Consider the following 114864-nt stretch of genomic DNA (forward strand, 5'->3'; position numbering starts at 1 on the left):
GTGGTCTTCGCATCTTCGAGCGAGAGCGTGGCGCTGAAGCCGCCGCCGAAGGTGGCGGTGTAGGCCAACAGGTTCGGCGAACGGTCCGAGGTGCGGACGACGCTGAAGCCGTAGTCGTTGGCGTAGAAGTCGTAGAACGACTGCGCCTTACCAGCGGTGATCGGGCCGAACTGGACGAACGCCTTGTCGAGGTTGACCGCGCTGTCCTGCGTGACGCCGTTGACGCCCGAGAAGCGGTTGGCGCCGGCGTTCAAGCCGCCGTAACGGTACGAACCGGTGCTGGTCGTCACGTCGTAACGGATGAACGTGCGGAGCGTGCCGTAGGCAGTCTGGTTGCGGGCGTCGACGTAGATACGGCCGCGAGCGCGGGTGCCGTACGAGTCCTGACCGCGGTTCCAACGCTCACCGAAGGTGTACTCGGCGCGGACACGACCACCGATGCGGATGCAGGTGTCGGTGCCCGGGATGTAGAAGAAGCCAGCGCCCCAGGTGTTGCAGACGCGAACGTATTCGACCGGAGCGGCCTTCCGCGAGGGAAGGTCGGCGGCCTGAGCCCCGGCGACCGCGGCGATGCCGGCGGCGGAACCGAGGAGGAGGCTCTTAACGAGCTTCATTTGGTAACCTCCAAAAGAGTTTCGAGACCCTCGGGCTTCGGCCTGCCCCCCGCAACCGGTTTGGAGACCAGATGCAGAACCTGCCTATTCCCGGTCTTTCGCCTGCGTCACCGACCTAATTCGGAGGCGAAGACGAAAAACAGCGACCGGGAACGTCCCGACGCATTCCCACCATACGAATGCGCCTCCGCCGATCAACCACGATCAGCCGGTTGAGCCGGCCAGGGGGGTGCTTTGGATACCGGTGTTGCAGGCAGGCCACGCTTTGATCCCTGAAATTCACGAGTTGTTAACCGCGCCGGCCATTTTCGGCCCGACCGGCCTGCCCCAAAGGCAGGAATCAGGGGCCACACCGACCGCCTGCGGCGCGAATCTCCTGGACGGCGATTCCCGCCCGCGGCCGGCTCAATATTCCCACTCGGCGCCGATTCCGACCGCGGCGCTGCCGTCGGCTCCGGTCTCGGCCTGGAGCTTCAAGCGCTTGGTCACGTCGACGCCGACCGAGACGCCGCTATCCTCCGGCTTCGTGCCGACCTTCACCCCGATCGAGACGTTGTCGCTGATGTAGCGCGAGGCGCCGACGGTCGGCCCGCCCGCTCCCATCTGGATGTCGAGGTTGTCGACGCCGAGCGATTTGCGCAGCCGCTCGAAGGTGTCGTCGCCGCCACCGCCGGCGAACTGGGCCGCGGCCTGCGCCAGCTGCAGCGCCTGGAACGGCGACAGCGAGCCGGAAGCGCGAGCGAAGAGCAGGCGCGACAGCACCTCGTCCGGAGGAAGCTCGGGCTGCGAGGTGAAGGTGAAGGCCGGCTGGTCGGCCGGGCCGCTGACGACGATCCGCGCCGTGACGTCGCCGGCGCTGGTCTCCGCGACGAAATCGAGCTCGGGAATCAGGCCACCGGCGAAGGTCAGCCGGCCGCGGCTGAAATCGAGGCGCTGGGTCAGCACGCTGAGGCGGCCGCGTCGCAACTCGAAGCCGCCGTCCAGCACCGGCGCCGAAGAGGTGCCGCCGACACGAATCTCGCCGCCGAGCTCGGCATCGATGCCGCGGCCACGGATGAAGACCTTGTTGGGCGCGGAAACGGTCAGCGCGAGCATCGCATCGAAAGCCGGCGTGGCACGGCCGCGGGCGCGCGCCTCCCTGGCCTTGCGCGCAGCGGCGAGGCGGGCGGCGGCGGTGCCGCGGGCGTTGACATGCTTGATGCCGTCGACCGGCCGGAGCGAGGCAGGCAGGCGGTCCGGGACCGAGACCTCGAGGGAGGCGATGTCGATCCGCCCCCCGACGCGCGGACGCTGGGCCAGCGGCCCGTTGATCTGGAGGTCGAGGCCCGCAACCGCGGTGACGAGCCCGCTGGAGACGAGCTGGGCACGCTCGCCGCGAATGCGGATATCGCCGGGGAAACCAGCGGCCGGATCGACCTGCACCCGGCCGCTGGCGGAGATGGTGCCGCCATTGGGCGTGCGGGCCGAGGCGCGCTCGATCGTCAGATTGTCGCCATTGGCGGCGATGCGCGCCTCCATGGCGTTGAGCCGGATGCCTTGCAACGCATCGGTGAAGCTGCCGTTCGAGAGGGTGGCGCTGCCGCTGAGATGCGGGGCCGAAGCCGTGCCGCCGGCGCGCATGTCGATGGCGACATTGCCGGTGAGCCGCTGGCCATTCACGGCGAGGATGGTGTTCGCCAGCGCGGCATCGACACGCCCCTGGGCGGAAAGATCGAGCGCCCCCGCGGCATTGAGCGGAGCCGTGCCGCGTAACGTCAGGCTCGCCCCGCGGCCGGCATTGACCGTGGCGGAAACGCTGGTGGCGTCGCCCTTCAAGGCGCCCTCGCCCGCGATCTCGACCGGCGGCAGGCCAGCCTGCCGGGTCTCCGGCGTCACCAGCCGGGCGATCCGCAGTTTCCAGGGCCCGGAGAGATCGCCGGGCCGGCCCTTGACCTGGGCCTCGGCATTCAGGGTGCCGGAAAGATCGAGGCTGGGCACGGCGATGCGGGCGGCCGAGAGGGGCACGTCGCGGGCGGCGAGGCGCAGGTCGAGCGTCTCGCCCGCACGGCCGTCGAGCGTCACACGCCCCTTGTCGATCATCAGGGCGAGGCCGGCGATCTCGACCCTGGACGCCGGGAAGCTGAACGAGGCCGGATTGGCGAGGGTGATCGCACGGCCGTCGCGACGAGCATCGAAGGAAGCGATCTCCAGCTTCAGCGGCTCGCCGGGCACGAGCCGGCCGGCGCCCTTCAGCGCGAAGCCGCGCGCATTGGCGCTGAGCGTGAAGGCGCTCGCCTCGGGCGCGCCCTTCGAATCGAAGCGGATGGCGCTGATCGTCTCGCCGGCTGCGACGGCACGGTCGATCGCCACGGCCGCGTCGAGCATCGGGCGCCCATAGATGTCCTTCGCGCCGATCGTCGCATCGAGCTTGTCGATGGAGACCGAGGGGCCGACGAGGCGCGCGCCACGCGCCTTCAGATCGACATCCTGCCGCCCGTCGGGAGCCGCGAGAATGATGTCGGCGTCGAGTTGCCCGCCGAGCTTGGTCAGCGCCAGCGCCGAGAGATCGTCGAGATTGCGCGCGGCGAGCGTCAGCCGGCCGGCCGCACGGCTGGCGGGATCGAGCGTAAGGCCACCATTGAGGCGGACCGACCCGATGGCGAAGTCGAGCGTCGAGAGGTTCCAGCCGTCATCGGGCTGGCGTGCGAGCTGGAGCGTGCCGGTCGCCGGCTTCGCATCCACTTCGCCAGAGAGGTTCACGCTGGCGTTCAGCGCGCCCTGAAGATCCTTCGCCACCGCCTCGATCGCCAGGCGCGGAACGGGCCGCCCCAGCGCGGTCGCGTTGGCGACGCGAATGCGCGCCGTCGCGTCGAGCCGATTCTGCGGGCCGGTGATCTCGGCATCGACGTCGCCGCGGCCGGAGAGGCGCGGATCGGCACGCTTGAGGTCTGGCAGCGCGAGCGCGAGCTTCAGGTTCGACTGCTGCCGCCCGATTGCGCCATTCGCGGTGAAGGTGGCGTGCTGGCCGGCCACGCGCAGATCCCTCACCGTGTAGTCGCCCGCGAGCGCATTGACCCGCCCGGCGAGCGTGAGGCTACCGGCGAGCAGGCGATCCACGGCAGCCGTCCCGGTGGCGAGCCGCTCGGCTTTGCCCTCCAGCGTCGCCGTATAATCATTGAGGCGCGGGGTGGCGTCGAGATCGGCGCTGACCTCCGCCCTGCCCCCGAGCGGCCGGCCGGCGAGACCGCTCAGCCGCGCGAGATCGGGCAGCACCGCCCTGAGCTGGCCGAGCACGCGCGCCTGGCCGAGCTTGCCCTTGTAGTCGAGCTCGACGCCGGACAGAGCGAGCTTCAGCGTCTCGAAATCGGCCGTGCCGTCGTCCTGTCCCGTGCCGCGCAGGGTGAAGGTGACCTTGTCTCCCACCGCCCGGGCGAGCGCCTTGTCGGCCAGAGCGATACCGCTCGCCTGTCCGTCCGAGGTCAGGGCGATGCGGGTCCCGGACTCGCCGATGGTGCCGCTCGGCGTGGCGTTGAAGGTGAGATCGACCTTGCCGAACCGCCCCACGGGCATGCTCGCGTCCTGAGCATCGAGCTTGGCGACGATGGTCGGACCGGCGACGGGGCCGCGGATCGTCGCGTCGAAGGCGAGCTTGCCGATCTCGGTACCCGCGGCGACCGTGCGGCCGCCGTCGTTCGGTCGCGAGGCGGCGCTGACGCGCATGTCGAGCGTCTTGTCGGCATTATAGCGGCCGAGCACGTCAAGCCGTGCCAGCGCCGAAACCAGCGCCAGATTGCGGATATCGACGCCGCCGCCATCGGGGAAGCCGACCGCGCCGTCGAGGCGGGTCGAGCCGGCGAAGACCGGCGCGACCGGCGGCGGCATCAGCCCTTCGATGCGGGCATCGAGCGCGAGCGCGAGCTGCCGTTCGGCACCCGCGCGATTGAGCGTGGCCGAGCCTTCCGCGCCGATCGTCGGGCCGGCGACGAAGGTCAGGTTGGAGCGGAAGGAATCGAGCGGACCGTCGCCGTTGAGATCGAGCTTCACCGGCGGCTCGCCCGGCAGCCCCGCCGCCTTCGAGATCAGGCCGCCGGCCGGCTCGTCGAGCTTAGCGGCAAGTTGCAGGCGTGTGCTTTCCGGCACGAAGGACAGGGTAATGTTGAAAGTCCCGCCCATATCGAGCCGCCTGGCATCGAGCTTGAGGTCGAGCCCCTCATTGGGCGGGCCGAGCCGGGCCGCGCCGGTGGCAGCGAGCCGGGCCGCGGCGCCGATAACCGGCTCGCCAAGCACCAGCTCGTTGAGCTGCAGCGCGCGCAGGATCAGCTTGAGCGGCAGTTCCGGCAGGATCGGCTCGTTGCTCGGCGGCGCCGTGCCTGCAGGCTGCGGCGCCGGCCTGCGCAGGATTTCGAGCTTGCCGATCTCGAGCCGGTCGACGTCGAGACGGCGAAGGAGGAGCGCGCTGCGCGTCCAGACCAGCCGGACGCGGTCGAGCCGCAGCCAGGCACCGTCGCGATCCGAGAGGACGATGTCGCGGATCTCGACATCGGAGGAGAGCGCGCCGTTGACCTCGCCGATCGAGACCTGGCTGGTATCGCTCGACAGCGCCTTGGAAATCAGGTCGGCGACGATGCCGCGATCGGTCTGGGCGTTTTGGGCGAAACCGCCGAAATGGGCCGAGGCGAGGAAGCCCGCCGTGAGCAGCAGGGCGAAGAGCGCAAGGCGGGGAATGGTCAGGAGCCGGCGCATCAGAAGGCCTGCCCGATGCTGACATAGAGCGCCACGGGCTTGTCGCCCTTGCGCGGGTTGATCGGCGCGGCCACGTCGACGCGGATCGGACCGATGCCGGTATAGTAGCGCAGGCCCAGCCCTGCGGCCATCTGCAGCTGCTGCTTGCCGTCCGGGAAACTCGATTCGAAGGCGGTGCCGGCATCGAAGAAGGGCACGATGCCGATCGTGTCGGTGATCTTGATGCGCGCCTCGGCCGAGAGTTCCAGCAGGCTGCGCCCGCCGACGAGCTGGTTCATCGGCCCCAGCGGCGAGAGGCTGCGATAGGCGTAGCCGCGGACCGAGCCGCCGCCGCCGGCGTAGAAGCGCCGCGTCGAGGGTATCTCGTCGAGGCTCGCACCAGCGACCGAACCGAAGCCGATCCGGCCGGCGAGCACGTAACGCGCATCCTCGTCGAGCGCGTAATAGGCGGAGAACGCCGCCTTGGTCTGGTAGATCCCGACCGTCGAGCCCAGGAAGGTCGGATAAGGCGTGAAGGAGGCGATCGCCCGGAAGCCGCGCGTCGGATCGAGCAGGCTGTCGGTCGAATCGTATTTCACCGAGAGCGGCACGCCGACCAGGGTGTAGTCGACCTGGCCGAGTACGTCGCTGGTCTGGCCGCGCTCGACCTCGAGGCCTGCCTGGACCGAGAAGGTGTCGCTGAAGCGGTGGCGGATCGCCGTGGTGACGTTGGCATAGCGCGCCGTATAGCCGCCATAACGGTTGAGGCCGACGCGCTCCCGCGTCGCGACGCCGTCGATCAGCCAGTCGTAGCGGCTGCCATTGAGCGCCGGCTTCATGAAGCTGAAGGCGAAGCGCGCGCCGAGATCCGATTCCTTGAAATCGCCGAAGCTCTGGATCTTGGTGCCGTCGATGCGCGGCGCGAGGAAGAGGCTGGCCTCCAGCCGCAGCCTTTCCGCCCCGCCGAACAGGTTGCGGTGCTCCCAGTATGTCTTCACCTGCGGCCCGTCGATCGTCGAATAGCGGGCCGAGAAGCCGAGCAGACGCTTGGGCCGCTCGGTGACCTCGACGAAGATCGGCAGGTTGCCGGCGCCGTCGAGCTTGTCGTTCTCGCGAATCCGGACGGAGCCCACCGCCGGGATGGTCGCGATCGAGCGGCGCGTATCCGCGAGCGCCTTCGGCGAATAGGGGTCGCCGGGTTCCAGATAGATGAAGGAGCGCACAACCTCGGGCGGTATCTCGTCGGTCTGGCCGATCGTGATGTCGCCGAAGCCGGCGAGCGGCCCGGGCGCCAGGACATAGGTGACGTCCATGATGCCCGCGGCATGGTCGACGACCGGCCTGAGCTCGACCACCTTGGCGAGCGGGCGCGACTGGGCGCGCATATAGTCGACCAGCGCGGCCTGCGCGCCGCGAAGCGCGGCCGCCGTCGCAGGGTCGCCGGCCTTGAGCTTCGAAACCTTGAGCGGGTCCGCGATCGCCGGCGGGCCGGCCTCGTCGCGCTCGACCACGTCGATCTTGCGCAGGCCGAAGACCTTGCCCGGGCTGACCTTGACCGTGATCGGCACGGCATCCCGGTTGCGATGCGCCTCGAGCGTGCGGATGAGCGTGGCGTTCGGCTCGACGCCGAGCGTCAGCGATGTGCCGTTGACGACGAGCGCCACCTCCGCGTTGAAATAGCCCTGCGACCACAGCGCATCGACGAGCGGCTTGAAATCGGCAGTCATGCGCCGGGCCAGCGTCTCGCCGTCCGGCGGCGCATCCTGGCGCAGCCGATAGAGCAGCGAAGCGTCCTGCAGCGTGCGGGTCAGCGCCTTGGCATTCTCCGCGTCGCCGAGATCGAAATCGAGCTTGTAGGGCAAGGCAGACGCGCTCGGCGCCGGCGGCTCGTCCTTCTTGGTGAAGAGGCCGAACACGTCGAGCGACGACAGATCGAAAGCCCGGGCAGGTTCAGCCTGCAGGCTCAGCAGTGTGGCAAACGCATAGCCGCCGCTTAGCGCGACCGCATGCCCTGCCCTACGCCAAAACCGCATCCACCCTCCAAAGCAACCCCCCGCCACGCAATCAAACGGTGTCCCTGCCCGCAGCCATCATACGGCCCGAGCGGGCAGGCGCAATGCTCAAGCCGCTGGCCCGCCCTCCAGCAACCGACCGGGAAGCCTTGTCGGGAAAAGCCTAAGCTTTGGTTGCCGGCCTCGGGGGCTCCGGTCGCAGCAGCGCCCTGCCCGCGCTTCGCCGGCGCCACCGCCGATGCAGCGTTGACCCATCGTTAGAAAGGCGTGCGATAAGATCGCCGGATGTCCGGCACCTTCCTGCTGCTCGCCCAGGCCCTGATCTATTTCGGCGTGATGGCCACGCTGTTCCGGCTGCGCCACATGATGGGGCTCGGCGCGTTTCTATGCGCGCTCGGCGTCATGCACTTCCTCGAAACCTATCTGGCGGCGGTGTTCTTCATCGAGCTGCCCTTCGGCCTGCTCTCGCCCGGTTCGACGGTGCTGTTCTCAGGCAAGCTCGCGATCATCCTGCTGTTCTACATCCGCGAGGATGCCGAGACGGTGCGCCAGCCGATCTACGGGCTGCTGATCGGCAATTTCCTGATGGTCGCGCTGGTGGCGACGCTGCGGCTCTACGGCCCGCCCGTCAGCCTTCCCGGCTACAATCCGGACCTCGTGCTGATCGACCAGATGGGCGCGCTGATGGTCTGGGGCACGACGCTGCTCTTCGTCGATTCGATCGCCCTGATCCTGATCTACGAGAAGCTGCGCCGGCTCGTGCCCCGCTCGGTGGTCCTGCGCGCCGGCCTGAGCCTGGCGATCATCCTGACCTTCGATCAGCTCGGCTTCTTCGTCGGGCTTCACATGGTGACCGGCACCCCGCTCGGCGCATTGTTCGGCGGCTGGGTGGCGAAGATGGGCGCAGCCGCGGTCTATGCCGCGCTGATCGGGCTCTATCTCGGCCTGTTCGAGCGCGATGCGACCGAGTTGGCGCCGCAGCCGCTGCGGGATGTCTTCCACAAGCTGACCTATCGCCACAAATACGAGGAACTGCTTGGCAAGAGCGGCTTCGACGCGCTCACCGGAGCGCTGACCCGCGAGCGCTTCGAGGCGCTGGGTCAGGCGACGCTGGCACGCTGCGCGCCGGCGAGGCGCCCGGTCAGCCTGGCGATCCTCGATGTCGATCACTTCAAGAGCATCAACGACCGTTACGGCCATGTCACCGGCGACGAGGTGCTGCGGCGCGTGGTCGAATGCCTGCGCACGGAAAGCCGCAGCGACGACCTCATCTTCCGCTATGGCGGGGAGGAGTTCGTCGTGCTCTGCGAGAACATGCCGCATGACGCGGCATTGGCCTCGGCCGAGCGCATGCGCCTCGCCGTCGGCCGCACGCTGGCGGCGGAATTCGCCGCCGCCCCGACGATCAGCATCGGCGTCGCGACCTTCCCCGAGGACGGCGCCGATATCCGCGGGCTCGTCGCCCATGCGGACGCACATCTCTACGAGGCCAAGCGGCAGGGGCGCGACCGGGTCGTGGGAAACCGGCCCGCGCCGCAGACGCAAGAGGCGTAGCGCCACGGAGCCGGGGCGGGCTGCCGGCCCGGCTCGCCGCTGCGGAAACCTAGCGCAGTGTCAGCGCGACCGTCGCCAGCGGCGAGAGCTTGGTCACGACCTCGCCCTTTCCGGGGGAGAGCACGCCGCCGCAGAGGCTGCCGGTGGTGATGATCTGGCCCGCACGCAGGCCGCCGAGATCATCGCGCTTGCGGTTCGCCCAGGCCAGGAAGGGCACCATCGGATCGCCATTGCCGTGAACCGCGGGCTGGTCGTAGATCGTCACGCCATTGAGCGAGATGTAGCAGCCGAGGCCGCCGAGGTCATCGAGCGTCTTGATGTCGATCTCGGGACCGAGGATGTAGCCGCCATGGCCCATCGCATCGGCGAGCCAGAGCGGGAAGGCGACCTTGCCGAACCAGTTGGCCAGGCGGCTCTCGACGATCTCGATGCCGAGATAGGCCTTGTCGCAGCAGGCGAGCAGCTCGGCGCGCGAATAGGGTTGCCCTGGCCGGAACGGCACGTCGCGCGACAGCCTCAGCGCGAGCTCGATCTCGACGCGCAGCTCGGCGCCGATCGCACCCTCATAGACGTCGCCGGGCGCGAGATAGGGGCCGGGCATCAGCCCGGCGATCGGCGTGCCGTCCTCGGCGATGCCGACCTTCCAGCCGGCCTCGGCCAGGCCGAGCGCGCGGCCGACGGCCGCCTGCGCCGCAAGCCCCTCCGCCAGGGTCTCCGGCACCGGCAGTTTCGCCGTCTCGATCAGCGAGCGGTCGCGGCGGGCCTGCACGAGCGCATCGCGCACGGTCTCGACGGTGGTCGGCATGGAGTTACCTCTGCATCGCGGGCGGTCCACAGCGCCCTGGCCCGTGCTAGCGCAGCGCACCGGGTGCGACAAGACGCGCAGCAGCGTCCCGCCCATGCGCATGGAACCTCAGCCCCGCCGGCTGGTTGCCCCGTCATGATCGGCAATCCCCTTCGCTTGCGGAGAACCCTGACTTGCGCCGCCACGGCCGTGCTCCTCGTCGTCGCCGCCCGGGCGCAGGCGCCGATGCCGGCGCAGGATTTCGTCAACCAGACCGCCGTCGCCAACATGTTCGGCGTCGAAGCGGCGACGCTCGCGCTCAGCAAGAGCGGCTCGACCGCGATCAAGGCTTTCGCCCACCGCATCGCCGACGACCAGGCGTCTGCGACAAGCGGCCTGCGCCGCATCGTGGCCAAGCGCTCGGACGTCGCCCTGCCGGATCGCCCCGACGGCCGGCATCTCGAGCTGCTGCGCGACCTCGCCGGCAGGCAAGGCCCGGATTTCGACAGGGCCTATGTCGACAGCCAGCGCCGGACGCATCAGGAGACCGCCACCCTGATGGAGCGCTATGCGAAGGAGGGAGGCGACCAGGAGCTGAAGAGCTTCGCCGAGCAGTCGCTGCCGCTCTTCCGCGACCTCGACCGCAGAGCGCGTGATCTGCCTGCCGGACCGTAACTCCCGCCTCCCACCGGCAGGCCATCGGCGCGCCGCCTCGGACCCCGCCTCAATCCCCGGCAAAGTCGGAGCACTCGCGCCGCGAAGCCGCGCCGCCTCTGGACATCAAGCCTCAAAGCCGCTCAAGAAGCAGGCGGTCACGCTGCGGCAATGACCGCACGGTTCCGCGACGTCCGGCTCCCGCCGCAGGCGCTGACGGACGGACAAGAAACGGCTTGGGAGGAGTTAGGGAATGAAATCGCTCTGGGTCATGGCCGCCGCGCTCGGCGCCGCGCTCAGCCTGCCCGCGCAGGCACAGGACAAGGTCAAGCTGGTCGACGTGATCGAGCTTTCGGGCGCGGGCGCCGCTGCCGGCACCAACTGGAAGAACGGCGCGGACATGGCCGCCGCCGACATCAACGCCAAGGGCGGCATCCTCGGCAAGCCGGTCGAGATCGTCCATTACGACACGCAGACCAACCCCGGCAACACCCGCGCCGCCGTGCAGCGCGGTATCGACGAAGGCGCCTACGCCATCCTCGGCCCGATCTTCTCCGGCCCGATCGGCGCCTCGATGCAGATCTCGCAGCGCGCCGAGGTCGCCCAGATCGTCGGCGGCGAGGGGGCCGGCTTCACCAAGCAGGGCAACCCCTACATCTTCCGGACCTCGCTCAGCCAGACGGCGGCGATGCCGAAAATCGCCAAATATCTGAAGGACACCGTCAAGGCCGGCTCGATCGCCGTGGTCTGGGTCAACAACGACTTCGGCAAGGGCGGCCGCGACGCCATCCTGCCGGAGCTCGAGAAGGCCGGCATCAAGGTCGCCGTCGACGTCTCGACCGAGCAGGGCCAGGCCGATTTCACCGCCGACGCGATCAAGGTGAAGAACGCCAATGCGGACGCCGTCTTCGTCTATCTGAACGAGGAGGAGAGCGCCCGCTTCCTGCGCGCCGCCAAGCAGCAGGGCATCGCCAAGCCGATGATCGGCGAGACGACGCTGCTCGGCGCCAAGGTTCTGGAGCTCGCCGGCGACGCCGCCAACGGCGCCAAGGGCCATGTCGGCCTCTCGACCGACGCGCCGATCCCGGCCCTGCAGGAATTCGGCAAGCGCTACCGCGAAAAGTACGGCTTCGCCTCCGACCATAACGGCATCAAGGGCTACATGGCCGTGTTCATGGTCAAGTGGGCGACGGAGAGGCAAAAGAAGCTCGACAAGAAGGGCCTCGCCGACACGCTGCGCGGCGCCACCATCAAGGCGAGCGAGGAGCCCGGCGTTCTGATGGACACGGTGATCGAGCAGAACGGCGACCTCGACCGCGAGAGCTTCCTCGCCGAGGTCGTCAACGGCAAGCAGGTGATCAACACCACCTTGCCGCGGATCAAGCCGTAAACGGTTTCGAACCGCGCTCGTCATTGCGAGCGCAGCGAAGCAACCCAGGAGCGGCAGAGCTCCACGTCCCCCTGGATTGCTTCGTCGCTCACGCTCCTCGCAATGACGGCGGGCGGAATGTCCCGCCCGAGCAAGAGATGGCCGGGTCAAGCCCGGCCATGACGCCAGTCGCCCGAGACAAGGTCAGCCATGGCCGAATTCATCGCCTATCTCATCGCCGGCATCGCCACGGGTGCGATCTATGCGCTCGCCGCGATCGGCTTCACGCTGGTCTGGCAGACCTCGCAGACGATCAACTTCGCGCAGGGCGAGTTCGTCATGCTGCCGGCCGTGCTGATCCTGCTCGCGGTCAAGCTCTTCGGCCTGCCGCTCTGGGCCGGCGGGCTTATCGGTATCGCGGTGTTCCTCTTGATCTTCGGCGCCGGCTTCAAGCTCGTCGTCGTCGACCCGATGATCAAGCACGGCGTGCTGCCGCTCGCCATCGCCACCATGGCGCTGTCGATCATCATGAAGGAAGGCGCCAAGGACGGCTTCTCGGCGGAGGCGCAGAGCTTCCCCTCGCTGGTGCCGACCGACATGGTCAACCTGCTGGGCATATCGATCTCGCTCCAGCATCTCGCGATCATCGTCGTCGCCTTCGCGGCGATCGGCCTGCTGCAATGGTTCGTCGGCGGCACGAAGCTTGGCCGGCAGATGCAGGCAACGGCGCAGAACCCGACGGTCGCGCGCATCCTCGGCATCCCCGTCGAGCGGATGGTGCTGCTCACCTTCCTGCTCAACGCGGCGCTTGCCGTCGTCGCTTCGCTGCTGATCTCGCCGATCTATCTGGCCAAATTCTCGAATGGCGAGACCATCGGCCTCTTCGCCTTCATCGCGGCCATCGTCGGCGGCTTCAACCAGGTGCGCGGCGCGCTCGTCGGCGGCATCCTGATCGGCGTCGCGGATTCGCTCGCTGCCGCCTACATCTCGACGCAGTACCGGCTGGCCGTGCCGCTGGTGCTGCTTGTCGCCATCATCCTGGTCAAGCCGGAAGGGCTGATGGGCCGCAAGGAGGAGCGCCGCGTATGAGCGCCCCTGCCCTGCAAGACGCCGCCGCCTCCCCGCCCCGCGCCGCGCGCCGGATCGACGCCGCGCTGGTCGCGCTCATCCTCGGCGCCGTCATCCTCTGGTTCGCGCCGGTCGGCATGGGCCGCTACGGCACCTATGTGCTCTCGCTCTGGCTGGTGATGAGCATCGGCGTGATGGGGCTCAACCTCACGCTCGGCTATGCCGGCCAGACCTCGCTGGCGCAGGCCGCCTTCATGGGCCTCGGCGCCTACGCTACCGCGATCCTGACCACGAAATTCGGCGTGAGCTGGTATGCAGCCTTCGGCATCTCCGGCCTCCTGACCTTCGCGGTCGGCCTCCTGCTCGGCTTCCCGGCGCTGCGTGTCCGCACGCATTACCTCGCCTTCGTGACCCTCGCCTTCTCGACGCTGGTCTGGCTCGTGCTGCGCAACGAGCAATGGCTGACCGGCGGCACCTTCGGCATCTCCAACATCAACCGGCCGGAATTCTTCGGCATCAAGCTGTTCGGCGCGCTCGAATTCCATCGTTTCGTCGTCGTCGTCACGCTGATCCTGTCGCTGGCCTTGTGGTGGCTGATCCGCTCGCCCTGGGGCCGTGCCTTCACCGCGCTGCGCGAGAACCCGGTCCGGGCCGCGAGCCTCGGCATCGACACCCGCGCCTATACACTGCTCGCCTTCGCCATCGGCTCCGCCTATGGCGGCTTCGCGGGCGCGCTCTACGCACCGCTGGTCGAGTTCATCGATCCCTCTCCCTTCGCGCTGTCGCAGAGCTTTTCGCTGCTGCTGATGGTGGTGGCGGGCGGCGCCGGTTACCTCTTCGGCCCCTTCATCGGCGCGCTGCTCGGCGTCGTGCTGCCGGAGTGGCTGCGCTTTGCCGGTTCGCTCTACCTCATCCTCTTCGCGGCGATCGTGCTTGCGCTGCTGGTCGTCTGCCCGCAAGGCGTCAGCGGCCTCGCCGAGCGCGGCTGGAACGTCCTCCGGCGCAAGAGCGGAGGCGCGCGATGAGCTCGGTCCTCGAAGTCCACGACCTGCACAAGGCCTTCGGCGGCATCAAGGCCGTGAACGGCGTTTCTTTCTCGGTGAACGAGGGCGAGATCCTCGGCATCATCGGGCCGAATGGCTGCGGCAAGTCGACCCTGTTCAACTGCATCCTCGGCCAGCTCGAACCGACGCAAGGCGCGGTGAAGCTCGACGGGCGGGACGTCACCAATATGCGCCCGTCCGCGCTCAACCGGCTCGGCGTCAGCCGCACCTTCCAGCTGCTGCAGGTCTTCCCGGAACTCTCGGTGCGCGAGAACCTGATCCTCGCCGGCCAGGAGCATCAGGGCTCGATGCTCGGCCGACTGTTCGGCGCGCGCGATGCGGGGCTTTCGGAAAAGGCCGAGCAGATGATCGGCTTCTTCAAGCTCGGCCATCTCACTGACGCCAAGGCCGGGGGCTTGTCCTATGGCCAGCAGAAGCTGCTCGATGCGGCCATGGCTTTCATGGCCGGCCCGCGCCTCGTGCTGCTCGACGAGCCGGCCGGCGGCGTCAACCTCACCATGCTGGGCGATCTCAAGGAGCGCCTGCGCGCCATCAATGCCGAGCAGGGGGCGACCTTCGTGGTGATCGAGCACAACATGGATTTCGTGATGTCGCTCTGCACACGCGTGATCGTGCTGGCGGAAGGCAGGATGCTGGCCGAGGGCACGCCGGCCGAGGTCCGCGCCAACCCGGCCGTGATCGAAGCCTATCTGGGGCATTGAAACATGCGTCATTCTCGGGCGGAGCGTAGCGCAGACCCGAGAATCTCTGGCAGGAGATGCTCGGGTCAAGCCCGAGCATGACGGGCAGGACGGAGTCAGGAATGACCACACCCATCCTCGAACTCGACGGCGTGGTCGGCGGCTATGGCGCCATGACCATCCTGAACGGCACCTCCTTCGCGGTGAAGCGCGGCGCAATCACCACCGTCATCGGACCGAACGGCGCCGGCAAGTCGACCGTGTTCAAGGCGATCTTCGGCCTGCTCAAGCTGCGCGAAGGCCGCATCCGCTTCGACGGGCAGGACATCACCGGCTGGAATCAGCGCAAGCTGCTCGAAGCCGGCATCTGCTACGTCCCGCAGGGGCGCAACATCTTCCCGGAGCTCTCGGTGCGTCACAATATCGAGCTGGGCGCGGTTGCCGCCGACTCCGGCATCACCGACATGCCCCAGCGGCTGGAGGCGGCGCTCGACCGCTTCCCGGCGCTCAGGCGCAAGGCCGACCAGCAGGCATCGACGCTGTCCGGCGGCGAGCAGAAGCAGCTCGAAATCGTGCGCGGCCTGCTGCTCGATCCGAAGCTCGTGCTGATCGACGAGCCCTCGATCGGCCTCTCGCCCCTGATGGTGCAGGAGACCTTCGGCATCCTCAGGGAGTTGCGCGCCAAGGGCGTCTCGATCCTGATGGTCGAGCAGAATGCCCGCTCGGCGCTGGAGATCTCCGATGAAGGGCTGGTGCTGGAGCTCGGCCGCACCCGCATGCAGGGGCCGGCGGCGGAGATCCTCGCCGATCCGCGCATCGGCCAGCTCTTCCTCGGCGGGACGCTGAGCGAGGTGGCTTGAGCGACAGGCGCTCCCCTTCCCCGTCATTGCGAGCGCAGCGAAGCAATCCAAGGTGACCGGGTTGAGCGCTCAAGCCCAGTCCCCCCTGGATTGCTTCGTCGCTTCGCTCCTCGCAATGACGGTAGACGCGTCCGGCCTTTGACAGCGGCGCCCTCTCCTGTCGGGATAGCGTCGAACTACGAGACCGGAGCTTGCGCCATGAAGATTCGCGCCGCCGTCCTGAACGAAAGCCCGGTCGCCGCGCCCTATGCGCAAAGCCGCCCGCTGCGGATCGAGGAGCTCGACCTCGCCCCGCCCGGCCGCGACGAGGTCCTCGTGAAGATCCGCGCCGCCGGGCTGTGCCATTCCGATCTCTCGGTGATCGACGGCAACCGCCCGCGTCCGGTGCCGATGGTGCTCGGCCATGAGGCCGCGGGCGAGGTCGTCGAGACCGGCGAAGGCGTCGACGACCTGCAGCCCGGCGACCGCGTCGTGATGGTGTTCGTGCCGTCCTGCGGGCATTGCGCCCCTTGCGCGGAGGGCCGCCCTGCCCTCTGCGAGCCCGGCAACGCCGCGAATGGGCGCGGCGAGATGCTGGGCGGCGGGCGCCGGCTCTCGGTCGATGGCCAGCCGGTGCATCATCATATCGGCGTCTCCGCCTTCGCCGAGCATGCGGTGATCTCGCGCCGCTCGCTGGTCAAGATCGAGGCGGATATCCCGCATGAGATCGCAGCTTTGTTCGGCTGCGCCGTGCTGACGGGTGTCGGCGCCGCCGTGAACACGGCGCGGATCAAGGCTGGCGAGACGGTCGCGGTGGTCGGGCTCGGCGGCGTCGGGCTCTCGGCCCTGCTGGGCGCCATCGCTTGCGGCGCCTCGCGGGTGATCGCCGTCGACCTCGCGCAGGATAAGCTCGACCTCGCGCTGGCGCTGGGCGCGACCGATGCCTTCAAGGCCGACGAGCCGGATGTCGTCGAGGCGGTCAGGCAGGCGACCAAGGGCGGCGTCGATCACGGGCTGGAGATGGCCGGCTCGGTCAAGGCGCTCGACCTCGCCTACCAAATCACGCGGCGCGGCGGCACGACCACGACCGCCGGCCTCGCCAACCCCGCCCATACGCTGTCGCTCTCGCCGGTCAGGCTGGTCGCGGAGGAGCGGACGCTGAAAGGGTCCTACGTTGGCTCCTGCGTGCCCTCCCGCGACATCCCGCGCTTCATCGAGCTCTACCAGCGCGGGCGGCTGGCCGTGGACAAGCTCTGGACCAGCTCGGGCAGCCTCGACGAGATCAACGAGGGCTTCGACGCGCTGAACGAAGGCCGCACGATCCGGCACATCGTCAGGATGTAGTCCAGCCGCCGTCATGCTCGGGCTTGCCCCGAGCATCTCTTGAAGGATGAGGCTCCCGCCCCGTCTCGGCCTGAGATTCTCGGGTCGAAGCTGTGCTTCGCCCGAGAATGACGCGATGCGTTCTCAACCGTGCTTGTGCACGATGGTCTTGGTCACCGCGAACTCCTCGAGCGCGATAAAACCCTTCTCGCGGCCATGGCCGCTCTTGCCTGTGCCGCCGAAGGGCAGTTCGATGCCGCCGCCGGCGCCATAGCCGTTGATGAAGACCTGGCCGGCGCGCACGCGCTTCGAGACGCGCTGCTGGCGCCCGCCATCCTTGGTCCAGACCGCGGCGACGAGGCCGTAATCCGTGCCGTTGGCAGCCTTGATCGCATCCTCCTCGTCATCGAAGGGGAAGGCGGCGAGCACCGGGCCGAAGACCTCGTCCTGCTCCAGCCGGTTGCCGCGCGGCACCGGGCCGAACAGCGTCGGCTGGACGTAGAAGCCGCCATTCGGCACGCCCTGGGCGATCTGGCCCTGAGCGATCACCGGGATGCCGGCCTCACGGCTCTGGTCGATGAAGCTCTGGACGCGGCCACGCTGCTTGGCGTTGATGACCGGGCCGCAATCGAGGTCCATCTCCGGCGTGCCGGCCCGGAGCTTGGAGAATTCCCTGGCGACGGCCGAGACGACGTCGTCATAGATCGACTTCTGCACGAGCAGGCGGCTGCCGGCGGAGCAGGTCTGCCCGGTGTTCTGGACGATGGCCTTGCAGGCGATCGGCACCAGCGCGTCGAGATCGGCATCCTCGAAGACGATCTGGGGCGACTTGCCGCCGAGCTCCAGCGTGCAAGGGATGAGATGCTCGGCGCAGGCATGCTGCACCATCTTGCCGACCTCGGGCGAGCCGGTGAAGGACATGAAGCCGATGCCCTGATGCGAGGAGAGCGCCGCGCCCGCCTCATGGCCGCGCCCCGCGACGATGTTGATCGCGCCATCGGGGAAGCCGACCTCGCTGGCGAGCTCCGCGAGGCGGAAGGCGGTGGCACAGGCATCCTCGGCCGGCTTGAGAACGACCGCGTTGCCCATGGCGAGAGAGGCGGTGAGCGAGCGCCCGATCATCTGCGCCGGATAGTTCCAGGGCAGGATATGGCCGGTGACACCATGCGGCTCATGGATGACGCTGACGCTGTAGCCGTTCAGGAAGGGAATGACGTGGCCGTGCACCTTGTCGGCCGCGCCGCCATAAAACTCGAAATAGCGGATCGTGGCGTCGATATCGGCACGGGCCTGGCTCATCGGCTTGCCGGTGTCGCGGGCTTCCAGCTTCGCCAGCTCGTCGAAATGATCCTGCACCTTGAAGGCGAGCTTGGAGATCAGGCGCCCGCGCTCTGCCGCCGTCAGCCGGCCCCAGGCACCGTCGAAGGCGACGCGGGCAGCGGTGACCGCGGCGTCGATGTCGGCGGCGTTGCCGCAAGCGATGCGGGCGAATTCCTCGCCGGTGGCGGGGTTGAGCTTGGCGAGGGTTTCGCCTGTCTGGCCAGCGACATAGCGGCCATTGATGAAATGTTGATTCATGTTCGTTTCCGATCGCTCTGGCCGGTGGCGCCGCCCCGGCGGAATCGCGTGCACGCTGCCGGTTCATGCCTGTCTGCGCAAGGCGGCAGGCGGACGCGCTCCCCCGCAACCGGCGCAGGGCCGGCAGACCAGCATGCATTTGACAGGCCCGACCCGGCGCCGCTTACCTGCCCTTGGCTTCAGAGGAGATCCGAACGGCAATGGCGCAGGCGCTGGAAGGCATCGTGGTCGTCGCGCTGGAGCAGGCCGTGGCCGCTCCGACGGCGAGCTGCAAGCTGGCCGATGCCGGCGCCCGCGTGATCAAGCTGGAACGGCCGGAAGGCGATTTCGCCCGCGGCTATGACGGCTTCGCCAAGGGCCAGTCCTCCTATTTCGTCTGGCTGAATCGCGGCAAGGAATCCTGCCGCGTCGACCTGCGCCGGCCGGAGGATCTGGCGCTCGTCGCGGCGATGATCGCGAAGGCGGATGTGTTCATCCAGAACCTCGCGCCGGGCGCGGCCGAGCGCCTCGGCCTCGGCAGCGCCGCGCTGAGGGAGCGCCACCCACGCCTGATCACCTGCGACATCTCCGGCTATGCGCCCGGCACGCCGCACTATCGGCGCAAGGCCTACGACCTGCTGATCCAGGCGGAGGCCGGCCTCTCCGCCATCACCGGAACGCCCGAATCCGGTCCGTCACGGATCGGCATCTCGATCGCCGACATCGCCACCGGCCAGGCGGCCTATGCCGCCATCCTCGAGGCACTGCTGAAGCGGGCGCGCACCGGTGAAGGCTCGGCGATCGCGCTCTCGCTGTTCGATACGCTGGCCGAGCTGATGAACGTGCCCTACATCACGCGCCGCCATGGCGGCATCGAGCCGGCGCGGATCGGCCTCGCCCATCCATCGATCGCGCCCTATGGCGTTTTCTCGCTGCTCGACGGCGAAGTGCTGATCTCGATCCAGAGTGAGCGGGAGTGGCAAATCTTCGCGCGGGACGTGCTCGAAAGCCCGGAACTGGCCGGCGATGCGCGCTATGCCTCGAACGTCCTGCGCGTCAGCGCACGTGCCGCGCTCGATGGCGAAGTGCAGACGCGGCTGGGCCGCCGCCGCTTCGCCGAGGTCGCCGCGGCGCTCGACCGCCATGCCATCGCCTATGGCACCGTCTCGACGGTCGGCGGGCTGATCGACCATCCGGCGGCGACCGCCCTGCCCGTCCCCACGCCGAAAGGGCCGATCGAGATGCTGGCGCCGCCGGTCCTCGTCGACGGCGCGCGAGCGCCGATGCGCCCGGTGCCGGCGCTGGGCGAACATGACGACGCGCTGCGGGCCGAATTCGGTCGCCAGCCGGCCTTGTCCTGAGAGCGTTCCGAGCCCCTTCCATGCAGCATGCCCGCCATCACTCCGATATCCGCGATGCGATCGGCAGGCTCTGCGCCGGTTCCCCGGCGAATGCCGGTGCAGGTTCGACCGCAAGACGCCGCCGTACCGGGCCGCGCCGGTTTCGCCGGCCATGTGCTCAGCATGCCGAGATCCTACCGACGACCAGCGGGAGCGCCTGATTTGACCATCGACATCGACCACCTGCGGAGCTGGACCAACAGGACGGAGGACGCGCAGGACATCGTGACCCCGCGCCTCGTGCAGAGCTTCGACGCCACCTTCGGCCGGCATCTCGCCCCCCGGGGGCCAGGTGAGGCGCCGCTGGCGCTGCACTGGTGTCTGGCCCCGCCGATCTCGCCGATCGAAGCCTGCGGGCCGGACGGCCACGCGGCCAAGGGCGAATTCCTGCCGCCAGTGCCGCTGCCACGGCGGATGTGGGCCGGCGGGCGGATCGAAACCCTGGCTCCGCTGCGCGAAGGCGACGTGGTGACGCGCCGCTCCTCGATCGGCGAGATCAGCTACAAGGAAGGGCGCAGCGGGCCGCTCTGCTTCGTCGCGGTCCACCACGAATTCATGACCGAGCGCGGCGTGGCGCTGCGCGAGCGGCACGACATCGTCTATCGCGAGGCCGCGAAGCCGGGCACGGCAGCCGTAGCGAACGCACCGCCCGCCGGCACGGGCGAGCCCGCTGATCTGGTCTGGGAGATCGAAGCCAGCCCGCTGCTGCTGTTCCGCTATTCGGCGCTGACCTTCAACGGGCACCGCATCCATTACGATTTCCCCTATGCCACCGGCGTCGAGGGCTATGGCGGGCTCGTCGTCCACGGCCCGATCCAGGCGACGCTGATCGCCAACATCATCGTGACGCTCACCGGGGGAGAGCCGCTCGGGCTCGACTATCGCGGCCTCAGCCCGCTCATTGCCGGCGAAACCTTCCAGGTGAAGGCGAAGCGGCTGGCCGATGGCAGCGTCCGGGGCTGGACCGAGGGCGCCGACGGACGCCTGCGCATGGAAGGTTTCAGCCGGGCGGCCTGAAAGCCGCTCAGGCCGGCGGCGCGAAGGGCTGGGCGATCTCGTGGAAGAGCGGCAGCGCCTCGAGCCGCGCCGCATGGGCCGCCAGCGCGGGGATATCCTCGGCGGCGAGCAGGCCGGGATGGGCCTCCATGATGAAGCGTAGCGTCACCGCCACCGCGATATCGCCATGGTCGATCGCAGCGCCGAACCAGTAGGGCGTGCTCCTGGCGGCGCGGTCCCGCTCGAGCGCGGCGATCGCGGACAGGATCTGGCCGCGGCAACGATCGGCCCAGACCGCCGAGACCACCTCGTGCAGGCGCAGTTCGTAGAACAGGCTCACCGCCTTCTCGGCCGCGCCCATGGCCAGCGCCGTGACGGCCAGGATGCGCCGCCGCTGCGGGCCACTCCGTGGACAGAGCGCCTTCTCCGGCCCGACGAGATCGTCGAGGCAGTCGATGATGCTGTGGCTGTCGTAGAGCGCTTCGCCGTCGTCGAGCACCAGCGTCGGCACCCGCATCAACGGGTTGAGCGCGCGAATCCGCTCGCCCTCGCCGAAGACCGACCAGGGGCGGTGCTCGAAGGAAAGGCCGTAGAGCGCCAGGGTGATGCCGACCCGGCGGACGAAGGGGGAATCGTACTGGCCGATCAGGATCATCACGAACCTCCTTCGTCATGCGGCAGATACCGCGGCGGCGGCATCTTTCCCTTGTCCGAGCCGCGCCGCAATGCTGGGGCGCGATGCCTGCCCGCTTCAGAAAACTCGATCTATCTCTTTGTCAAAACACCAGATTCGCTCCGAGAAGCCGTTTCCCCTTTTCAACCCGATGCGCTACCCTTCCGTTCCTGCGCGGAGAGCGGGAACCGGAGATGGTGCTGGATCACAACCCCAACCGGCGCGAGACCTTGAAGGCCGGAGCCGCGATGGCCGTCAGCGCCGCCCTTCCCAGCGCAGCTGCGGCCCAGGCCCCTGCGCGCCTCAAGCTCAGGGTGCTGGAGACGACCGACCTGCACGTCAATGTCGTGCCCTACGACTATTTCCGGGACGGCCCCGACGACACGGTCGGCCTCGCCAAGACCGCGAGCCTGATCAAGGCGGCGCAGAGCGAGGCGAAGAACAGCCTGCTGTTCGACAATGGCGACTTCCTGCAGGGCTCCTCGCTGGGCGACTACATCGCCTACAAGAAGGGGCTGAAGGCCGGCGAGACCCATCCCATGCTCGCGGCGATGAACGCCCTGCCCTATCTCTGCGGCACGCTCGGCAACCACGAGTTCAACTACGGGCTCGAGTTCCTCGAACACGGCCTCGCCACGGCGGAATTCCCGCTGGTCTGCGCCAATGTCGAGCGCATCAGCGGCTACCCACTGGTCGATCCCTGGCGCCTGTTCGAGCAGAGCTTCGAGGACGAGGCCGGCGCCAAGCATCTGCTCAAGATCGGCGTGATCGGCTTCGTGCCGCCGCAGATCATGCAATGGGACAAGGCGAATCTCGACGGCAAGCTCAGCGCGACCGACATCGTCGACGCGGCCGGGAAGCACCTGCCCGACCTGCTCGACGCCCAGCCCGATCTCGTCATCGCGCTCTGCCATTCCGGCATCGCCGGCGGGGCACGGCGCGGGATGGAGGAGAATGCGGCGCTCCATCTTTCGAAGCTCGAGGGCATCGACGTCATCCTCACGGGGCACCAGCACCTCGTCTTTCCCGGCGGCAAGGCCTTCGACGACATTCCCGGCGTCGACAACGTCAAGGGCGCGCTCAATGGCAAGCCGGCCTGCCAACCCGGCTTCTGGGGCTCGCATCTCGGCATCGTCGACCTCGAACTGGAAAAGCGCGGCGGGCGCTGGGTGGTCGCCGATTTCAAGGTCGAGCCAAAGCCGATCTACGAGCGCACGCCCGACCGCAAGATCGTGCCGAAGGCCGCCGCCGAGCCAGCGATCCTGGCCAGCGTCAAGGCCGACCACGAGGCGACGCTCACCTATATGCGCGAGCCGGTGGGCAGCACCGCCTCGCCGATCCACTCCTACTTCGCGCTGGTGACGGACGACCCTTCGGTCCAGATCGTCGCCGAGGCCCAGATCGCCTATGCTAGGCCGCTGATGGCGCAGACGCGCTGGACGGACCTGCCGATCCTCTCGGCCGCCGCACCGTTCAAATCGGGCGGACGGGCCGGCCCTTCCTTCTACACCGACATCCCGGCAGGACCGCTGGCGCTGAAGAACGTCGCCGACATCTATCTCTACCCGAACACGGTGCAGATCGTCAGGATTCCCGGCGCGGAGGTCCGCGAGTGGCTGGAGCGCTCCGCCGGCATCTTCAATCGCATCGACCCCGCCGGCACCGGGGAGCAGCCGCTGATCAACCCCGGCTTTCCGGCCTTCAACTTCGACGTCATCGACGGCGTGACCTACCGGATCGACGTCACGCAGCCCTCGCGCTACGACAATGACGGCAAGCTCGTCGCCCCGGACTCCCGCCGCATCCGCGATCTCGCCTTCGCCGGGCAGCCGATCGACGAGGCCGCCGACTTCCTCGTCGTCACCAACAACTACCGCGCATCCGGAGGCGGCAATTTCCCGGGCACCAAGACGACCGTGGTCCTCGCGGCCCCTGACCTGAACCGCGACGTGATCGTGCGCCATATCGTCGGCAGGAAGGCGATCGAGCCGAAAGCGGATGGCAACTGGTCCCTGGCGCCGCTGCCGGCCGGCCTCGAGGTCACGTTCCTGACCTCGCCGGCCGCCGTCGGCAAGCTGCCCGCGGGGCTCAGGGCGGAGCCGGCGGGCGACGGGCCCGACGGCTTCGCCAGATACCGCCTCCTGGCCTGACCTGGAAGGGTATGGCTTCGTCCACGATTCGTCGGCGAAACCGCGGGACGAACACACGTTTCCTTAAGGGATTTTTATCGAGACTGGCCCGCGCTGGCGTAATTCATGCGCCATAGGGCGGGCCCGATGATCGTCGATGTTCACGAGCGCAACATCTCGATGAAGTCCGAGTTGGTTGCGGCGCTCTACGCCACGCCGGGGACGATCCAGATCGGCACGGTGACCGTAGCCATGGTGATGATCGCCGCGGGGTTCCTGACCGGCGGCGACCCAGCCTTCTACGCGATGGCCGCGACGATGGTCGCGATCGGCGGCTTCCGCCATCTCGCCCACCGGCACTACCAATCGATCCGCCTCGCCTCCGCCGGCACCCGCGACATCGAGCGGCTCGAAAACCTCGCCATGGCCGGAGCCTGGTCGACCGCCGCCCTGGTCGCCGCGTTCGGCTCCTATGCGGTGCTGCGCTATACCTACGAACCTGTGGCCGTGCTGGCGATCGCCCAGACGATCGGCTACCTCGCCGGCATATCCGGGCGCAACAGCTCGCGCCCGGTGATCACGCGCGTCCAGGTCCTGCTGGCGGCGACGCCCTTCATGCTGGCCCTGCTCTGGACGCGGGATCCGGCCTATCTGCTGATCGGGCTCTCGGTCGCGCTCACCGCGGTCCTGACCTTCTCCAGCGCCCGCGTGATCCACCAGATCTTCCTGGCGCGGCTGCGGACCATGCGCGAGCTGGAGCATCTCGCGGTCAACGACACCATCACCAGCCTCTACAACCGCCGCGGCTTCATGCGCGAGATCAGGGCCGTGGCCGCGGCCGGACGGCCGGTGACGCTAATCTCGATCGACATCGACCGCTTCAAGGGCATCAATGACAGCTTCGGCCATGATGTCGGCGATGCGCTGCTGCGGGCGGTGAGCGAGACGCTGCTGGCCGAGATCGGCCCCGGCGACATCGCCGCACGCACCGGCGGCGACGAATTCATGGTGGCCACACCCCGCCCGATCGACGAGGCGAGCGCGCTCGCCGCGCGCCTGGTCATGCTGCTCGCCAGCCAGCGCATCATCGGTGGACGCCACGTCACGGCCACCGCCAGCATGGGCATCGCGCCGGCCGGCTGCGCCCCCTCGATCGAGGAAGCGCTGAAATGCGTCGACATCGCACTCTACCGCGCCAAGCTCGACGGCAGGAACCGCTTCGTCATGTACAGCGCCGCCATCCGCGACGATCACGAGGACGGCCTGGCGCTCGAGACCGAGCTGCGCGAGGCGATCCGCCACGGCGAATTCGAGCTGCAGTTCCAGCCGATCTACAATCCCCGCTCCGGCACGGCGACGCTGGCCGAGGCGCTGCTGCGCTGGCGCCATCCACGCCGCGGCACGGTGAGCCCCGAAATCTTCATCCCGCTGGCCGAGCGAACCGGCCTGATCACCGTGCTCGGCTCCTGGGCCCTCGGCGAGGCGATCCGGACCGCGCTGTCCTGGCCGCGCAGCGTTGGCGTCAGCGTCAACGTCTCGGCCCGCCAGTTCGACCACGGCCACGACATCGTCGGCCTCGTCGAGGCGCTGCTGCGGATGAGCGGGCTCGAACCGCATCGGCTGACCATCGAGATCACCGAAAGCTCGCTGATCGACGACCCCGACCGTGTCGTCGCCCGCCTTGTCGCGCTGCGGGCGCTCGGCGTGCGGATCGCGCTCGACGATTTCGGGACGGGCTACTCCTCGCTCAGCTATCTCGCGCATCTGCCGATCGACACGATCAAGATCGACCAGGCCTTCACCCAGGAGATCGGCACCTCGCGCAAGGCGGATTCGCTGATGAACGCGATCACCCAGCTCGCGCATGACCTGAAGCTGCGCCTGATCGTCGAGGGCGTCGAGACGCAGGAACAGCTTCAGGTCATTGAAAAGCACGCCGTCCACGGCATTCAGGGCTTCGTTTTCGCCCAGCCGATGACAGCGGACGAATTGCTGCCCATGATCGGCAATCGCGTGGCGACGGGACGGACGAGAGCGGCACGCTCCCGCTCCGGCTCGCGCAAATCGGACCGCTTCAGTCAGGTCGCCTGAAACGCTCCGGTCGCAGAAGCCCGTGCGAGCCGGAGGCCTTGGATGCAGCGCCCGAACTATCCAAGCGGGAAGGATCTGCTGAGCGCCGACGCCGTGTCGCGCTTCGACCTCGACGACATCATGGAACGCGCCGAACGACATCTGCGCGAGGAAGAGATGGAGAAGGCGGGCCACGCCCTTCCCGAACCGCCGGCGCCGCGCCGGCGGCCGAAAGTGATCGCGACACTGTTCGACCAGCGCAGCACGCGCACGCGGCTCGGCTTTCAGGCTGCCGCGGCGCGCCTCGGCCACCAGTCGATCGACGCCTATGACACCGATCGCAACCGGATCGGCCAGACGACCGGCGAATCGATCGAGGACCATATCCACACCGTCGAGCTCTACAGCGACCTCCTCGTGGTGCGCTCGCATATGGAGGACCTGCCCTATCGCGTCGGGCGGCTGAGCTATCTGCCGGTCATCAATGCCGGCAACGGCGCCGACGAGCACCCGAGCCAGGCGCTGGTCGACATCTTCGCCATCCGCCAGATGCGCGGGCCGATCGAGACGCTCGGCATCGCGCTCTCCAGCGACACGCGGGCGCGCTTCGCGATCTCCTTCGTCAAGATGCTGAAGCTCTCGCCGCCGAAGCGCTTCACCCTGTGCTGCCTGCCGGACGCGCCGCTCAACCCGGCGATGCGCGAGGCGATGACCGTCCTCGCCAATCTCGGCACCGCGATCGGCATCGTCCACGACATCCGCCAGACGCTCGACCACGACGTGCTCAGCATCCAGATGCAGGATATGAGCAAATTCGCCCATGCCGCGCTCGGCAACGAGGCCGTCGACAAGGAAAAGGAAAGCGAACCCTTCACCCTCACAGCCCGCAAAATCCTGGATGCCCGCTCGGACACGCTGATCCTCAATCCCCTTCCGCGCTTCTCGGAGCTCGATACCTCATGCGACAGCCTCCCGAACGCAGGCTATTTCCGTCAGGTCCAGCTCTCGGTGCCGATGCGGATGGCCATTCTCGAGCGCATGCTGCTCGGCATACCCTGGACCGGGCAGGCCGACAGTTTCCCGCCTTCCTCGGGTGGATGAGCCTCTACCTCGCCTCCTATCTCGCCATCGCCCTCTCGATCCGCCTGCTCTCGGGATATCTGACCGTCATCGAGATCGGCCTGCTGCGTTCGGTCGGCAGCCTCGCCATCGCCGGCTCGGTCGCCTGGACGAGCGGGGCCACGGAACGACGCAGCTTCATTCCACGCAGTCTGCGCGACGACGTCATCCGGAGCGTCCTGCATCTCATCGGCTCGCTCGCCCTGATCTGGAGCCTGGCGCATCTGCCGCTCGCGGTCGTCACCACGATCGAGTTCACCGGCCCGCTCTTCGCCGCCGCGCTCATCTTCCTGGCGCTCCGGCGCAAGCCGGCGGCGGGGTCGGCCCTCGGCCTCACCATACTGACGGCGGGGATCGGCCTGCTGTTGCTCCGGCTCGACGCCGTACCCAACCGCGACATCGTCGTGGCACTGGGCGCCGTCGCGATGCTGACGACGACCAATCTGATGCTGGCAAAGCTGGCGGCGCAGCGCGGCACGCTCTCGATCGTGCTGCTCATGCACGCGATCCAGCTGCCGCTCTACCTGTTGCTGTGGCTGCTGGTGCCGGACCATTGGTCCGCGCCGCCACAGCCCTATCGGCTCGCCTTCCCCGCGCCGGAATTCGCGATCATCGGCGGGGCGGTGTTCGCCCTGATCGTCGGGGGCTTCGTCTCGCAGGCGGTGCTCGCCAATGCGTCGCGCCACGGCACGCCGCTGCAGCTCTGCAGCGCCGACACGCTGCGCGTGCCGCTGATCACGCTGGCGGCCTATCTCGCCCTAGCGGAATGGCCGCCGCAGGACCTGCTTCTGCCCGGGCTGGTGGTCTTGTGCGGCGTCATCCTCACGAGCCTGCCGCAGCCGGCAGGCTCGCGGATCCGTTCCGATCAGCTCGCGCCGCAAGCCGATCGGTAGGGGTGTCCGGGCTCCCGGAGGACGCGCCGGACCAAGCGCGCCGGAGCGGTGCCTTCCCGATCAGGGAGCGATCTCGAAGACCACGTTGACCTGCGTGCGGTAGGTGTTCTCGCCGCTCGCCAGCGGAACCGCTGCATCGCTCGCCGCCATCCGCATCGGCCCGCCATAGGGCATCGGCCGCGGCATGATCGACTGCTCCTCGATCGACAGGATCTTGCCGAGCTTGATATCGGCCGCCTCCGCCAGGGTCTTTGCCCGGGCGACCGCATCGGCGACGGCGAGCTTGCGCGCCTCGGTCAGGGTCGGCTTGAGATCATCCTTCAGGAAGACGATCCCGCCACCCTGGTTGACGCCCAGGCTGACCGCCTTGTCGAGGATGGCGCCGGCATCGCCGAGCTTGCGGACGCGCACGGTCACGGCGTTGCTGACGGTGTAGCCGATGATCTTCGGCTCGACATTGCGCTCCTTGCCCGGCTGGGCGAAGCGCGGCTGGATGCTGAGACCCGAGGTTTGCAGGTCGCGCTCGGCGACCCCTGCTTCCTTGAGCGCCGCCAGAACCTGCTTCATCGCCTCGCTGTTGGCGGAGAGCGCCGCACGCGCCGTCTCGCCCTCGCGCAGCACGGTGAGGTTGAGGATCGCCATGTCCGGAGCGACTCCGACCTCGCCCTCGCCGATCACGCTGATGCGCGGCGACGGCTGGCCGACCGGGTTCTGCTGAGCCGATGCGGGAGCGGAAAGCAGCGCAGCCGCGCCGACCAGAACGGTTCCGGCCAGGGTGAGGACAAGGCGGTTCGACATGGTGACTCCTGTTGGCACCTGGCCTCCAGCGGCCGGGAATGCCGCATCGGAACCGGGACATCTTGTCGAAATTATCACGGCGGCGCTGCCAGAGGGCCGCACACGGCTTGCCGCTGCCCGACCGACAGACCATCATCCTGCGAAAAGGGCCGCCATGTCCAAGACCTTATTCACCGCTGCGGCGCTTCTCATCGGACTTGCCGGGCAAGGAGCGCTGGCGGCAGGATCCGAACTGCTCGGCTGCCGCGGCCCCTTCGCGAAAGGCGCCAGCGCAGCGACGCTCGTCGCCGCCTTCGGCGCCGCCAATGTCGCGCATGAGGATCTCGATGTCGGTGAAGGCTTCACCGAGCCGGGCACGGTGATCTTCAAGAATGACGGGAAGCGGCGGATCGAGGTGTTCTGGCACGACAGCGAGACGCGCCGCCGCCCCAGCCGCATCATCGTACGAGAGCCTTCGACCTGGCGTGTCGCGGTGTCGGGCGACGGCAGCGCGACTCTGGGAATCGGCTCCGAGCTGGCGACGGTAGAGGCCGCCAATCGCAAGCCCTTCACGCTCAACGGCTTCGGCTGGGACGGGGCCGGCTATGTCGGCGAGTGGAGTGGCGGCCGGCTGGCGAAGCTCGATGGAGGATGCAGCCTTTCGCTGCGTTTCGGCCCCTCCCCGCAGGCAAAGCCCGTCGCCCTGTCGAAGGTCTCGGGCGACAAGCCCTTCGCTTCGAACGCCCCCGGAATGCGGGCGGTGAGGCCGCGCATCGAGCAGATTTCGCTGGGCTGGCCGCAGTAGCGACCCGGCTATTCCTCGACCAAACGGCGCGCGATGACCTGCGCCTGGATCTCGGCCGCGCCCTCGAAGATGTTGAGGATGCGCGCGTCGCAGAGCACGCGGCTGACCGGATATTCCAGCGCGAAGCCGTTGCCGCCATGGATCTGCAAGGCGTTGTCGGCCGCCGCCCAGGCGACGCGGGCGCCGAGCAGCTTGGCCATGCCGGCCTCGAGATCGCAGCGCCGCTCGGCATCCTTCTCGCGGGCGGCGAAATAGGTGAGCTGGCGGGCGATCAGGATCTCGGCAGCCATCATCGCGAGCTTGTCGGCGACGCGCGGGAAGGCGATCAGCTTCTTGCCGAACTGGATGCGCTCCTGTGCGTAGCGCAAGCCGAGGTCGAAGGCCGATTGCGCCACGCCGATGGCGCGCGCCGCGGTCTGGATGCGCGCTGCCTCGAAGGTCTGCATCAGCTGCTTGAAGCCCTGCCCCGGCACGCCGCCGAGCAGGTTTTCGCCCTTCACCTCGAAGCCATCGAAGGCGAGCTCGTATTCCTTCATGCCGCGATAGCCGAGCACCTCGATCTCGCCACCGGTCAGGCCATCGACCGGGAACGGCTCCTCCTCGGTGCCGCGCGGCTTCTCGGCGATCAACATCGAGAGCCCCTTGTAGCCGGGCTCCGACGGATCGGTGCGGACGAGCAGCGTCATGATGTCGGCCCGGACGGGATGGGTGATCCAGGTCTTGTTGCCATAGACCTTCCAGACCGCGTCGCCCCCCTCGCCTTCCTTCACCGCCTTGGTGCGCAGCGAGGCGAGGTCCGAGCCGGTATTCGGCTCGGTGAAGACGGCGGTCGGCAGCACCTCGCCGGAGGCGATCTTCGGCAGCCATTTCTCCTTCTGCTCCGGCGTGCCACCGCAGAGGATCAGTTCGGCCGCGATCTCGGAGCGGGTGCCGAGCGAGCCGACGCCGATATAGCCGCGCGACAATTCCTCCGAGACGACGCACATCGAGACCTTCGACAGCCCCATGCCGCCGAAATCCTCGGGAATGGTAAGGCCGAAGACGCCGAGCTCGGCCATCTTCTCGACGACGGGCAGCGGAATATAGTCGTTGGCGAGGTGCCATTCATGGGCGTGCGGCGTCACTTCCGCGGCGCAGAAGCGGCGCATCTCGGAGCGGATCGCCTCCAGCGTCTCGTCGAGGCCGGGATCGCCGACGCTGTGGGAACCATCGCTCTGGCTGAAGAGGGCGACGAAGCGGGCGCGGTTCTCCGGCGTGTTGCCCTCGGCGATCAGCGCCTCGGCGGCATCGGTGCGGGCGGCGGCGATCGCCTTCTGCGACAGGCCGAGCGCCGGCAGCCTGACGATCTCGCCCTGGCTCATCGGGATGCCGCCGAAGATCTGGGCGGCATATTCGCCCGCGCCGATGCGCAGCGCAAAGTCCTCGACGGCACCGTAGCGCCCCTCGGCGTGAAGGCGCTCGCCATAGGCCGCAAGCTCGCGCAACGCCGTGACATAGGTCGCGAGCCAGGACAGGCCATGGGCGGCATGCTGCTCGGCCTCGAGCCGAGCCGACGAAATCCGGCCGTCGACGAGCACCTTCTGCCGCACTGCGGCAACCGCGGCCTCGAACAGCGCCTCGAAGCCCGGCAGAGCTGCCGCGATCAGTTCGGCCGCATTGGCCTGATGCTTCGATTTGGCTGCATTATCGGCGTTCATTGTCTCGGCCTCCCTTTGTTGCGACGCAGCATAAGAGGAGTTCCGCGGAAACCGAAACCCTCCTTTCTGCGGAGGCGACGGAACGGATCGTCGGCCTATTTCCTGCTGGCCAGGACGACGCCGAGGATCGTCACCGCCATGCCGCCGATCTGCAGCGGCGTCAGCATCTCGCCGAAGAGAAGCCAGGCCTCGAGCGCAACGAGCGCCGGCACGAGGTAGAGGAAAGTGGCGATGCGCGAGACCTCGCCGCGGCGGATCATGAACAGATAGAGCCAGATGCTGCCGATCGAGAGCACGATGACCGACCAGGCCAGCACGAGCAGCATGGTCAGGTTCCATTCGATCCGCATCGGCTCGAAGGCGACGGCGAAAGGCAGCACGACGAGGGCCGCGGCGACGTACTGGATCGCCGTCATCGTCCGCAGATCGCCGGAGATCACGCGCGCCTTCTGGTAGAAGGTGCCGAAGGTGACCGCGAACATGCCGCCGATATTGATCAGCATCGGGACGAGCACGCCCCAGAGCGCGGCCGGCTCGACGCCGCTGAGCTGCGGCTGGAGCACCAGCGCGATGCCGAGGAAGCCGCAGGCGATGCCCAGCCAGCGGATGCCGGAAATGCGCTCGCCCACGATGACCGGCGCGAACAGCGCCGTAAGGATCGGCTGGAGCCCCGCGATCAGGCCGGAGATGCCGGCCGGCAAGCCGTGGCGCACCGCCCACCAGACGCCGGCGAGGTAGATACCGTGCAGCAGGATGCCGGTGATGGCGACGTCCAGCACGGCGCGGCGCCCGCTCGGCCAGGGCGCGCCGGTCGCCAAGGCAATCAGCACGAGCAGCGTGGCCGCGCAGGCGAAGCGCACGACCAGGAAGGTCAGCGCATCGGCATGTCGCGCCGAGTAGCCCGCCACCACCCAGCCCGTGGACCAGAGGAAGACGAAGACGAGCGGCATCGCGCGCAGGAGCAGAGACGGCATGAAGACCCGCGGAGGCAATCGGCAACGGCCGTCTCTAGCCCGGTTCATGCCATCGCGACAGCGCATCGGCGCGGTCGGGCCATGCCCTGTGCGCCCTGTCGCGGGCGGAGCTCAATCGCGATCCGGCGCGCCCGGCGGGAAATAGTGGCGATAGGGCCGCGCTTCCTCGACCGCCCGCGCGAAGGAGGGCCGCGCCAGCAAACGCGCGCGATAGGCCAGGGCATGAGGAAAGGCGGCGCCGATCTCGTGCACCCAGTCGGCGTAGAACAGGGCCGGCGCGGCGGCGCAGTCGGCCAAGCTGAACGCGCCGCCAGCGGCCCATTCGCGCCCTGCCATCGCGCCGTCGAGCCAGCGATAGGAATCGTCGAGCTGCGCCTTCGCCCGGGCGACGCCGTAGGGGTCGCGCGCATCGGCCGGCCGCAGATGATCGAACACGATCGTCTGCATCGGTGTCATGATGTAATTGTCGAAGAAACGATCCATCATGCGCGTGCCGAGCGCTGCCTTCGGATCAGCCGGCAGCAGCCTGGCCGTGCCGGGGTGGAACAGATCGAGATGCTCGATGATGACGCTCGATTCGAGCACCGGATGCTCGCCGTCGACGAGAACCGGCATGCGCTTCAGCGGCCAGAGCCTGGCCCATTCGGCGCCGGCCTCCGGGTCTTCCTGCTCGAGAACGCGATAGGTGAAGGCCGTGCCGTTCTCGTAGAGCGCGGTCAGCACCTTCTGGCAGTAGGACGAGAACGGGTGAGCATACAGCGTCAGCGACACGGCTTCCTCCTGACTGATCCTATTTTGCAATCAGTCAGTAGAGAATCCGCTTTCAAATTGCAAGCAGATCGAAGGATGCTCCGCCTGACGTGACCCCGGGCCGAGGCAGAGCCCTATCGCTCGCTTCGGACAGGCCACGTCAGCAGCGGCCCGACCCGAGATGACAGGCCAGGAACCTCACCGCCCCAGCGCCTCGGCGACATCCTCATAAGTCCTGAGGCCCGTGCGCGGCGCGTAGACCAGCACGGACATGTTGCCCGGCGCATGCTCGTTCTTCCACATCTTGTGGTGGGCAAGCGGGATCTTGTCCCAGGGGAAGACCTCGGACATGCAAGGGTCGATGCGCCGGTCGAGCACGAACTGGTTGGCGGCGCTCGCCTGCTTGAGATGGGCGAAGTGCGAACCCTGGATGCGCTTCTGCCGCATCCAGACATAGCGGGCGTCGAAGGTGATGTTGAAGCCCGAGGTGCCGGCGCAGAACACCACCATGCCGCCGCGCTTGGCGACGAGGCAGGAGACCGGGAAGGTCGCCTCGCCGGGATGCTCGAAGACGATGTCGACATCCTTCTTGCCGGTGATGTCCCAGATCGCCTTGCCGAACTTGCGGGCCTCCTTGGTCCATTCGGCATATTCCGGCGAATTCACCTTGGGCATCTGGCCCCAGCAGTTGAAATCCTTGCGGTTGATGACGCCCTTGGCGCCGAGGCCAAGCACGTAGTCGCGCTTGGTCTCGTCGGAGATCACGCCGATGGCGTTGGCGCCGGAGGCAGCGCAGAGCTGGACGCCGAAAACGCCGAGGCCGCCCGAGGCGCCCCAGACGAGGACGTTGTCGCCGGGCTTGATGCTGTGCGGGGCATGGCCGAAGAGCATGCGATAGGCCGTCGCCAGCGTCAGCGTGTAGCAGGCGGCCTCCTCCCAGGCGAGGTGCCGGGGCTTCAGCATCAGCTGGCGCGACTGCACCCGGCAGAACTGGGCAAAGGAGCCGTCCGGCGTCTCATAGCCCCAGATGCGCTGGCTGGCCGAGAACATCGGATCGCCGCCATTGCACTCCTCGTCGTCGCCATCGTCCTGATTGCAATGGACGATGACCTCGTCGCCGACCTTCCAGCGCTTCACCTTGGAGCCGACGGCCCAGACGATGCCGGCACAGTCGGAGCCGGCGACGTGGAACGGCGCCTTATGGACGTCGAAGGGCGAGATCGGCTGGCCGAGCCCGGCCCAGATGCCGTTGTAGTTGACCCCGCCTGCCATCACGAGGAGCAGCACCTCCTCCTCGCCGATCGTCCAGGTCGGCACGACCTCGACCTGGAAGCTCTCCTGCGGTGGCCCGTGGCGCTCACGCCGGATCGCCCAGGCATACATCTTCTCCGGGACATGGCCGAGCGGCGGCAATTCGTCGAGCTCGTAGAGATCCTTGAGGGGCTTCACGGCGGCCTGCGACGTCGACATGGTCGTCCTCCCTGCTCATCCGTCCGTCACGATGCCGAAAGCATCGCGGGCGGGTTTGGATGCCGATCATGCACCATATGCTGCGCTGCGCCATTAACCTAAGGAATCACGCCGCACTGCAAAACAACGCCGCCGGGCGCTTGCGGTTTCTTCATCGTTCGGCGCCATGCTGACCGCCGGCGCGACGAGGAGGACGAGATGCGCAGCCTGCTGATGATGGTCGGCGTGCCGGACCTGCCGTTCTTCTCGCTCATCCTCGTGGTGGCGATGATCGTGCTCGCCGTGCTGATGTTCGGCTGGATCGCGGACCTGCTTCTCGGCGATGGCGGCTTCGGCACCCTGCTCAATGCCGGCCTCCTCCTGGTCGGCGGCTTTCTCGGCGCCTTTCTCTGGCACCGCTACGGCATTCCCACGAAGCTCGACCCGAGCGTGCTGCGCGCGGCGATCGCAGCCGGCTCGGGGTTGGTGCTGCTCGTGGTCGCGGCCGTGTTCCGTCCTTGAGAGGCGCCGACGGCCGCTCTCATGCAGCAACGGACAAGGGCGAGCGAGAAGCCCGCGCCGAAAAGCCCTGACCGATGACGGGCTTGGCAGCCGCGATCGGTCTCGATCAGCGCGAAGCCGTGAACTGTCTGCTGCGCTTTACAGCCCGGCTTGCGGTGCCGGCCGCGCGCTGGCGGCGAGCATGTAGTTCACGTCCATGTCGCGGGCGGCGACCCAGCGGCCGGTCAGCGGATTGAAGACGACGCCGGTCTGCGTCCCGATCGTGAAGCCATTGCCCGCGATCGCGCCGCAGAGCTCGTCCGGCGTCACGAACTTCTCCCAGTCATGCGTGCCTTTCGGCAGCCAGCGCAGCACGTATTCGGCGCCGACGATGGCGAGCGCATAGGATTTCAGCGTGCGGTTGATCGTCGCCATGACGAGCAGGCCGTCGGGCTTCACCGCCGCGCAGCAGGCGGCGACGAAGGCCTCGACATCGGCGACATGCTCGACGACCTCCATCGCCAGCACGATGTCGAAGCGCCTGCCGGAAGCGACCACCGCCTCGATCGTCTCCTCGCGATAATCGATGGCGAGGCCGCCCTTCTCGGCATGGGCCCGTGCGACGGCGATGTTGGTCGGCGCCGGGTCGAGCCCGGTCACCTCTGCGCCGAGCCGGGCCAGGGGCTCGGACAGCACGCCGCCGCCGCAGCCGATATCGACGAGACTCAGGCCCTGGAGCGAGCGCATCTGCCTCGGGTCACGTCCGAAATGCGCGCAGGCCTCGTCGCGGACGAAGGCGAGCCGGACGGGATTGAACTTGTGCAGGACGGCCATCGGCCCTTTCGGATCCCACCAGTCGCGCGCGATCGCATCGAAACGCGCGACCTCGGCCGGATCGATCGTCGAGCCCGTGCGTTCAGCCGCAGCCGCCATGAAGCCGTCCCTCGTTTATGCGATGCCGCATTGACACCGCGTCTGCCGCCCGTCATCTACACCCGCCCCGCCGACAGCGCGAGGGCGACGTTTCGACCCGGCCTCGCCGCCGGGGACAGCTATCGAGAGCCCAATTACCGTCATGGCCCGTCTGGTGATGAAATTCGGCGGCACCTCAGTCGCCAATATCGAGCGCATCAAGAACGCGGCGCGCCACGTCAAACGCGAATTCGAGGCCGGCAACGAGGTCGCGGTCGTGGTCTCGGCGATGTCCGGAAAGACCAACGAACTCGTCGCCTGGTGCAAGGAAGCGTCCCCGATCTACGACCAGGCGGAGTACGACACCGTCGTCGCCTCGGGCGAGCAGGTCACCTCCGGGCTGATGGCGATCGCGCTTCAGGAGATGGGGCTTCCGGCGCGCTCCTGGCAGGGCTGGCAGATCCCTCTCTACGGCTCGGACGCCCATAGCGCCGCCCGCATCGAGGGCGTCGACGGCGCAGGCATTCTCGCCGGCTTCGACCGCAACCGCGAGATCGCGGTCTGCTCCGGCTTCCAGGGCGTCAACCCGCGCACGCACCGCATCGTCACGTTCGGCCGCGGCGGCTCGGACACCAGCGCAGTCGCACTGGCAGCGGGCCTGAAGGCCGATCGCTGCGACATCTACACCGATGTCGACGGCGTCTACACTACCGATCCGCGCGTGGTGCCGAAGGCCAAGCGCATGGATAAGGTCTCCTTCGAGGAAATGCTCGAAATGGCCTCGCTCGGCTCCAAGGTGCTGCAGGTCCGCTCGGTCGAGATCGCGATGGTGCATCGCGTGCCGACCTATGTGCGTTCCTCCTTCGACGACCCCGACAACCCCAATCCTGGCACCCTCATCTGCGACGAGGACGACATCGTGGAACAGCAGATCGTCACCGGCATCGCCTTCTCCCGGGACGAAGCCCAGATCACCCTCCGGCGCGTGGCCGACAAGCCCGGCGTCGCGGCGGCAATCTTCGGCCCGCTCGCCGATGCCAACATCAATGTCGACATGATCATCCAGGTCGTCTCCGACGACCAGGCGACGACCGACATCACCTTCACCGTGCCGACCGCCGATTACGAGCGCGCCAAGACGCTGCTCGAAAGCAAGCACGACGTGATCGCCTATCAGGAGATCCAGGGCGCGACCGACGTCGTGAAGATCTCGGCGATCGGCATCGGCATGCGCTCGCATGCCGGCGTCGCCGCCCGCGCCTTCCGGGCATTGGCCGAGAAGGGCATCAACATCCGCGCCATCACCACATCCGAGATCAAGTTCTCGGTGCTGATCGACGCGGCCTATACCGAGCTCGCCGTGCGCACGCTGCATTCGCTCTACGGCCTCGACGCGGCCTGACGCGCTACGGCGTCATTCCGGAAGCGTCATGCTCGCCCTTGTGGCGAGCATCCACGCCTTGAACACCGCATTCGGTCACCGAAGCCAGGACGTGGATGGTCGGGACAAGCCCGACCATGACGGAAGCGCGCTTCTCTCGCGATGTCACTCTGCCGGATGCGCGACGTGCTCCGGCTCCTGCTTGCCAAAAATGAGCCGGGTCAGCCCGTCAGAGAGCCTGTCCATGTAGAGGAACGGACGGGCGTGATGAACAGCGTCAGCACCTGCGAGATCATCAGGCCGCCGACTACCGCGATGCCGAGCGGCTGGCGCAGCTCGGCACTCGCACCGGCGCCGAGCGCGATCGGCAGCGTGCCCATCAGCGCCGCCAGCGTCGTCATCAGGATTGGCCGGAAACGCATGAGGCAGGCCCGGTGGATCGCCTCCTGCGCCGCCGCCCCTTCGCGCCGCAGCACGAGGGCGACGTCGATCATCATGATCGCGTTCTTCTTCACGATGCCGATCAGCATCAGCAGGCCGATGATGGCGATGACCGACAGGTCCATGTCGAAGAGCCTGAGCGCCCCCAGCGCGCCGACCGCCGCCGACGGCAGCCCGGTCAGGATCGTCAGCGGGTGGATGAAGCTCTCATAGAGGATGCCGAGCACGATGTAGATCGTCAGGATCGCACCGGCGATCAGCAGACCCTGGTTCGCCAGCGAATCCTGGAAGGTCTTCGCCGTGCCGGCGAGCGTGGTCGAAATCGACTTCGGCAGGCCCAGCTGTTCCTTGATCACCTGGATGCGGTTGACGCTGTCGCCGAGCGCGACGCCGGCCGGCAAATTGTAGGAGATCGTCACCGCCGGAAGCTGGCCGAGCTGGTTGACCGTGAGCTGGCCGGCCGTTCGCTCGATCCGGGCGATGGCGCCGAGAGGTATCAAGGTGCCGTTCCTGGCGCGCACGCGGATGGCGTTCAGGTGCTCAGGCGTCCAGTGCTCGTTGGGATTGAACTCGACCACGACATTGTAGTTGTCGCCGGTGGTGTAGATCGTCGAGACCTGCCGGACACCGAAGCCCGAATAGAGCGTCGAGCGCAGAATATCGGCGCCGATGCCCAAGGCATTGGCCTTGTCGCGGTCGATCGTGAGCGTCGCCTGCAAGGCGTTGTTCTGCAGATCGGTGGTGACATCGGCGAAGGCCGCGCGATCGCGGCCCATAGCATCGGCCAGCCGCAGAGCCCAGTCATTCATCAGCGCCTGGTCGAGCCCCTGAACCACGAGCTGGTACTGGCTCTTGGAAGAGCGCGCGCCGATGTTCAGGTTCTGGACCGGGACCATGTAGGTGTTGATGCCCGCCACCTGGCCGAGGTCGCGCCGCAGCGAGGCCAGGACCGCTTGCAGCTCGGGACGCTCGTTCAACGGCTTCAGCTCGACGAACAGGCGCCCGGCGTTGAGCGCGCCACTGCCGCCATTGCTGCCAACCGACGAGGCGACATGCGCGACATAAGGCGACCTGCGGAAGATGCCGGCGACCTCGGCCTGGAGCTTCATCATCGCATCGAAGGAGATGTCCTGACGGGCCTCGGTCGAGACCTGGAGCTGGCCGATATCCTCCTGCGGGAAGAAGCCCTTCGGCGTCGTCTGCAGCAGCCAGACGGTGCCGGCCATGGTGAGGAAGAAGGCCAGCAGCATCAGCGGCTGGAAGCGCAGGCAGAATTTCAGCCCGTGGTCGTAGCCGGCGAGCAGCTTGTCGAAACCCTTCTCCAGCCAGCGGCCGAGCACGTTCGCCTTGTGATGCTCGGAATAGCCCGAGAGCAGGCGCGAGCACAACATCGGCGTCAGCGTCAGCGAGACGAAGGCGGAGGGCCAGGATCGCGACCGTCACCACCACGGCGAACTCGTTGAAGATGCGGCCGATGACGCCGCCCATCAGCAGCACCGGGATGAAGACGGCGACCAGCGAGAGCGAGATCGAGATGATGGTGAAACCAATCTCGCCGGCGCCCTTCAGCGAGGCCTCGTAGGCCGAGAGCCCATCCTGCTCCATGTGCCGGACGATATTCTCGAGCATCACGATGGCGTCGTCGACGACCAGACCGACAGAGAGCGTCAGGCCGAGCAGCGAGATGTTGTCGATCGAGAAATTGAGCACGTACATCGCCGCCAGCGTGGCGATGATCGAGATCGGCACCGCCACCGCCGGAATGAAGGTCGCCGCGATCCGGCGCAGGAAGACGAAGATCACCATGATCACCAGCGCGATGGTGAGCAGCAGGGTGAACTGCACGTCCTCCACCGCCTGGCGGATCGAGGTCGAGCGGTCGTTGAGCAGGGAGAGCGAGGCGGCCGCCGGCAACTGCTCGTCGAAGGCCGGGATCATCGCCCTGACGCGGTCGACGACTTCGACGGTGTTGGCGTCGGGCTGGCGCTGCACGGCGAGCACGATCGCCGGCGTGCCGTCATAGGTGCTGCGCGTCTGGGTGTTCTCGACGGAATCGATGACCTTGGCGACGTCGCCGAGCCTGACCGGCTTGCCGCCGCGCGTGGTGATGATGACGTTGGCGAACTGGGCGGCATCGGCGAGCTGCGTCTTCGCCTGGATGGTGAGCTGCTGGGCGTTGTTCTGGATCGTGCCGACCGGTGTGTTGGCGTTGGTCGCGGTGATGGCGAGCTGCAATTCGTCGAGTCCGATGCCGCGCGCGGCGAGCGCCGTCGGATCGATCTGGATGCGCACCGCGTATTTCTGGCTGCCCCAGATCAGCACCTGGGCGACCCCGTCGACTGTGGAGAGCGCAGGCGAAATCACCTGCTGGGCAAAGGCGTCGAGCTGCGAGAGCGGCACGACATCGCTCTTCAGCGCCATCAGGACGATCGGCGCATCGGCCGGGTTCACCTTGCGGTAGCTCGGCGGCGTCGTCATCTCGATCGGCAACTGCCTGAGGGTGCGGGTGATCGCCGCCTGGACGTCGGCGGCGGCCGCGTCGATATCGCGGTTCAGCACGAACTGGATTGCGATCGAGGTCGAGCCCTGCGCGTTCGTGGTCGAGATCGTGTCGATGCCGGCGATGGTGCCGAACTGCTTGACCAAGGGGGTCGCGATCGACGTCGCCATGGTGTCCGGCGAGGCTCCGGGCAGCTGCGCCGAGACGTTGATGACCGGGAACTCGGCGCGCGGCAGGGCCGCGACCGGCAGGAAACGCCAGGCGAACAGCCCCGCCAGCACCAGCGAAACCGACATCAGGATGGTGGCGACGGGATGCTTGATGCAGAAGGACGAGATGTTCATGAGCGCTCCCCTGCTGCGACCGGAGTGCTCTGCGGCGGCTTCTCGCCCGTGGCGGCGCGCTCGCGTACCCGCGTGCCCTGCTTCAGGCGCATCTGGCCGTCGGTGACGACGCGTTCGCCCGGCGCGATGCCCTCGGCCACGGCTGTGCGCTCGCCATCGCTGAGCGCTACCTTGATCTGCCGGAGATCCACGGTTGAATCCGGCTTCACGACGAAAGCGTAAGGCCCTTTCTGCCCCGTCTGCACAGCGACCGTCGGGATCACGGTGACGCCGGCCAGGGTCTCCGGAATGATCTCGACATCGACATATTGCCCCGGCCACAGGCTGAGGTCCTCATTGGGGAAAGCGGCCTTGGCAGTGATCGTGCCGGAGGTGGTGTCGACGGTCGAATCGACGAAATTGAGCTTGCCTTCCGCCGTCATGCGGCCGGCATTCGGGACATGGGCGATCACCGGCACGGGCCTGGCCGCTGCGAGCGCCCCCTGAAGCGTCGGCAGCTCGCTCTCCGGCATGGCGAAGGACACGCGCAGCGGCTTCATCTGGGTGATGGTGAGGAGGCCGGTGCCGCTGCTGTTGCCGGCGGCATTGACGAGGTTGCCCGGCGTGACCTGCACCGCGCCGATGCGCCCGTCGATCGGCGCGGTGATGCGCGTATAGCCCAGCCTCAGCCGGTCGGCATCGAGCGTCGCATGATCGGCCTGGATGCTGGCGGCGGAGCTGCGCTCGTCGGCCGTCGCCTGGTCGACCTGCGCCTGTGTGCCGGCATTGCGGGCAAAGAGCTGCTTGAAGCGCTCGAGATCGGCGAGGTTGCGCGTATGCGTCGCCTCATCCTTCGCCAGCATCGCCTGGTCCTTGGCGATCTGGGCCTTGATGTCGCGATCGTCGAGGGTGAAGAGCAGGTCGCCGGCCTTGACGAACTGCCCGTCGGTAACGTGCTGCTGCATGATCTGGCTGTCGATGCGCGACCTCACGACCACGCTCGCCGGCGTCTCGACGAAGCCGATGGCATGCTTGCGCACGGGGAAATCGGCCTGCACGCCGACAGCTGTCACGACCGCAACCGCGGCGCCGTCGCCGCGCGCGGAAGGGGCTGGCGCATGCGGGCGCATGGACCAGAAGACGGCGGCCGCAGCCAAGGCGAACAGCAGGCCGATGACGAAACCCGAACGCTTCATGGGCGCTCCTGTGCTCAGGCGATCCCGCCGGCGGCGGCCGGCACGTGCGGGGCAGCGCCCTCGCGGGCGAGGGTGCGCTGGCGGATCGCCGCGAGGGTGTCGAGCCCGGCAAGGATCGCCGTCTCCGGCACCTCGCCCAGCACCTCATGTGCAATCTCGGTACGGACGGCGTCGAGCTCGCCGACGAGCGCCCGGCCCGGTGGCGTCAGATGCAGACGATAGGCCCGGCGATCGGCCGGATCCGCACGGCGCTCGACCAGTCCCTGGCCTTGCAGGCGATCGAGAAGGCGGGCGAGCGAAATCGGCTGGAGCCCCATCTGTTCGGCGAGCGCCGCCTGGTTCAGGCCCTCCTGCCGGTAGAGGCGGGTCATCACGCCCCATTGGGCACGGGTCGTGCCGTGCTGGCGCGCGCGCTGGTCGACATAGGTGCGCAGCAGCCGCGAGGTCTCGACGAGCTGGAACAGGAATTCCCGCCGCAGGGGTCTCTGCATTCTCGTATCCTCACATTGTAAGCCTGCTTATAATGTGTTGGATTATGGCATTTTCGCGCTGCAGCCGGCCATTCGCGCGATTTCGTGAAGACGAGCGGTTCATTCCTGACGAATCATGCCGGCGGCGCCGATCCGGACTCCACCGGAGGGCTCAAGCGTTCGACGAGGGAGCCCCCGGCCGACGGCGCCCTTTCGGCTCGGGACAGCGCATTCTAGACTGCGCCCGAAACTCATCCCTCCGAGAGCCCCTTCCCGACATGAGCCAGCTCTTCAGCCCCTATCAGCTCGGCGGCCTTTCGCTCGCCAACCGCATCGTCATCGCCCCGATGTGCCAGTATTCGGCGCAGGACGGCTGCGCCACCGACTGGCACACCATCCATCTCGGCCATCTCGCCCTGTCCGGCGCCGGGCTGCTGATCATCGAGGCCACCGCCGTCGAGCCGGACGGGCGGATCAGCCCGTTCGATGTCGGCCTGTGGTCGGACGAGACGGAGGCCGCGCTGGGCAAGGCCCTGCATTCCGCCCGCGCCTGGTCGGACATGCCGATCGCGATCCAGCTCGCCCATGCCGGCCGCAAGGCCTCGGTCGCACAGCCCTGGCGAGGCGGCGGCCAGCTCGGCCTCGACGAGGGCGGCTGGAATGTGCACGCGCCCTCGTCGGTCGGTTTCGAAACCTATCCCCGCCCGCCTCGGGCGCTCACCACGGACGACATCGCGAGGCTCTGCGAAGCCTTCGCGGATTCGGCCCGGCGCAGCGTGCGGCTCGGGCTGGCGGCGATCGAGCTGCACGGCGCCCATGGCTATCTGATGCACCAGTTCCTCTCCCCGCTCTCGAACCGGCGCGAGGACGCGTATGGCGGCTCGCTCGAGAACCGGATGCGCTTCCCGCTGGAGGTCTATGACGCGGTGCGCTCGGTGGTGCCGGCGGGTTATCCGGTCGGTTTTCGCATCTCGGGCACCGACTGGGTCGAGGGCGGCTGGGACATGGAGCAGAGTCTGGCCTTCGCCAAGGTCATCAAGGCGCGGGGCGCCGACTTCATCCATGTTTCGAGCGGCGGCCTCTCGGCCGCGCAGGCGATCCCGCTGGGTCCGAGCTACCAGGTGCCGATGGCGCGCGCGATCAAGCAGGAGACCGGGATCGCGACCATCGCCGTCGGCCTGATCACCGAGCCGGAGCAGGCGGAGGCGATCGTCGGAACCGGTGAGGCCGACCTCATCGGGCTCGCCCGCGGCATCCTCTACAATCCGCGCTGGCCCTGGCACGCTGCGGCGCAGCTCGGCGCTTCCATCAAGGCACCGAACCAGTATCTGCGCTCGCAGCCACGGCAGTATTCGAAGCTGTTCGCCTGATCCTCGAAGCGATTGTCCCGCGTCATCCCGGGCAACAACGTCCCGTGGTGACCCGCGTGTTTTGAACGATCACCGCCCAAGGAATGCCCATGACCGCCTATTCCGACCTGACCGCCCATTTCGGCCGCATCGCCGCGCTCTCCAACGCCGTCGGCATCCTGCAATGGGACAGCGACACGATGATGCCGAAGGGCGCCGCCGAGACGCGGGCCGAGAGCATGGCGCTGCTCCATGTCATGCGCCATGGCCTCGCGACCGACGCCCGCATCGGCGACTGGCTGGCGCAGGCGGAGAGCGACGGCGCGCTCGGCCCCTGGGAGAAGGCCAACCTGCGCGAGATCCGGCGCCTCTGGACGGTCGACACCGCCCTGCCCGCAGATCTCGTCGAGGCATCGAGCAAGGCGATCTCGGCCTGCGAGATGCGCTGGCGCCAGGCGCGGGCGGATGCCGATTTCACCGGCCTCCTGCCCTATCTCGCCGAGGTGCTGAACCTGCAGCGCCAGATCGGCACGGCCAAGGGCGAGAAGCTCGGGCTAGGCGCCTATGACGCGCTGCTCAACGACTACGAGCCCGGCGGCAGCTCGGAGAAGATCGACGCGCTGTTCGACGATCTCGCGGCCTTCCTGCCCGGCTTCACCCAGGAAGTGGTGGCGGTGCAGGCGCGCCGGCCGGGGACGCCGGCCCTGGGCGGCCCCTTCGCGACCGAGACCCAGCGCGCGCTGGGTCTCAGGCTGATGGCGGCGCTGGGCTACGACTTCGAGCGCGGCCGGCTCGACATCTCGACCCATCCCTTCTGCGGCGGCGCCGACAACGACGTCCGCATCACCACGCGCTATGACGAGGCCGATTTCACCAAGGCGCTGATGGGCGTGCTGCACGAGACCGGCCACGCGCTCTACGAGCAGGGCCGGCCGCAGGGCTACATGAACCAGCCGGTCGGCGCAGCACGCGGCATGAGCCTGCATGAGAGCCAGTCGCTGCTGATGGAGATGCAGGCCTGCCGCTCGCGCCAGTTCCTCGCCTTCGCCGCCCCGCTGATGCGGGAGAGCTTCGGCGGCTCCGGCCCGGCCTGGGAGGCCGAGGCGATGTGGCGCCGCTACACCCGCGTCGAGCCGGGCTTCATCCGCGTCGATGCGGACGAGGTCACCTATCCCGCGCATGTGATCCTGCGCTACCGGCTGGAGAAGGCGCTGATCGCCGACGCGATGCCGCTCGCCGAGCTGCCTGCCGCCTGGAACGAAGGGATGAAATCCCTGCTCGGCGTCACGGTGCCGGACGACCGGCTGGGCTGCCTGCAGGACATCCACTGGCCGTCGGGCGGCTGGGGCTATTTCCCGACCTATACGCTGGGCGCGATGACGGCCGCCCAGATCTTCGACGCCGCAGCCCAAGCCGAGCCCGGCATCCTGCCCGGCATCGGCAAGGGCGATTTCGGCCCGCTCGTGGGCTGGCTGCGCGCCAATATCCACGGCAAGGGCTCGCTGCTTTCGACCGACGACCTCCTCACCGAGGCGACCGGGCGGCCGCTCGACGCCGCTGTGTTCAAGGCGCATCTGCGCCGGCGCTATGTCGAGGAGGTGTGAGGCCTGCTTTCCGATTCGTCTCAGTGACTTGAATCGATCCGCTGAAGCGGCGCGCGAATCCCACGAACGAAAACGGCCGGCCCTCGCGGGCCGGCCGTCGCCGTATGGGAAGAGCCGGCGGCTCAGCGCTCGATCATCTTGTTCCAGCGGCTGTTCCACTCGGGGCGCTTGGCGTTGATCGCGTCCCAATCCAGCGTCACCGCGGTCTTCATATAGGTGTTGAAGGCGTCGATCTTCTCCTGCGCCTCGGGCGTCGGAGCCTTCGTCTTCGGGTTTGACGGGATCGCGTTGCCGATGGTCATGGCGTTGGCCTGCGCCTCCGGCGAGAGCAGATAGGCGGCGAGCTTCTGCGCCAGCTCCGGCTCCGAATTGTTGGCGATGACGCATTGCGCCACCATCAGCACCACCGAGCCTTCCTTCGGCTGGGCATATTCGACCGGAATGCCCTTGCCCTTCAGCGTCGCGACCGAGGTGGGCGTCAGCGGGAAGAGCGCGGCCTCGCCGGTCTGGACCATCTCCGAGATCTTGGCCGAGTTCGGGATGAATTCGAGCACGTTCTTGCCGATGGTTTCGCGGAACTTGGTGAAGCCCGGCTCGACGTTGTTTTCGTTGCCGCCCTGGATGCGGTTGAACATCAGGAAGGCGTGCAGGCCGAAGGACGAGGCCGAGGCAGACTGGAAGACGACCTTGTCCTTGAACTTCGGATCGGCGAGATCCATCCAGGAGGTCGGCGCGGCCCAGCCCTTCTCGTCGAACATCTTCTTGTTGTAGGCGAGACCGGTCATGCCCATGTCGATGCCGGCCGCCATGTCGCCGCTCATGCGCGCCCCTGCCGGCAGATCGGCGAGACCTTCGCTCGGCTTCAGCTTCTCGCAGAGCCCGGCCCCGATGGCGCGGACCATGACGCCGTCGTCGAGGAACATGACGTGCATCTGCGGCTTGTCCTTCGCCGCCGTCGCCTTGGCGAGGATGTCCGAGGAAGTGCCGGGGACGACGACGATCTTGACGTCGTTGGCCTTCTCGAAGGCCGGGAAGACGGCCTGGGTGAAGACGCGCTCGAAATTGCCGCCGTTCATGCCGACATAGAGCGTCTTGCTCTGGGCGAAGGCGCTGCCGGCAGCGGCCAGCGCGAGCGCGGCGACGGTTCCGGCCAAGGCCGTGCGACGAGTGATCATGAGTGGGCTCCCCTGTTGTGCGGCTCTGGCGGCTGATCCGCACCCGAGCCGTGGCTGGTGCGGTGCTGATCGGGCCGGCTGGTCGCCGGCCGGCTGAAGCGGGAGATCGAGAAGGCCTCGATCGGCGTCGATGTGCGGCCGTCGCGGACGAGCTCGGCCAGGACCTCGCCGACGCCCGGCGCGATCTGGAAGCCGGCGCCGGTGAAGCCGAAGGCGTGGATCAGGCCCGGCGTGGTGCCGCTGAAGCCGATCACCGGGTTCCGGTCCGGCATGGCTGCCTCGGTCCCCGACCAGAAGCGGATCGCCTGGGCATGGCGCAGCGCCGGGAAGACCTCGGCGGTGCGGTTCATGATCGCCAGGGCGCCATCCCCACGCGGACGCGAGAAATCCGGGTCAGCCAGAGGCAAGGCACGCTCGCCGCCGACGACGCAATTGCCGCGCTCGACCTGCCGGGCATAGATGCCGCCGCCCTCGATGCCGATATTGACCGTCATCACCGGCGGCAGCGGCTCGGTGACGATCATCGACGGGTAAATGCGGGTGAGAGGAACGGGCTCGCCGAAATCGGCGGCGAAACGGTCGGCCCAGGCGCCTGCGCTGTTGATGACGATGGCGGCCGTCAGGGTCGTGCCCGTGCCGGCTTCCAGCGCAAAGCCCTCGCCGTTGCGCGTGATGCCGGCAACGGGCGTGTTCTCCAGCACATGGACCCCGGCCCGCCGGGCGGCGCTGGCGAAGCCGGCCGAGACGAGGCGGGGATTGGCGTGGCCGTCGCCGGCGCAGAGCGAGGCGCCGAGGATGCTGCCGTCGATCCAGGGGAAGCGCTCGCGCAGGCCGTTATGGCCGATGAGCTCGAGATCGAGCCCCTGATCGGCGACCTCGGCCGCATAGGCCTCGAGCGACGCCATGTCGGCCTCGCTGCGGGCTAGCTTGAGATGGCCCGAGCGCAGGAACTCGCCGTCGATGCCGATCAATTCCTTGAGACGCGGCCAGACGGCATGGGCGCGCTGCGACAGCGGCAGCTGCTCGCGCGGGCGGCCCTGCCGGCGCACGCCGCCATAGTTCACGCCGCTCGCCTGCGCGCCGCAGAAGCCCTTGTCGAGCAGCGCGACGTCGAAGCCCATATTGCGCAAAGCCAGAGCGGCCGACGAGCCGACGAGCCCGCCGCCGACGATGGCGACGTCGATATCGAGATGCCGGCTCACGCGGCGTCCTCCGATCGATCGGCGGCCAGCTGCAACGCCAGCGGGATCGGCTTCACCGGCGCCTGCGCCCTCAGCCTGCCGACCCCATCGATCGGCTTGCCGGTCGCGGCGGCCAGCACCTCGGCCGAGGCCGCAGCGCAGATCCGCCCCTGGCAACGGCCCATGCCGACGCGGCTGACCGCCTTCAGGCGGTTGATCTCGCCGATGTCGAAATGCTTCGCGGCCTCGCGCACGGCACCGGCCGTGATCCCCTCGCAGCGGCAGAGCGTGATGGAATCGTCGATCGCCCCCGCCCAATGAGCCGGGAACGGAAAGGCGGCCTCGAGCACGTCGCGCAGCCGGCCGATGCGCGCGAGCTCGGTTTCGAGCGCAACAACGCGCGCCCTATCGACGGCCAGCCCGCGATCCTCCAACAGCGCCAGGGCTGCACGCTCGCCAGCCCGCTCGGCGGCGTCCGCCCCGGCGATGCCGGCCCCGTCGCCGGCGAGATAGACACCCGCAACCGAGGACCGGCCGGCGACGTCCCGCGTCGGCAGCCAGGCGCGGTCACGGTCGTCGAAGCGGAAGGTACAGCCGGCGAGATCGGCGAGCTGGGTCTCCGAACGAAGGGCAAGGCCATAGCCGACGCCGTCGCAGGCGAGGCGCCGCTCGCGGCCGCCTTCCCGCCAGGCGACGCCGGACACCCTGCCCTCGCCTTCGAAGCGCAAGCCTTCGACGCCTGTGCGGATGGCGACGCCACGCAGTCGCAATTCGGCAACGAAACGCGCCCCGCGCAGCACAATGCCGGCATCGAGCGGCACGGCCCGGATCAGGTTGAGCTTGGCGGTGGCCGGCGCGGCGTCGAGCACCGCCGCGACCTCCACGCCCGCCTTCATGTATTGCCAGGCGACGAGGTAGAGCAGCGGGCCGGAGCCGGCGAAGACGACGCGGCTGCCGATGGCGCAGCCCTGCGCCTTGAGCGAGACCTGCGAGCCGCCAAGGGTGAAAACGCCGGGCAGCGTCCAGCCGGGAACCGGCAGCACGCGGTCGGTCGCGCCCGTCGCGAGGATCAGCCCGTCATAGGCGACGCGGCGGCTCGTCCCGGCAACCGCGATATCGGCCGTGCCATCCCGGAGGTTCCAGAGCAACGCCTGCGGCCAATAGTCGATGTGGCCATCGAGCGCGGCGAAGGCGGCGTGGAGCCTCTCGGCCTTGCCCGCCTCCGAGCCATAGAGATCCTTGGTCGAGCGGCCGTCCTGCACAAGGCGCTGGCGATAGATCTGGCCACCGCAGGCTGGCGCCTCGTCCACCACCAGAGGACGCAGGCCGGCGGCGACGAGCGCCGCGGCGGCGCGGATGCCGGCCGGGCCGGCGCCGACGACGAGCGGCTGCGGACGCGCGCTCATGCCGACCTCCCGCGCGTGGTCACGATACGCATGCCGGCCAGGAGGGGCGTGGTGCAGGCCCGCAGCCTTTCGCCCGCCTCGTTCATCACCCAGCAATCCTGGCAGGCCCCCATCTGGCAGAAGCCGGCGCGCGGCTCGCCGGAGAATTCGGCGCGGCGCAGGCTCTCGGTGCGGCTGAGGATCGCGCTGAGAAGCGTATCGCCGGCGCGGCCCTCGCAGGGGGCGCCGTCGAGAGTGAAGGCGATGGCGGCGTGGTCCTTGCGGGCGATCCGGCGAAGCAGCGGCATGGCGGACCCCGTCACTTCTGGCCGACGAGGATCTTGTCGAGCCCGAAGGCCCGGTCGAGGACCAGCATCGCCGCCGCGGTCAGCGCGATCATCAGGGCCGAGACGGCCGCCATCATCGGGTCGATCGACTCGGTGGCGTACATGTACATGCGCACCGGCAGCGTCACCGTCTGGGGCGAGGTGACGAAGATCGACATGGTGAGTTCGTCGAAGCTGTTGATGAAGGCAAGCAGCCAGCCACCGGTGATGCCCGGCAGGATCATCGGCGCGGTGATGCGGCGGAACACCGTCCAGTGCGAGGCGCCGAGCGTCGTCGCCGCCTGCTCGGCGCTGCGGTCCATGCCCGAGAGCGCCGCCATGACGAGGCGCATCACATAGGGCGTCACCACGATGACATGGGTGAAGACCAGCCAGAAGAAGGAGCCGGTCGCACCGATCAGGGCGAAGAGCCGCAGGAAGGCGACGCCCAGCACCAGATGCGGGATGATCAGGGGCGAGAGGAAGAGCCCGTTCAGCGCATCGCGACCCGGGAAATCGTAGCGGTCGATGGCGAGCGCCGCCGGGATGGCGAGCAGGATCGAGATCGTCGCCGCGAGCGTCGCCAGCCACAGGCTGTTGTAGAAGGACTGGACGAAATCGGGATGCTCGAAGATGGCCGCGAACCAGCGCAGCGAGAAGCTGGTCGTGGGGATCGAAAGCGTGTTCTCGGGCGTGAAGGCGACGAGGCAGATCACGACGAGCGGCGCCAGCACGAAGGCGACGACGAGGCCGTGGAAGAAAAGGGCGATGGGGCCGTTGCGATGCATGGCGCGTCCCCTCAGCCCAGAGCCCGGCGGGCGCGCGTCTCGACGAGACGGTTGTAGCCCAGCATGATGATCAGGTTGGCGACGAGGACGATGATCGCGATCGCGGCGCCGAGCGGCCAGTTCAGCTCGGCCATGTACTCGTCATAGACGAGCGTCGCCGCCATCTTGAGGCGCCGGCCGCCGAGCAGGCCGGGAATGGCGAAGGCGCTGGCCGAAAGGCCGAAGACGATCAGGCTTCCCGAGAGCATGCCGAGCGAGACCTGCGGCAGCACGATGCGGCGCAGCGCCGTGAAGTGCGACGCACCGAGACTCCAGGCCGCGGCCTCGACCATCGGGTCGAGCTTCTGCAGGGCCGTCCAGACCGGGATGACCATGAAGGGCAGCATGACGTGGACGAGCGCGATCACGATCGCGGTCTCGGTATAGAGCAGCCGGACCGGGCTCAGACCGAGCGCTTGCAGCGCCTGGTTCAGCAGTCCGGCCGAGCCGAGCAGCATGCTCCAGCCGAAGGCCCGCACCACGACCGAGACGAGCAGCGGGCCGATGATGACGAGCAGGAAGACCGAACGCCATGGATCGCTCATCCGGGACAGCACATAGGCCTCGGGCGCACCCACCACGGCGCAGATCAGCGTGGTCAGCGCGGCAAGCCGCAGCGTGCGCCAGAAGACCGAGAGATAATAGTCGTCGGAGAAGACCGTCAGGTAGTGCTTGAGGGTGAAGCTGTTCTGGATGCCGGAGGTGTGGTCGTAGGCGTGGAAGGACAGGATCACCGTCAGGATGAGCGGCAGGACGACGAGCCCGAGGAAGAGCAGCGCCGCCGGCGAGACGAGCATCCACGGCGTCAGCGCGCGCCGCCCGCTCATGCCGCGGCTCCCTGAGCCGGCGCCGTGACAGTGGCGCTATCGGGCGGCCAGTCGAGGGCGACGCTCTCGCCTTCGCCAGCCGGCTCGCCACCCTGGTTCGGCGCCGAGACCAGGATCGTCCCGATCGGCGTCTCGACATTGAAGAGCCAGTAGCTGCCGAGGAAGAAGCGGCTCGCGACCCGCCCATCCAGCAAACCCTGGCCGGCCGGCTTCAGCAGGATCTTCTCGGGCCGCAGCGTCAGGATCGCCGGCGCCCCCTCGGGCAGGCTCTCCGCGATGCCCGGCAGGGCGACGGCGCCGGCCTCGGCCCGGCCGCCGCGCCAGACCGCCTCGATGCGGTTCATCTTGCCGACGAAAGAGGAGATGAAGGCCGTCGCCGGCCGCTCGTAGAGCCGATACGGCGCATCGATCTGGGTCATGCGCCCCTGCTCCATCACGACCACGCGGTCGCTGATGGAGAGCGCCTCGGCCTGGTCATGCGTGACCATGATCGTGGTGGTGCCGACGCTGCGCTGGATGCGGCGCAGCTCGAACTGCATCTCCTCGCGCAGCTTGGCATCGAGGTTCGACAGCGGCTCGTCGAGCAGGAGCACCGGCGGTTCGATGACGAGGGCGCGGGCGATGGCGACGCGCTGGCGCTGCCCGCCGGAGAGCTGGCGCGGATAGCGCTCGGCAAAAGGCGCGAGATGGACGAGGCCGAGGATCTCCTTCACGCGCCGGTCGCGCTCGGCCTTGGCGACCTTGCGCATCTCGAGACCGAAGGCGACGTTCTGCGCCACCGTCATATGCGGAAAGAGCGCATAGCTCTGGAAGACGATGCCGAGGCCGCGGCGGCTCGGCTTCTCGCGGGTGATGTCGCGGCCGTCGAGGGTGATCGTGCCCTTGGTCGGCTCGACCAGGCCCGCGATCATCTGCAGCGTCGTGGTCTTGCCGCAGCCGGAAGGACCGAGCAGCGAGACGAACTCGCCCTTGGCGACGCTGAGATCGACATCCCTGACGGCGGTGAAGTCGCCGAAGACCTTGCTCAGCGATTGCAGCGTCAGGAAGCCCATGAACACCTCGATCGAAGGGCCTTCCGGGTGCCGGAATGCCGGACTGCGATGCCGGGAGCAAAGGGGAGACGGCACAAATTCGTCAATCTTCAATTCCGCATTAGAGAATTTTTGTTGACATAATTTCTCTATGTAGAATTTTGATCGCGTATCACTGACTCTGTTTCTTGGTATGCAAGCTTCTCCCGAACCGCTCTCCTCGCTCCGCCGCGCCCTCGGGCTGCTGCGCATCCTCTCGGAGGGCGATGGCGGCGGCATGCGGCTGAAGGACATCGCCGAGGCCGCCGGCTGCGGCCAGCCGACGGCGCATCGCGCGCTGCGCGACCTGATGATGGAGGGGTTCGTCGAACAGGCGGCCGGCGGCAAGCGCTACCGGCTGGCGCTCGACTTCTTCGTGATCGCCGCCCGCGCCGGGCAATCGGGCGGCCTGCGCGAGCATGCCCGGCCGGCGCTGCTGCGCCTTTCCGCGACGCTGAGCGACACGATCTTCCTGCTGGTCCGCAACGGCTACGATGCCGTCTGCCTCGACCGGATCGAGGGCCCCTTCCCGATCCGCTCCTTCACCGGCGACATCGGCGGCAAGGTGCCGCTCGGCATCGGCCAGGGCAGCCTCGCCATGCTGGCGCATCTGCCGGAGCCCGAGCGCGAGGCGGTGATCCGCTTCAACATGCCCCGCCTGCTCGACCGCGGCTTCTTCGACGAAGCGGCGCTGCGCAACGCCATCGCGACCGCCCGCACGCAGGGCTGGGTCAACCTCAATACCGGCCTCATCCCTGGCATGGCCGGCGTCGCCGTGCCGGTCTTCGACGCGCAGGGACGGGTCGTCGCGGCGCTCAGCGTCGGCACGCTGGCCGAGCGGCTGCGCGAGGACCGGCTGCCGAATGTCGTCGCCATGCTGCGCGGCGAAGCGGAAGCCCTCGGGGCGAAGCTCAACCCCTTCGACGTCGCCCTGCGCTATCCCTCCCGCAGCCTGAGCACCATGGCGGGCTGAGAAAGCGCGGCTCTCATGCCGCTTTCACGCTTGCATCGCGGCGGCGGAAGCGGGATGTCGGGGCGCCCTTCTTTGTCACGGTGGCCCGTCATGACCGAAACCAAGCCCGCTCCCCGCATCGCCATCACCTATTGCTCGATGTGCAACTGGATGCTGCGCTCGGCCTGGCTCGGACAGGAACTGCTCTCGACCTTCGGGCAGGATCTCGGCGAGGTCGCGCTGATCCCCCGCACCGGCGGCATCTTCCAGATCCACTATGACGGCGAGCTGATCTGGGACCGCAAGACCGATGGCGGCTTCCCGGATTCCAAGGTGCTGAAGCAGCGCGTGCGCGACCGGCTCGACCCCGAGCGCAGCCTCGGCCATGTCGACGGGCACACGATGCCGGCGGAAGCCGAGAGCTGAGACACCGGAACAGCGCGTCATTCCGCGACATCGCATAGCGATGGCCCGGAACCCTGACCACGTCCCTTCCGTCATGGTCGGGCTTGTCCCGACCACCCACGTCTTCACGAGGCGAAGGCGGTGTTCAAGACGTGGATGCTCGCCACAGGGGCGAGCATGACGAACTGGAACAGCCTCGTGTTCATGGGTTCCGGGCTCAGGCCTGTGGCCTGCCCCGGAATGACGTTCAGGCTGTGGCCTGCTTCCGCGTCGCCGCGACCCAGACCTTCAGCCTGCCCTCGGGATCGGCATTCAGCGTGATATCCGTCACCGCCGCGACGATGTCGGCGCCGGCCTCGAAGACGCCCGGCGCCCGCTCCAGCGAGATGCCGCCGATGCCGACCAGCGGCAGATCGCCGATGCGCCGCTTCCATTCGCCGAGCCGCTCCAGCCCCTGCGGGCCGAAGCGCATCTGCTTCAGGATCGTCGGGTAGACCGGGCCGAGCGCGACGTATTCCGGCTTCGCCGCCAGCGCGCGCTCCAGCTCGGCCTCGTCATGGCTGCTGATGCCGAGCTTCAGCCCCGCCTTGCGGATCGCGCCGAGATCGGCGTCGTCGAGATCCTCCTGGCCGAGATGGATGAAGTCGCAGCCCTCGGCGATGGCAAGCTTCCAGTAGTCGTTGACGACAAGCACGCAGCTGGCCGCAGCGCAGAGCGCCTTCGCCCGGGCGATCTCACGCGCAACCTCCGTCTCGGGGCGGTCCTTGACGCGCAGCTGCACCAGCTTGACGCCGAGCGGCAGCATTCGCTCCAGCCAGTCGGCGCTGTCGAAGATGGGGTAGAACGGATCGAGCTTCATGCGGGAGCGGTCTTTCGGGCCAGGAAGGCTTTGCCCATGACGGGCGTGGAGGGAGCGGCCATGTCGCGCGCCTCGATCGGCTGTGCGGCGAAAGCCTGGCGGCCGGCGCGGATGGCGAGCGCGAAGGCCTCCGCCATCGCGGCGGGGTCGCCGGCCTTGGCGACGGCCGTGTTGAGCAGGATGCCGTCATAGCCCATCTCCATCGCCTGCGCGGCATGGGAGGGCAGGCCGATGCCGGCATCGACGACGAGCGGAGTGTCCGGGAAATGCTGGCGCATGCTGCGCAGGCCGTAGGGGTTGTTGAGCCCCCTGCCCGACCCGATCGGCGCGCCCCAGGGCATCAGCACCTCGCAGCCGGCATCGAGCAGGCGGCCGCCGACGACAAGGTCCTCGGTCGTGTAAGGAAAGACCTTGAAGCCGTCATCCGCGAGGATGCGCGCGGCCTCGACCAGCGCGATCACGTCCGGCTGGAGCGTGTCGTCCTCGCCGATGACCTCGAGCTTGATCCAGTCGGTGCCGAAGACCTCGCGCGCCATCTGCGCCGTCGTCACCGCCTCCTTGATCGTGTGGCAGCCGGCCGTGTTCGGCAACACCTTGACGCCGAGCTCGCGGATCAGAGCCCAGAAGGCCTGGCCGGCGCCGCCCGCCGATTCCCGGCGCAACGAGACGGTGACGACCTCTGCGCCCGAACGCTTCACCGCCTCCGCCAGGATGGCGGGCGACGGGTATTGCGCCGTGCCGAGGAAGAGTGGGTTCTGCGGTTCGAAGCCATAGAAGGATGCCATCTCAGCCTCCCTGCATCGGCGCAACGACCTCGATGCGATCGCCCTCGCTCAGATGCGTCTCGGCGCGCTTGCGGGCCGGCACGAAATCGCCGTTCACCGCCGTCGCGACGATCCGGCCGCCAAAGCCCAACTCTGCCAGTGCCTCGGCCAGCGTCTTCGCCGCAACCGTCTGCGGCGCGCCGTTAAGCAGCAAGGTCATGCAGCATCTCCGGTGTTGCTTGCGGGTTCAGCGCGGTCTCCGCCGCCATCTGCGCCATGGCGGGGCTGAGCAGGAAACCGTGGCGATAGAGCCCGTTGACATGGATCACCCGGCCGCGACGCGTCAGCCGCGGCAGGTTGTCGGGAAAAGCCGGGCGGGCATCGGTGCCGATCTCGACCACCTCCGCCTCGGCGAAGGCGGGATGCAGCGCATAGGCCGCTCCGAGCAGCTCCAGCATGGCGCGGGCAGAGATGCGGCTGCGCTCGCCGCTCTCGATCATGGTCGCGCCGACCATGAACAGCCCGTCCGCCCGCGGCACGATATAGAGCGGGATGCGCGGATGCAGCAGCCGCACCGGCCGCGACAGGCGGATTTCGTGGCTCCGCAGCAGCAGCATCTCGCCCTTGACGCCGCGCAGATCGGGCAGGACCTCGCGCGCCGCCAGTCCCCGGCAGTCGAGGATGATGTCGGCCTCGAGATCGACAAGCTCGACGGCGCTGTCGAAATGGATGACAGCACCGTTCGAGACCAACCGCTCGGCCAAAGCGGTGATCGCCTTGCGCGGATTGAGATGACCTTCGCCCGCGAAGAACAGTCCTCGCGAGAAACGCCCCGCGAGATCGGGCTCCAGGCCAGCAATAGCCTCGCCATCGATCTCCTCGAAATGGCTGGTGCGCTGGCCAAAACGGCGCAGTTCCGAACGATCCCGGCTCGGCGCGACGACGAGCGTACCGTTGCGGTCGACACCGCCGGCATGATGCTCCCACCAATCGGCCGCCCGCTGTCCGAGCCGGATCACCGGCTCCTCGGCGCTCTCACCCTCGCACCAGGGCGCGAGCATGCCCCCGGCATACCAGGAGCAGGCTTCGGCGCCGACCCGCGGGCCGCGCTCATGGACGGTGACCTCGGCGCCGCACGCCAGCAGTTCAGTGGCGCAGGCGAGCCCTACGACGCCGGCGCCGACCACCGTGACTTTCAGACCTGGACGAGGGCGTGCTGCCGTCATGCTTTCCCTGTTCCCGGGAAGGCAACGGCCAGTGGCACGAGCAAGATATCTGCGAGCCGAGGACCGTTCCCTTCGCCGGCATTACCCGGATCAGGTGCGATGGGTTGACGCGACCCCGCGCCTCTCAGCCTTCCGGCACCCCAACGGACGCCATCAATCTAATGACCGGGCCGGCCGGGGGCAAGGCGAGACCGCGCAAGGCTCCGTTGCAGTGGTCTCCCGTCCGTTCGCCCACTCCCTTACCAAGGGAGCGCTCTATGACCTCGCCCTCCGCATGCACAGGCGGCGCGAAGGAAGTTGTCGGCAAGGCTTGTCAAAGGGCGGCGCAATCGGGCATAGAGCCTCTCGCCGGAGACGTGGCCGAGAGGCTGAAGGCACTCGTTTGCTAAATGAGCATACCCCACAAGGGTATCGAGGGTTCGAATCCCTCCGTCTCCGCCACCTCATCCGCTCCAAGCAGATGATTTAATAGAGAAATCGAGAGACACGCCTCTCCACAGCCCCCAACTACACTCCAACAGCTGCTCGCGCTCGCAGGCGCTTTGGATCGCTGTGGCGGACATTGTTCGTCGAGCAAATGCGATTTCGATTCGCGCCGGCTCCCGACATTGGCTGGACGTCTGAAGACAAACCTCACAGCATTCTCGGCCGAGGACCGGTGGCGGCCTGCGCCAGCACGAACCCTCGCCCGAAAGTGATTGCTGGCTTCAGGCCGCCACGCGGTTCGCGTTCCACTGCCCGGCCTGGCTCAGGATCATCTCCGGGTCCTCGAACCGCTCTCGAAGAATCTCGCGATACAACGCCTCTTCGCGCAGGCGCGTGATCTTCCCCTCGCCTCCGATGATGAGCCGCAGCGCCTGCTGCAGGGCATCGACCGTCCCCGACCCCTCATCGAACTGCGCCTTCTTGCGCCAGACGAGATCCGCGGGCAGCAGATCGGCGCAGGCTTTGCGCAGCAGCCATTTCTCGGTGGTGGGCCCGGTCGATTCCAGCGCGTTCGGATCGGTACAGCGCAGCTTCAGCGCCGCCGGTATGGACTGTGCGAATGCGATGAGCTCCTGGTCGAGGAAGGGGGTGCGCGCTTCCAGCGACTCCGCCATGGTCATCCGGTCGACGCGCTGGAGGTTGATGTTGTGCATCGCCCCCAGGCTGCGCGTCAGTTCGTCCGCAAGGGCGCGCGGGTCCTCGGCATAGGCATGGTGATAGGCATAGCCCGCGAAGAGTTCGTCCGCGCCCTCGCCGGTCAGGACCGCCTTGACATGGCCGCGTGCCAGCCGGGCCGCGAAGAGCGTGGGGACGGCGCTGCGCACGAGGTCCGCATCTGCGCTTTCGAGGTGATAGATGACGTGCGACAGGTTTTCGGCGATGTCCCGGGCCGAGAAGCTGTATTCGTGATGATCGGAGCCGATATGGTCGGCGACGCGCCTGGCGGCCTGCAGGTCGGATGAGCCGGCGGTCCCCACGGCAAAGGTCTTCAATGGCGTCTGTCCGGCCGCGAGCCTGACCTTCTGCGCGATCGCGGCGATGACCGAACTGTCGAGCCCGCCGGACAGGAAGGAGCCGACCTCGACATCGGCGACCATCCACTTCGCGACCGCCTCCTCCAACGTGAGGCGCAATTCGCCGGCAACGGCCTCGATGTCCAGTCCGGGCTCGGCCGCGGCCGCTCCGGACGGCACGCGGTACCACTGCCTCGAGCCATTGGAACTGTCGAACAGCCCGCCGGGCGGAAGCGCGGTGATGTCATCGAAGCCGAGCCCGTCGAACGCCTTCAGCTCCGAAGCAAAGGCCAGCCCCTCGCCGCGCCGCGCCATGTAGAGTGGCTTGATGCCCAGCGGGTCCCGCGCGGCGACGATCCGATCCGGCGTCGCGAGCACGAAGGCGAACATGCCGTCGAGGCGATTGATCCAGCGCTGCGCCCCGCTGCGGAAGAGGTGAAGAATAGTCTCGCTATCACTCGTCGTCTGAAAGATATCAGGATCCAAGATCGCCCTGAGATCGCCGTGATTATAGATCTCCCCATTCGCGACAAGTATCTCTGAATCAACGGCAATGGGTTGAATGCCGTCCTCGGCGCCGATGATCGCCAGCCGGCAGTGCCCCATCGCCAGAGGCACACCTGCAGGCCGGGCGACCTGCGTCGCATCCGGACCACGATGGCCGAGGCGCGAGAGCATCGTCTCGATCAGGCTCCCGCCCGCATCCTCGACCTTCCAAAGACACACAAAACCACACATGGACCGTCTCGTTCTTCTCTCACTGTTTGGCGGATCGCGCTGGGCAGGGAGCAGAGTCGAAAGAGACGCTCCCAGGCATTTATAGAATAAATATGCCTTTTGACTTCTGATTTTCCCAATAAATCCTGATCGAATTTTCGCTAACGCCTGATCAAAGTCATGAACACTTGAGTTCAAGTAATAGGATTTCGTCAAAGTAGACTACATATTTTCCTCGTTTTTTCGCGGAAAGGGGTTGTCATGAGGCGTTATCCTGCTCTAGGAATCGCCGCGAAGCAATGGACATTCTAAATTACATTATTGACAACTGGGGGCTGATAGCCACCCGGACAGGCGAGCATGTCGCCATTGTCGGCGTTGCGGTCGCTCTGGCGATCGCCACCGGCGTGCCGATCGGCGTGGCGATCACCCAGAACCGCCGCCTCGCCGACGCCGTGCTCTATGTCGCATCGATCATGATCACCATCCCCTCGATCGCGCTGTTCGGGATGATGATTCCGGTGCTCTCGCTGATCGGCCACGGCATCGGATACCTGCCGGCGGTGATCGCCGTATTGCTCTATTCTCAGCTGCCGATCATCCGGAATACCTATGCATCAATCAGCAATATTGATCCGGCGCTGCGTGAAGCTGCGCGAGGCATGGGGCTGACCCGCGGGCAGCGGCTGCGCGAGGTCGAGCTGCCGATCGCCCTGCCCGTGATCATGGCCGGCGTGCGCGTCGCGGTGGTGATGAATATCGGGGTGACGGCAATCGCGACCTATATCGGCGCCGGCGGCCTCGGCGCCTTCATCGCACGCGGCATCAGCCAGACCGATCCGCGCCAACTCGTCACCGGCGCTCTCGCGGTCAGCATTCTTGCCGTCGTCGCCGATCTCGGCCTGCTCGGGCTGCAGAAGCGACTGACCTCCCCGGGATTAAGGAAGCAATGATCCGACTGGACCAAGTCAGCAAGACCTTCGCCGGCACCACCACGCCGGCCGTCGACCGCGTCTCGCTCGAGGTGGCGGAAGGCGAGATCTGCGTGCTGCTCGGCCCTTCCGGCTGCGGCAAGACCACGACGATGAAGATGGTCAATCGCCTCATCCAGCCGAGCTCGGGCGACATCTTCATCGATGGCCGCAACACCTCGGACTACGACGTGACACAGCTGCGGCGCAGCATCGGCTACGTCATCCAGCAGATCGGCCTGTTTCCGAACAAGACGATCGAGGACAATATCTGCATCGTCCCCGACATCCTCGGCTGGGACCGGCGCAAATCGCGCCAGCGGGCGGCCGAACTGCTCGACATGGTCGCGCTCGATCCCGGCGTGTTCCTCAAGCGCTACCCGAAGGAGCTGTCCGGCGGCCAGCAGCAGCGCATCGGCGTGCTGCGCGCCATCGCGGCGGATCCGCCCGTCCTGCTGATGGACGAGCCCTTCGGCGCGATCGATCCGATCAACCGCGTCATCATCCAGGACGAGTTCCTGAAGATGCAGGCGCAGATCCGCAAGACGATCCTCTTCGTCAGCCACGACATCGACGAGGCGGTGAAGATGGCCGACAGGATCGCCATCTTCCGCAATGGCAGGCTCGTCCAGTACGACACGCCGGACAACATCCTCGCCCATCCGGCGAGTGATTTCGTCTCCGATTTCGTCGGCGGCGACCGCACGCTCAAGCGCCTGCAGTTGCTCACCGTGAGCGATGCGATGATTGCCGACCCGCCGAGGGTCCGGGCGGCGGACAGCCTCCAGCAGGCGGCTGCCGCGATGGAAGCCCATGGTCATCAGTCGATCGTTCTCGTCGGCCCGCGCGGCAGGGCACGAGGCTATGTCAACCTGCAGACGGCGCGCAGCGGCAACGGAACGGTCGGCGAGAACTACGAGGCGCTGCCCACGACGATCCGCCCGCATGAGGATTTGCGCACCGCGGTCTCGACCATGTTCCGGCACGACACGCTATGGCTGGCCTGCGTCGACGACGATGGCATGTTCGTCGGCTATGTGACGCTGCGCGGCATCACGCATCTGCTCTCCGAGACCTATCGGGATGGCTGACGCCGTGATGCCCGGCATGGTTGCGCAGATGCGCCGGAACGCAGCCTATCTCTGCATTTTCCTGCTCGGAGCCTGGGCCTGGGGCAGCGGGCTCCTGCCCGGCCTGCTGGAGCGATGGGACGACATCGCCTATCTCGGCCAGCAGCATGTGGAGCTGGTCGCCCTCTCGGGCGGCGCGGCGATCCTGTTCGGCGTGCCGCTCGGCATCATGCTGACGAGGCCGCGCTTCCACCGGATCGGCGATGCTGCGGTGCAGATCCTCAACATCGGCGCCACCATCCCGACGCTGGCGGTGCTGGCCCTGGCGATGAGCCTGCTCGGCCTCGGCAACACGCCTGCCGTCTTCGCGCTGTTCATCGCCTCGCTCCTGCCGATCGTCAGCAACACGATGGCTGGCTTGCGCGACGTGCCGCCCGCACTGCTCGAAGCCGCGCGCGGCATGGGCCTGTCGCCGCGCCACACGCTGCTGCAGGTCGAGCTGCCGAACAGCATGTTCGTCATCTACACCGGCATCCGCACGGCCCTCGCGATCAATGTCGGCACCGTCCCTCTGGCCTTTCTGATCGGCGGCGGCGGCCTCGGCGAGCTGATCTTCACCGGCATCGCCCTGAACGAATTCGGAACGATGCTCGCCGGCGCCATTCCGACCGCCCTCCTCGCGGTCCTGATCGATTTCATCGTGGCCCAGCTCCAGTTCTGGACCATTCCCCGCGGCGTCAATCCGTTGCGTTGACCGCCACCGGGCTTTTCAGCAACGAGTGCAAGGAGATTGCCATGAAGCTTCCAGCGCGGATTCTCGCCGTGGCCGCGATCGCGGCCGCCTGGGCGGTGCCGGTGCAGGCCAAGCCGATCGTCGTCGGAGGCAAGAACTTCACCGAGCAGCTTCTGCTCACCGAGATCACGGCGCAGCTTCTCGCCAAGAAGGGCTTCGAGATCGAGAAGCGCGACGGGCTCGGCTCGCAGGTCCTGCGCGACGCGCAGGTGAACGGCCAGGTCGATGTGTACTGGGAGTACACCGGCACCTCGCTCGTGACCTACAACAAGGTCAATGAGCGACTGGACGCCAAGGACACCTATGAGCGCGTCAAGGCGCTCGACGCCAAGCTCGGCCTCACCTGGCTCAAGCCCTCGGCTGCGAACAACACCTATGCGCTCGCCGTCCGCCAGGAGAACCCGAAGACGGACGCGATCAAGACGCTCTCGGATCTCGCCGGCGTCTTCAACGCGGGCAAGGACAAGCCGGTGATCGCGGTCAATGCCGAATTCCCGGGCCGCCCCGATGGTCTGCCGGGCCTGCAGTCGACCTACGGCTTCAAGACGAGCCGCGCCAATCTGAGGTCGATGGATTCCGGGCTGACCTATCAGGCCCTCAAGGATGGGCAGGTCGACGTCGCACTGGTCTTCGCGACCGACGGGCGGATCCAGGGCTTCAAGTTTCGCGTCCTGACCGACGACAAGGGCTTCTTCCCCAATTATGCCGCCGTTCCGGTGGTGCGGACCGAAGTGCTGAAGGCCAATCCGAAGCTTGAAGAAGCGCTCGAAGCCCTCTCGGCCAAGCTCGACGACGAGGTTCTGCAAGGGCTCAACGCCAAGGTCGATGTCGAAAAAGCCTCGATCCCGGACGTCGCGAAGGAGTTTCTGGCGACCGCCGGCCTGGTCTGAAGAAGGCAGGAGCGCTTCGCGGCATCCGTATCGGTGTCCGTGAGGCGCTTCCGCCGGCCCCGCGGCCTAGGCGTTGCCCCAACGGAACCCTGATTGGCAGGTTTGCGATTTTGACACAGAATGCCCTGGCAGGGAGGGGCTGCCATGGCACCGTCCACCCAGCGGCATCGTCGCATTCCGCGTCGACACAATTTGCGCCTGTCACGGACCGATGTTCGGCGCGCCCGAACCGGCCCCGCCATCGAGCTTCGTCTCTGCGGCGGAGGCATGGCATGAGCGCGTCTCGCCCCCCTGGCGCTCAAGCCGACGAGCCGGAAGCCGCCGCCGCGCAGCTCCATGCCAGCCTGCGCAAGCACTATGTCGTCATGCTTGTCGCCGTCGCCGGGGCCGGGCTTCTCATCGGGGGCGCCTCGGAGATCTGGTTCGCTCATCAGGAGCGGCTGGGAATCGCCACTCTGACGACCGACGCAGTCGATGCAGCGCTCTATCGTTCGATACAGCGCTGGGGGCTGCTGACACTGGCGGTGCTCGTTCTCGCCGCTTTCGCGGGCGAGCGCCTGGCCCGCAAGGTGAGCGTGCCGCTGCAGGCCCTGCGGACGGGCTTTGCGCGCATCGGCACCGGCGACCTCGAACAGCGCATCGACAGCCGGGCGGGTGGCGAGCTCGACGCGTTGGTCAACGCATTCAACGGAATGGCCGGAGGCCTGCGCGAGATACATTCCGATCTCCGTCGGGAAATCGGGGAGCGGACGCATGACCTGACGGAATCGCTGGAGCAGCAAAGCGTGACGGCCGACGTGCTGAAGGCGATCAGCCGGTCCGCTTTCGATCTCCAGGCCGTTCTCGACACGCTGGCAGAGTCAGCCGCCCGCCTGTGCGCGGCCGACCAGGCGGTGCTGACGCGGCTGCGCGACGGCAGGCATCACATGGATGCGACCTTCGGCATGAACGACGCATTTCGTGCGTATCTGGGGCAGAATCCCTACGCGGAAGGCCGCGGCACGGTGACGGGCCGGGCGATCGCCGAAGGCCGCCCGGTGCAGATCCTCGATGTGCTCGCCGATCCCGAATACACGATGCTCGCAGGCCAAAAGCTCGGGGGCTGGCGCTCTGCGCTTGGCGTTCCGCTGCTCCGGGACGGCAAACCGATCGGCGCCCTGGCGCTGTTGCGCCGCGATGTTCGGTTCTACACCGAGAAGCAGATCGCTTTGGTCGAGACATTCGCCGCTCAGGCCGTCATCGCCATCGAGAATGTCCGCCTCTTCGACGAAACTCAGGCGCGGGCCAAGGAGCTGACGGAAGCCTTGCAGCAGCAGGTCGCCACCAGCGAGATCCTGCGGACCATCGCCTCCTCGCCCACGGACATCGTTCCGGTCCTGAAGGCGGTCGCGCAGAGCGCCTGCCAGCTCTGCGAAGCCTATGACGCCATCGTTCTCCTGCGCGACGGCAGCGACCTCGTCTTCGAGGCCCATCACGGGCCGATCCCCACCAATCTGGATCGATGGCCCGTGAATCGGCACTGGACGGCAGGACGGGCAGTCCTCGATCGCATGCCGGTGCATGTGGACGATCTCACCCAGGAAGCGGACGCGTTCCCGGATGGCTACGAGATGGCTCACCGGATGGGGCACCGGACGATACTCTCGGTTCCGCTGCTGCGCGAGGGCGAAGGCATCGGGGCGTTGGTGGTGCGCCGCACCGAGGTCCTGCCGTTCACGCCGAAGCAGATCGCCCTGCTGCAGACCTTCGCCGACCAGGCTGTCATCGCCATCGAAAACGTCCGGCTGTTCGACCAGCTCCAGGCCCGCACCCAGGCTCTGGCCAACGCCCTCGACCGGCAGACAGCGACGGCAGACGTTCTCAAGGTGATCAGCAGATCGCCCAATGATCTTCAGCCAATCTTCGACAGCATCGCTCGCACGGCCAGGCGGCTGTGCATGGCCGACAACGCCTCCATCATCGCTCGGAATGATGGCGAATATCGCTTCGTCGCGACTGACGGCGTCGAGAACGAACAGATCCAGCAGTTGCTGTCCGAGGGGCCCATTCCTCTCGACCATGGATCGATCACCGGCCGCGTGGTTCTCGAGCGCAGAACCATCCAGGTCGAAGACGTCCAGGCGGATGCGGAGTTCAGGCTCTTCATCGGCGTCGAGAACGACCATCGGCGGTCCATGCTCGGCGTGCCGCTCGTGCTGGACGATGCGGTGGTCGGGGTCATCGTGGTCAGCCGGAACGTCGTCCAGCGCTTCTCCGAAAAGCAGATCGAGCTGATCGAGACCTTTGCCGACCAGGCTGTGATCGCCATCCAGAACGTCCGGCTGTTCGACCAGGTCCAGGCCCGCACGCGCCAGCTCACCGAAGCGCTGAAGTACCAGACCGCGACCTCCGACGTCCTCCAGGTCATCAGCCGCTCGGCCTTCGACCTCCAGTCGGTATTCGACGTGTTGATCGAGTCGGCCTGCCGGCTCTGCGAAGCGGAGCATGCCTTCCTCTTCCAGCGCAGCGGCGACGTCTACCGGATCGCCGCCAATCACGGCTTCGCCGAGGAGTTCGTCGCGTGGATGAAAAAGCAGGAAATTTCCCCCGGTCGCGGAACGCTCGTCGGACGCGTCGCGCTCGAAGGGAAGATCATCCACATCCCGGATGCGATGATCGACCCGGACTATACCTGGCACGAAGCGCTCGCGATCGGAAAAATGCGCACCATGCTCGGCGTGCCCCTGCTCAGGGACGGCAAGCCCATAGGCTCTCTGTCGCTGGTCCGGCTTGCGGTGCAGCCTTTCACCGAGCGGCAGATCGAGTTGGTCAAGACCTTTGCCGATCAAGCGGTCATCGCGATGGAGAATGCACGGCTCTTTGACGAAGTGCAGACACGCACCCGCGAACTGGCGCGCTCGGTGGAGGAACTGCAGGCCCTGAGCGATGTCGGTCGCGCCGTCGCCTCGACCCTGGACGTCCAGAAGGTACTGGCGACGATCGTGGCCCATGCGGTCGATCTCTCCGGCGCCGACGCCGGAGCGATCTATAAGTACCGGAAGTCGAGCCGAACCTTCCGCCTCGCCGAAGCCTGCAACATGGATGAAGAGCTGGTGAGCGCGCTCCGCTCCATTCGTATCGACGAAGACGGAACCGCAATGGGCGAAGCAACGCAGTCGATGCAGCCGGTCACGGTTGCCGATCTGGCGCTCCGCAAGAGCTATCCGGTGCGGGACATCTCGCTGGCAGCAGGCTTCCGCGCGGCTCTGATCGTGCCCCTGGCCGCGCCCGAGCGGAAACTCGGCACCCTGGTCCTGCAACGGCGCGAAACAGGAGAGTTCCCGGCCTCGGTCGTCAGGTTGACGCAGGCTTTCGCCAACCAATCGGTGTTGGCGCTCCAGAATGCGCAGCTCTTCCAGGAACTCGCCGAAAAGAGCGAGCAGCTCGAACTCGCAAGCCAGCACAAATCGCAGTTCCTTGCCAATATGAGCCACGAACTGAGGACGCCGCTGAACGCAATCCTCGGCTATGCCGAGCTTTTGACGGACGGCATCTATGGAGACCTGGCCGAGAAGCCGCGTTCAGTGCTGGAACGTGTGCAGCACAACGGGCAGCATCTCCTCAGCCTGATCAACGATGTTCTCGACCTGTCGAAGATCGAGGCCGGCGAGTTGAAGCTGACGATCGACGACTACACGCTGCCATCATTGGTTCAGTCCGTGCTGGCTGCGACGGATTCGCTCGCCAGAACCAAGGGTCTGGCACTGAGCGCCAGCATTCCGGACGATCTGCCGGCTGGCCGCGGCGATGCCCGGCGCCTGTCGCAGGTCCTGCTCAATCTCGTCGGCAACGCGATCAAGTTCACCGATGCCGGCGAGGTCGCGATCGGCGCCTCTGCCCCGGACGGGCGTTTCCAGGTCACCATCCGCGACACCGGGCCGGGCATCAGCCCGGCAGATCAGGAGAAGATATTCGGGGAATTCCAGCAGCTTGACAGTTCAAGCACGCGCGAGAAGGGCGGCAGCGGCCTCGGTCTCGCCATTGCCCAGCGTATCGTGGAGATGCATGGCGGCCGGATTTCGGTCTCCTCGACTCCCGGCCTGGGTTCGACCTTCAGCATCGACATTCCGGTGAGCGCGGTTGCGCAGGAGAACGCGCCATGAGCAGGCGGATCATGATCGTCGAGGACACCGCCGACAATCGGCAGATCATGCGCGATCTCCTTTCGACCGCCGGCTACGATCTCGTGGAGGCCATCGACGGGGAAGCCGGCGTACGGCTGGCCGCGACGGAGCGCCCCGACCTTATCCTGATGGACATCCAGCTGCCCGTGATAGACGGCTACGAGGCAACCAGGCGCATCAAAGCCGACGCCACGCTCGCCCATATCCCGATCATCGCGGTGACCTCCTATGCGCTGAGCGGAGACGAGGCGAAAGCCCGGGCCGCGGGTTGCGACGGCTACGTTGCCAAGCCGTTCAGCCCCCGACAGCTGCTAGCCAAAGTGCGCGAGTTTCTTCCCTAGTTCCAAATACGGGAACCAAAGTGCATCGACCGGCGAAAATCCTCGTCGCTGACGACATGGCGGACAATGTCGACATCGTCCGGGCACGCCTCGAACGGCTCGGCTACGACGTCATCGTCGCCGGCAATGGTGAAGATGCGCTCGAAAGGGCCCGCACCGATCTGCCCGACCTCGTGCTGCTCGACGTGATGATGCCGAAGCTCGATGGCATAGAGGTCGTGAAACGGCTCAAGGCGGATGCGACGCTGCCCTTCATTCCCGTCCTGCTGCTGACGGCAAAGAGCGACCCGAAGGACATCGTTGCCGGGCTGGACAGCGGCGCCGACGACTACCTGACCAAGCCCATCGACAACGCGGCGCTCGCAGCGCGCGTGCGGGCCATGCTGAGGATCAAGGAGCTCCACCATCAGATCCGGGACCAGGCCGATCGATTGGCGCAGCAGGCCTCCGAACTGGCAGCCTGGGCCGGGAGGCTGGAGGAACGCGTCGCCGCACAGCTCGCCGAACTGGAGCGTGTCGGCCGGCTCAAGCGGTTCCTGGCGCCGCAGATCGCCGAGATCGTCCTGTCGGACGGCGCCGACAGTCTGCTTCAGAGCCACCGGCGCGAGGTGGTTGTGCTGTTCTGCGACCTGCGCGGGTTCACCGCCTTCGCGGAGACGGCAGAGCCGGAAGAAGTCATGGCCGTGCTCCGCGAATATCACGGCGTGCTCGGGCCGCTGGTGCGCCTGCACGAAGGAACGCTCGACCACTTTGCCGGGGACGGCATCATGGTGTTCTTCAACGACCCGGTCCCGTCTCCCGACGCTCCCGCGCAGGCGGCCCGCTTGGCCGACGCGATCCGCGTCGAGATCGGAGCGCTGGCGGAGATCTGGCACGAGCGTGGCTATACGCTCGGTGTCGGGATCGGCATATCCCAGGGCTTCGCGACACTGGGACAGATCGGCTTCGAGGGGCGCACCGACTACACGGCGATCGGAACCGTGGCCAACGTCGCGGCCCGCCTGTGCGCCGATGCGAAGAGCGGCGAGATCCTCATCACGAGAAAGCTGGCAACGGCCGTTTCCGAGATTGCCGAGGCCCGCTCCATCGGCTCTGTGGAGATGAAGGGGCTGGCGCGCCCGATCGAGGTTTACCGATTGGGCGCGGTCAGGAGGAGTTAGTTCCGCGGTCATTTTCCGAGCCATCGACAAGGCGACAGCCGAGCTTTTCGCACGCCACCAGCCGACAACGCGCCATCGCCAGGAACAAGCCCGTCGGGCCGTTCGCTCGAGTTCGCGAGCCCTCTCGAACCATGTCGTGTGCCCTCTCCCGAAGGCCTGATCTCGGCCAGCGCGCAGGCGCAGTCAATTCGCTGGCCTGCCGAATTGGCCAAGCTCCGGCAGCCCCGTCATTGTCTCATTTTCAGGACAGTCTGTAGCAAGCCGGGCGGCTATCGCCCTCCCCGTCCCGATCATAATCTCTGTGGCCATACGACGTCACCGCGGCGTTCACGAGGAAACAATCCCATGAGAACGCCAGGCGGCATCTTGCGCGGATCCCCCTGCCCTCCGCGCCCCTGATCGACAGCGGCATGAAAGCCAGCAGTCCCGGAAGGACCTGGAACAGCTGGTCTCCATGCGCGGTTGACGCAGGATTCCGAGCCACCGCACCGTCGGGACCGAGGCCCCGGCGGATCACTCCCAGCGCAAAGGCGCATTCCGAAAGGACAGCGACATGACGAAGGTTCTCGTCCTCTACTACTCGAGCTACGGCCACATCGAAACGATGGCGCAGGCCGTCGCCGAAGGAGTCCGCGAGGCCGGCGCCGAAGCGGTCATCAAGCGCGTTCCCGAACTCGTGCCGGAGGAAGTCGCCCGTAAATCCGGCTTCAAGCTCCAGCAGGCCGCCCCCATCGCGACCGTCGACGAACTGCCCAGCTACGACGCGATCATCATCGGCGCGCCGACACGCTTCGGCAACATGCCGGCCCAGATGAAGAACTTTCTCGACCAGACCGGCGGCCTCTGGTTCCAGGGCAAGCTCGTCGGCAAGGTCGGCAGCGTCTTCACCTCCAGCAATACCCAGCATGGCGGCCAGGAAAGCACGATCCTCTCGACGCAGATCGTCCTGCTGCACCAGGGCATGGTCATCGTCGGGCTGCCCTATGCCTTCCAGGGCCAGATGATGATGACCGAGATCACCGGCGGCTCGCCCTATGGCGCCAGCACCATCGCGGGCGCCGACGGCTCGCGCCAACCCTCCGAGAACGAGCTTGCGGGCGCCCGCTACCAGGGCCGGCATGTCGCCGGGATCGCGGGCAAGCTCGCCGCCTCGTAACATGCGTGGGGGCGGGCTCATGAGACCGCCCCTTCCTTCCGGCTTGGCAGCGAAGGTTCCCGGTCCGTCCCGCGCCTCAACGTGACGCCACCGGGACCCGGGGCGCCTTCGCCTGCCACTGGCCGGCGGCGCCGGCCTCACGCCCGACGGCAAACAAGCGGCGCATGTAGTCGCGGTCGAATTCGGAGTTCGGCTTCTCCTCGAAGCCCGCGGGGATCGCGGTGAAGCGCACGGTCCCATGGGCAGCACGGAGCGCCCCTTCCCCGGAGGCGGCCCGCGGCAGACCGGGGCATGCCCCGTCCAACCCGCTGCTGACGTCCGGCCCCGGCTACGGCTACGATGAGCGGGACCACCTGCCCGGAAAGCCGACGCGGACACCCGCCCGGCATCCGCCGAGAGGAAGAGGGACCCGAGGATGTCGCAGGCCGCGATTGCAAACCGCCTCGACCGCTCGGTCGACGATGCGGTCGATCATGTTCTCGGCCCCGGCCGCGCGCAGATCACGCTCGTCGAATATGGCAGCTATGCCTGCCCCTATTGCCGCGCCGCCAACGAGCGCATCGCCGAGGTCCGCGACCGGCTCGGCGAGCGCCTGCGCTACGTCTTCCGCCATCGCCCCCTGACCGGCAGCGACCTCGCGCTGCGCGCCGCAGCCCTCGTCGAGCGCGCGCAGACCGCCGAGCAATTCTGGGACGCGCACGTCAAGCTGATGACCCGCTCGCAGGTCCTGACCGAGGAGGACCTCGCGGCGGTCGCCCGCGATCTCGGCCTCGTGGACCTGGATCCCGATCGCGATGCGACCGAAGCAGAACGGGCCGCCGCGCGCGTGGAAGCCGACATCGTCAGCTCCCACGCCAGCGGCGTGCGCTTCACGCCGACCTTCTTCATCAACGAGCGCCGCTATGACGGCGCATGGGACGAGAGTTCCTTCCTCGATGCGATGCTGGGAACACTCGGCCATCGCGTCCGTGCCGCCGCACTCGACTTCGCGAGCTGGGGCCCCTCGGCCGGCATCCTGCTCCTGCTCGCGACGATCCTCGCCATCGCGCTCACGAACTCGCCACTGGGGCCGGCTTTCGAGGCCTTCTGGCATCGCGAGGCGGCGTTGTCCTCCGGCGACGCCCGCTTCGGCATGTCGATCCAGCATTGGGTGAATGACGGCCTGCTCACGGTCTTCTTTCTGGTCGTCGGGCTGGAGATCAAGCGCGAATTCACCGTCGGCCACCTGGCCGGCCGGCGTTCGGCCGCGCTGCCGATCGCCGGCGCGATCGGCGGCATGGTCGTGCCCGCCGCGCTGTACGTCCTCGTCCTGCCGAGCGGGCCCTGGTCGCATGGCTGGGGCGTGCCGATGGCGACCGACACCGCCTTCGCCATCGCGATCATCGTCATGATGGGGGCGCGGGTGCCGATCGAGCTGCGCATCTTCCTGACGGCTGCCGCAATCGTCGACGATATCGGGGCGATCGTCGTGGTCGCGCTGTTCTATTCAGGCAAGCTTCAGCTCGGCTACCTGATCGCCGCGCTGATCCTGACCGGCGGACTTGCGGCCCTCAACCGCGCCCATGTCTATCGCGTGGCGCCCTACGCCCTGGTCGGCATCGCGCTCTGGGCCTGCATCTATGCCGGGGGGCTGCATGCGACGCTGGCCGGCGTCCTGCTGGCGCTGTTTATCCCGACGCGTCCGCCGGCCGATCTCGCCGCGCTCACCGCCCAGGCCAACTCGATCATGCTGGCGGAGGCGGCCCATGGCGGCGAGGTGCTGCGGCACGGCCCTTCGACCCCGGCGCTGCGCGCACTCGACGCGATCCATGACCGTCTGGAATCCCCGGCAGACCGCCTGCTGCGCCATGCCGGCGCCCGGTCGAGCTATCTGGTGCTGCCTCTTTTCGCTCTGGCCAATGCCGGCGTCGTCGTCGCGCCGGACGTCCTCGCCGGGCGCGGCACGCTGCTTCTCGCGATCATGGCGGGACTCGTGCTCGGCAAGCCGCTGGGGATGCTGGGCGCCACGGCGCTGGCCGTCCGCATCGGCGTCGCGGTGAAGCCGGCGGAGTATTCCTGGCTGCAGCTCGCCGGAGCGAGCACGCTTGCCGGCATCGGCTTCACCATGTCGCTCTTCATCGCCGGCCAGGCCTTCGCCGATCCGGGGGATTTCGCCGCGGCCAAGATCGCCGTCTTCGCCGCCTCGATCATCGCGGCGATAGCCGGTTCCGCACTGCTCTGGATGGCTCCAGGCCCCCGGAGCCGGCCGGACTAGCGATCTGCAGCGCGGGGGCTGGTCCCCGGTCGGCGAGATCGCGCCTGGCCGATGCACCGGCCACAGTCGCCGGCCGATGACGCGTCAGGCTTCGACGGCACACCCCAGGCGCGCAAGCGTCGCATCGATCCAGCTGCGATCGTCCCGCCCCTCTGTGATCGCCTGCATCTTCATCTCCTCCGCGGCATGCTTCTTGTGCGCGGCTTCGTAGATCGCTTCGGCATGATCGAGCGGCACGCAGAGCACGCCATCGTCATCGCCGACGACCAGATCGCCCGGCTCGATCACCATGCCCTCGATCGCGATCGGAACGTTGATCTCGCCGGGACCGTCCTTGTAGGGCCCGCGATGGCTGATGCCGGCGGCAAAGATCGGCAGGTCGTTCTCGCGGATCCAGGCGGAGTCCCGCACCGCCCCGTGGAGCACGATCCCGGCGATGCCGCGCGTCCGGGCGTGAGCGATCATCAGTTCGCCGATCAGCGAGTTGGTGAGATCGCCGCCGCCGTCGACGACGATGACGTCGCCGGGAACAGCAAGGTCGAGCGCCTTGTGGATCATCAGGTTGTCGCCGGGGCGGGTCTTCACGGTCAATGCCGGGCCGGCCATCACGCCGCCGCGGTGGAGCGGCCGCAGCGAGGCTCCGCCGGCCGTCATCCGCGACATCGAATCGCTGATGTTGGCGACCGGAAGCGTGCGGAAGCGCTCGACGAGCCCGGCCTCGACCCGGCGGCGGCGCTTGAGAATGCGGAATCCGATCATGAGACGTCCTTCGGCGGTTGCGCCTGGCGGGGGAGGCAATGAAGCGACACGAGGTCGAGAGAGGACGGCGCGCGATCAGGTCGCGCCCGCCTCCTCCTGATCGACGCGGGCCTTGCCGCGGCGGATGGCAGGCAGGGCCATGCTGATCAGCAGCAGCAGCGAGAGGGCGAGGAAGGTCAGGCTGATCGGACTGCGCACGAAGATCGAGAGATCGCCTTCGGACAGAAGCAGCGCCCGGCGGACGTTCTCCTCCATCATCGGGCCGAGCACATAGCCGAGCACCAGCGGCGCGGGCGGGCATTTCAGCTTTGCCAGCACGTAGCCGAGCACGCCGATCGCCGCGCAGAGATAGACGTCGATCGCGCTGTTGTTGAGGCTGTAGTTGCCGAGCGCGCAGAACATCACGATCGCCGGAAACAGCCAGCGATAGGGGATGCTGAGCAGCCGCACCCAGAGGCCGACAAGCGGCAGGTTCAGCGCGACGAGCAGGGCGTTGCCGATGAACATGCTGGCGATGACGCCCCAGAACAATTCGGGATTGCGCGCCATCACCGAAGGCCCGGGCTGGACGCCGTTCATGATCAGCGCGCCGAGGATCAGGGCCATGGTGGCGCTGCCGGGAATGCCTAGCGTCAGGGTCGGAATGAAGGCGGTCTGCGCGGCCGCGTTGTTGGCGGCTTCCGGCGCCGCGACGCCCTCGATCGCGCCCTGGCCGAAGCGGGACGGATCCTTCGCGAGCTTCTTCTCGAGCATGTAGGAAGAGAAGGACGAGATCGACGGGCCGGTCCCGGGCAGGATGCCGAAGAAGGAGCCGATGGCGGTGCCGCGCAGCGTCGGCAGGAACGAGGCCTTCAGATCCTCCCAGCGCGGCATCAGGCCGCCGACATTCCTGGTGAAGACCTCGCGCGCCTCCTTCTGTTCCAGGTTCAGGACGACTTCCGAAATCGCGAAGATGCCGACGGCGAGAACGGTAAAGCCGATGCCGTCCGCCAGCTCGGGCAGGCCGAAGGTGTAGCGCTCGGCACCCGAGTTCACGTCGGTGCCGACGAGGCCGATGAGCAGGCCGAGCACGACCATGGCGAGCGCCTTGACCATGTCGCCATGGCTCAGCACCGAGGCCGCGACGAGGCCGAGCACCATCAGGGCGAAATAGTCCTCGGCACCGAAACGCAGCGCCCAGCCGGCAAGCGGCACGCCGAGCGCCACGATCAGCAGCGTGCCGATGCAGCCGGCGACGAAGGAGGAGAGCGCGGCGATCGCGAGCGCGGCGCCGGCGCGGCCACGGCGCGCCATCTGGTAGCCGTCGAGGCAGGTCACGGCAGACGAGGTCTCGCCCGGCAGGTTGACCAGGATCGCGGTGGTCGAGCCGCCATATTGCGCGCCGTAATAGATGCCGGAGAGCATGATGACGGCAGAGACGGGCGGGAGGCCGAAGGTCATCGGCAGCAGCATCGAGATCGTCACCAGCGGGCCGACGCCGGGCAGAACGCCGATCAGGGTGCCGAGCAGCACGCCGAGGAAGCAATAGGCCAGGTTCTGCAGCGACAGGGCGACGCCGAAGCCGAGCACGAAGTGATCGATGATCTCCATGGCTCAGAAGTTCCAGGCGAAGAGGCTGTAGGGCAGCTTCAGCCCCCAGACGAAGACGGCGGCGGCGAGGAGCGACAGCACCACCGTCAGGACGAGCACCTCCAGCGCCTTGAATTCATGGCCGGCGCGGGCCGACACGAAGATCAGGGTGGCGAGCGCCGGGACGAGGCCGAGCCGCTCGACCAGGAAGCCGAAGAGCACCATCGCGGCCGTCAGCAGCGCGAGCGGCAGCCAGGCCCATCCGCCCTCGATGGCCGCGCAGCTGCGCACCCCCTTGATGAAGGTGAGGATGCCGAAACCGATCAGCACAAGGCTCAGGATGCGCGGGAAATAGCCCGGCCCCATCTCGATCGTGGTGCCGAACTTGTAGCCGAGCGCGACGGCGAAACCGAGCGCGCCAAGCCCCATGAACAGCAGGCCGGCCAGGGCATCCTGGTTCTTGAAAAGGCTGGTTCTCATGGCTGATGTCCGAAGTGATGTCGGGCGGCGCAAGCAAGGCTCCGCTCAGGAACAACGTCTCAGGATTGGTTGGCCCAGCCATGCCGGCGCCTGCGACAGGCCGCTCGGCACGGCTTCCGCGAGCCCCTTGCGGGGACAGCGCTCGCCAGGCCGGGAAGCCGCCGCAATACGGCCGCGGCATCCCGGCCCATCGGCTCAGTCGGCGACCTTCACGTCGGCCGCCTTGATGACCGCAGTCCATTTCGGCACGTCGGACTTGATCAGCGCACCGAACTCCTCGCTGCTGCCGCCGAGCGCCTCGGCGCCGGCCGAGCGAAGCTTGCTCCGGGTATCGGGCTGCTTCAGCACCTTGTTGAGCTCGGTATTGATGCGCGCGACGATCGGCGCGGGCACGCCCGCGGGTGCGGCCAGGCCCCACCAGGTCACGGCCTCGGAGTTCTTGAGACCCTTTTCCTCGAAGGTCGGGACATCCGGCAGGTCGGCATCGCGCTTGGTCGCGAAGACCGCGATCGGGCGCAGCACCCCTTCCTTGATCTGGACCATCGCGGAGGGCACCGAGGAGATGTAGATCTCGACGCGCCCACCGAGCAGGTCCGGCAGAGCCTGGGCCGCGCCCTTGTAGGGAACGTGGCGGAACTTGACGCCCGCGATCTGCTGGATGAGTTCACCGGCCAGATGCGAGCTCGTCCCGACGCCCGGCGAGGCGAAGGTCAGCTTGCCGTCCTTGGCCTTGGCCGCGGCGATGAGATCCTCGACCGTCTTCAAGGGCGAATCCTTGGCGACGACGAGCACCTGCGGCGCGGAGGCGACGAGCCCGATCGGTGCGAAATCCTTGATCGGGTCGTAGTTGGCCTTGCCGAGGATCGGGTTGATGACGAGGTTGGCGTTCTGGGCGAGGACGACGGTGTAGCCGTCCGGGGCTGCCTTGCCCGCGAGGCTCAGGCCGACGCTGCCGCCGCTGCCCGGCTTGTTGTCGGCGACCAGCGTCCAGCCCGTGCTCTCGCCGAGCTTCTGGGCAATGACGCGCGCGACGACATCGGTCCCCCCGCCCGGCGGGAACGGCACGACCAGGCGGATCGGCTTTTCCGGATATTGCTGTGCGTGCACCGCTGTCGCGAGCGCGGAGAGAGCCAGCGCCGCGAGCGCCTTGTAGACAATCCTCATCGTGTTTCCTCCCGGTTGCTTAGGTCGTCCGGTGTATGGCCCGGATCGTTTTAGGCGGCGAGTTCGGTCAACCTCGCGAGGCTGCCTTCATCCGGTGCTTCCCCGTCCAGCACCGCGATGACGTGGCGGGCGGCGATCTCGGCCATCGCCTTGGCCGAGCCGGCGGTGACCCCGGCGATATGCGGGGTCGTGATCAGATTCGGCATTGCCCAGAGCGGGCTGTCCTTGGCCGGCGGCTCGACCGCGAAGCTGTCGAGGGCGGCGCCGGCGATCTTGCCTTCCAGCAAGGCTGCGCACAGGGCCGCCTCGTCGATGAGCGCGCCGCGTGCCGTGTTGACGACGAAGGAGCTCGGCTTCATCAGCCCGAAGCGGCGCTCGTCCAGGAGGTTGCGGGTGGCGTTGGTCAGCGGACAATGCAGGCTGATGATGTCCGCCTCCCGGATCAGGCTGTCGAGGTCGCGCTCGCAGCCCGCGCCGAACTGCGCGATCGCCTGGCGGGCATGGGGATCGTGCAGGATCACGGTCATGCCGAGCCCGCTCGCCATCCGAGCGACGTGCTGGCCGATCGAGCCGAAGCCGACGAGGCCGATCACCGTGCCGGCGATGTCGCGGCCGATGAAGCTCGGCTTCGGCCAGCTTCCGGCCTTCACGGCGCTATCGAGCCGCGGGATTTCCTTCAGCAGCGTCAACGCCAGCGCGATCGTGTGCTCGGCGACGGCGCGTGAGTTCGAGCCCATGGCGCGGATCACGGGGATGTTGCGCGAAGCAGCTGCCTGCAGGTCGATATTGTCGACGCCGACGCCGTGCTTGGCGATGACCTTCAGGCGCGGCGAGGCGGAGATGATCGCCTCGTCGACGCGGCCCTGGCGGACGATCAGCGCATCGACCTGCAATTCGGCCGCACGCTGGGCCACCTGCTCGCTCGGCGCATAGGCGGGCGAAAAGAAGACGTCGACATCATGCGCGTTGAGAAGCTCGATGGCGTTTTCGGCCAAACGATCATGCGTGACGAGCACGCGCCTGCCGCGGGTGCGGGCACTGGTATCGGTCATCTCTGCGTTTCCTCACGGCTGCCTCGCATCCCGCTTCGCAGCGGTTGGGCGCCTTTCGGGAACACTATTGACCAAGGGAGCTATGCTCGTGTGCTGAAATAATGACATATATCAATGATCTTTTGTCATGAAACACCCGATCGACGGCATCGAGGCCTTCATCCAGATCGCGGAGCTCGGGAGCTTCAACAAGGCGGCCGAAAAGCTGCATGTCACGCAGACCGGCCTGACGCGACGCATCCAGCGGCTTGAGGCTCATGTCGGGTTGAAGCTGATCGATCGGACGACGCGGACCGTCGCGCTGACCAGCATCGGCCGCGAATTCCTGCCGGAAGCCCAGCGCATGGTCGACGCCGTTGACCGTTCGTTCGAGCGGCTGAAGACCATGTCGCGCTTCTCGACCGGCGACATCACCATCGCCTCGGTTCCGTCGCTGATGTATGGGCGCCTGCCCCGTATCCTGCGCAGCTATGCCACCCGGCATCCGAGCAATCGCGTCGAGATTCTCGACCGCACCAGCACCCTCGTCATCGAAGCGGTGCGCCGGCGCCAGGCCGAGTTCGGCCTGCACGTCCAGCCTCCGAACCAGCCGGACCTCCACAACGAGGTCCTGGTCCGCGATCCCTTCGTCGTCTACTGCCGGAACGACCACCCGCTGGCGGGGCGCCCGGCCATCGCCTGGGCGGATCTGGCCGGCCACGACCTTATCACCCTGGGCGGCAGCAGCGGCAACCGGCTGCTCATGGAGGCGCAGCTCTCGCGCTCCGGCATCGAGGTCAAGACCAGGTTCGTGGTCGAGTACTTCTCCAGCGCCATCGGACTGGCCTCCGAAGGGCTGGGCATCGCCATCCTCGTGGCATCGCTCGTGGAAAACCTGCGTCCCGACCTCGCGCAGATTCCGCTGGTGGACCCGATCGTCGACAGGCCCGTCTCGCTGATCCGCCGGCGCGGCGAAACACTGACGCCTGCCGCCCAGGCGCTCTACAACCTGATCGTGCGCGATCTCGGCCCGCTATAGGGTTGCAGGGGCCTGCCGCCAGGCTCCTGTCGCGCCGGCAAGCCCGGAGCTCTGCGACGGCGCGGAGCCTCGCCCGATGCGGCCGCGGCGCATGCGCCTCTCCCATTCCGGAATGGTGCTTGAAACTTGATGCGAAGCGGGATCGAACCGTTACCTTGCATCTGTCTGCATGCAGCACCCGGCGGGCCGGCGAGGTGGCGGACTCACGACCAAAGAGGATCTGATCGATGCTAGTGGATGACTTCCGTTCGGATACGGTGACGCGCCCCGGCGAAGGCATGCGTGCCGCCATGGCCGCAGCCGAGGTCGGCGATGCCGTCTATGACGACTGCCCGACCACGAAACGGCTGGAAGCCATCACCGCCGAGCGGCTGGGCAAGGAATCGGCCCTCTTCTTCCCGACCGGTACGCAGGCGAACCTCGCAGGGCTCATGGCCCATTGCGGCCGCGGCGAGGAATATCTCGTCGGCCAGATGGCCCATACCTACCGGCTTGAGGGCGGCGGTGCGGCCGTGCTGGGCTCGATCCAGCCGCAGCCCCTGCCGAACGAGCCGGACGGGACGATCGCGCTCGACGCCATCGCCGACGCGATCAAGCCGAACGACTTCCACTTCGCGATGACGCGGCTTCTGGCACTGGAAAACACCTTCAACGGCCTCGTCCTGCCCGATGCCTATCTGGAGGCCGCGACCGGGCTCGCCCGCTCCCGTGGCCTTGCCACCCATCTCGACGGCGCCCGGCTGATGAACGCGGCCGCAGCGAGCAATCGCGATGCGGCCTGGATTGCCGGACAGTTCGACACGGTGTCCCTGTGCCTGTCCAAGGGGCTCGGGGCGCCGATCGGGTCCATCCTCGTCGGCCCGAAGGAGTTCATCGCCAAGGCCCGCCGCATCCGGAAGATGCTGGGCGGCGGCATGCGCCAGACCGGCGTGATCGCCGCGGCCGCCATCTACGCGCTGGAGCACAATGTCTCTCGCCTTGGCGAGGATCACCGGCGCGCCTCGGCCCTGGCGGAGGTGCTGGCGCGCTTCCCGGAGCTCGGCGCCGGGCCGGCGCGCACGAACATGGTGTTCATGACGCCGAAGGGGCTCGATACCGCCGCTTTCGCCACGTTCATGCGCGAGCGCGGCATCGGCGTCAGCGGGCGCTACGGAACGCTGCGCTGGGTCACCCATCTGGATGTCGGCGACGAGTCGGTGGCGCGCGTCGCCGAAGCCTGCGAAGCGTTCCTCGACAAGCAGAAGGCAGCCTCACCGATGAGAGCACAGGCCTGACCGCAGGGCTGCACCTGATCGGCTGACGTATCCGCAGGTCCCGGCTCGTTCATGAGATGACGAGATCGGGCCGGCGGAAGCGTGGCGTGACCTCCGCTTCCGGCCGCCCGTTCCGAGGGCGCACTCGGCCTGCGCCGGCGCCTCGGGCCCTCTATCCGCCTGTCGATGCGGCAGTGAAAACCGCCAGCTGAGCGTCGAAAGCGCGCTTGTATGCGGGCCGCGCTTCGGCGCGCGCGATATAGGCCGCGAGATTTGGATGCGCCTCCAGCAACTCCGATCCCTGCAGCCTGCGCAGCACCGTCACCATCAGCAGGTCACCCGCGCTGAAGGCTCCATCGAGCCAATCGGCCTCGCCCAGGTGGCCGGAGAGCTCGCGCAACCGCTTGCGGATGCTGTCCTCGAGGACGCGCAGGCGCTGTTCGTACCAGGGCTGCTCATGTTCGAGGATTCTGACGAGGGCACGGTCGAAGATCGGCGGCTCCAGCGTGTTGAGCGCGGCGAACATCCACATGATCGCACGCGCCCGGGCATTCGCATCCTCCGGCAGCAGGCCCGGATGACGCTCGGCGATATGCAGCACGATCGCCCCCGACTCGAACAGGACGAGATCGCCCTCCTCATAGGTCGGGATCTGGCCGAAGGGGCTGAGCGCGAGATGGGGAGGCTCCTTCATCGCGGCGAAGGACAGCAGGCGGACGTCGTAGGCCAGGCCGACTTCCTCGAGGGCCCAGCGCACGCGCATGTCCCGCGCCAGCCCCCGGCCACGATCGGGAGATCGTTCGAAGGCGGTGATGGTGATGCTCATGATCGAACTCCGGGTCGTTTCACGGCGAGGTCGAGCCCTGGCTGCCGGGTCCCCGCGGCGTCCGCGACATCATCGACCGCAAGGCGCGCGGGCTGCCATAGCCGACCGCAGCGGCGATCCCCGGCATGGCATCGCCCCGCGCCTGCCTCGCCATCACCTCGAGCAGCCGCAGGCGGCGGCGCCACTCGGCGAAGCTGAACCCGGTTTCGCTTCTGAACCGGCGGGTGAGCGTGCGTCGACTGACCCCGATCCGATCCGACCAGACATCGATGTCATGGGGAAGATGAGGCGCCTCGATAAGCGCCCGGCAGAGCCGGCGCAGCCTCCCATCATGCGGCAGCGGCAAAGCCAGAGGCGTCGTCGGCGCGCGCGCGATCTCGTCCAGAACGAGGCTGGCGAGATGTCCGCCACGCCCGTCCTCGTCGTACAGCACCGGCTCCTCCGCCAGGGCGAGAAGGGTCGCATTGAGCAGCACGGACACGCGCACGACCTGGCAGAAGCGCGGCAAAGCCAGCGATTGCGAGACGAGATAGGCCGTCCGCATCGCCACCGTGCCGTGCATCGAGATCTCATGCGCCACGCCCGGCGGGATCAGCAGGGCGTGCCCGGCGGGCACGGCCCAGGTGCCGTCATCGGTGGCGGCGATCATCAGCCCTTCGATCGCATAGAGGAGCTGCGCCCGCGGATGGCTGTGGCGCCCGGTGGTGGCGCCGGAGGCGAACTCCTTCGCCAGCACGGCCACGGGGCGCGGAACATGCTGATAATCGTCGGCACGAGTGGAACGCATGACCTGCCACAAGGTTGGCCCATCTGATGTCAACCTCGGCCCAACGATGCAGATGGGTCAAGCTACAATGGCCCAAACCCTGTCATCCGCGAGCCGGCCATGTCCCCCGCCACCCTGTCCCGTCGCACCATCACCTTCGTTAACATCGCCCATGCGCTCGACCATTTCGTCCTGCTCGTCTATCCCACGGCCGTGATCGCCATGGCGCCCCAGCTGGGCCTGCCATACGCCTCCCTGATCGGCCTCTCGACGGGCGCCTTCGTCGCCTTCGGCCTGTTCTCGCTCCCCATGGGCTGGCTTTCCGAGCGTCTGGGCAGGCGCAACCTGCTCGCCATCTTCTTCCTGGGCTGCGGCGTGGCGCTGCTCGGACTTTCCGCCGCCTCGACCCCACCGGTTCTGGCCGGATGGCTGCTCGTCCTCGGCATCTTCTCGGCCATCTATCACCCGATCGGCTCGGCCATGCTCGTCAGCCACACCGCCAGGCTCGGGCGCGACCTTGGCTGGAACGGCGTCTGGGGCAACCTCGGCGCCGGATTCGCCTCGGGCGTCACGGCGCTCATCGCGGCTTGGGCCGGCTGGCGCGCCGCCTTTGCCGCGCCGGGCGTGGTCTGCCTGATCGCGGGGGCGATGTTCCTCGCCATGGTGCCTGGCGACGGCGACGCGCGGGCAGCCAACAAGGGGGCGGCGGAAACCCTGCCCGTCACGCGCCCCCTCGTCCTGCTCGGCATCTTCGCCGTGGCGATCGTGGCGGGCGGGATGACCTTCAACGTCACCACCATCGCCTTGCCCAAGGTGCTGGACGAGCGGCTCGGCCTCGGATTGCCGTTGTCGCTCACGGGGCCGCTGGCGACCGCCGTCTTCGTCTTTGGCGCGATGACGCAGCTCCTGATGGGGCGGCTGGTCGACCGCTTCACACTGCCTGCGATCTTCGCCGGGCTTGCCATGCTGCAGCCTCTCGGGCTGGGGCTTGCCGCCGCGAGCACCGGCGTGCCGCTCCTTGTCGGCCTGATCCTGGCCATGGCCGCCATCTACGGGCAGGTGGTGGTCAACGACGCCATGGTGGCCCGCTACGTGCCGGCCTCCCATCGCGCCAGGGCCTATAGCGTGCGCTACTTCCTCGGCTTCACCGCGAGCGGGCTCGCCGTGCCGCTGATCGCGCTCGCCCATGGCCGCGGCGGCTTCCCGGCCGTGCTGTGGTCGGCCGGCGCCTTCGGCGCCGTGGTGTTCGGATGCGCGGTGGCGTTTTTCCTCGTCGCCTCCGGTTCAGCGCGCCAGGAGCCGGCAATCGCCGACTAGGAGGGCGACTGCCGAATGTCCGGTGCCGTCCATGAAAATTCATGCATTTGAACTGCAATGAAATGAAATTGCGCAGCTCCTGGCCGGATGACATCTTGCGGGATCGGATGAGATCTCGCGGCCAACAATAAGCCCGGTGCGCCATCGAACGCCGATCGTCGCCGCGCCGAACGACGGGCCGGACGAGGCCAGGAACAGTTGAGCGCCGAGGCACGGGACTGAGAGGCGCTTGGGATGGCGGATCGTTCGGAACAGATCGTCGCGGTTCTCGGCGCGGCGCTCCTCGCGAGCGCGGCCGACGCCATTCTCGCAACCGACCGGGACGGCGTCATCCGGTTCTGGAATCCGGGCGCGGCTCGGCTTTTCGGCTTCACCGGCGAACAGGCGATCGGCGCATCGCTCGACCTGATCATCCCCGAGCGGCTGCAACAGCGGCACTGGAGCGGTTGGGAGCAGGTCATCGCGACGGGCGTCACGCGCTACGGCGCCGGCGACCTGCTCTCCGTCCCCGCGCTCACCGCGGATGGCCGGCAGATCTCCGTGGAGTTCACCATCACCCTGCTGCACGGCCCCGACGGGCAGATCAGCGGCATGGCGGCGATCCTGCGCGATGTCACGCCCCGCTTCGAGGAGCTGCGCCGGCTGCGGCGCGAACTGGCCGCGCAAGCGAGCAGACCCGTGCCCCAGGAAGGAACTCGGTGACGAACGCCCTCCCCGACCTGGCTCCACCGCTCGATGTGGTGCGCTGGTTCGACACGCCGGCGCCGCTCGATCTGGCCGCCCTGCGCGACCGCGTCGTGGTTCTCCACGCCTTCCAGATGCTCTGCCCCGGCTGCGTGCAGGGCGGCCTGCCGCAGGCGCAGCGGATCGCGCAGCTGTTTCCCGCCGGGCAGGTCGCGGTCATCGGGCTTCACACCGTCTTCGAGCATCATGCGGCGATGACGCCGATCTCGCTCGAAGCCTTCATCCACGAGTTCCGGCTGACCTTCCCGATCGGGGTCGACCGCCCGGCGGAGGACGGGCCGGTCCCGCGGACCATGGCGGCCTATGGCATGCGCGGGACGCCGAGCCTGATCCTGATCGACCGTGCGGGGCGCATCCGCAAGCACGGCTTCGGCACCGAGGAGGATCTGCGGGTCGGCGCCGAGATCGCGACGCTCATGGCAGAGCCCGCCGACCGGGAGGTCACGGCCCCGCCTGTCGGCGCCTGATCCCTGTTTCGGTGACGATGTGGCGCATCGGAATGTCGTGCGCCTGCGGCAGGATCGACGCCATCCCGGCCTGGTCATAGCCGACGCCGATCGCGACTGCGGTTTCAGGCAGTTGCGCCAGCGTCCGATCGAAGAAGCCTCCGCCATAGCCGAGCCGGTAGAAGCCGGGATCGAAGCCGACGAGCGGCGCGATCACGATGTCCGGCACGAGGACCGCGCCATCGGCCGGGACCGGGATGTTCCAGACGCCGCGTGCCAGACGATCCCCCTGCCGCCAGCTGCGGAAGACCAACGGTGTCCGGCTCGCGAGCACGACGGGCAGCGCCGTGCGTGCGCCACGGTCACTGAGGCTCGCGAGCCATGGCCGCAGATCCGGCTCGCCGCGGAACGGCCAATAGGCGCTGACGACGCGTCCGGCCGGATCGCCGATCAGCGCATCGAGCGTGCGCGCGATGTTTTTCGCCGCTTCGGCCCGGAACGACACGGGCAGCGCGAGGCGCGCCGCAATCAGCCGCTCCCTCTGGGCCTTGCGCCAGGCCGCGACGCCCGGCGCCGGCGGCGGAGGAGGAGCGAGGCCGAAATAGGCGGGATCGACCTCCCCCATGAAGCAGGGCGGCGAGGCATAGCTCCGCGGCTCGTCATCATCGTCGTCGCCGGTCATCAATCCTCCGCCTGTGTCGCCACGACGCGCCAGCCGTCGTCACGGACGCTCAGGCTGCGCGCGAAAACCCAGATGTCGGTGTCCTGCAGCGGGGTCGAGACATTGTGGAACAGCAGCCCCGCCGGGCTGCGCGGCAACTTGAACGACTCGCTGGTGAAGCGGACCGCCACCTCCATCCTTTCGCCCTCGATCCGGGCCTGGACGATCTCCGGCTCGATGCGCGAGAACAAGGTCTCCACCGCATCCCCCTGCTCATCGCGCACGGCGATCGCCTCGCTGAAGGCGTCATAGACATCGGGAGAGAGCAAGCGGCTCAACGCGTTGCGGTCTCCCGCGTCGAAGGCCGACACCACCGATTCATAGGTGGCGAGCGCCTTCTCCACGAAGGCTTCGACAGTGGCGGTGCCGTCGCGCCGCAGGATCTCGCGCATCGAGGCGGCGACGCTACGGGATGCGATCGGCGGCGATGCGCGCATGGCCGGTTTCTGCTCCGGCGTTTCGCCGACGCCCTGCTCGGCCTGCTCCGCCTGCCCGAGCGAGGACAGATGCTGGGTGAACCAGATCAGGTTCCAGTAGACGCAGATCAGCCAGAGAAGCGTGGTCAGCGCGGTGCTGTCAGCTTCTTGAAGCATTGCGACCTCCCTATCCTATTTCCGCCATCCTTCGGCTGCCCGACATCGGCCTCATGCCTCATGCTCGGAGCCGGCGATGCGCGGCAACGTCTCTTGGTGGAAGGGCGGCGGCGAGGACAGCGTCCATTCCAGTGTCGTCGCCGCCTCGCCCCACGGATTGTCGCCGGCGTGCCGCCTGCGCCAGAACGCCTCGGCGACCATTCCGGCGAAGACGAGCAGGCTCGCCCCCGAGATGTAGGAACCGACAGACGAGACGAAGTTCCAGCCCGCGAAAGCGTCGGGATAATCGGCATAGTGGCGCGGCATCCCGGCGAGACCGAGGAAATGCTGCGGGAAGAAGACCATGTTCACGCCGACGAACATCAGGACGAAGTGCAGGCGCCCGAGCCATTCATTGGTCAGGTAACCGCTCATCTTGGGGAACCAGTAGTAGAAGCCGGCGAAGATGCCGAATACGGCGCCTAGCGACAGAACGTAATGGAAATGGGCGATGACGTAGTAGGTGTTGTGCAGGACGCGGTCGATCGCGACGTTCGCCAATACCACGCCAGTCACGCCGCCGATGGTGAACAGGACGACGAAGCCCATCGCCCAGAGCATCGGCACACTGAAGCGGATCGAGCCGCCCCACATCGTCGCGAGCCAGGAGAAGATCTTGATGCCGGTCGGCACCGCGATGACCATCGAGGCAAAGGCGAAATAGCGCTGGGCGTTGAGCGACAGGCCGGCCGTGTACATGTGGTGCGCCCACACGATGAAGCCGACGACGCCGATCGCGACCATGGCGTAGGCCATGCCGAGATAGCCGAAGATCGGCTTCTTCGAGAAGGTCGAGACGACGTGGCTGACGATGCCGAAGGCCGGCAGGATCATGATGTAGACTTCGGGGTGGCCGAAGAACCAGAACAGGTGCTGGTAGAGGATCAGGTCGCCGCCGCCGGCGGGGTCGAAGAAGGTCGTGCCGAAATTGCGGTCGGTCAGCAGCATGGTGATGGCGCCCGCCAGCACCGGCAGAGCGACGAGCAGCATGAAGGCCGTGACCAGCATGGCCCAGGCGAAGAGCGGCATCTTGTGCAGGGTCATGCCCGGCGCGCGCATGTTCAGGATCGTGGTGATGAAGTTGATCGCGCCCAGGATCGAAGCCGCGCCGGAGAGATGGATCGACAGGATGACGAAATCGACCGCGGGGCCGGGCTGACCGGCGGCAGCGGAGAACGGCGGGTAAAGCGTCCAGCCTCCGCCATGGCCGGCGGTGCCGGGCGCGCCTTCGACGAAGAGTGAGCAGAGGAACAGCACGAAGGACGCGACCAGAAGCCAGAACGAGATGTTGTTCATGCGCGGGAAGGCCATGTCGGGCGCGCCGATCATCAGCGGCACCAGCCAGTTGCCGAAGCCGCCGATCAAGGCCGGCATGATCACGAAGAAGATCATGATCAGGCCGTGCGCGCTGACGACCACGTTGAACGCCGCCGGATTCGAGAAGATCTGCAGCCCTGGCTGCTGCAACTCCATCCGCATGGCGATCGAAAGCGCCGTGCCCAGCACTCCGGCCAGCGCGGAGAAGATCAGGTAGAGCGTGCCGATATCCTTGTGATTGGTCGAGAGGAACCAGCGGGTCCAGAAGCCGGGCCTGTGGTCGGTGATCTCCGCATGGGCTGTCATCTCATTCTCCCACGATCCGCAGCGGCTCGGCGGCGGCCAGCACGAACGGCGGCCACATCTCTCCCGGTGCGGCCACCAGCACGCCTCCTGCCCGCGCCTCTGCACGCCGGTCGGCACGGCTGCGGCGGACGAGCACGATCTCTGCGATGACCGAAAGTGCGATCTCCTCGGGCGTGCCGGCGCCCAGCGCGAGCCCGGCCGGCGCACGGATCCTGCCGAGAGCTTGGGGACCGAAGCCCGCCTTGCGCAGATGGGACAGCACCAGCCCCGCGCGCTTGCGGCTGGCGATCAGCGCGATATGGCCGACCTCGCTCGCGAGCAGGAGGCCGAGCGATTCATGGTCGCCGCGATGCTGCGTGGCGACGACGGCAAAGTCCCCCTCAGCCGGCGCCACCGTCGCGTAGGCGGGATCGTCGGTGACGATGCGGGAGGCCTCGGGGAAACGTTCGGGCCTGGCCATGACGTCGTCGACGATGACCGCGAAGCCCAACAGGGCGCCGAAATGGCACAGGCATTCGGCGACGCGGCCATGCCCCAGGATCCAGAGCGCCGGACGCGGCAGGACCGGCTCGACATAGATCCGCATCCAGCCACCGCAGGGCATGCCCGCCCCGAGCACCTCGCTGTCGAGATCGACGTCGACAAGCTGTGGCGTGCCGCTCGCGCAGGCCTCGACTGCCGCATGGGCGACCGTGGCCTCGGCGCGGCCGCCACCGACCCATCCGGCGATCACCTCGCCCTCGACATCGAAGAGCGCCTTGGCCCCGACACGTCCCGAACTGGAGCCGCGCACGTCGACGACGATGCCGAGCGCGAATGGGCGCGCGGCCGCAGAGAGTTCGGCAGCCAGCCTCAGGATGTCCGTTTCGGCAAATTCGGCAGGGCGCGTGCGCATGGCATCCCATCCCACAAGGCTGGCGCCGCCATGTTCAGGGGATCGTGCCGATCAGCTGCTCCGCATGGACGATGGCTATGCCCAGCGCGGCCATCATGCGCCCTTCAAGGAAGCAATCAAACGAATTTAACGGCTCGTTGAATGCAGAAAAACTGCTACGATGTCTTCGGAGGCGCTGCGCATGGATATCGAGCTGGCCCGAACCTTTCTGGAGATCGTCCGCGTGCGCAGTTTCGTGCGTGCGGCCGAGCAACTGAACGTCAGCCAGACCACCGTCAGCGCACGCGTCAGGACGCTCGAGCAGCAGCTCGGCCGGCCATTGTTCGTCCGCAACAAGAACGGCGCTTCGCTGACGCCGGCCGGCGAACAGTTCCTGCGCTATGCGCCGATGTTCGTGCAGCTCTGGCAGAGGGCCCGGCATCAGGTCGCCGTTCCGCCCGGGCGGCGGGCTGTGCTGAGCATCGGCGGGGAGCTCAGCCTCTGGCACCCCTGGCTGGTCGACTGGCTGCACTGGATGCGCAAGGCGGCCCCCGACATCGCCCTGCGCGTCGAGGTCGGCCTGCCCGAGAGCCTGACTCACCAGGTTTCGACAGGCGCCCTCGACCTCGCGGTGATGTACCAGCCGCAACGCCGGCCGGGCGCACGGGTCGAGCTCCTGCTCGAGGAGAAGCTGGTGCTGGTCTCGACCAACGAGGCCGGAACGGCCGGGGCGGACAACTATGTCTATGTCGACTGGGGGCCGGACTTCGCCCAGCATCACGAGCTCAGCTTTCCCGAGGAGAACAATCCCGGCCTGTTCGTCAGCCTCGGCCCGCTGGCCCTGAGCTATATCCTCGAGGTCGGCGGCTCGGGCTATTTTCGCCAGCGGGTCGTCGCACCGCATATCGCCGCCGGGCGGCTGCATCTCGTCAGCGGCGCTCCCAGCTTCTTCTATCCGGTCTATGCCGTCTGCTCGGAGCAGGCCGACGACGAACTGATGGCCGTCGCCCTCGCCGGGCTGCGCAGCATCGCGGCAGCGGGCGCCTCGGAAACGGGGTGATGCGCGCCGCCGGGCGGCGATCGCCGGGGCTTGACCCGCATGGCGGGCGGCTCCCGGCAATCTTCGGCAACCGCTGCTTCTAGGCCGAGACCTTGATCCGCCCCTTCATGTTGGGATGGAAGCGGCAGTAGTACTCGACGGTGTCACCTGCCGCCACGGCTCGTGTCGCCGTCTTGCCCGGCGGGATCATGACCTCCCAGCCGCCCTTGACCGTCGCCGTGTGGGCGAAGGGATCCTTGTTGATCCATTCGATGGTCTGGCCGGCCTTCACTTCGATCTCGGCCGGCAGGAAGACCAGCTTTTCCATCGTGACATGGACCGTCCCGTCATGAGCGGCAGCGGCTTCGCCGCCCATGAGCAGGGCGGCACCTGCCCCGAGAACCTGCCGCCGATCGAGGATGACGGCGGTCATTTCAGCGCCGCCGCGACATGTTCGGCATGCTGCTGGTGGCCCTGGAACAGCTTCAGGCCGGTCTCCAGCAGACCCTTCAGCTCATTGTTCTGGGCCGAGGGGATGAGCAGCGTCGCAAGCGCGTCGTTGACCTGCTTGTGGAAGGCGACCTCGTTGGCGACATAGGCCTTGTCGAAGGCCGCGCCGCTGAGCTTGCCGAGCTCGCCGCGCTTGTCCTTCGCCGCCTTGGCCAGCGCCTTGCTGGTGGGATTGTCCTCCGGCTGCACATTCAGCTTCTTGACGAGGGCCAGCGCCATCTCGTTGACCGCTTCATGGTCCTTCTGCATCGATTGGGCGAAGCTCGCGACGTCCGCATTCTTCGTCTTCGACAGGGCGAGCTTCGCGGCGTCGACGTCGATCACGCCGGCGCTGTAGGCGATATGGGCGATCTGCGGGTCCGTCGGCTTGTCGGCGGCCATGGCGGTGGTGGCGGCCAGGACGAGCCAGGCTGCGCCGAGCACGGAAACACGGGTTTTCATCGGAACCTCCTCCGTGCCGACGGGGAATCCGCCGGCTTCGGTTGACACGGCATTGGATGCCGGCGTGCCGCGGAGGTTCCCGCTATTCGCTCAGGCCGAGCTTCGCGATGACGGCTTCGGTCAACCGGTCGCAGCGGGTTCCGGCGAAGGGGAAGGCGTCGATCAGCACCGGACCGATCTGCGCCTCGAGCCGGGTGCGGATCAGCTTGCGGGCGCGGTGGAGCCGCGTCTTGACGGTGGCGGGCGGCAGGTCGAGCAGCGCCGCCGTCTCCTCCAGGCTCAGCCCTTCGATGACGCGCGCGACGAAGACGAGGCGGAACGCTTCGGGAAGCGCGTCGGTCGCTTCCTCGACGAGATGGAGAAGCTGTCGCTGCGCCATGATGCGCTCCGGGTCGGTCGTCGCGGTGGAGAACGGAAAGGGGATGATCTCGGCTTCGGCGGCACTGGGTGGGGAAGCCCGCTTCAGCCGTTTCTCCGCGCGAAGCCGCATCAACGCGGCATTGAGCGCGATGCGCGACAGCCACGTCGCCAGCGAGGCCTCGCCGTTGAAACCGGCGAGATTGGCGAAGGCCTTGAGATAGGCTTCCTGCAGCACTTCCTCCGCATCCGCATTGCTGCGCAGGACTGCCCTGACGAGCCGGTAGAGACGCTGGTTATGCGTCCTGATGATCTGCCTGATGGCCTGCACCTCGCCGGCGGCCGCGCGACGGATGAGGGCTGCCTCTTCTTCGGCAAGCGCGATGAGGGGCGCGTTCTGAACGGCTGGCATCGGCATTCTCCTTTCGAGAGAGTATTGGATGCCGGGCTGCTCGCGAGGTTCCCGCGACGGTGGATATTACGCTCGTCGGGAGCTTTTGGAAGAAAGGCGCGGGGCTGACCCGACGCAGCGATCAGAACAGCGCGCGGAAGCTCTCCGGCAGGCGCCAGGCCTCGCCGCCCGCGATATCGAGCGGGGCGACATACATGGTGCCGACCTCGCCGCCGCGCTCCGAGGGCTGCACGCGCTCCAGGAACGTCCGGCAATGGCGCTCGATCGCCTCGTCGTCCCAATCCCTGCGCTCGAGGCGGGCAAAGGAGCGGTAGAGGTTGATCAGGTCGAGATCGCTGCTGCGCTGGTGATGGCCCTGGTCGGCCTGGGCGAAGTCCAGCCCTCGTGTCAGCGCCTGCCGGCGCATCCGCTCGCCGAGATCGGCATATTTGAGGTGAAACAGATAGGCGCCGTGAAAGCGCGGCGGGTGGTTGGCATGGTGGAAGCCGCCGCCCCAGCGGATCGGCTTGCGCACGATCAGCGTCTTGCACATCGGCGAGACGAAGCGGACATGACCGCGCTGACGCAGCACCGGCCCGTCGAGCAGGATGGCGTTCTCCTCCTCCAGCATCGGCACCAGATTGAAGCCGATGCAGGTCGAGTATTCGAAATCGCTGGCGTCAAGCCAGTCCCCGAGGCTGGCGAAGCGCCGCGGGTCATGGCTGACGAATTCGTCGCAATCGGTATAGATCACCGTCTCGTAGAGCTCGAGCAGCGCGCCGACGAATTTCGAGACGAAGCGCGCGCGCTCCTGATCGTCCAGCGCCGAGCGCGGATAGCGGACGACGCTGACGCCGCGCAGAATCTCGCGCACCTCGTCGTCGCTGTCGTGGTCGACGACATAGAGGTTCTCGCGGCCCACGAGCGCCGCATAGTAGTCGATCCAGCGCGAGACGTAGAACGCCTCGTTGAACTGCATCGTCACCACGGCGACCTTCTTCATCCTCCGCCTCCGCCGGTCACATCCGGTGCGGGACACCGTTGCGGTCGAGGAACGCCCGCATCCGGTCGTAGGACGCGGCATAGGATTTCGCGAGGCCGTTGAGGGCCGCCTCGCTGTAGACGGCCCGCCAACCGCCCTCGGCCAGCGCCTCCTCGGGCACGACCGGGATCTTGAGCGTCTCGGCCAGTTCCTGGCTGCGCGTGTCGTAGGAGACGAGGACGCCCGGCACGCCATGGGCGACCGCCGGCAGGACGCCGTGCACGCGATAGCCGACGGCGAGATCGACCCCTTGCGAGAAGCGATCGTAGTCCTCGACATCGAAGAAGGAGAAGAGCCGGCGCTCGTAGATCTCGCGCATGCGCCGGTCGTCCGGCCCGTCCCACCAGCCGGTCCTCACGAACTCGGCGACCGCCCTCTCCTTCGCGGCCTCGTCGCGCAGGAAGAAGGCCTTCTCCTCCTGCTCGCCATGCGAGGACATCACCATCTCGCTCTGGCTGTCGACCTTGAGCAGGGCGGCACGCTGATTGCGCAGGTAGGCCTCGGGGTCGACGGTGTAGCTCCTGTCCGCCTCGCGGCGCAGGCTGAAGGCGACCTTGCGGATGGCGCGCTGGTCCGGCACGCGGATCTGCAGATCCCGATTGCAGGTGCGGAAGATCGACGGACAGCCGACGACCTCGACATTGCCGATGCCGTTGCGCCGCAGGGTCTCGGCGCTGAAGGTGCCACGGACGCCGATGGAGGCGCAGCGATCGGCGACGATCTGCCAGAAGCGCTTCGAGCTCTCGGGCAGGTCGATCGCCCGGTTCTGGCTCGCCTGCGCGCCGACGCCGATGGCGTAGACCGGCAGCTTGACCTTCTCCAGCACCTCGACGGCGCGGAACCACTCCATCTTCTCGTGAATGAAGTTCGAGCCACGGACGAAGACGAAATCGAACTCGCTGGCATAGCGCTCGATGTCCTCCTCGGTCGGATTCATGATCTTCAGCGGCTCGAGATGGGCGTAGCGCAGCAGCTTGAGCGTCGAGTCGAAGACGATCATGTCGCCGATGTTGAAGTAGTCGGAGAGCAGCTTCTCCATCGGGGCGCGGTACCAGCGCACCTTGTCGTGGCCATAGACCTCGCCGGCCGGATAGATGACGAGCGCGCGCAGGGCCTTCGTCGGGGCGAGCGGGCGCAGCTGCGAGCCGGGCGCGAGCGCACCGGTCCGCGCATCGGCCACAGCGAGCGCGCGTGGCCGCCCGTCGGGCAGCTCCGGCAGCGGGATCGCGATCTCGGCGAGCGCCGCATCACCCGGGATCAGGGCGCCGGGATGGACCGTCGCATAGTCCTGCCCGTCCAGGACGAGGCGCAGCGAGGGCCAGTCCCCGCCCGGTTCACGGGCGAGCTGCACGACGACTTCCCGCGTGGTGGCGCGCAGGATCTTCATGGCTTGAACAGACTGGCCGGCCGCGAACTGATGAGCGGGCGCATTCATGGCGTCTCTTTCACGATGCGGATCTTGATCCGGACGAGATCGCGCTGCGGCCCGAGCTTGCAGGCGGCCACATGCATCTTCGTCATGAACAGGTAGGGTTCGTCGCCGGTCGTCTCGAAATTGCGCGAGGGCGAGGCCGGATCGGCCACGGCGCCGTAGGCATAGCGCTCGCGGTCGCCGCAATCCTTGCTCCACATCGTCGGATGGGTGAGGAACGTCTGCAGCGGCGACCATTTCAGCAGGTCCTTCGACCAGCTATAGGCGACGCGCCCGCCGGCGACGCCCTGCCTGGCATCGGGGCCGAGATGGAAGATGGCGAGCCATTGCCCGCTCGCCTCGTGGCGCGTGATCGAACCGACGGTGGTGGGCAGGACCTTGAGCGGCTGGCAGGGCTTCGCCTGCGCGGTGTCCTCGCGATAGGGGTCGACGGCCCGCACGGTGAAGTCCTGGCCATCGAAGGCGCGCCAGGCTTTCGGGTCGCGGATATCTTCCGTCCGGTAGAGGCAGGTGCCGCCCTTCTGCCCTTCCCCGCCGGTGGTGGCGATCAGCGCATACCAGGCGCCGTCCTTCTCGACGATGTTGGACGGGTTGAAGAAGCCGCGATGGCGGCCCTGCCCGACCTCCTGGCGGAAGGCCGGCGCCGCCACCACGGTCGGCGGGTCGTCGACCTTGAAGCTGCGTCCGCCATCGCGCGAGCGGGCCGCCGTGACGACGTTGTACCAGCAGGCCATGCCGTCCTTGAAGCGGCAGGCTCCCGGATGCCGATCGGCGTGGTACTCGTCGTGCATCAGCGCGTAGACGTTGCGCCCGTCCTTCGTCCAGGTCGCGGCGATCCAGCTCATATCGCTGAACTGGCTCGGATCCGGGCTGTTCCTGGCCTGGAAGGAGATCGAGCAGGAGGTCCTGATGCGATCGAGCCCGTCGCCGATCAGCGCGCGGTTGCGATGATGGCTGGCGAAGGCGACGACCTCGCCCTTGTCGTCCCGGAAGGCGCGCAGCGGCGCATCCGGAATGTGCCACTCCTCGCAACGCTCCTTCGACCAGGCGTAGACCGTTTCCTCCTGCGCGCCGGGCGCAAGCTCCAGCCGGTAGCGTGGCCCTTCCGCAGCACCCGCGAGCGCCGCCGGCAGCAGCGCCGCGAGGAACGGCGCGGCGCCCAGCAGGGTGCGGGCGACCCTCACGCCACCTTCCGCGGCTGCTCCGCCGTCTGCCGGTCCACCATCTTGTTGTCGACGCGGTTCTCGACCAGGAAGTCGCGCATCTGCCCGTAAACCCGAGCATAGGCGGCGTTGAAGCGGTCGAAGCGCGACTGATCCCAGTAATCCTCCAGCCGGAAATCCTGGCCGGAGAAGACATCGACGCTCGGGATCTTGAAGGTGTCCGCGAATTCGACGGTGCGGCTGTCATAGGTGAAGTAGATCGACGGCGTGCCATTGGCCAGCGCCATCAGGTTGCCGTGCAGCCGGTAGCCGAGCACCAGATCGAGCCCGCGCACCAGCTGCTCGTATTCGGCGACCACGTCCGAATAGAACATGCGGCTCTGATAGAGCTCCGCCATCTGGTCATCGAGATACCAGTCGCGCGCCCAGGCATTGTCGCGCAGCGCCGCCATCGCGGCGGCCTTCTGCTCGGGCGAGCCAAGGGCAAGCTTCTTCTCCTCGACCTCGCCCTGGGACATCAATGTGACTTCGAAGCGATCCGCCATCGCCTTCACCAGGTCGCGGTGGAAGGTGAGGTAGCGCCGGATGTCCTGCGCATAGGTCTTCGAGACCTCGCGCCGCAGCGTGACGCCGGCCTTCCTGACTTGGTCCAGCGACGGCAGGCGGATCGCCAGATCGGATTTGTTGTTACGGAACGCCGTCGGGCAGCCGATGATACGCACGTTCCGGATGCCGAGATCGTTCAGCACCTCGGCCGAATAGGCGCCGCGCACGCCGAGCGAGGTGGTCGAATCCGCGATGAGCTTGAGAACGGTGCGGGTGTCCTCGCTCAGCTCCAGCTTGCCGCTGACCGGCGCCTGTGCGCCGACGCCGAAGGCGATGACCGGGATCTTCAGCAGGCGCAGCACCTCAGCCGCGCGCGACCAGTTCATCTGCGCATGGATGTAGTTCGAGCCGCGCAGGAAGACATAGTCGTATTCGGCATTGATCCGGTCGATCGCGGCGGGATCGACGCGCGAGATCGGCAACTCGTCGAGCTTCTCGAAATTCAGCAGCTTCAGCGAGGAATCGAAGACGAAGGCGTCGCCGATATTGTGGTAGTGGTCGATGTGGCTTTGCAGGTCGGCATAGCGATACCAGCGCACATTGTCGTGGTCATAAACCTCCCCGGACGGGCTGATGACGAGGATGCGGGCCATGCGTTTCTCCCCTGTTATTTGGTTCAAGCGATCATCGGCGCAGGCGCGTGCTGCTCGGGCGCGGGGCCGCGGCGCTCGGCCATGAGGCGGCGATAGAGGGCAAGATGCGTCTCGGCGCATTCGACATGGCTCATCGGCCGCTTGATGCCGCCGCGCAGCCGGTCCCAGAGCTTGGGCTCGGTCAATGCACGGACCATGCAGTCGACGAGGTCCTCCGGGCTGCCGGCACGGAAATGCAGGCCGTCGATCTCGTCGGTGATCTTCTCGGCCATGCCGCCGAGATTGCTGGCCAGGATCGGGCGGCCGTGGAAGAAGGCCTCCTGGATCACGATCGGCGAGTTCTCCCACCAGACCGACGGCATCACCACCCAATCGACCGAACGCATCAGGTTCGGCATCTCGTGGTTCTGGAAGGCGCCGCAGAAGCGCACGCGGCGCCCGGCCCTCTCGACCAGCTCCGCGAACTTGTCCTGATAGGCCTGCGGCTGGCGCTCGAGATTGCCGCCATAGACCATCAGGATCGAATCCTCGCCCCAGACGGACTCGGGAATGCGCGTCACGGCATCGATCAGCACGTCGGCGCCCTTGTAGGGCGTGAGTTGGCCGAAATAGGCGAAGCGCGAACGCCTTGCCTCGCCATCCGGCAAGGCACGCGGCGGCGCCGCCTCGGCGACGTCGATGCCGTTCTCGATCACCGAGAAGCGCTCCTGCGACAGGCCCCAATCGATGAAGCGGTCGGCGAGGAAGCGGCTCGGCGAGACGAAGTGGTCGGCCTGGCCGAGCATGCCCTTGATGAAGGTCTCGCGCGCCAGGAAGCGCGCCGGCGAGATATCCGGGAAGCAGGCGTTGCAGTCGGTCGGCGAGGACCGGTAGCAAAGCTTGAAGGCGCCGGTCTTCACCATCTGGCCGTGATGGTTGCAGATGCTGAGATACTCATGGAAGGTCACGACGATCAGCGCATCGGGCAGCGTGTCGCGCACGGCGAAGAGGCATTCGAGCCCGAGCCCGATGAAATGATGGAAATGCACCACGTCGGGCTTGAGGTCGCGCAGCACGCGGGCGAAATCGCGCTCGATCTCCTCGGTCGCCCGGTTCGAGATCAGGAAGTGGTCGTAGTCCTCGGCGTAGTACAGCAGTTCACCGCCGCGCTGGCGCAGGCTCATCAGCGCCGTGCCGGCATGGCGGGGGGTCGGCGCGCCGACCCGCGCCAGATAGTGGGAATCGATCTCCGCGCAGCCCTGCAGGCCCTTGTGGAGGTTGTAGGAGGCGATCTCCGCCCCGCCCAGCGACAGCGAGGGATGGCCATGCGATATCACCAGAACCCGCATTCTCATCCTTTCATGTTTGAGATGGCGAGCGCCCAGCGCCGATCGAAGCTCGTCCGGTCGGCGAGCTGGGCGAGGGTTCCGACATGCGGAGACGCCAGCTCCCCGTCATCGACGGCGTAGATCTCCACATCCGGGACCCAGAGCGACGGCGCCCCGGCCATCCTGAGCTTCAGGCAAAGGTCGAGCCCCTTCTCCGTCGTGGTGAAGTAGTTCCGGGCGAAGCCGCCGACCTCGACGAAAGCGGCGCGAGAGAGCACGCAGCACTCGCTCACCCCCGCCGCGACCTCCATCGGCCCAAGGTTCCCGACCGCTTCGAGCGGGTAGCCGACAAAGCGATTCGCGATCCGGCGGTTCGCCCCCTCTCCTTCCAGCCAGGCGCCGGCCCAGCGGATCGAATCGTCCTCGAACAGCAGGGTCGGGCTCGCGACGCATTGTCCGCCGCGGGCGCGATAGGCACGTTCGAGCCGGCCGAGCCAGCCGGGCATGCGGATCTGCGCCGTGCCGGACAGCAGGGCGACCGTCTGGAAGCGGCAGGCGCGAACCCCCGCTTCCATCGCGTCGCAGGCGTCCTCGACGCCTTCGACCATCGCCAGCCGCAGCGACAGGCCGTAGAAGCGCGCCAGCCGGCGTGCCTCGGACCCGACACGGTCGCTGCTTTCGACCGGGGCGGCGAGGACGATCGGCAGCGGCCTCACCTCGGGGTCCATGGCCAGCATCGCGAACAAGGCCGAGAGCTCGCGCCGGCGATGATCGAGGCCGATCACGAGGCCGAACGGCGCCTCCGGGTCGAAAGCCCCGACGTCGGAGGTATCGGCGGGGCGCGGCGGGGCGATCTCTGCCGCCTGCAGCGCCGGTGCGATCTGGCGCTCGACCACGGTGCTCGCCGTCGTGGAGCGCGGGTCGAGCAGGCCGAAGACCCGTTCCAGCGTGCGCCGGGCCTGGCCTCGACCGGGCTCCAGCGGCAGGAAGGCCGGGCCCGTGCCCTGGATCTCGAAGGCGAGATGCAGCGGCTGGCCGGGCTCCGGTTCGAGCTTCGGCGCGAAGACGATGAAGCCGTGGCTGTTGCGCCGCGAGGCCAGCGCTCCGAAGCGCGGGTCTTCCAGGAAGGCAGCCGTCACGTCCGGGCGCTGCACCCGCGTCCATAGCCGATCGACGGCGCAGGACTGGCCGCCGCTGCGCAGGGTGACAGCATTGACCCGACGTTCGGGGTCGAACAGCCAGCCGATGATCAGAACGCCGGTATTCTCGATGATGGTGACGTCGTCGATGCCGGCCCGCACAGGCTCTTCCAGCAGGCAGACGGTGTCGCGACCGTCGAAGCGCTGGGAGGCCTTGCGCAACTTGTCGGCGGTGGGCTGCGGGGCCGTGCCGCGCTGCAGCCCGTCGCGCAGATGGCCGGGCACCGTGATCGGCTCCAGCAGCACATGGCGCTCATAGACCTCCAGCGCCCGCCAGCCGTCATTGCTGCGGAAATACAGGCGCTCGATCTCGCCGGGATGGCGTGCCCGACAATCCTCGAGCAGGCCGAAGAAACCGCGGGCGCCTTCGCCGAGATCGTCGCGCTCGAAGGTCCCGGCCTCGAGATTGGCCGGGGACAGCCCGCCATGGGCAATCAGCAGCTTGGTCCGGCCGGCGGCGAAATGCGAGGTCCAGCCCTGCAGGAAGACGCCGTCCGGTTCGAGCGTGCCCATCACCTCGACGAAGCCGCCAGGGCGCGCGACCGTCTGCAGCAGCATCGCCACCGCCCGCAGGCGGCGCGGATTGGGCGTCCCGGTCAGCAGCACTTCGAGCAGGCCGTCGACGATGCTGGGAAAGGCCTGGCCGGCCTCGTCTGCGAGCTCGGAGAGGAAAGCCTGCAAGGGCAGCGGCTTGGCCGCCAGGATCAGGCGCAGCGGCCGCCCGGGCCGGCCGATCAGCAGCGCCCCGCTGCCTGCCTTGTCCGTGGCCGGAGCCGGGGCCAGGCAAAGGAAGCCGGTGGCTGCGGCCGCATCGGCCTGGGCGCGGCGCCAGCTCAGCACCATGGTGTGAGCCCGGTTCGCCGGGTTGCCGTCGACCGCGACCGGAACCTTCGCCGGCATGGCGTCGCAGGCGCTCATGACGAGGATCGCGTTCTCGCCGAGCGGCGTCCAGGCGACGGTCGGCGCCGGGCTCACGGCCGTCCGTTCGGGAACGATCACCTCGCTCATCGTCTCAGCCTCCCCACAGCAGCACGGCGAGGGAGACGAAGGACATCAACGCCGCGAGCCCCGACAGGAAGCCGAGGATCACCGTGACCTGCCGCAGCGGCGCGCGAGCCTCCTTGCGGATGGCGGCGAGACGCTCATCGAAGCCGCGCAGCGTGCCGTCGAAACGCAGTTGGAAAACGTCGAGCTCGCCGAGGCGGCGCGCGATCTCGCTCTGCGTCTCGGCATCGACCTTGGCCGCTTCCGCCAGGGCGTGGTTTTCCTCGAGGCGGGCCGCAATCCGGTCGAGCTTCTCGCTCAGCTCCTTCTGGGCGAGTTGGCCGCGCCGGTTGAGCGCGATCAGCACCTCGACCTTGTCGAAGAAGCGCGAGAGGGGCACAGCGATCGCGGCCTCTGCCGCGAGCTCGTCCGGCGCCGGCAGGCGCAGCTCCAGCTCCGATCCCGTCGTCGGCGAGACACCGATCACCGTGAGGCGCGCACGCGCCGCCAGCAAGGCCTCGTCGAGGTCCATCGAGAAGGCATGCCTGCCGTCACCGATGCCGTTGCGGCGCAGGTCGATACGGCTCTGGTCGGCCTTGGCCTCGCATACGAGCTTGCCGTCGCAATAAAGCCTGACCGTCATGGCCTCGTCGGGCCGGGTCTCGTCCCAGATCCAGCCGTGCAGACGGCTGCCGTCGAGGGCGTCGACCCGCCCGTTCAGCCGCGACGGGTTGACGTTGGGAAGGCGGACCTCCTGGTCCTGGTGTTGAGTCGCAGTGGTCATGCGGCCTCCGCAAGCTTGAGGCTATCGAAGAGGGCGAGGTGTCGGCCGGCGCAGTCGGCGAGCGAAGGTGGCGCGGCGATGCCGTGGACGAGGCGCTGCCAGAGCCCGGCTTCCGCCATCGCCCGGCGCATCGCACGGGCGAGTGCGGCAGGATCCCCCGGCTGGACATGAAGGCCGTCGATCTCGTCGCGCACCATCTCGGCCATGCCGCCGATATTGCTGACGATCAGCGGCCGGCGATGCTGGAAGGCCTCCTGGATGACGAGCGGCGCGTTCTCCCACCAGATCGAGGGCATCACGACCCAATCGACCTCGGCCATCAGCGCCGGCACCTCGTCGCGCCGATACGGCCCGCAATGGGTGACGACGCCCCCGGCCTCGGCCAGCGCGCCATCGAGCGCGGTGGTGAAGGCCTCGCTCTGGAACGGCGCCCCGCCATGGATGCGCAGCGTGAACTCGCTTTCGGCGGAGGATTGCAGCAGCCGGGCGGCCTTCAGCAGCGGGAGGACGCCCTTCCACGGATTCAGATTGCCGAAATAGCCGAAGCTCGTGCGCCGGCCCCCGCCCGACCGGTGCGGCGCCGGTTCCTGCGGCGGGCGGGCATTGGCGATGACCTCGATCTTCTCGGCCGGCAGCCCCCAGTCGACATAGCGCTGACGCAGGAAGTTGCTGGGCGCTACGAAGCGGTCGACGGCGGCGAGATGGGTCTTGATGAAGCGCTCGCGCAGCAGGAAGCGGTCGGAGCCGATCTCGGGAAAGCAGCCATGGCAGCCGGCGGGTGAGGCGCCCGAACAGCGCTGGCGGTCGCCGGGGCGGACCATCAGCCCGTCATGGTGGCAGATCGGATAGTAGTCGTGCAGCGTCATGACGATCGCCGCCTGAGGCAGCAGCCGACGCGCCAGCGTCAGGAATTCGGCGCCGATCAGCACGAGATGATGGATATGGATTACGTCGGGCCGGAATTCGCCAAGCAGCGAAGCGAGATCCTGCAACGTGCCGTAGTGATCGATCTGGCTGAGATGGAAACGGTCGAAATGTCCGCTCCAGAGCAGCACGTCGTCGCCGACCGATTGCAGCGCCGTGCCGGGATGCGGCTGGCGGTGGATCGCGTTGGTCGCTCCGAGGAAGAGCACCTCGGCGCCCTGCTCGCGATAGGCGCCCGCGAGGTCGTGCGCGAAGATCTCGGTCCCGCCGGGATGCAGCTGCGGGTGATTGTGCGCGACGACGAGGATGCGGCGGCTCATGCCCTGCCTCCCGGCTTCGTCGCGATCAGGAGATCCTGATAATGGGCGGCGCTGATGCCGCGCCAATGGCCCGGGCGCAGCACCTCGACTGCGAGCCCGGCCTGCGTCGCCTGCTCCAGCAGGAAACTGCTATCGATGCCGGCGGCGGCGAGCGGCGCCTCGTCGATGGCGTACCAGCCCGGCCCGTCCTGCCAGCGCTTGAACGACAGTCGCTCCTGCCCCGTGGCGCTGCCGTCGATCGCGAAGGCGGTGAGGAAGAGGCGCCCGCCCGGCGCCAGCAGGCGCGAAGCCTCCTGCAGATAGACCACGAGCTCGTCCGGCGGCAGATGCGTCGCGACCGAGGTCATCGTGATGAAATCGAAGCTGCCATTGGCGAAGCCGAAGCGGACCTCGATGCCCGGCAGCGAGCCCCGCGGATTGTAGAGCGGGTGGGCGATGTCGAGGCGCTGGAAGCGGAAGCGCGGATAGGCCGGCGTGATCGTCTGGGCGCACCAGAGGATGCCTTCCATCACCGGATCGACGCCGTCATAGCTGCCGCGCTCGGAATCGAGATACTGCGTCAGCGGCACGGCCATGCGGCCGATGCCGCAGCCGATGTCGAAGACGCGCTCATGCGGCTTGAGCCGGCCGATGCGGACGAAATGGCCGAGGAATTCGGCACCGATGGCGCGATAGTCGCCATCGCCGACGAAAATCGAATCCGGCGGCGGATGCGGCATGAACCGGTTGGTCTGCAGCGCAGCCAGCAACCAGTCGAGCTCCGGTCCGCCGGCGGCTTCCGCCGGTGCCGGTTCGGCTGCGATCTGTTTCAGGGCCGTCATTGCCGTCATGCCGCGGTCGCTCTCCTGAAGCTGAAGCGGGGAACAAGATCGGGTTCGCTCGGCGCGGGCGCGTGCAGCAGCGCGGGCTCGGCAGAGGAACTCTCGAAGGCCTGCATCAGCGCGTCGATCTGGGCGTCCCAGCGCCGCGTCTGGAGCCAGGAATTGTGCTGGGAGGCGGCGCCGCGCGTGTAGTCGGTGCTGCGGGCGATCGACTGGCGCTCGAGATGGTAGAGCGCGACATCGGGCGCATAGATGATGCCGAAGCCGGCGCGCCGAACCTTGAGGCACAGGTCGCTGTCCTCGTAATCGCCGATCACATAGCTCTCATCGAAACCCTCGAGCTCGGTGAACAGCGCGCGCGAGATGACGACGCAGGCACCGGTGACGCCCGGGACGGGCCGCTCGACATTGGCCGGGCCATAGGAGCCGGGCATGCCCTTGAAGTAATGATGGTTGAGCCAGACGCCCTTGCTGTCGCGCTTGAAGAAGAGCCCGGCATGCTGCAGCGAGCCGTCATCATAGAGCAGCTTCGGGCCGACCGCGCCGACCCGGCCACGCCGGTCAAGCTTCCCGATCAGCGCCGGCAGCCAGCCATTGCCGGCCGGGATCACGTCCGAATTGACCATCGCCAGCACTTCGCCGCGCGCCTGCCGCGCGCCGGCGTTGCAGGCGGCCGAGAAGCCGCCATTGCGCTTCATCGCGACGAGCTGCATCGGCAGGCCATAGGCGAGGTGAAGCCCGCCGAGCAGATGCGCGACCTCGGCCTCGTGCTCGGGAGAATCGAGCACGTAGACGAGCTCGGCATTCTCAACGAACCAGGGATCGCCGGCGAAGGCGGCGACCTGCACGCGCAGGAAATCGTAGACGCGGTAGAGCGGGATCACCACCGAGGCCCTGGGCCGTGCCGGGGCGCGGCCGAACGTCGTCACCACGGGATCGGCGCGGTTCTCGCGCAGGTCCTCCTGGCAGGCGGCGAGGATCGGCGCGAGCGTCGTCTCGATCATCGCGGCCGTGAGGTATTGCGGCGGGATCGCCGTCAGAGCCCGGGCCCGGATCGTCGCGGCGTCAGCCGGCTGCACCGGCGGGCGCAGCGTCAGGGTCGTGCCCGACCGCAGCTTGATCTCGCAGCGTGGCTGGAGGACGGGCGCGCCGGAGGCGTAATCGGAGGCGAAGGCGGCGAAGCCAGTGGCGGGGCGGGTTTCGCCCTCGGTACCGCTCGGCAGGCGCACCGGGAAGCGCTGCAACCCGGCGAGCATGGCGATCGGCTCGCCGGAGCCGCGATGGAGCAGCACCTCGTCGAGAAGATCATCGGGATCGCGCAGCCAGCCGCCGATCAGGAGGCCCGCCCGGTTGCAGACCGCTAGGTCGAGCTCGGCGGCGGGAAGGTCGTCGTTGCGGCGGACATGCTGCACGGCCAGCGGCACCCGACGCTGCATCTCGACCGCCAGCAGACGGCCGCGCTCGGACAGGCCGGAGAGCTGCTCGACGACCCAGTTGCGCAGCCCGTCGCGGCTGGCGGCCTTGCCCGCCCACCAGCGGCCGAGCGAAGGCGCAGCCTGCCGGACCGGCAGGCTGCGCACCACCAGAGACCGTTCGGCCTGAAGGATCAGCAGCCCGCCGCGGACCGGCGGCGCATCGAGCACGAGATGGAGTTCACGCTTGCCGCCACGGTCGGGTGCGCCGACGCGGGAGGCGAGATCGAGACGGGTGAGGCCGGCGCTGTCCAGCCGCGCGGCGGAGCGCAGCGCAGTAAAATCGCCGGGGACGGCGGTCTCGCACAGCCAGCGCCCTTCGACCAGCGAAGCAGCCGGCTGGATCGCCACCGGCTTCGGGGTCAGCGCCAGCAGGAGCTGGCGCAGGAAGGAGAGGTAGTTCGGAATCGCGGCAAGGCCGAACAGGGACGGCCAGGCGCCGACGAGGGCGTTGGCAAGCGTCAGCCGCGCCTGGGGCGTGAGCTCCTGCAGCAGCGCAACCGGGTCGGCGAGCCCGTGGACGAGGCCCGGGTCGAAGGCGGCGGTGACGTCGCCCTGCGGGCCGTGGTCCGACAGGGTCGCGACGATGCTCTCATGGCCCGACGCGCGAAAGGCGACCGCCAGCCGCTCACGCCCGTCGCGCAGGCCGAGCAGGACCGAAGCGGCGGCGAGGCGCCGCCCGCCCCCCGCAAGCGTAATCGTGGGCTTGCCGAACGGCGCGGCATCAAGCGTCCAGCACAGCAGGAACACGGAGCCGCCGAGGCGGTGGATCTCGAGCTGCGTCGGGGCTGCTACTGCCGTGGCGGCGGGCGCGAGCGAAAGCATGGGCGCGTTCCTGCAGGTGGGACGGGTGGCACCGGGCGCGAAGTCCGGCGCCGGGCCGGGGCAATCCCGCTGAAGCCGCATCGCGGCGTCGGGCTGCCCCGGGGATTCGGAATAGGCGCTCCCCGCCTCCCGCCGGCCGGAGCACGAGCGGGAGGAAGGAGCGCCGATCCTCCGATCAGGCGACCGAGAAGTAGGTGTTCGGGTCGGCCTGGACGTCCTCGGCGGTGACGCCGACGAGGGTCAGGGTGTCGCCATGACCGAGGTCGATGACGGCATTGCCGCCCACGGTCGTCGCGCGCGCCGCCACATCCTCGGCCGAGGACACGCCGGTGCCGTTGATGTCGGACGCGATCTGCAGCATGTCCGAGCCGGCCTCGAAATCGAGCACGACGTCGTTGCCGCCGCCACCGGCGAAGACGAAGACGTCGCTGCCGGCACCGCCATGCAGGGTGTCGTCCCCGGCGCCGCCGAAGAGCATGTCGTCTCCGGCACCACCCTGGAGCACGTCGTTGCCGGCACCGCCATAGAGGATATCGGCACCCTCATTGCCCTGCAGCACGTCATTGCCTTCGCCACCCTGCAGGATGTCGTTGCCAGTGCCGCCCTGCAGGATGTCGTTGCCTTCGCCGCCGATCAGCACGTCGTCGTCGGCATTGCCACGCAGGATGTCGTCTCCGGCGCCGCCGACCAGCGTGTCGCTGCCCTCGCCGCCGAACAGCGCATCATTGCCCGCGTCACCCGAGAGCACGTCGTCACCAAGTCCGCCGAACAGGGCGTCGTCGCCCTCCCCGCCGAACAGGGCGTCGTTGCCGCCCTCACCATAGAGAAGGTCGTTGCCTTCCTCTCCCAAGAGCGAGTCGACCTGGTCGCCGCCCTTGACGATATCGTCGCCGGCTCCGGCGAGAATCACGTCACTGAATCGACTTCCAATCAAAAAGTCGTCGAAAGCACTTCCTTCGATCGTGGCCATCCGGCACCTCCTGAGCGATCTGATGAGCCTGGCATCGGTCGGCGGATGCAACCGCGGAATCCAGATCCAGGCAGGTTCCGACAGCATTTATGCATCATGCCGTCGCTCGACAGCCTAAGGCTTACTCAACAATCAGGCTGCATCAAGACTTTTATTATGACTATTTTGCGATGCAGCACAGTTTGGACTTTATTTTTCTGAGGTAAATCACCAGATATTGGGAAGAATACATTTCCAAATTCGAAATATTACTTTTAGCCCCCTCACATCCCTTCAAAGGGCGAAGGAACCAGGCTCAGTCCTCGCGGAAAGCACGGTTGAAGCTGTCGGTGAACGGGGACAGCAGATAGTCGATCGCCCGGCGCTCGCCGTTGACGATCATCACCTCGGCGGTCATCCCGGCATGGAGCGGGACCTTGTAGTCGCGCAGGCTCTTCGGATCGATCTCGGCGCGCACCACGAAATACGGCACGCCGGTCTTCTCATCGACGAGCTGGTCCGGCGCGACATAGGCGACCTTCGCCTGCAGCGGGGGCAACAGCCTCGAATTGAATGCGGTCAGCCGAACGCGGGTGCTCGAGCCGACGCGGACCGCGTCGATGTCGCGCGGATCCACCTTGGCCTCGACGATCAGCGGCTCATTCTCCGGCACGATATCGAGGATCGCCTCGCCCGCCGTGATGACGCTGCCGGCCGTCCGCATCCGGATATTGGCGACGATGCCTTCCTGCGGCGAAGTCACCACCAGCCGGCGCAGCACGTCCTCCGCCTGCACGATGCGCTCGGTGACCTCCGAGAGCAGGAGCTGGGATTCCTGGATCTCCCCACCGATATCGTTCTGGCGCTCCAGGCTGATCGAGAGGATTTCGAGATTGGCGCCGGCGACCGCCTGCTCGGCCTTCGCCTTGCGGGCGGTGAACTCGCCTACCCTGCCGGCGAGCTCGCTCTGCTTGGTCTGCAGCTCGACCAGCTGGCTGCGCTTGGCGTAACGCTTCTCATAGAGGTCGGCCATGATCTTGACCTCCTCGTCGATCAGCGAGCGCTGCTGAATGGTGGCATCGATCTGGGCCTTCAGCGCATCGGCCTCGGCCTGGTGCTGCTCGATGACGCGCTGCTGAATATGGACCTTGCCGTCATGGACCTGGGCGCGGGACTTGAACAATCCCTGCTCGGCCCGCAGCACCTCGCGCGCGATCGGCGAATTCATCCGCGCGATATCCTCGGGAAAGGCGATCGCGGCCGCGTCGGTCTGCTCGGCCCGCAGACGCGCGAGCTTGGCCTCCAGGCCGATACGCTTGGCCTGCAGCTGCTGCAGCTCGGCGCGGGCGCGCGCATCCTCGAGCCGCAGCAGCGGTTCGTTCTGGGCGACGCGTTCGCCCTCGGCCTTGAGCAGCGTCTTCAGGATGCCGCCTTCGAGATGGCTGACGGTCTTGCGCTTGTTGTCGACCGCGACGACACCGTTGGCGACGGCGGCATTGTCCAGCCGCGCCGTCACGGCCCAGGCGCCGAAGCCGCCGAAGCCGACCCCGATCGCCGCCGCCCCGGCCAGCACCAGGCTGCGCAGGCTGGGCGTGCGCTCGTCGGGCACGTCCGGTTGGTTCGAGGCCACGAGCGCCCGCTCCGGGCGCCGGATCAGCGAGCGCCCGGTCATGCCGTCACCCCACGGATCGGAGTCGGTCCGGCGGCAGCCGGCGCATTGGCGGCGGGTTCGATCTCGACCCGACCGCCGGGCGTGATCATGCCGGCGATGGCGGCGCGCGGGCCGAACTGCTGGACGCGGCCCTCGCGCAGCACGAGGAGCTTGTCGACGACCTGCATCACCGAAGGCCGGTGGGCGATCAGCACGACGATCGCCCCGCTCTCGCGCGCCGCCGCGATAGCCCGGATCAGGCTCTGCTCGCCCTCGGCGTCGAGATTGGCGTTGGGCTCGTCGAGCACGATGAGCCGCGGCATGCCGTAGAGCGCACGGGCCAGGCCGATGCGCTGGCGCTGGCCGCCGGAGAGGTTGAAGTCGCCGTCGTTGACATTGGTGTCGTAGCCCAGCGGCAGGCGGCCGATCAGCTCGTGCACGCCGGCGATGCGGGCCGCTTCGAGGATGGCGTGGGGATCGGGCTCGCGCATCCGGGCGATGTTCTCGGCGATCGTGCCGTTCAGCAGCGACACCGATTGCGGCAAGTAGCCGACCATGGCGCCGAACGAGCCGCGCTCCCACAGGAAGGTGCTGTGGCCGTCGAGATAGATGCCGCCGACATTCGGCTTCAGCACGCCGACGAGCAGCCGCGCCAAGGTCGACTTGCCCGCACCGGAGGGGCCGACGACGCCCAGCACCTCGCCCGGCTGCAGGGAGAAGGAGACGCCCTTGATCACCGTCTGCTCCGAACCCGACGGAGCGAAGACCGCGCGATCGACCACGAGTTCGCCCTCGCAGGGCGGCGTCGGCACGGTCTGGCGCTGCGAGCTGCGCGAGACGACCAGTTCGCGCACGCGCTTCCAGGCCGCGGCGGCGAGAATCCACTGGCGCCAGTCCGAGATCATCGAATCGAAGGGTGCGAGCAGCCGCCCGAGCAGGATGCTGGCCGCCATCAACGTACCGGCGGTGACCTCGTTGCTGATGATCAGGGTCGCGCCCGTCGCATAGATGGCGAGCTGCATCGTCATCCGGGACGAGCGCGTCACGGCCGCGATGAACTTGCCGCGCCGCGTGCCCATGTCGAGCTGCTCGATCATGGCGAGCTGCTGGCCGCGCCAGCGGCGCGCCAGCGCCGGAAGCATGCCCATCGCCTCGATGGTCTCCGAATGGCGCAGGCTGGCCCCGACCTCGTTGATGCTGGCGACACCCGCCTCGTTGGCCTCCTTGAGCACCCGTCGGGTGAGCATGTCGGAGAGGACGCCGAGCAGCAGCAGGATGACCAGCGAGACGACGCCGACCAGGCCGTAGATCGGGTGAAGCGCGAACAGAACGGCCAGGAAGATCGGCGACCACGCCGCCTCGAGCGGCGTCGCGATGGACGAGCTCGCGATGAAGTAGCGGATGTCGTTGAGATCGCGAATCGCCTGGGTGGCCTGAGCCGAACCCTGCTCAAGCGAGGCGCTCACCGCTGACTGCAAGGCCGGCAGATTGAGCCGCCGCGCAAAAATGCTGGCCATCGTCTGGAAGGTCAGCGAGCGGATGAACTCGATCGTGCCGTACAGCGCGAGGGCGCCGAGCGCGATCACCAGCAGCATCGTCAGCGTGTCATAGCTGCGGCTCACGATCACGCGGTCCTGGACCTGCATCATGAACAGCGGGACCGTCAGCAGCAGCAGGTTCACGCACAGACTGAGGAAGGCCGCATAGCCGAGGCCGCCCACAAAGGATCGCTGCAGTTCACGGACAAGGGCATCAGGTGCCGGCTTCACCGCCTTCATGCATGTCTCCAAGGATGAGGTTGCGGGCGAGGCCAGGGGCGAATGCATCGCCGAGACCTGTCCCGCCATCAGGGTGGCAAACGTGACAAGGCGGGAGTGTCAAGATTATGACAGATTAGAATTCTATTCCATCGACTCGACATCAAGCAAATGAGGCAAAACTATGCAATATTTTGAATTTCGAATTAGTTTCCAGTCATTATGCGACTGATACGATCTTGTCTTTTGGCGAATCCAAGTGGCATGTGCTTTGCCTATAGGCTCAACTAGGCGCGGGGGAACAAACGGGATGGATTGTTCATTTTTCGATCAGGCGGGGTAAGGGATGCACTTCAAATTGCACGGCGGCGAGCAATTCCTAGGCGGATCCTTGAACGGCCATGACCGGCCCGACGGCAATGGCGATCTGGAGGACAGCCCGGATCGCAGAATTTCCGCGTTCGATCTCGCCCGCGTCATCGAGCGGGTGAGCCGGCGCTTTCTGGACTATCTGCGCCTCGAGCTGGGCAAGCTCGGCATCGAGGACATCTCGCCCTCGCAGGTGATGATCCTGCTCACGATCGGGCATGGCGAGATCGCGGTCCGAGACCTGCTCGACCGCGGCCATTACGGGGGCTCGAACGCCTCCTACAACCTCAAGCAACTGGTGGAGAGCGGCTATCTGGAACGAGGCGCCTCGCCTCGCGACCGGCGCCTGGCGCGAATCTCGCTGTCCCTCAAGGGCCAGATGCTCTGCGAGCGGCTGCGCCTACTCGACGAGGCCAGCCAGTTCGGCAGCCGTTCCGAGAACGGCGCCGAGGCCGACCTCCTGACCACCCATGAAACCCTGCGCCGGCTGGAGCAGTGGTGGAACGATTCCCTCCGCTATGGCGGCATCCTGCTCGCATCATGCATGTCCTATTCGTTCATCGCTCAGGATCTGGTCAATTCTCTGCTCTGATCGAGCGCCTCGTCGCCCGCGGTGACGAGGTCACGCTGATCAGCGAACGCCCGGCGGCGGAGCAGCCGGGCGTTCGCCAGCTCGCCTATACGACCGGGGAACCGGCGACGAAGCATCCTGCGCTCGCCGCCACCGACTACCACCTGCGCACGGGCGAGGCCGTCGCCAGGCTGATGACGCACCTGCGCAACGACGACGCCCCCGATGTGGTGATCGGGCATGTCGGCTGGGGCGGACTGCTCTTCGCGCGAGACGCCCTGCCCGATGCCGGGCTGATCGGCTACTGCGAATATTATTATCGCAGCGAGGGCTCGGACCTGGATTTCGGGCAGTCCGAGCCGCCGCAGCAGGCGGAACGGCAGCGCATCCGCATGCGCAATGCCGCACAGCTTCTCACGCTAGACACGCTGGACGCCGCCTATGCGCCGACGCATTGGCAACGCCTGCAATATCCCGGCGCCTACCGCCAGCGCATCGCCGTCTGCCATGACGGCATCGACACGCGGGTCTGCCGGCCCGATCCGACCGCCCGCTTCACATTGCCGGACGGCCGGATCCTGTCGGCGGGCAACCCCGTGGTCACCTTCGCCGCCCGCGATCTCGACCCCTATCGCGGCTATCCGCAGTTCATGCGCGCGGCCGCGCTATTGGCGGAACGGCATCCCGAGATCCAGTTCGTCGCCGTCGGCGGCGACGGGCCGGGCTATGGCCGCCCGCGAGCCGACGGGCTGCCCTGGCGCGAGGCGATGCTCGCGGAGACCGGCCTCGCCGATCGGATCGTCCATATTCCCTGGCTCAGCTACGAGGCGCTGATCCGTCTCTTCCAGGTCTCCGCCGCCCATGTCTATCTGAGCGTCCCTTTCGTCCTGTCATGGTCCCTGCTGGAGGCCATGGCGTGCGGCTGCCTCGTCGTCGGCTCCGATACCGAGCCGGTGCGGGAGGCCATCCGCGACGGCGTCAACGGACTGCTCGCGCCCTTCCACGACACCCAGATTCTCGCCCGCCGAATCGAGGAAGCCCTGCATCACGGCCCCCGTCTGACACCCCTCCGGCGCGCCGCCCGCGAGACGGTGATCGCCGGCTACGAGCGCGAACGCTGCCTCGACCGGCAGCTGGCCTGGATCGCGCAGCTCGACAGCCGGGAGGTCGCCGCCTAGATCGCGCTGCGCCCTTTCGGGAGCATCCTCCCATAACCCACTATTATATAACATTATTTTCCGAGATTCGGCTTTCGCTTCCCGGCCCGGCGCAAAAGCGCCGGCTGCCGGCGGCGCATGCGGCTTGACGCCCCCCTCCCAGGGTCTCACTATTCCAAATTGAATGACGCCCTGTCATTCGCCTGGGAGGTTGAGATGCTGCATGAGCTCTCGCGTCGCCAGTTCCTGAAAGCCGCAGGTGCGGGTCTGGGCGGCTCTGCCGTCGCCGCGCTGGGGTTTGGCGGTGCCGAGGAGGCACTTGCCCAAGCCGTGCGGCCCTTCAAGCTGGCGCGCACCACCGAAACACGAAATACCTGTCCGTACTGCTCCGTCGCCTGCGGCGTGATCCTTTACAGCCTGGGCGACAAGTCCAAGAACGCGCATCCCGCGATCATCCATATCGAAGGCGACCCGGACCACCCGACCAATCGCGGCACACTCTGCCCGAAGGGGTCGGCCCTCCTCGATTTCGTCCACTCCGAAACGCGCACCAAGGTGCCGCAATATCGCGGCCCTGGTCAGCGCGAGTTCAAGCAGATCAGCTGGGGCGAGGCGCTCGACCGCATCGCGCGGCTGATGAAGGACGACCGCGACAAGAACTTCGTCGCCACGAACCAGGACGGCGTCACGGTCAATCGCTGGCTGACGACCGGTTTCCTGGCCGCTTCGGCGACCACCAACGAGACGGCCTTCCTGACCTACAAGGTCGTGCGAAGCACGGGGATATTGGCGTTCGACAACCAGGCGCGTGTCTGACACGGACCGACGGTGGCCAGTCTGGCCCCAACATTCGGTCGCGGTGCGATGACCAACTCCTGGACGGACATCAAGAACACCGACCTCGTCATCATCATGGGCGGCAACGCCGCCGAAGCGCATCCTTGCGGCTTCAAATGGGTCACGGAGGCGAAAGCCCAGCGTGGCGCCAAGCTGATCGTCGTCGATCCGCGCTTCACGCGCTCGGCCTCGGTCGCGGACCTCTACGCGCCGATCCGGCAGGGCACCGATATCGCCTTCCTGCTCGGAGCGATGAAGTACTGCATCGACAACGACAAGATCCAGCACGACTACGTGCGCGCCTTCACCAACGCGCCCTATATCGTGAAGGAGGGCTTCGGTTATCAGGACGGCCTGTTCACCGGCTATGATGAAGCGAAGCGCGATTACGACCGATCGAGCTGGGAATACGAACTCGGTCCGGACGGCTACGTCCAGATCGACGAAACGCTCCAGCATCCGCGCTCGGTCTACCAGCTGCTCAAGAAGCACATCGCGGCCTATACGCCGGAGATGGTCGAGCGCATCTGCGGCACGCCGAAGGACAAGTTCCTGGCGGTCTGCAAGCTGATCTCGGAATGCTCCGCGCGCGACAAGGTCATGACCTCGATGTACGCGCTGGGCTGGACGCAGCACTCCAAGGGCTCGCAGAACATCCGCTCCATGGCGATGCTGCAGCTCCTGCTCGGCAATATCGGCGTGCGCGGCGGCGGCATGAACGCGCTGCGCGGGCACTCCAACATCCAGGGTCTCACCGACATCGGCCTGATGTCGAACCTGATCCCGGGTTACCTCACGCTGGGGACCGACAAGGAGGTCGATTTCTCGACCTACATGTCGACGCGCGGTTTCAAGCCGCTGCGTCCGAACCAGATGAGCTACTGGCAGAACTACAGGAAGTTCATGGTGAGCTTCCTGAAGTCGATGTGGGGGAAGGCGGCGACGCCTGAGAACGACTTCGCCTATCAATGGCTGCCGAAACTCGACGTGCCCGGCTACGACATGCTCCGGTACTTCGACATGATGCACCAGGGCAAGGTGAACGGCTATTTCTGCCAGGGCTTCAACCCGCTGCTCTCGCTCTCCAACCGGGGCAAGGTCACGCAGGCGCTGTCGAAGCTGAAGTTCCTGGTCTCGATGGACCCGCTGCAGACCGAGACCGCCCGGTTCTGGAAGGACGAAGGCGTCCATAACGACGTCAAGCCCGAGTCGATCCAGACCGAGGTCTTCGAGCTCCCGACGACCTGCTTCGCCGAGGACGAGGGTTCGCTGGTCAATTCCGGCCGCTGGCTGCAATGGCACTGGCCGGGCGCCGAACCTCCTGGCGAGGCGAAGACCGACACCTGGGTCATGGCCCAGCTCTACCAGCGCCTGCGGGCGCTTTACGAGAAGGAGGGCGGCGCCTTCCCCGACCCGATCGTCAATCTCCATTGGCCCTATCGCCTTGCGGACGATCCGCAGCCGGACGAGATGGCCAAGGAGATGAATGGCTACGTCGTGTCGACGGTGACCGATCCGGTCGACCCCACCAAGGTGCTGCTCGAGAAGGGCAAGCAGGTCGACACCTTCGGGCAGCTGCGCGACGACGGCTCGACCGCCTGCGGCTGCTGGATCTATTCCGGCAGCTGGACCGAGAAAGGCAACATGATGGCCCGTCGCGACACCAGCGACCCGGCCAACACCGGCGCCTACTCGAACTGGGCCTTCTCCTGGCCGGCCAATCGGCGCATCCTCTACAACCGCGCCTCCGCCGATCTCGACGGCAAGCCCTGGGATCCAAAGCGCAAGCTGATCGAGTGGAACGGAACGGCCTGGAGCGGCTATGACGTGCCGGACATCGCGCCGGCCGCCAAGCCGCAGGATGTCGGCCCGTTCATCATGAATCCCGAGGGAACGGCGCGGCTGTTCTCCCGCGGCATGATGAAGGACGGCCCCTTCCCGGCCCATTACGAGCCGTTCGAAAGCCCGGTCGCCAACGTGATGGCGCCCAAGATCCGCGGCAACCCCGCCGCGCGCATCTTCAAGGACGATCTCGCCGCGCTCGGGACCTCGGACAAGTTCCCCTATGCGGCGACCTCCTACCGCCTGACCGAGCACTTCCACTTCTGGACCAAGCATGTCTGGGTCAATGCGGTGCTCCAGCCGGAGTTCTTCGTCGAGATCAGCGAACAGCTGGCTGCGGAGAAGAACATCCAGAAGGGCGGCTGGGTGAAGGTCTCCTCCGCCCGCGGCGTGGTCTATGCCAAGGCCGTGGTGACCAAGCGCATCAAGCCGCTGGTCTGCGACGGCAAGACGGTGCACGTCGTCGGCATCCCGCTCCATTGGGGCTTCACCGGTGCGGCCAGGAAGGGCTTCGGCCCCAACAGCCTCACCCCGTTCGTCGGCGACGCCAACATCGAGACGCCCGAGTTCAAGGCGTTCCTGGTGAATGTCGAGCCGTCCAACGGTCCGGCTGTGAGCTAGGGAGGGTCCAATGGCTGGATTGCAGAGTCAGGACTTCGCCCGCATCTCGGCGACCACCTTCAGGCCGCCGGATGTCCGCCACGATTTCGAGGTGGCGAAGCTCATCGACGTCTCGAAATGCATCGGCTGCAAGGCGTGCCAGGCCGCCTGCCTCGAGTGGAACAATCTGCGCGAGGAGATCGGCTACAACCGGGGGGTTTACGACAATCCGCACGACCTGACGGAGAACACCTGGACGCTGATGCGGTTCACCGAATGGGAGAACCCGGGGACGGGCAATCTCGAATGGCTGATCCGCAAGGACGGCTGCATGCATTGCGCCGATCCGGGCTGCCTCAAGGCCTGCCCCGCGCCCGGCGCGATCGTGCAGTACAACAACGGCATCGTCGACTTCGTTTCGGAAAACTGCATCGGCTGCGGCTATTGCGTGAAGGGCTGCCCCTTCAACATCCCCCGCATCAGCCAGGCCGATCACAAGGCCTATAAGTGCACGCTCTGCTCGGACCGCGTCTCGGTCGGCCAGGCGCCGGCCTGCGCCAAGGCCTGCCCGACCGGCGCGATCGTGTTCGGCACCAAGCAGGCGATGCTGGACCATGCCGAGGGCCGGATCACGGACCTGAAGTCGCGCGGCTTCAAGAACGCCGGGATCTACGACCCGCCGGGGGTGGGTGGCACGCATGTGATGTATGTGCTGCACCATGCCGACCAGCCGCAGCTCTATGCCGGACTGCCGCAGAATCCGCGGATCAGCCAAGTCGTCGAGCTGTGGAAGGGGCTGACGAAATATGCCGGCATGGCGGTCGTGGGCTTCGCCGCGGCCTTCGCCTTCGTCCATGCCACCGTCGCCCGACGCAACGATGTCAGCCGTGCGGAGGACCGCAAGGCCGAGCATCTGATCGACGAGGAGGCAGCCCGTGGCCGTGAGGCGTGAAGAGGAGCGCACGACCGTCGACCGCTACCCCGGCCGCGTGCGCGTCAACCACTGGATCACCGCGATCTCGCTGATCCTGCTCGCGTTCAGCGGGGCGGCGCTGTTCCACCCCTCGCTGTTTTTCCTGTCGAGCCTGTTCGGCGGCGGGGCGGCGACGCGGATGCTGCATCCCTGGATCGGGGTCGTGCTGCTCGCCAGCTTCACGATCCTGTTCATCCAGATGGTGCGCTACAACTTCTGGACGAAGGCCGACTCACACTGGATGCGCCACATCGGCGAGGTGGTGGCAGGGCGCGAAGAGAACCTTCCAGAGGTCGGCAAGTACAATGGCGGCCAGAAGATCATCTTCTGGCTGATGACGCTCCTGATCCTCGTCCTGTTCGGGACGGGCATCATGATCTGGTACGAATACTTCGGCGCGACCTTCACCATCGAGCAGCAGCGCATCGGCCATATCCTCCATGCGCTGACGGCGGTCGCGATGCTGCTGGTCGTCATCGTCCACATCTATGCCGCCTTCTACGTCCGCGGCACGATCAACGCGATGACGGAGGGCAAGGTCACCGGCGGCTGGGCCTTCCGCCACCATCGGCTCTGGCTGCGTCAGGAGGCGCGCAAAGGCGTCATCGACGAACGTCAGACGCCACCACGCGGCCACGGCGTCGGCCCGGCCGAGTAGACAAGATCGCGGAGCGGCCCCGGCCGCTCCGCCTCCCGTGACCCGTGCGGTTCGAGAGGACAGCGGATGAGTGACGATCCGGGCTTTCCCGCCCTCGAAGATGTCGGCATCGCCGAACGCGACAAGCCGCCCTTCGTCCGGCTACCGAAGCCGGAAACCCTGTTCGGCCTGCGCGCCATGCGCTTCGCGGCGCTGGCACCGGGGCACCAGCTCGAAGCCTATCTCCTCTTCCTTTCCGAGGTCGCGAAGGCCCAGGATGCGCTGGCGCGTGCGTTGCCCGCCCCTGCCCTGCCGCCGCTTGCGGAAATGCGCCGCCGGGCCGGGCATGCCATGCCGATCCTGCCGCGCGAGGAGCTGGCCGGAGAGCCGAGCGCCATGGCGGCATTGGTGGAGCTTCCGGCGCTGCTCGCCGCCGTCGTGATGCCCGAGCAGGCCCGCGCCGCGCTCGGCCGCATCGCGCAGGCGAGCGACGAGCATCGGCAGGCGATGCTCGCGGCCGTGCTGGCGGATGCAGTGCCGGTCGAGGCGTTCGCCGAGCACATCTTCGCCGCGGCCGCGCTCCAGGTCGCCGCCGCCCGGCGCGCCGCCCTTCTCGACCCGCTCCTGCCGCAGCCGGTTGCGGACGGGGTCTGTCCCTGCTGCGGCGGGCCGCCGGTCAGCAGCGCCGTGGTCGGCGACGCCAATATCGAGGGCGTGCGCTACGTCCAATGCTCGCTCTGCGCGACGCAATGGAACCATGTCCGGGTGAAATGCGTCTCCTGCGGCTCCACCAAAGGCATCGCCTATCAGGAGATCGAGGGCGTGGCCGACACGATCAAGGCCGAGACCTGCGACGAGTGCCGGACCTATGTGAAGATCCTCTACCAGCGCAAGGACATGGAGCTGGAGTCCGTGGCCGATGATGTCGCGAGCCTCGGCCTCGACCTGCTGGTGACCGAGGCCGGCTGGCGGCGCGCCGGCGTGAACCCGTTCCTGCTCGGCTATTAGGCATCGAACCGAAAGGTGGATCCGGCGTTGGGATCATTCGATGGCTTTTCGAGAGCTGATCACGCGTCTCCCGGAGGGAGCCTGATGAACAAGCCCGAACGCTTCCGCCCGCCCTCGGTCGATACGGTGCTACGCAGCCCAGGCGGCGAAGTCGCCATCGCCCGCCACGGACGGGCAGCGGCGACCGAAGCCGTGAGACGGGTGCTGGAGCAGTTGCGCGGCGGAGGCCAGCCTCTCGCCTCCTCGCCGGAGGAGATCAGCCGCACCGTGCTGGATTGGCTGGAGGAGCGCGGGCGGCCCTCGCAGCGCCCGGTGATCAACCTGACCGGCACCGTGCTGCACACCAATCTCGGCCGCGCCCTGCTGGCGGAGGAGGCGATCGAGGCGGTGGTCACCGCCATGCGCGCGCCGACCAATCTC

General features: G+C 67.5%; 97 protein-coding genes, 1 tRNA gene, 1 pseudogene and 1 riboswitch (1 of these 100 only partly in view). Of the genes and pseudogenes, 44 read left to right on the top strand and 55 right to left on the bottom strand.

All coding sequences use genetic code 11. The features are described from left to right. The 3 genes from B5Y19_RS20805 to B5Y19_RS20815 form a co-directional block, all read right to left on the bottom strand. Window positions 1–614 (bottom strand): porin (locus tag B5Y19_RS20805; RefSeq protein WP_139384500.1); only part of this gene is annotated, 614 nt, incomplete at its 3' end. Between the two features lie 405 nt (window positions 615–1019). Beyond that, window positions 1020–5336: a translocation/assembly module TamB domain-containing protein gene (locus tag B5Y19_RS20810; protein WP_055726238.1), complete on the bottom strand. Its 4317-nt coding sequence runs from the start codon at window positions 5334–5336 to the stop codon at window positions 1020–1022. Then, a complete protein-coding gene (locus tag B5Y19_RS20815; protein ID WP_055726237.1) occupies window positions 5336–7348 on the bottom strand; it encodes an autotransporter assembly complex protein TamA in 2013 nt (670 codons plus the stop codon). Before B5Y19_RS20815 ends, B5Y19_RS20810 begins: the two co-directional genes overlap by 1 nt. Before the next feature lie 264 nt (window positions 7349–7612). Between B5Y19_RS20815 and B5Y19_RS20820 the strand changes: the two genes are divergently transcribed. Beyond that, the gene (locus B5Y19_RS20820; RefSeq protein WP_055726236.1) at window positions 7613–8881 is read left to right on the top strand and encodes a GGDEF domain-containing protein; all 1269 of its coding nucleotides are present in this window, start codon (window positions 7613–7615) and stop codon (window positions 8879–8881) included. Window positions 8882–8930: 49 nt separating this feature from the next. Here the strand turns inward: B5Y19_RS20820 and B5Y19_RS26200 are convergent, their stop codons facing one another. Next, window positions 8931–9686, bottom strand: coding sequence for a hypothetical protein (locus B5Y19_RS26200; RefSeq protein WP_176168680.1), 756 nt, complete (start codon window positions 9684–9686; stop codon window positions 8931–8933). Between the two features lie 156 nt (window positions 9687–9842). Here B5Y19_RS26200 and B5Y19_RS26205 point away from each other — a divergent pair, with 156 nt between their 5' ends. From B5Y19_RS26205 to B5Y19_RS20855, 7 genes are all read left to right on the top strand, one after another. Beyond that, entirely contained in the window at window positions 9843–10340 is a 498-nt protein-coding gene (locus B5Y19_RS26205) for a DUF4142 domain-containing protein (protein ID WP_176168681.1), read from the top strand. A 232-nt stretch (window positions 10341–10572) separates the two neighbouring features. Beyond that, entirely contained in the window at window positions 10573–11709 is a 1137-nt protein-coding gene (locus B5Y19_RS20830) for an ABC transporter substrate-binding protein (RefSeq protein ID WP_055726233.1), read from the top strand. A gap of 189 nt (window positions 11710–11898) precedes the next feature. Next, entirely contained in the window at window positions 11899–12777 is an 879-nt protein-coding gene (locus B5Y19_RS20835) for a branched-chain amino acid ABC transporter permease (RefSeq protein WP_055726232.1), read from the top strand. Continuing rightward, complete coding sequence (locus B5Y19_RS20840) at window positions 12774–13781, top strand: branched-chain amino acid ABC transporter permease (protein ID WP_055726231.1); 1008 nt, start codon at window positions 12774–12776, stop codon at window positions 13779–13781. The genes B5Y19_RS20835 and B5Y19_RS20840 overlap by 4 nt, the downstream gene beginning before the upstream one ends. Continuing rightward, a complete protein-coding gene (locus B5Y19_RS20845) occupies window positions 13778–14521 on the top strand; it encodes an ABC transporter ATP-binding protein (protein ID WP_055726230.1) in 744 nt (247 codons plus the stop codon). The genes B5Y19_RS20840 and B5Y19_RS20845 overlap by 4 nt, the downstream gene beginning before the upstream one ends. A gap of 101 nt (window positions 14522–14622) precedes the next feature. After that, window positions 14623–15360 (top strand): ABC transporter ATP-binding protein, encoded by a 738-nt coding sequence (locus B5Y19_RS20850; protein ID WP_055726229.1) that lies wholly within the window; start codon window positions 14623–14625, stop codon window positions 15358–15360. A gap of 198 nt (window positions 15361–15558) precedes the next feature. Then, complete coding sequence (locus B5Y19_RS20855; RefSeq protein ID WP_055726228.1) at window positions 15559–16683, top strand: zinc-dependent alcohol dehydrogenase family protein; 1125 nt, start codon at window positions 15559–15561, stop codon at window positions 16681–16683. Window positions 16684–16806: 123 nt separating this feature from the next. Here B5Y19_RS20855 and B5Y19_RS20860 read toward each other — a convergent pair whose 3' ends face one another. Next, window positions 16807–18240, bottom strand: a complete 1434-nt coding sequence (locus tag B5Y19_RS20860) for an aldehyde dehydrogenase family protein (protein WP_055726227.1) — start codon at window positions 18238–18240, stop codon at window positions 16807–16809. Window positions 18241–18440: 200 nt separating this feature from the next. Between B5Y19_RS20860 and B5Y19_RS20865 the strand changes: the two genes are divergently transcribed. Together B5Y19_RS20865 and B5Y19_RS20870 are read left to right on the top strand one after the other, a co-directional pair. Beyond that, window positions 18441–19580, top strand: a complete 1140-nt coding sequence (locus B5Y19_RS20865) for a CaiB/BaiF CoA transferase family protein (RefSeq protein ID WP_055726226.1) — start codon at window positions 18441–18443, stop codon at window positions 19578–19580. 201 nt (window positions 19581–19781) lie between these two features. Next, window positions 19782–20636, top strand: coding sequence for an HTD2 family dehydratase (locus B5Y19_RS20870; protein WP_244555670.1), 855 nt, complete (start codon window positions 19782–19784; stop codon window positions 20634–20636). 7 nt (window positions 20637–20643) lie between these two features. Here the strand turns inward: B5Y19_RS20870 and B5Y19_RS20875 are convergent, their stop codons facing one another. Next, window positions 20644–21270, bottom strand: coding sequence for a glutathione S-transferase family protein (locus B5Y19_RS20875; protein ID WP_055726225.1), 627 nt, complete (start codon window positions 21268–21270; stop codon window positions 20644–20646). 212 nt (window positions 21271–21482) lie between these two features. Here B5Y19_RS20875 and B5Y19_RS20880 point away from each other — a divergent pair, with 212 nt between their 5' ends. From B5Y19_RS20880 to B5Y19_RS20895, 4 genes are all read left to right on the top strand, one after another. Beyond that, window positions 21483–23438: a bifunctional 2',3'-cyclic-nucleotide 2'-phosphodiesterase/3'-nucleotidase gene (locus B5Y19_RS20880; RefSeq protein WP_055726224.1), complete on the top strand. Its 1956-nt coding sequence runs from the start codon at window positions 21483–21485 to the stop codon at window positions 23436–23438. A 126-nt stretch (window positions 23439–23564) separates the two neighbouring features. Beyond that, entirely contained in the window at window positions 23565–25508 is a 1944-nt protein-coding gene (locus B5Y19_RS20885; RefSeq protein ID WP_176168682.1) for a putative bifunctional diguanylate cyclase/phosphodiesterase, read from the top strand. 42 nt (window positions 25509–25550) lie between these two features. Further along, on the top strand, window positions 25551–26588 hold the full coding sequence (locus B5Y19_RS20890; RefSeq protein WP_055726222.1) for an aspartate carbamoyltransferase: 1038 nt from the start codon (window positions 25551–25553) through the stop codon (window positions 26586–26588). Next, window positions 26585–27499 carry a DMT family transporter gene (locus tag B5Y19_RS20895; protein WP_055726221.1) on the top strand — a complete coding sequence of 305 codons (915 nt, stop codon included), beginning with the start codon at window positions 26585–26587 and terminating at the stop codon, window positions 27497–27499. The genes B5Y19_RS20890 and B5Y19_RS20895 overlap by 4 nt, the downstream gene beginning before the upstream one ends. A gap of 60 nt (window positions 27500–27559) precedes the next feature. Here B5Y19_RS20895 and B5Y19_RS20900 read toward each other — a convergent pair whose 3' ends face one another. Next, window positions 27560–28297, bottom strand: coding sequence for an SIMPL domain-containing protein (locus tag B5Y19_RS20900; RefSeq protein WP_079592034.1), 738 nt, complete (start codon window positions 28295–28297; stop codon window positions 27560–27562). Window positions 28298–28451: 154 nt separating this feature from the next. Between B5Y19_RS20900 and B5Y19_RS20905 the strand changes: the two genes are divergently transcribed. Further along, window positions 28452–29081, top strand: coding sequence for a hypothetical protein (locus B5Y19_RS20905; protein WP_055726219.1), 630 nt, complete (start codon window positions 28452–28454; stop codon window positions 29079–29081). 8 nt (window positions 29082–29089) lie between these two features. Here B5Y19_RS20905 and B5Y19_RS20910 read toward each other — a convergent pair whose 3' ends face one another. The 4 genes from B5Y19_RS20910 to ccrA all read right to left on the bottom strand — a co-directional run bounded on the left by B5Y19_RS20910 (window position 29090) and on the right by ccrA (window position 33972). Beyond that, window positions 29090–30778 (bottom strand): acyl-CoA dehydrogenase family protein, encoded by a 1689-nt coding sequence (locus tag B5Y19_RS20910; protein WP_055726218.1) that lies wholly within the window; start codon window positions 30776–30778, stop codon window positions 29090–29092. Window positions 30779–30873: 95 nt separating this feature from the next. Then, window positions 30874–31752, bottom strand: coding sequence for a DMT family transporter (locus tag B5Y19_RS20915; protein WP_176168683.1), 879 nt, complete (start codon window positions 31750–31752; stop codon window positions 30874–30876). 111 nt (window positions 31753–31863) lie between these two features. Then, window positions 31864–32523 (bottom strand): glutathione S-transferase family protein, encoded by a 660-nt coding sequence (locus B5Y19_RS20920; RefSeq protein WP_055726217.1) that lies wholly within the window; start codon window positions 32521–32523, stop codon window positions 31864–31866. Between the two features lie 177 nt (window positions 32524–32700). Then, a complete protein-coding gene (gene ccrA / locus B5Y19_RS20925; protein ID WP_055726216.1) occupies window positions 32701–33972 on the bottom strand; it encodes a crotonyl-CoA carboxylase/reductase in 1272 nt (423 codons plus the stop codon). A 198-nt stretch (window positions 33973–34170) separates the two neighbouring features. Between ccrA and B5Y19_RS20930 the strand changes: the two genes are divergently transcribed. Continuing rightward, window positions 34171–34473, top strand: a complete 303-nt coding sequence (locus B5Y19_RS20930) for a hypothetical protein (RefSeq protein ID WP_055726215.1) — start codon at window positions 34171–34173, stop codon at window positions 34471–34473. A 138-nt stretch (window positions 34474–34611) separates the two neighbouring features. Here the strand turns inward: B5Y19_RS20930 and ubiG are convergent, their stop codons facing one another. Next, window positions 34612–35385: a bifunctional 2-polyprenyl-6-hydroxyphenol methylase/3-demethylubiquinol 3-O-methyltransferase UbiG gene (gene ubiG / locus B5Y19_RS20935; RefSeq protein WP_055726214.1), complete on the bottom strand. Its 774-nt coding sequence runs from the start codon at window positions 35383–35385 to the stop codon at window positions 34612–34614. A gap of 142 nt (window positions 35386–35527) precedes the next feature. Here ubiG and B5Y19_RS20940 point away from each other — a divergent pair, with 142 nt between their 5' ends. Then, window positions 35528–36766: an aspartate kinase gene (locus tag B5Y19_RS20940; protein ID WP_055726213.1), complete on the top strand. Its 1239-nt coding sequence runs from the start codon at window positions 35528–35530 to the stop codon at window positions 36764–36766. A gap of 144 nt (window positions 36767–36910) precedes the next feature. On the opposite strand, the pseudogene B5Y19_RS20945 reads toward B5Y19_RS20940, so the two are convergent. The 3 genes and pseudogenes from B5Y19_RS20945 to B5Y19_RS20955 all read right to left on the bottom strand — a co-directional run bounded on the left by B5Y19_RS20945 (window position 36911) and on the right by B5Y19_RS20955 (window position 41696). Continuing rightward, a pseudogene (locus tag B5Y19_RS20945) lies at window positions 36911–40030 on the bottom strand (efflux RND transporter permease subunit). Continuing rightward, window positions 40027–41205, bottom strand: a complete 1179-nt coding sequence (locus B5Y19_RS20950) for an efflux RND transporter periplasmic adaptor subunit (protein ID WP_055726211.1) — start codon at window positions 41203–41205, stop codon at window positions 40027–40029. Before B5Y19_RS20950 ends, B5Y19_RS20945 begins: the two are co-directional and overlap by 4 nt. A 14-nt stretch (window positions 41206–41219) precedes the next feature. Next, on the bottom strand, window positions 41220–41696 hold the full coding sequence (locus tag B5Y19_RS20955; RefSeq protein ID WP_055726210.1) for a MarR family winged helix-turn-helix transcriptional regulator: 477 nt from the start codon (window positions 41694–41696) through the stop codon (window positions 41220–41222). Between the two features lie 257 nt (window positions 41697–41953). Here B5Y19_RS20955 and B5Y19_RS20960 point away from each other — a divergent pair, with 257 nt between their 5' ends. Further along, entirely contained in the window at window positions 41954–43045 is a 1092-nt protein-coding gene (locus B5Y19_RS20960) for an NADH:flavin oxidoreductase/NADH oxidase (protein ID WP_055726209.1), read from the top strand. Window positions 43046–43134: 89 nt separating this feature from the next. Continuing rightward, entirely contained in the window at window positions 43135–44628 is a 1494-nt protein-coding gene (locus B5Y19_RS20965) for a carboxypeptidase M32 (RefSeq protein WP_055726208.1), read from the top strand. 122 nt (window positions 44629–44750) lie between these two features. Here B5Y19_RS20965 and B5Y19_RS20970 read toward each other — a convergent pair whose 3' ends face one another. The 7 genes from B5Y19_RS20970 to B5Y19_RS21000 are packed head-to-tail and all read right to left on the bottom strand — an operon-like array spanning window position 44751 to window position 51401. Then, a complete protein-coding gene (locus B5Y19_RS20970; RefSeq protein ID WP_055726207.1) occupies window positions 44751–45803 on the bottom strand; it encodes an ABC transporter substrate-binding protein in 1053 nt (350 codons plus the stop codon). Next, window positions 45800–47005 (bottom strand): NAD(P)/FAD-dependent oxidoreductase, encoded by a 1206-nt coding sequence (locus B5Y19_RS20975; RefSeq protein ID WP_055726206.1) that lies wholly within the window; start codon window positions 47003–47005, stop codon window positions 45800–45802. Before B5Y19_RS20975 ends, B5Y19_RS20970 begins: the two co-directional genes overlap by 4 nt. After that, complete coding sequence (locus B5Y19_RS20980) at window positions 47002–48390, bottom strand: NAD(P)/FAD-dependent oxidoreductase (protein ID WP_055726205.1); 1389 nt, start codon at window positions 48388–48390, stop codon at window positions 47002–47004. The genes B5Y19_RS20975 and B5Y19_RS20980 overlap by 4 nt, the downstream gene beginning before the upstream one ends. Next, window positions 48387–48677 carry a (2Fe-2S)-binding protein gene (locus B5Y19_RS20985; protein ID WP_055726204.1) on the bottom strand — a complete coding sequence of 97 codons (291 nt, stop codon included), beginning with the start codon at window positions 48675–48677 and terminating at the stop codon, window positions 48387–48389. The genes B5Y19_RS20980 and B5Y19_RS20985 overlap by 4 nt, the downstream gene beginning before the upstream one ends. 11 nt (window positions 48678–48688) lie before the next feature. Next, entirely contained in the window at window positions 48689–49483 is a 795-nt protein-coding gene (locus B5Y19_RS20990; RefSeq protein ID WP_055726203.1) for an ABC transporter permease, read from the bottom strand. 11 nt (window positions 49484–49494) lie between these two features. Beyond that, window positions 49495–50349, bottom strand: a complete 855-nt coding sequence (locus B5Y19_RS20995; protein ID WP_055726202.1) for an ABC transporter permease — start codon at window positions 50347–50349, stop codon at window positions 49495–49497. Further along, window positions 50346–51401, bottom strand: a complete 1056-nt coding sequence (locus B5Y19_RS21000) for an ABC transporter ATP-binding protein (protein WP_055726201.1) — start codon at window positions 51399–51401, stop codon at window positions 50346–50348. Before B5Y19_RS21000 ends, B5Y19_RS20995 begins: the two co-directional genes overlap by 4 nt. A 172-nt stretch (window positions 51402–51573) precedes the next feature. Between B5Y19_RS21000 and B5Y19_RS21005 the strand changes: the two genes are divergently transcribed. Together B5Y19_RS21005 and B5Y19_RS21010 are read left to right on the top strand one after the other, a co-directional pair. Beyond that, entirely contained in the window at window positions 51574–52392 is an 819-nt protein-coding gene (locus tag B5Y19_RS21005) for an IclR family transcriptional regulator (RefSeq protein ID WP_055726200.1), read from the top strand. Between the two features lie 90 nt (window positions 52393–52482). Then, window positions 52483–52797 carry an Rdx family protein gene (locus B5Y19_RS21010; RefSeq protein ID WP_055726199.1) on the top strand — a complete coding sequence of 105 codons (315 nt, stop codon included), beginning with the start codon at window positions 52483–52485 and terminating at the stop codon, window positions 52795–52797. A gap of 226 nt (window positions 52798–53023) precedes the next feature. Here B5Y19_RS21010 and B5Y19_RS21015 read toward each other — a convergent pair whose 3' ends face one another. The 4 genes from B5Y19_RS21015 to thiO are packed head-to-tail and all read right to left on the bottom strand — an operon-like array spanning window position 53024 to window position 55598. After that, the gene (locus B5Y19_RS21015; protein ID WP_079592036.1) at window positions 53024–53635 is read right to left on the bottom strand and encodes a thiamine phosphate synthase; all 612 of its coding nucleotides are present in this window, start codon (window positions 53633–53635) and stop codon (window positions 53024–53026) included. Then, entirely contained in the window at window positions 53632–54420 is a 789-nt protein-coding gene (locus B5Y19_RS21020; RefSeq protein ID WP_079592037.1) for a thiazole synthase, read from the bottom strand. The genes B5Y19_RS21015 and B5Y19_RS21020 overlap by 4 nt, the downstream gene beginning before the upstream one ends. A 1-nt stretch (window position 54421) precedes the next feature. Further along, on the bottom strand, window positions 54422–54619 hold the full coding sequence (thiS, locus tag B5Y19_RS21025; protein WP_055726196.1) for a sulfur carrier protein ThiS: 198 nt from the start codon (window positions 54617–54619) through the stop codon (window positions 54422–54424). Beyond that, a complete protein-coding gene (gene thiO / locus B5Y19_RS21030; RefSeq protein WP_079592063.1) occupies window positions 54603–55598 on the bottom strand; it encodes a glycine oxidase ThiO in 996 nt (331 codons plus the stop codon). The genes thiS and thiO overlap by 17 nt, the downstream gene beginning before the upstream one ends. A 77-nt stretch (window positions 55599–55675) precedes the next feature. Next, a riboswitch (TPP riboswitch) is annotated at window positions 55676–55778 on the bottom strand. A 197-nt stretch (window positions 55779–55975) separates the two neighbouring features. Between thiO and B5Y19_RS21035 the strand changes: the two genes are divergently transcribed. After that, window positions 55976–56066, top strand: a tRNA-Ser gene (locus B5Y19_RS21035). 266 nt (window positions 56067–56332) lie between these two features. On the opposite strand, the gene asnB is transcribed toward B5Y19_RS21035, so the two are convergent. Then, a complete protein-coding gene (asnB, locus tag B5Y19_RS21040) occupies window positions 56333–57862 on the bottom strand; it encodes an asparagine synthase (glutamine-hydrolyzing) (protein WP_079592038.1) in 1530 nt (509 codons plus the stop codon). Window positions 57863–58140: 278 nt separating this feature from the next. Here asnB and B5Y19_RS21045 point away from each other — a divergent pair, with 278 nt between their 5' ends. The 8 genes from B5Y19_RS21045 (at window position 58141) to wrbA (ending at window position 68385) form a co-directional block, all read left to right on the top strand. Then, the gene (locus B5Y19_RS21045; protein ID WP_055726195.1) at window positions 58141–58794 is read left to right on the top strand and encodes an ABC transporter permease; all 654 of its coding nucleotides are present in this window, start codon (window positions 58141–58143) and stop codon (window positions 58792–58794) included. Further along, window positions 58791–59903 (top strand): ABC transporter ATP-binding protein, encoded by a 1113-nt coding sequence (locus B5Y19_RS21050; protein ID WP_055726194.1) that lies wholly within the window; start codon window positions 58791–58793, stop codon window positions 59901–59903. Before B5Y19_RS21045 ends, B5Y19_RS21050 begins: the two co-directional genes overlap by 4 nt. Continuing rightward, window positions 59896–60636 (top strand): ABC transporter permease, encoded by a 741-nt coding sequence (locus B5Y19_RS21055; RefSeq protein ID WP_244555671.1) that lies wholly within the window; start codon window positions 59896–59898, stop codon window positions 60634–60636. The genes B5Y19_RS21050 and B5Y19_RS21055 overlap by 8 nt, the downstream gene beginning before the upstream one ends. A 41-nt stretch (window positions 60637–60677) precedes the next feature. Further along, entirely contained in the window at window positions 60678–61565 is an 888-nt protein-coding gene (locus B5Y19_RS21060) for a glycine betaine ABC transporter substrate-binding protein (protein ID WP_055726193.1), read from the top strand. Between the two features lie 272 nt (window positions 61566–61837). Further along, complete coding sequence (locus B5Y19_RS21065; protein WP_055726192.1) at window positions 61838–65707, top strand: GAF domain-containing protein; 3870 nt, start codon at window positions 61838–61840, stop codon at window positions 65705–65707. Beyond that, a complete protein-coding gene (locus B5Y19_RS21070; protein WP_055726191.1) occupies window positions 65704–66069 on the top strand; it encodes a response regulator in 366 nt (121 codons plus the stop codon). The genes B5Y19_RS21065 and B5Y19_RS21070 overlap by 4 nt, the downstream gene beginning before the upstream one ends. Further along, entirely contained in the window at window positions 65997–67229 is a 1233-nt protein-coding gene (locus B5Y19_RS21075; protein WP_244555672.1) for an adenylate/guanylate cyclase domain-containing protein, read from the top strand. Before B5Y19_RS21070 ends, B5Y19_RS21075 begins: the two co-directional genes overlap by 73 nt. A gap of 553 nt (window positions 67230–67782) precedes the next feature. Next, window positions 67783–68385 (top strand): NAD(P)H:quinone oxidoreductase, encoded by a 603-nt coding sequence (gene wrbA, locus B5Y19_RS21080; RefSeq protein WP_055726189.1) that lies wholly within the window; start codon window positions 67783–67785, stop codon window positions 68383–68385. A gap of 76 nt (window positions 68386–68461) precedes the next feature. Here the strand turns inward: wrbA and B5Y19_RS26210 are convergent, their stop codons facing one another. After that, on the bottom strand, window positions 68462–68617 hold the full coding sequence (locus tag B5Y19_RS26210) for a hypothetical protein (RefSeq protein ID WP_156366980.1): 156 nt from the start codon (window positions 68615–68617) through the stop codon (window positions 68462–68464). A gap of 183 nt (window positions 68618–68800) precedes the next feature. On the opposite strand from B5Y19_RS26210, the gene nhaA reads away from it, so the two are divergent. After that, a complete protein-coding gene (gene nhaA, locus B5Y19_RS21085; protein ID WP_079592039.1) occupies window positions 68801–70639 on the top strand; it encodes a Na+/H+ antiporter NhaA in 1839 nt (612 codons plus the stop codon). An 84-nt stretch (window positions 70640–70723) separates the two neighbouring features. Here the strand turns inward: nhaA and B5Y19_RS21090 are convergent, their stop codons facing one another. The 5 genes from B5Y19_RS21090 to B5Y19_RS21110 form a co-directional block, all read right to left on the bottom strand. Then, window positions 70724–71398, bottom strand: coding sequence for an RraA family protein (locus B5Y19_RS21090; RefSeq protein WP_055726187.1), 675 nt, complete (start codon window positions 71396–71398; stop codon window positions 70724–70726). A gap of 75 nt (window positions 71399–71473) precedes the next feature. Then, window positions 71474–72988: a tripartite tricarboxylate transporter permease gene (locus tag B5Y19_RS21095; protein WP_055726186.1), complete on the bottom strand. Its 1515-nt coding sequence runs from the start codon at window positions 72986–72988 to the stop codon at window positions 71474–71476. 3 nt (window positions 72989–72991) lie between these two features. Further along, window positions 72992–73447, bottom strand: a complete 456-nt coding sequence (locus tag B5Y19_RS21100; RefSeq protein WP_055726185.1) for a tripartite tricarboxylate transporter TctB family protein — start codon at window positions 73445–73447, stop codon at window positions 72992–72994. Between the two features lie 195 nt (window positions 73448–73642). Then, window positions 73643–74611 (bottom strand): Bug family tripartite tricarboxylate transporter substrate binding protein, encoded by a 969-nt coding sequence (locus B5Y19_RS21105; protein ID WP_055726184.1) that lies wholly within the window; start codon window positions 74609–74611, stop codon window positions 73643–73645. A 50-nt stretch (window positions 74612–74661) separates the two neighbouring features. Further along, window positions 74662–75663, bottom strand: coding sequence for a hydroxyacid dehydrogenase (locus B5Y19_RS21110; RefSeq protein WP_055726183.1), 1002 nt, complete (start codon window positions 75661–75663; stop codon window positions 74662–74664). A 127-nt stretch (window positions 75664–75790) separates the two neighbouring features. Between B5Y19_RS21110 and B5Y19_RS21115 the strand changes: the two genes are divergently transcribed. After that, complete coding sequence (locus B5Y19_RS21115) at window positions 75791–76681, top strand: LysR family transcriptional regulator (protein WP_079592040.1); 891 nt, start codon at window positions 75791–75793, stop codon at window positions 76679–76681. A 227-nt stretch (window positions 76682–76908) separates the two neighbouring features. Beyond that, on the top strand, window positions 76909–77955 hold the full coding sequence (gene ltaE, locus B5Y19_RS21120; RefSeq protein ID WP_055726181.1) for a low-specificity L-threonine aldolase: 1047 nt from the start codon (window positions 76909–76911) through the stop codon (window positions 77953–77955). Between the two features lie 151 nt (window positions 77956–78106). On the opposite strand, the gene B5Y19_RS21125 is transcribed toward ltaE, so the two are convergent. After that, window positions 78107–78760, bottom strand: coding sequence for a glutathione S-transferase family protein (locus B5Y19_RS21125; protein ID WP_055726180.1), 654 nt, complete (start codon window positions 78758–78760; stop codon window positions 78107–78109). Window positions 78761–78779: 19 nt separating this feature from the next. Further along, a complete protein-coding gene (locus B5Y19_RS21130; protein WP_055726179.1) occupies window positions 78780–79547 on the bottom strand; it encodes an AraC family transcriptional regulator in 768 nt (255 codons plus the stop codon). 99 nt (window positions 79548–79646) lie between these two features. On the opposite strand from B5Y19_RS21130, the gene B5Y19_RS21135 reads away from it, so the two are divergent. The 3 genes from B5Y19_RS21135 to B5Y19_RS21145 all read left to right on the top strand — a co-directional run bounded on the left by B5Y19_RS21135 (window position 79647) and on the right by B5Y19_RS21145 (window position 82054). Then, window positions 79647–80843 carry an MFS transporter gene (locus tag B5Y19_RS21135; RefSeq protein WP_055726178.1) on the top strand — a complete coding sequence of 399 codons (1197 nt, stop codon included), beginning with the start codon at window positions 79647–79649 and terminating at the stop codon, window positions 80841–80843. Between the two features lie 234 nt (window positions 80844–81077). After that, window positions 81078–81545, top strand: coding sequence for a PAS domain-containing protein (locus tag B5Y19_RS21140; protein WP_055726177.1), 468 nt, complete (start codon window positions 81078–81080; stop codon window positions 81543–81545). Continuing rightward, window positions 81542–82054, top strand: a complete 513-nt coding sequence (locus tag B5Y19_RS21145) for a peroxiredoxin family protein (RefSeq protein WP_079592041.1) — start codon at window positions 81542–81544, stop codon at window positions 82052–82054. The genes B5Y19_RS21140 and B5Y19_RS21145 overlap by 4 nt, the downstream gene beginning before the upstream one ends. On the opposite strand, the gene B5Y19_RS21150 is transcribed toward B5Y19_RS21145, so the two are convergent. From B5Y19_RS21150 to B5Y19_RS21165, 4 genes are read right to left on the bottom strand one after another with little or no spacing between them, the layout of a single operon-like run. Then, window positions 82029–82715, bottom strand: coding sequence for a 5-formyltetrahydrofolate cyclo-ligase (locus tag B5Y19_RS21150; protein ID WP_055726175.1), 687 nt, complete (start codon window positions 82713–82715; stop codon window positions 82029–82031). The two genes, B5Y19_RS21145 and B5Y19_RS21150, sit on opposite strands and share 26 nt — an antisense overlap. Next, entirely contained in the window at window positions 82715–83347 is a 633-nt protein-coding gene (locus B5Y19_RS21155; protein ID WP_055726174.1) for a Tim44 domain-containing protein, read from the bottom strand. Before B5Y19_RS21155 ends, B5Y19_RS21150 begins: the two co-directional genes overlap by 1 nt. 51 nt (window positions 83348–83398) lie before the next feature. Next, window positions 83399–85009: a cytochrome c oxidase subunit I gene (gene ctaD, locus B5Y19_RS21160; RefSeq protein ID WP_055726173.1), complete on the bottom strand. Its 1611-nt coding sequence runs from the start codon at window positions 85007–85009 to the stop codon at window positions 83399–83401. A 1-nt stretch (window position 85010) separates the two neighbouring features. Then, the gene (locus tag B5Y19_RS21165; protein WP_079592042.1) at window positions 85011–85904 is read right to left on the bottom strand and encodes an XdhC family protein; all 894 of its coding nucleotides are present in this window, start codon (window positions 85902–85904) and stop codon (window positions 85011–85013) included. A 181-nt stretch (window positions 85905–86085) separates the two neighbouring features. Here B5Y19_RS21165 and B5Y19_RS21170 point away from each other — a divergent pair, with 181 nt between their 5' ends. After that, window positions 86086–86943: a LysR family transcriptional regulator gene (locus B5Y19_RS21170; protein ID WP_055726475.1), complete on the top strand. Its 858-nt coding sequence runs from the start codon at window positions 86086–86088 to the stop codon at window positions 86941–86943. A gap of 79 nt (window positions 86944–87022) precedes the next feature. On the opposite strand, the gene B5Y19_RS21175 is transcribed toward B5Y19_RS21170, so the two are convergent. From B5Y19_RS21175 to B5Y19_RS21245, 16 genes are all read right to left on the bottom strand, one after another. Beyond that, window positions 87023–87355, bottom strand: coding sequence for a cupredoxin domain-containing protein (locus B5Y19_RS21175; protein WP_055726172.1), 333 nt, complete (start codon window positions 87353–87355; stop codon window positions 87023–87025). Continuing rightward, window positions 87352–87873: a DUF4142 domain-containing protein gene (locus tag B5Y19_RS21180; protein ID WP_055726171.1), complete on the bottom strand. Its 522-nt coding sequence runs from the start codon at window positions 87871–87873 to the stop codon at window positions 87352–87354. Before B5Y19_RS21180 ends, B5Y19_RS21175 begins: the two co-directional genes overlap by 4 nt. An 82-nt stretch (window positions 87874–87955) precedes the next feature. Continuing rightward, entirely contained in the window at window positions 87956–88642 is a 687-nt protein-coding gene (locus tag B5Y19_RS21185) for an RNA polymerase sigma factor (protein WP_055726474.1), read from the bottom strand. 121 nt (window positions 88643–88763) lie between these two features. Next, a complete protein-coding gene (locus tag B5Y19_RS21190) occupies window positions 88764–89624 on the bottom strand; it encodes a glycosyltransferase family 2 protein (RefSeq protein ID WP_055726170.1) in 861 nt (286 codons plus the stop codon). A 16-nt stretch (window positions 89625–89640) separates the two neighbouring features. Then, on the bottom strand, window positions 89641–91098 hold the full coding sequence (locus tag B5Y19_RS21195) for a polysaccharide pyruvyl transferase family protein (RefSeq protein WP_055726169.1): 1458 nt from the start codon (window positions 91096–91098) through the stop codon (window positions 89641–89643). Next, on the bottom strand, window positions 91095–92279 hold the full coding sequence (locus B5Y19_RS26215; RefSeq protein WP_176168684.1) for a hypothetical protein: 1185 nt from the start codon (window positions 92277–92279) through the stop codon (window positions 91095–91097). The genes B5Y19_RS21195 and B5Y19_RS26215 overlap by 4 nt, the downstream gene beginning before the upstream one ends. Continuing rightward, complete coding sequence (locus tag B5Y19_RS21200) at window positions 92276–93457, bottom strand: polysaccharide pyruvyl transferase family protein (RefSeq protein ID WP_055726167.1); 1182 nt, start codon at window positions 93455–93457, stop codon at window positions 92276–92278. Before B5Y19_RS21200 ends, B5Y19_RS26215 begins: the two co-directional genes overlap by 4 nt. A gap of 23 nt (window positions 93458–93480) precedes the next feature. Further along, the gene (locus tag B5Y19_RS21205) at window positions 93481–94791 is read right to left on the bottom strand and encodes a glycosyltransferase family 4 protein (RefSeq protein WP_079592045.1); all 1311 of its coding nucleotides are present in this window, start codon (window positions 94789–94791) and stop codon (window positions 93481–93483) included. Further along, window positions 94788–96971, bottom strand: coding sequence for a glycosyltransferase family protein (locus tag B5Y19_RS21210; protein ID WP_055726165.1), 2184 nt, complete (start codon window positions 96969–96971; stop codon window positions 94788–94790). The genes B5Y19_RS21205 and B5Y19_RS21210 overlap by 4 nt, the downstream gene beginning before the upstream one ends. A gap of 4 nt (window positions 96972–96975) precedes the next feature. Then, window positions 96976–97731 carry a hypothetical protein gene (locus B5Y19_RS21215; protein ID WP_055726164.1) on the bottom strand — a complete coding sequence of 252 codons (756 nt, stop codon included), beginning with the start codon at window positions 97729–97731 and terminating at the stop codon, window positions 96976–96978. Continuing rightward, window positions 97728–98975 carry a glycosyltransferase family 4 protein gene (locus tag B5Y19_RS21220; RefSeq protein WP_055726163.1) on the bottom strand — a complete coding sequence of 416 codons (1248 nt, stop codon included), beginning with the start codon at window positions 98973–98975 and terminating at the stop codon, window positions 97728–97730. Before B5Y19_RS21220 ends, B5Y19_RS21215 begins: the two co-directional genes overlap by 4 nt. Beyond that, window positions 98972–99805: a class I SAM-dependent methyltransferase gene (locus tag B5Y19_RS21225; RefSeq protein WP_139384504.1), complete on the bottom strand. Its 834-nt coding sequence runs from the start codon at window positions 99803–99805 to the stop codon at window positions 98972–98974. The genes B5Y19_RS21220 and B5Y19_RS21225 overlap by 4 nt, the downstream gene beginning before the upstream one ends. Continuing rightward, the gene (locus B5Y19_RS21230) at window positions 99802–102093 is read right to left on the bottom strand and encodes a glycosyltransferase (RefSeq protein ID WP_055726161.1); all 2292 of its coding nucleotides are present in this window, start codon (window positions 102091–102093) and stop codon (window positions 99802–99804) included. Before B5Y19_RS21230 ends, B5Y19_RS21225 begins: the two co-directional genes overlap by 4 nt. A gap of 175 nt (window positions 102094–102268) precedes the next feature. Further along, complete coding sequence (locus B5Y19_RS21235) at window positions 102269–103063, bottom strand: calcium-binding protein (RefSeq protein ID WP_079592047.1); 795 nt, start codon at window positions 103061–103063, stop codon at window positions 102269–102271. A 295-nt stretch (window positions 103064–103358) separates the two neighbouring features. Then, a complete protein-coding gene (locus tag B5Y19_RS21240; protein WP_055726160.1) occupies window positions 103359–104714 on the bottom strand; it encodes an HlyD family type I secretion periplasmic adaptor subunit in 1356 nt (451 codons plus the stop codon). Continuing rightward, complete coding sequence (locus tag B5Y19_RS21245) at window positions 104711–106471, bottom strand: type I secretion system permease/ATPase (RefSeq protein WP_079592048.1); 1761 nt, start codon at window positions 106469–106471, stop codon at window positions 104711–104713. The genes B5Y19_RS21240 and B5Y19_RS21245 overlap by 4 nt, the downstream gene beginning before the upstream one ends. 370 nt (window positions 106472–106841) lie before the next feature. Here B5Y19_RS21245 and B5Y19_RS21250 point away from each other — a divergent pair, with 370 nt between their 5' ends. The 7 genes from B5Y19_RS21250 to selA form a co-directional block, all read left to right on the top strand. Continuing rightward, window positions 106842–107411: a MarR family transcriptional regulator gene (locus B5Y19_RS21250; protein ID WP_244555673.1), complete on the top strand. Its 570-nt coding sequence runs from the start codon at window positions 106842–106844 to the stop codon at window positions 107409–107411. Further along, window positions 107360–108568, top strand: coding sequence for a glycosyltransferase (locus tag B5Y19_RS21255; protein WP_055726159.1), 1209 nt, complete (start codon window positions 107360–107362; stop codon window positions 108566–108568). Before B5Y19_RS21250 ends, B5Y19_RS21255 begins: the two co-directional genes overlap by 52 nt. Before the next feature lie 195 nt (window positions 108569–108763). After that, window positions 108764–111847 (top strand): formate dehydrogenase-N subunit alpha, encoded by a 3084-nt coding sequence (gene fdnG, locus B5Y19_RS21265; protein WP_082459016.1) that lies wholly within the window; start codon window positions 108764–108766, stop codon window positions 111845–111847. Window positions 111848–111857: 10 nt separating this feature from the next. Beyond that, window positions 111858–112778: a formate dehydrogenase subunit beta gene (fdxH, locus tag B5Y19_RS21270; protein WP_055726156.1), complete on the top strand. Its 921-nt coding sequence runs from the start codon at window positions 111858–111860 to the stop codon at window positions 112776–112778. Continuing rightward, window positions 112762–113457 (top strand): formate dehydrogenase subunit gamma, encoded by a 696-nt coding sequence (locus tag B5Y19_RS21275; RefSeq protein WP_055726155.1) that lies wholly within the window; start codon window positions 112762–112764, stop codon window positions 113455–113457. Before fdxH ends, B5Y19_RS21275 begins: the two co-directional genes overlap by 17 nt. Before the next feature lie 66 nt (window positions 113458–113523). Next, on the top strand, window positions 113524–114444 hold the full coding sequence (gene fdhE, locus B5Y19_RS21280; RefSeq protein WP_079592050.1) for a formate dehydrogenase accessory protein FdhE: 921 nt from the start codon (window positions 113524–113526) through the stop codon (window positions 114442–114444). An 84-nt stretch (window positions 114445–114528) separates the two neighbouring features. Then, window positions 114529–114864, top strand: partial view of an L-seryl-tRNA(Sec) selenium transferase gene (gene selA, locus B5Y19_RS21285; protein WP_055726153.1) — the start only. 1071 nt of this gene lie beyond the right edge of the window; the window shows 336 of its 1407 coding nt (coding positions 1–336); the start codon lies at window positions 114529–114531; its stop codon lies beyond the right edge, outside the window.

The organism is Allobosea thiooxidans (assembly GCF_900168195.1).
Taxonomy (GTDB): Bacteria; Pseudomonadota; Alphaproteobacteria; order Rhizobiales; family Beijerinckiaceae; genus Allobosea; species Allobosea thiooxidans.

Bases quoted from the DNA above. Each gene is read 5' to 3' on its own strand.
- B5Y19_RS21150 (WP_055726175.1), bottom strand. From the start codon at position 82,715: ATGACCGGCGACGACGATGATGACGAGCCGCGGAGCTATGCCTCGCCG.
- B5Y19_RS20940 (WP_055726213.1), top strand. From the start codon at position 35,528: ATGGCCCGTCTGGTGATGAAATTCGGCGGCACCTCAGTCGCCAATATC.
- B5Y19_RS20950 (WP_055726211.1), bottom strand. From the start codon at position 41,205: ATGAAGCGTTCGGGTTTCGTCATCGGCCTGCTGTTCGCCTTGGCTGCG.
- B5Y19_RS21100 (WP_055726185.1), bottom strand. From the start codon at position 73,447: ATGAGAACCAGCCTTTTCAAGAACCAGGATGCCCTGGCCGGCCTGCTG.
- B5Y19_RS21220 (WP_055726163.1), bottom strand. From the start codon at position 98,975: ATGAGCCGCCGCATCCTCGTCGTCGCGCACAATCACCCGCAGCTGCAT.
- B5Y19_RS21090 (WP_055726187.1), bottom strand. From the start codon at position 71,398: ATGATCGGATTCCGCATTCTCAAGCGCCGCCGCCGGGTCGAGGCCGGG.
- B5Y19_RS21110 (WP_055726183.1), bottom strand. From the start codon at position 75,663: ATGACCGATACCAGTGCCCGCACCCGCGGCAGGCGCGTGCTCGTCACG.
- B5Y19_RS20930 (WP_055726215.1), top strand. From the start codon at position 34,171: ATGCGCAGCCTGCTGATGATGGTCGGCGTGCCGGACCTGCCGTTCTTC.
- B5Y19_RS21205 (WP_079592045.1), bottom strand. From the start codon at position 94,791: ATGAGAATGCGGGTTCTGGTGATATCGCATGGCCATCCCTCGCTGTCG.
- B5Y19_RS20915 (WP_176168683.1), bottom strand. From the start codon at position 31,752: ATGCCGTCTCTGCTCCTGCGCGCGATGCCGCTCGTCTTCGTCTTCCTC.
- B5Y19_RS20860 (WP_055726227.1), bottom strand. From the start codon at position 18,240: ATGAATCAACATTTCATCAATGGCCGCTATGTCGCTGGCCAGACAGGC.
- B5Y19_RS20865 (WP_055726226.1), top strand. From the start codon at position 18,441: ATGGCGCAGGCGCTGGAAGGCATCGTGGTCGTCGCGCTGGAGCAGGCC.
- B5Y19_RS21230 (WP_055726161.1), bottom strand. From the start codon at position 102,093: ATGCTTTCGCTCGCGCCCGCCGCCACGGCAGTAGCAGCCCCGACGCAG.
- B5Y19_RS20965 (WP_055726208.1), top strand. From the start codon at position 43,135: ATGACCGCCTATTCCGACCTGACCGCCCATTTCGGCCGCATCGCCGCG.
- B5Y19_RS21175 (WP_055726172.1), bottom strand. From the start codon at position 87,355: ATGACCGCCGTCATCCTCGATCGGCGGCAGGTTCTCGGGGCAGGTGCC.
- B5Y19_RS21015 (WP_079592036.1), bottom strand. From the start codon at position 53,635: ATGAAGCTCGATCCGTTCTACCCCATCTTCGACAGCGCCGACTGGCTG.
- B5Y19_RS21065 (WP_055726192.1), top strand. From the start codon at position 61,838: ATGAGCGCGTCTCGCCCCCCTGGCGCTCAAGCCGACGAGCCGGAAGCC.
- B5Y19_RS21115 (WP_079592040.1), top strand. From the start codon at position 75,791: ATGAAACACCCGATCGACGGCATCGAGGCCTTCATCCAGATCGCGGAG.
- B5Y19_RS20990 (WP_055726203.1), bottom strand. From the start codon at position 49,483: ATGCATCGCAACGGCCCCATCGCCCTTTTCTTCCACGGCCTCGTCGTC.
- B5Y19_RS21210 (WP_055726165.1), bottom strand. From the start codon at position 96,971: ATGAGCGAGGTGATCGTTCCCGAACGGACGGCCGTGAGCCCGGCGCCG.
- B5Y19_RS20890 (WP_055726222.1), top strand. From the start codon at position 25,551: ATGCAGCGCCCGAACTATCCAAGCGGGAAGGATCTGCTGAGCGCCGAC.
- B5Y19_RS20810 (WP_055726238.1), bottom strand. From the start codon at position 5,336: ATGCGCCGGCTCCTGACCATTCCCCGCCTTGCGCTCTTCGCCCTGCTG.
- asnB (WP_079592038.1), bottom strand. From the start codon at position 57,862: ATGTGTGGTTTTGTGTGTCTTTGGAAGGTCGAGGATGCGGGCGGGAGC.
- B5Y19_RS21050 (WP_055726194.1), top strand. From the start codon at position 58,791: ATGATCCGACTGGACCAAGTCAGCAAGACCTTCGCCGGCACCACCACG.
- B5Y19_RS20885 (WP_176168682.1), top strand. From the start codon at position 23,565: ATGATCGTCGATGTTCACGAGCGCAACATCTCGATGAAGTCCGAGTTG.
- B5Y19_RS21180 (WP_055726171.1), bottom strand. From the start codon at position 87,873: ATGAAAACCCGTGTTTCCGTGCTCGGCGCAGCCTGGCTCGTCCTGGCC.
- B5Y19_RS20855 (WP_055726228.1), top strand. From the start codon at position 15,559: ATGAAGATTCGCGCCGCCGTCCTGAACGAAAGCCCGGTCGCCGCGCCC.
- B5Y19_RS20845 (WP_055726230.1), top strand. From the start codon at position 13,778: ATGAGCTCGGTCCTCGAAGTCCACGACCTGCACAAGGCCTTCGGCGGC.
- ctaD (WP_055726173.1), bottom strand. From the start codon at position 85,009: ATGACAGCCCATGCGGAGATCACCGACCACAGGCCCGGCTTCTGGACC.
- B5Y19_RS21070 (WP_055726191.1), top strand. From the start codon at position 65,704: ATGAGCAGGCGGATCATGATCGTCGAGGACACCGCCGACAATCGGCAG.
- B5Y19_RS21000 (WP_055726201.1), bottom strand. From the start codon at position 51,401: ATGGGCTTCCTGACGCTGCAATCGCTGAGCAAGGTCTTCGGCGACTTC.
- ccrA (WP_055726216.1), bottom strand. From the start codon at position 33,972: ATGTCGACGTCGCAGGCCGCCGTGAAGCCCCTCAAGGATCTCTACGAG.
- B5Y19_RS20955 (WP_055726210.1), bottom strand. From the start codon at position 41,696: ATGCAGAGACCCCTGCGGCGGGAATTCCTGTTCCAGCTCGTCGAGACC.
- B5Y19_RS20850 (WP_055726229.1), top strand. From the start codon at position 14,623: ATGACCACACCCATCCTCGAACTCGACGGCGTGGTCGGCGGCTATGGC.
- wrbA (WP_055726189.1), top strand. From the start codon at position 67,783: ATGACGAAGGTTCTCGTCCTCTACTACTCGAGCTACGGCCACATCGAA.
- fdxH (WP_055726156.1), top strand. From the start codon at position 111,858: ATGGCTGGATTGCAGAGTCAGGACTTCGCCCGCATCTCGGCGACCACC.
- B5Y19_RS20875 (WP_055726225.1), bottom strand. From the start codon at position 21,270: ATGATCCTGATCGGCCAGTACGATTCCCCCTTCGTCCGCCGGGTCGGC.
- B5Y19_RS21235 (WP_079592047.1), bottom strand. From the start codon at position 103,063: ATGGCCACGATCGAAGGAAGTGCTTTCGACGACTTTTTGATTGGAAGT.
- B5Y19_RS21215 (WP_055726164.1), bottom strand. From the start codon at position 97,731: ATGACCACTGCGACTCAACACCAGGACCAGGAGGTCCGCCTTCCCAAC.
- B5Y19_RS21010 (WP_055726199.1), top strand. From the start codon at position 52,483: ATGACCGAAACCAAGCCCGCTCCCCGCATCGCCATCACCTATTGCTCG.
- B5Y19_RS21055 (WP_244555671.1), top strand. From the start codon at position 59,896: ATGGCTGACGCCGTGATGCCCGGCATGGTTGCGCAGATGCGCCGGAAC.
- B5Y19_RS20970 (WP_055726207.1), bottom strand. From the start codon at position 45,803: ATGATCACTCGTCGCACGGCCTTGGCCGGAACCGTCGCCGCGCTCGCG.
- B5Y19_RS21190 (WP_055726170.1), bottom strand. From the start codon at position 89,624: ATGAAGAAGGTCGCCGTGGTGACGATGCAGTTCAACGAGGCGTTCTAC.
- B5Y19_RS20960 (WP_055726209.1), top strand. From the start codon at position 41,954: ATGAGCCAGCTCTTCAGCCCCTATCAGCTCGGCGGCCTTTCGCTCGCC.
- ubiG (WP_055726214.1), bottom strand. From the start codon at position 35,385: ATGGCGGCTGCGGCTGAACGCACGGGCTCGACGATCGATCCGGCCGAG.
- B5Y19_RS20980 (WP_055726205.1), bottom strand. From the start codon at position 48,390: ATGAGCGCGCGTCCGCAGCCGCTCGTCGTCGGCGCCGGCCCGGCCGGC.
- B5Y19_RS20995 (WP_055726202.1), bottom strand. From the start codon at position 50,349: ATGAGCGGGCGGCGCGCGCTGACGCCGTGGATGCTCGTCTCGCCGGCG.
- B5Y19_RS20830 (WP_055726233.1), top strand. From the start codon at position 10,573: ATGAAATCGCTCTGGGTCATGGCCGCCGCGCTCGGCGCCGCGCTCAGC.
- B5Y19_RS21130 (WP_055726179.1), bottom strand. From the start codon at position 79,547: ATGCGTTCCACTCGTGCCGACGATTATCAGCATGTTCCGCGCCCCGTG.
- B5Y19_RS21170 (WP_055726475.1), top strand. From the start codon at position 86,086: ATGGATATCGAGCTGGCCCGAACCTTTCTGGAGATCGTCCGCGTGCGC.
- B5Y19_RS20840 (WP_055726231.1), top strand. From the start codon at position 12,774: ATGAGCGCCCCTGCCCTGCAAGACGCCGCCGCCTCCCCGCCCCGCGCC.
- B5Y19_RS20835 (WP_055726232.1), top strand. From the start codon at position 11,899: ATGGCCGAATTCATCGCCTATCTCATCGCCGGCATCGCCACGGGTGCG.
- B5Y19_RS21105 (WP_055726184.1), bottom strand. From the start codon at position 74,611: ATGAGGATTGTCTACAAGGCGCTCGCGGCGCTGGCTCTCTCCGCGCTC.
- B5Y19_RS21140 (WP_055726177.1), top strand. From the start codon at position 81,078: ATGGCGGATCGTTCGGAACAGATCGTCGCGGTTCTCGGCGCGGCGCTC.
- B5Y19_RS21240 (WP_055726160.1), bottom strand. From the start codon at position 104,714: ATGACCGGGCGCTCGCTGATCCGGCGCCCGGAGCGGGCGCTCGTGGCC.
- B5Y19_RS21020 (WP_079592037.1), bottom strand. From the start codon at position 54,420: ATGGCATCCTTCTATGGCTTCGAACCGCAGAACCCACTCTTCCTCGGC.
- B5Y19_RS21225 (WP_139384504.1), bottom strand. From the start codon at position 99,805: ATGACGGCAATGACGGCCCTGAAACAGATCGCAGCCGAACCGGCACCG.
- B5Y19_RS21135 (WP_055726178.1), top strand. From the start codon at position 79,647: ATGTCCCCCGCCACCCTGTCCCGTCGCACCATCACCTTCGTTAACATC.
- B5Y19_RS20815 (WP_055726237.1), bottom strand. From the start codon at position 7,348: ATGCGGTTTTGGCGTAGGGCAGGGCATGCGGTCGCGCTAAGCGGCGGC.
- B5Y19_RS21255 (WP_055726159.1), top strand. From the start codon at position 107,360: ATGCATGTCCTATTCGTTCATCGCTCAGGATCTGGTCAATTCTCTGCT.
- B5Y19_RS21185 (WP_055726474.1), bottom strand. From the start codon at position 88,642: ATGCCAGCCGTTCAGAACGCGCCCCTCATCGCGCTTGCCGAAGAAGAG.
- B5Y19_RS20900 (WP_079592034.1), bottom strand. From the start codon at position 28,297: ATGTCGAACCGCCTTGTCCTCACCCTGGCCGGAACCGTTCTGGTCGGC.
- B5Y19_RS21155 (WP_055726174.1), bottom strand. From the start codon at position 83,347: ATGCTTCAAGAAGCTGACAGCACCGCGCTGACCACGCTTCTCTGGCTG.
- nhaA (WP_079592039.1), top strand. From the start codon at position 68,801: ATGTCGCAGGCCGCGATTGCAAACCGCCTCGACCGCTCGGTCGACGAT.
- B5Y19_RS21200 (WP_055726167.1), bottom strand. From the start codon at position 93,457: ATGGCCCGCATCCTCGTCATCAGCCCGTCCGGGGAGGTTTATGACCAC.
- B5Y19_RS20985 (WP_055726204.1), bottom strand. From the start codon at position 48,677: ATGCCGCTGCTTCGCCGGATCGCCCGCAAGGACCACGCCGCCATCGCC.
- thiS (WP_055726196.1), bottom strand. From the start codon at position 54,619: ATGACCTTGCTGCTTAACGGCGCGCCGCAGACGGTTGCGGCGAAGACG.
- fdhE (WP_079592050.1), top strand. From the start codon at position 113,524: ATGAGTGACGATCCGGGCTTTCCCGCCCTCGAAGATGTCGGCATCGCC.
- B5Y19_RS20905 (WP_055726219.1), top strand. From the start codon at position 28,452: ATGTCCAAGACCTTATTCACCGCTGCGGCGCTTCTCATCGGACTTGCC.
- B5Y19_RS20820 (WP_055726236.1), top strand. From the start codon at position 7,613: ATGTCCGGCACCTTCCTGCTGCTCGCCCAGGCCCTGATCTATTTCGGC.
- B5Y19_RS20880 (WP_055726224.1), top strand. From the start codon at position 21,483: ATGGTGCTGGATCACAACCCCAACCGGCGCGAGACCTTGAAGGCCGGA.
- B5Y19_RS26200 (WP_176168680.1), bottom strand. From the start codon at position 9,686: ATGCCGACCACCGTCGAGACCGTGCGCGATGCGCTCGTGCAGGCCCGC.
- B5Y19_RS21095 (WP_055726186.1), bottom strand. From the start codon at position 72,988: ATGGAGATCATCGATCACTTCGTGCTCGGCTTCGGCGTCGCCCTGTCG.
- B5Y19_RS21245 (WP_079592048.1), bottom strand. From the start codon at position 106,471: ATGAAGGCGGTGAAGCCGGCACCTGATGCCCTTGTCCGTGAACTGCAG.
- B5Y19_RS20895 (WP_055726221.1), top strand. From the start codon at position 26,585: ATGAGCCTCTACCTCGCCTCCTATCTCGCCATCGCCCTCTCGATCCGC.
- B5Y19_RS21060 (WP_055726193.1), top strand. From the start codon at position 60,678: ATGAAGCTTCCAGCGCGGATTCTCGCCGTGGCCGCGATCGCGGCCGCC.
- ltaE (WP_055726181.1), top strand. From the start codon at position 76,909: ATGCTAGTGGATGACTTCCGTTCGGATACGGTGACGCGCCCCGGCGAA.
- B5Y19_RS20910 (WP_055726218.1), bottom strand. From the start codon at position 30,778: ATGAACGCCGATAATGCAGCCAAATCGAAGCATCAGGCCAATGCGGCC.
- B5Y19_RS21165 (WP_079592042.1), bottom strand. From the start codon at position 85,904: ATGCGCACGCGCCCTGCCGAATTTGCCGAAACGGACATCCTGAGGCTG.
- B5Y19_RS21005 (WP_055726200.1), top strand. From the start codon at position 51,574: ATGCAAGCTTCTCCCGAACCGCTCTCCTCGCTCCGCCGCGCCCTCGGG.
- B5Y19_RS21045 (WP_055726195.1), top strand. From the start codon at position 58,141: ATGGACATTCTAAATTACATTATTGACAACTGGGGGCTGATAGCCACC.
- B5Y19_RS21125 (WP_055726180.1), bottom strand. From the start codon at position 78,760: ATGAGCATCACCATCACCGCCTTCGAACGATCTCCCGATCGTGGCCGG.
- B5Y19_RS21195 (WP_055726169.1), bottom strand. From the start codon at position 91,098: ATGAATGCGCCCGCTCATCAGTTCGCGGCCGGCCAGTCTGTTCAAGCC.